Consider the following 112,199-nt stretch of genomic DNA (forward strand, 5'->3'; position numbering starts at 1 on the left):
GGCCGGGTCCTGGGCGGACAGCACGATGGTCAGGCCGAAGGTGGTCGCGTATTCCAGTGCGCGGCGCAGGACCAGCAGGCTGGCCAGCGGTTTGCTGGCGTTGCTGACCCCGCGGGCGCCGGCCTGCATCAGGGCCGCCATCTCGGCGAGCTGCTGGCCCTCCAGTTGATGGGTCAGCGCGCCCAGCACGTACACCCGCACGCCGCAGGCCTGGCGGGCGCGGCGGTTGATCAGCTCCACCTCGGCGGGCGAGTCGATCGGGGGTTCGGTGTCCGGCGGCACCACCAGGCTGGTAATACCGCCGCGGGCCGCCGCCAGGGTCTCGCTGGCGACGGTGGCCTTGTGTTCCTGCCCCGGCTCGCGCAGGCGCGCCGCGAGGTCGATCAGGCCGGGGATGAGCCACAGCCCGCTGGCGTCGATCCGCCGGCGCGGCTCGAAACCGTCCGGGGCCTGGCCGCGGGCGAGGATCTCGCTGCCCTGCACGCACAGCGAGCCGACGGCGTCGAAGCCGTCCACCGGGTCGAGGATACGGGCGTTCTCGATCAGCACGCTCATGCCTGGTGGGCCCCCATCACCATGGACATCACCGCCATGCGCACGGAGATGCCGTAGGTGACCTGTTCCAGGATCACCGAGTGCGGGCCGTCGGCCACTGCGGACTCGATCTCCACCCCGCGGTTGGCGGGCCCGGGGTGCATGACCAGGCAGGTCGGATGGGCCAGCTGCAGGCGCCGAGAGGTCAGGCCGAACAGCTGGTAGTACTCGTGTTCGGAGGGCAGGTGGGCGTGTTCCATGCGCTCGCGCTGCAGGCGCAGCATGATGATCACGTCGACATCCTGCAGCCCGGCGTCGAGGTCGTTGTAGACGTGCACGCCGAGCTGGTCGACATCCGCCGGCAGCAGCGAGCAGGGTGCGACCACGCGCACCTCGCCGGTCTGCAGGATGTTCAGCGCGTGGATCTGCGAGCGCGCCACGCGCGAGTGCAGGATGTCGCCGACGATCGCGACCTTCAGCTTGGTGAAGTCGCCCTTGTGGCGGCGGATGGTGAACATGTCCAGCAGCGCCTGGGTCGGATGCGCGTGGCGGCCGTCGCCGGCATTCAGCACGCTGATGCCCGGGGCCACGTGGCGGGCGATGAAGTGCGCGGTGCCGCTCTCCTCGTGGCGCACGACGAACATGTCGACGTTCATCGCCTCGATGTTGCGCAGGGTGTCCAGCAGGCTCTCGCCCTTCACCGCGGAGGACGTGTTGATGTTCACGTTCAGCACATCCGCGGACAGGCGCTTGGCGGCCAGCTCGAAGGTGGTGCGGGTGCGCGTGCTGGCCTCGAAGAACAGGTTGACGATGGTCTTGCCGCGCAGCAGCGGGACCTTCTTCACCGCCTTCTCGTTCATGTTGGCGAACGACTCGGCGGTATCCAGGATCTCGGTGAGGAGTTCCCGGTTCAGGCCTTCGATGGTCAGCATGTGGCGCAGCTGACCGTCGTCGGTCAGCTGCAGGCGGTTGGGCAGCGGGCCCGGTTCGGGCAGGCGCGCGCCGGGGTGGGCGATCAGGGTCTCGGTCATCCGTCGTGCTTCCGCTGGCTCAGGCCTTCAGGTCCTCGGGGTCGATGGCGACCCGCTCCAGGCGCAGCGGCTCGGGCCCGCGCAGTTTGATCTGTTCGGTCTTGCCGAGCTCCATGTGGGCCCCGACGATCGCGGCCTCCATGGGCAGTTCGCGTCCGTCGCGCTCGACCAGCACCGCCAGGGTTACCGAGGCGGGGCGGCCGTAGTCGAACAGCTCGTTCAGCGCCGCGCGGATGGTGCGCCCGGTGAACAGGACGTCGTCGACCAGCAGCACGTGCTCTCCGTCCAGATCCTCCGGCAACTCGGAGGGACGTACCTGCGGGTGCATGCCGATGCGCGAGAAGTCGTCGCGGTAGAAGCTGATGTCGAGCTTGCCCAGGGGGCGCTCCACCCCCAGGCGTTCGCGCAGGTGCTCCGCGATCCAGACGCCACCGGAATGGATGCCGACGACGATCGGCTGGTCGATCCCGTGGGTCTTGAGATGGTGGCGGGCCTGTTCGGCCATGTCGTCGAGCAAGGTCGGGACGTCCGGCGTCATGATGCGTTCTCCAGAAACCAGCCTTCGAGGATGACCGCGGCGGCATGGGCGTCCAGCCCCGGGTCGTGGCGTCCCGGCCGGCGGCGCTCGCGGGCCAGGTGGGATGTCAGGTGCTCGTCGCTCCAGTATACCGGTTGCCCGTAGCGTTCTTCGAGGGTGCGGGCGAAGCCCCGGATGCGCCGCGCCAGTGGCGTGGGCTTGCCGTCCGCCTGGGTCGGCCAGCCGACCACGAAACCCTCCGGGGCCCATTCCGCCACCAGCGTGTCGATGCCGGACCACAGGTCGGGCGCGTCGCTGGCGAACGTGCGCAGGCCGCGGGCCGAGCCGGTCAGCTCTTCGCCGACCGCGATCCCGATTCGGCGTCGCCCGTAGTCGAACGCCAGCAGCCCCACGATCAGGCGTGGCCGGAGGCCGAGCTGATCAGATTGACGTCGATGCCGATCAGTTCGGCGGCGGCGCGCCAGCGCTCGGCGCTGGGGCGGTCAAAGAGGATGTCGGCGTCGGCGCGGGCGGTGAGCCAGGCATTCTCGGCCAGCTCGCTCTCCAGCTGGCCAGGGCCCCAACCGGCGTGGCCCAGCGCGATCAGGACCCGGCGCGGGCCCTGCCCGGCGTTAATTGCCTCGAGGATATCGCGCGAGGTGGTCAACACGATGGAGTCGGTGATGGGCTGGCTGCCGCGCCAGGTCTGCTCGGCGGAATGCAGCACGAAGCCGTGTTCCGGCTGCACCGGGCCGCCGCGGTAGACCGGCATCTCCGGCAGGTCCTCGCCGGGCTCCAGTTCCACGTGCTCCAGCAGTTCGCGCAGCGAGAACTCGGTAGGCTGATTGATGACCAGCCCCAGCGCGCCCTCTTCGTCGTGGTCACAGATATAGGTGACCGCATGGCTGAAGTAGCCATCGTTCAGGCTCGGCATCGCGATCAGGAAGTGATCGCGCAGGCTGTCGGGCTCGTGGCGGGCGGTCGTCGGATTCATGGCTCCAGTATCGATGCTGACCCGGCCGGTCGCAAGGCAGCCGGCGGGGCTGAGCCGATCCGTCAGCGGATCTGCTGCATCTGGTCGCGGCGGAAGGCCCAGGTGCGGGTGATCACCAGTTCGTCGTATTCCTCGCGCATGGCGTCGGTGAACGGGGCATAGGGGGCCGCCAGCTCCACGATGCGGATCGCCGCCTGGTCCAGGACCGGTTCCCCGGAGCTGCGGGCGACCTGGATATCGAGCAGTTCGCCCGCCGGGTTGATGCGCACCGACAGGACCAGGGTCCCGGACAGGCCGCGCCGCCGCGCCTCGTCCGGATAGTTCAGGTTCCCCAGGCGTTCGACCTTGTTGATCCAGGCCTGCAGGTAGGCAGCCTCGGGGGCGCTGCGCGCGGCGAGGCTGTCGAGGTAGCGGGTGCGGCTGGCCCGGGTCGAGAATGCCTGGCGCTCCTCCGCGGGCGCCGCGCGGGCGCTCTCCAGGCCACGGTTCATCAGGGTTGCTGCAGAGGGCCGGTCTTCGGCATCGGGGGACTCCAGCGGCTCGGGGTCGGCGACCTCGGGTGCCGCGGCGTGTGCGTCCGGCGTGTCGGCGGCGACCGCGTCGGGTTCCGGTTCGGGTTCCGGCTGTGCCGGGTCCATGACCAGCGGGCCGGCCTCCGGCAATGGTGCATCGAGGCCCTCCGGCTCGGGCTCGCCGATCCCGGCATCCTCTGCCTCCGGCGCCTGTGCCTCCTGGATCTCCTCGCCCTCGCCGCTGGCGGCCTGGTCCCGGGTGGCGATGTGCTCGACCGCTTCGTCCGGCTCCGGCGGCGGGGCGTCGGGGTCGGTGACCCAGGTGATGTCCAGCGGTTCGCGGGTCGGGCTTTCGATCGGATCGACCGCGAAGCCGATCCCCAGGATGATCAGCGCGTGGGCGACCACCGCGAGGAAGATCATGGTCCCCAGGTGGTCCTGCACGCGCGGCGTCTCCGGCGGGGGCGTGCCCGGACTGGCGTGGGGCGTCATGCCGCCTCCGGCCCGGCGGGGCGGCCACGCGCGGCCCCGACGCCCACTAGCGCGCGGGTTCGACGGGGGCTACTGGCTGGGCTGGGGAGTGTGGACATGACGCTGGATTCGCGGATCGGCGAGGACCTGGGCGGTCAGTATACCGGTCAGGCTGCCGGTGATCAGGGCGGCGAGCAACAGCGGGGGCAGCACCAGGGGCAGATTGGGATGCGGGATGATCACCGCCCAGGCGAGCAGGAACTGGCCCGCGACGTGCGCCATCGCCGCCGCGATGCCCAGACCGACCGGTCCGACATGGCGGGGGGCGAAGGGGCGCAGGACCGCCAGCAGGGCGAGGCTCGCGACGGCCCCGGCCAGCGACAGCCAGAAGGCGGGACTCAGTAGTGTCCCCAGCAGCAGGCTGCTTCCGACCACGCGGAGCAGCGTGACCGCCACGGCCGCGCGCCAGCCCAGGGCCAGCAGCGTGATCAGGGTGACGATATTCGCCAGCCCCGGCTTGATGCCCGGGATCGGGCTGGGGATCGCGGCCTCGAGGATCTGGATGCCGATCGCGATGGCGGCGAGCGCGGCGATGGCCCGGTCATGGGCGTCGCTGCCGGCCTGCGGATGCCCGGGCGCCACGGGATTCAATAATGCATGCTGTCGAAGCCGGGGTCGGTGCCGAGCACCTGCAGCGTCAGCCGGTTGGGCAGGCTGACGGCAACGTCGCCGTGGGCCTGCAGCCAGCCGCTGGACTCGCAGATGTCCTGGCGCCCGGGGGAGTCGGCACAGCGTGCCCGGCCCGGTTCGATCTCGATACGGGTGATGCCGGCCGGGCCCCGGACCTCGAGGACCCGGGCGCGATCCAGGGGTTCGTGCTGCGGCGCGACCCCGGCCTGGCTGATGACCAGCACCCGGGCATCGCCCGCAGGGGTGTAGGCCAGCACGAAGGCCGCCACCACGATCCCGGCGGCCAGGCTGCCGATCAGCGCGTCACCCCAGCGCAGCCGGCCGGCGTTCACGGCAGTTCGCGCACCACGAATGGCTCGCGGTCGCGGCCGGGTTGTACCCGGTCGGCCAGTGCCGGCGTGGCCTCGATGCGGTCTTCCAGTACCACCAGTGCGTGGTCGATGCCCATCTTGCGGGCGTATTCCGGCCAGGCCTCCGGGCCGGCGATCATCAGCGTGGTGGCGGCAGCGTCGGCCAGGGCGGGATCGTGGTGGAGCACGGTGGCGCTGTCGATACCTTGGCTCGGACGGCCGGTGCGCGGGTCGATCACGTGGTGGATGCGCGTGCCGTCCCAGTCATAGCCGCGTTCGTAGTCGCCGGAGGTGAACAGGGCTTCGCCGCCGTCCAGTTCGATGCTGCCGAGCACGCCGCCATGCGGGTGGCGGATGCCCACGCGCCACGGGCGTGTCTCGGGGCGGCCCAGGGTCATCAGGTCGCCGCCGGCGTTGAAGATCGCGGCTTCCACCCCGAGTTCCGCGAGCAGGTCCAACACCCGCTCTACCGCCAGCCCCTTGGCCAGCCCGCCGAAATCGAGCTGCAGGTCCGGGTGGGTGCCCCGCAGGCGCACGCCATTGCGTTCGATATCCTGCATGCTCGGGGGGGCGTCCAGCAGTTCCGCCAGGGTTGCCTCGTCCGGCGGCGGGCCCTGGGGCTCGTCCTGATGGAAGCCCCAGGCCGCCACCAGTTTGCCCAGGGCGGGGTTGAACAGCCCCTCGCTGAGGGTCTCCATCTCGCGGCCGCGCTCGATCAGCGGCAGGACCGAGGGCGGGGCGCTGAATTCGCCCTGCAGGGCCAGCAGTTCGTTGGTCCGGCCAAGGGATCCGGGTTCCCAGGCATGCCAGGAGGTATGCAGGATCTCCAGTTCCTCCTGAACCGCGGTCCCGATGGCCTCCACGTCGTACTGGCCCGCGGGGTACAGGCTGAGGTCCACCAGAGTCCCGAAGGCGTAGAAGCCGAGCTGTTCGGTATCCGGTTCCTCGCGGCCGCAGGCGGCCAGCAGGAGGGTGGCGAGCAGCAGGAGCAGGGTGAGGGTCGTCGCGCGGCGCATGCCGGTCATCCTTCGATCGGGCGGGTGAGATAGTCGATGTACTGGCCGGCGAGGTCGTGACCGGTGGCGTCCAGCTCGCGCACGCCGGTGGGGCTGGTGACGTTGATCTCGGTCAGGTAGTCGCCGATGACGTCGATGCCGACAAAATCCAGGCCGCGGGCCTTGAGTTCCGGGGCGATCTCGCGGCAGATCCAGCGGTCGCGCTCGGTCAGCGGGCGGGCCTCGCCGCGGCCGCCCGCGGCGAGATTGGCGCGGCTCTCGCCCGCGGCGGGGATGCGCGCCAGGGCATCGGGGCAGGGCTCGCCGCCGATCAGGATGATGCGCTTGTCACCCTCGGTGAACTCCGGCAGGAAGCGCTGGGCGACCACGCTGCGCTGGTCGAATTCGGTGATGGTCTCGAGGATGACCGAGGTGTTCGGGTCGCCCTGGCGGATGCGGAACACCGACGCCCCGCCCATCCCGTCCAGCGGCTTGACCACGATATCGCCCTGCACCTCGAGGAAGGCGCGGATGCGGCTTCGGTCGCGGGTGATCAGCGTGGGCGGGCAGCACTGCGGGAAGTGCGCGGTAAAGGCCTTCTCGTTGACGTCGCGCAGGGCCTGCGGCCGGTTCGACACCCGCACGCCCTCGCGTTCGGCGAGGTCGAGGGCGTAGGTCGCATAGATGTATTCGAGATCGAACGGTGGATCCTTGCGCATTAGCAGCACATCGAAACGGGCCGCCGGGCCCGTCTCCGGATCGCCCAGGCGGAAGAAGTCGTCGCGCTGGTCACGCACCTCGATGGGGCGGCTGCGCGCGCTCGCGCGGCCCTCCTCGATCCACAGATCGGCCGGCTCGAGATAGTGCAGGCGGTGCCCGCGGGCCTGCGCGGCCAGCATCATCGCGAAGCTGGTGTCCTTCCAGGGTTTGATGTCCGCCACCGGGTCCATCAGGATGGCAATGTTCGTGGTCACGTTGCCTCGATCGTGCGGGGTGTCCGGGCAGTATGCCACGCTGATCGAAGCTCGCGCGGCACCCGGAGGGTGGTGGCGGTGTTCGATGCATTGCGCTGCGCGCGATGCAATATCATGGTGTGCTGTTTGTCACACGGCCCCGCTTCCGCTAGATTCGGGGCGAAATGGCCAGGGGGGGAGAAGGTGTCTAACGCGCTTGCCGAAGCGGACTCGGCCACCGAGTTTCAGGGACTCAAGGTCATGGTGATCGACGACAGCAAGACCATTCGGCGCACCGCCGAATCCTTGCTGCAAAAGCACGGGGCCGAGGTCATTACCGCCGTGGACGGCTTCGAGGCGCTGTCCAAGGTCGCCGAGTCGCGTCCGGACATTATCTTCATCGACGTCATGATGCCGCGCCTGGATGGCTACCAGACCTGCGCGCTGATCAAGAACAACAAGCAGTTCCGCGCCACGCCGATCATCATGCTGTCCAGCAAGGACAGTGTGTTCGACAAGGCGAAAGGCCGCGTCGTGGGGTCGGAGGATTACCTCACCAAGCCATTCACCAGGGACGACCTCCTGGGTGCCATGCGTCAGTACGCCAGCCCCTCGGCATGACGCGTTCCGCCACACCAACCAAGGAAAGACGAACCCCATGGCCCGTATTCTGATCGTTGACGATTCCCCGACCGAGATCCACGTGCTGCGTACCATGCTCGAGAAGCACGGGCATTCGGTGACCACCGCCGAGAGCGGCGAGGACGGGGTCGCGGCCGCGAAGTCGCAGGTCCCGGATCTGGTGCTGATGGATGTCGTGATGCCCGGGCTGAACGGCTTCCAGGCGACCCGCCAGCTGTCCCAGGCCGACGAGACGGCGCATGTGCCGGTCGTCGTGGTCAGCACCAAGGATCAGGCGACCGACCGGGTCTGGGCGATGCGCCAGGGGGCCCGGGACTATATCACCAAGCCGGTGGTCGAGAAGAACCTGCTGGAAACCATCGGGAAGTACCTCTCCGCATGAAGACCGACCTGTCCTCGCCGTTTGCGCTGATCGCGAGCCTTGATCGCGAAGGGCGCCGCGTCAATCGCGAGTTGCGGCGGGACATTGGTACGGGCTGGCGCGGGGTCTTGCTGCGTGTTGGCGATTTCCGCTTTCTGGTCGACATGGACGCGATCGCCGAAGTGGCCGATCCGATGACGCTCACCCGCGTACCGCTGGCGGATGCCGCCGTGCTGGGGGTGGGCAACCTGCGCGGGCTGGTGCTGCCGGTGTTCGATATGGGCAAGCTGTTGCTGGACCGGCCATTGCCGGACGACGCGACCGGGCAGCGGATCGTGGTGGCGCCGCAGGGCCAGGGCATGGCCGGGCTGCTGGTCAGTCAGGTCGAGGGGATGCGCCGCTGCATCCCGTCCCAGCGCCGTCTGGAAGTCTCGGTCCCCGAGGCTGTCCGACCCTTTATTACCGGCGGATTCGATCTCGGGCACCGGCTGCATCCGGTGCTGGATCTGGATCTGCTGCTGAATGACAACAATCGCTTTACCGGCACGGGCTTGGCCGGTACATCCAGTAGCGAACAGTCCGCAGCCGCAGTCGGATGACGCGGGGCGCGGGGCTGCGACAGGGGGTATGAACTGATGGGATCGAGTCGTCGCGCACGTAATTTTGTCCTCGGGGGGCTGCTGGTGCTGGCCCTGATCGCGACCGGCGGGGCCTTTACCTACCACGAGTACGAGCAGAGCCAGTACCGCGACCGCATCGCGCTGGCCAACGACCTGCGCCTGCTGTCGCAGCGGCTGGCCACCAGCTCGCTGGAGGCCGCCGCGGGTTCCGAGCAGGCATTCTCCGACCTGCAGTCGCTGCGGGATGACTTCGAGGCACGTCTGGAACGGATCCGCACCGGGGGCGAAGGGCTGCAGCCGCTGCCGGAACCCCTGCAGGAGGACATCGCCACCGTGGACCGCGAGTGGTCCGCCTATCGGGACCACATCAACACGGTCATCCTCGGGCGTTCGGATATCCAGTTGATCACCGAGTTCTCCGACGCGGTGGCGGCCTTCTCTCCGGAACTGTCGCGGCTGTCCGATGATGTCGTGCGGCGCATGACCCAGATCGGCGAGCCGCCCGAGCAGGTCTATGTGGCGGCACGCCAGACCATGCTGATCCAGCGGATCGCCAACAACCTCGGCCGGGTGCTGCAGGGTGGCGCCGAGGCGGCCGCCGCCATCGAACGCTTCGAGCGTGACGCGACGCTGTACGGGCGGGTGCTGGACGGGCTGATCGAGGGCTTCGCCCCGCTGGGTGTGGAGCCGGTTGACGACCCGCAGGCACGGGCCCTGCTGCAGGAGATCGCCACGTTGTTCGTGGCCTTCAGCGAGGCGGTGGAAGGGGTTCTGGATACCTCTACCCAGGTGTTCGAGGTCAATGCCGCAGCCTCCAGTGTCGAGGCCAGCAGTGGCGCGATGCTCGAGACCACCGGCGCGTTCGAGACCGCCATCACGCGGGAGGCCGAACGGGCGGGCGTGATCGCCCTGATCGGCTTCGGCTTTGGTGGCCTGGCGCTGCTGCTGCTGATCGCGATGGGGCTGTTCCTCTACCGCGACACCAAGCGCGAACTGGCCGAGACCGAGGCCCAGAACGAGCGCAACCAGCAGGCGATCCTGCGCCTGCTTGACGAGATGATGAACCTCGCCGATGGCGATCTCACCGTGAACGCGACGGTGACCGAGGACTTCACCGGCGCCATCGCGGACTCGATGAACTACGCGATCGAGAACCTGCGTACCCTGGTTGCGACCATCAACACGGTGGCGGCCGACATCAGCGAGTCCTCGGCGTCCACCCGTTCGCAGGTGCTGGGGCTGGCCGAGAAGTCGGAAGAACAGGCCCGCGAGATCCAGCGCGCGGATGACGCGATCGACGAGGTCTCGCGTTCGGTGGACAAGGTGGCCCAGGATGCCGAGCAGTCGGCCTCCGTGGCACGTAACTCGGTGGAGATCGCGTCCCGCGGGGCCGGCACCGTGCGCCGCTCCATTGAGGGCATGGACAGTATCCGCGAGCAGATCCAGGAGACCGCGAAGCGGATCAAGCGACTGGGCGAATCCTCGCAGGAGATCGGCGACATCATCGGGCTGATCAACGACATCGCCGAACAGACCAACGTGCTGGCACTGAACGCGGCGATCCAGGCCTCCGCGGCGGGCGAGGCCGGCCGCGGCTTCGCGGTGGTGGCCGACGAAGTCCAGCGCCTCGCGGAACGTTCGTCCTCCGCGACCCGTCAGGTCGAAGGCCTGGTCAAGGCCATCCAGGCGGATACCAGCGAGGCCGTGAGCTCCATGGAGCAAAGTACCGCCAACGTGGTCCAGGGGGCCGAACTGGCCCAGGCCGCGGGCGAGGCGTTGTCCGAGATCGAACAGGTCTCCGCCGATCTCGCGGACCTGATCGACGGTATCTCCTCCTCGGCCCGCAAGCAGTCCGAGATGGCGCAGGACGTGACCTCCATCATGGCGCAGATCCGCGAGATCACCTCCGAGACCACGCAGGGGACGCAGTCCACCGCGGCGGCGATCGGGGATCTGGCCCAGCTCTCGGCCCAGCTGCAGTCCTCGGTATCGGACTTCAAGCTGCCGGAGCCGGGCAGCGCTACTGAGGCGGTTGGCGAGGACCCCGATGCGATGGATCCCGATCCCGACGCCGATACGACGTCCTCCGACGAACAACGGGCCTGACGGCGGACCCGGCCGATGGCATCCAGCGCACTGAACTGGGTCCGCGACGAACTCGACAAGCTGTTTGTCGAGGTCCAGGACGCATTGCGGCGGTATTCCGACGACCCGACCTGCGGTGACTGCCTGGCCGAGGCGCGCAGTCGAGTCGAGCAGATCCGCAATACCCTGGTCATGGTCCAGGTCGAGAGCGTCGTCCTGATCCTCGACGAGATGCTCCAGGTCCTGGACGGACTGCAGCAGGCTGACGAGCCCAACGTGGCGGCCACCGAGCCCTTGCTGCGGGCGTCCCTGCAGCTTCCGGACTATCTCGAGAACGAGGGCGATGGCGAACTGCCCTCGCCGATGATCCTGGTCCCCCTGCTGAACGAGCTGCGCAGCAGCCGGGGGGCATCGCTGTTGCTGGACGTCGCGGCGCTGATGCCGGACCCGCAGGCCGTCGACGATGACCGCGTGGGTTCCGGTGGCGAGGTGCTGGACCCGGCGGCCCGGCTCCCGGTCCTGCAGCAGGCGCGCCGCCGTTTTCAGCGCGATCTCCTGGAACTGGTGCGCGGCGAGGATGCGACGGCACCGGCCGCACGCCTGCAGGCGACTGTCCGCACAGTCGAGGAGGTCGTCCCGGCGGGCGAGGCCCGCCGCCTGTTCTGGGTCGCCGGTGCGGTGCTGGAGGCGGTCGCCGCCGGGGGGGTCGAGGCCGATACCGACGTGCGGCGCCTGGTCGGGCGGGTCGATCGTGAACTCGGGCGCTACCTGAACGCGCTAACGGCCCACCTGGAAGCCGGCGATGCGGGTTCGGAGCCCGAATACGCGGCGCCTTCGGACCTGATCAAGACCCTGCTGTTTCACGTGGCCTGTGCCACTTCGGAAGGGGAGCAGACCCTAGCGGTGCGCGAGGTGTTCGGCCTCGACGGCCTCGGCCTCGAGGACGACGCCAGCAGGGTCGGTCGTTCGGTCTACGACAACCTGCGCCAGGCGCTGGAAGACGACCTCGCCGAGGTACGCGAGCGGCTGGACGTACTCATGCGCTCCCCGGTGCGCGGGGCCGAGGATCTGGCTCACCTGCGCGAACAGGTCGAGCGGATCGGTTCCACGCTCAGCCTGCTGGGTCTGGAGTCCGGGCAGGACCATACCGATGCCCTGGCGGCGTCGCTGACCCCCGAGCGTGCGGGCGAGGCCGACGAACAGGTCGACATGGTGCTGGCGGAACACCTGCTGGCTCTCGAATCCCTGCTCGAGTCCGGTCTGCGGCGGAAGAGCCACAGCCCCACGCCGCAGGCGGAGTTCGATCGCGCGCTGGCGGCCGCGGTCTACAAGGAGGCCCTGGTCGATGTTCGCCGGGTGCGTGACATCTTCCTTGGTTTCCTCGACGCCGGGGCGGAGGCCGGCGAGGGTGGCCTCGACGAGGCCCGCGAGGGCCTGCGGCGCATCGAGGGGGCCATGTCGATGTCGGGCTTCGAGGCACTGCATGCCCTCCTCGGTCCGCTGATCCGGCATCTGGATGCCCGCGCCGGCAGGGCGGCCACGGAGCTGGAGGAGGGCGAGGTCGAGGCCCTGGCCGAGGTCCTCAGCAGCATCGAGGTGGCCCTCGAGTCGTCCGGTCAGCCCTGGCGCGAACTGGACAGCGTGCACGAGCGCGGCATCGCGGCCTTGCAGCGCATCGGCGCGATCTCCGGTGGTGATGGCGCGGATGCGCCGCTGGCCGCGGTTCCCGAGGCCGGGGACGCCCCGGAGGCGGCGCCGGAGCACGACTCGGCCGAACCGGTGACTGACAACGAGGTGGCGTTCGACTCCGGCACGCTCGAGGATCGGCCGGCGGAGAACGCCCCGGAGCCGGGGGCCGAGGCCGGGATCCCCGCGACCGACGTCGCGGCCGCTGCACCCCCGACGAGCTCGGTGCCCGCTGGGGGACGTGATTCCCTGCCCTTTGACGATGCGGTGCTGGCGGACCAGGTGCGTGGCCCCGACGTCGATCCGGAGATCCTCGAGATCTTCCTCGAGGAGGCGGACGAGGAGGTGGCCAGCCTGACCCAGCATTTCCCGCTGTGGCAGTCCAACCCGGCGGACCTCGACACCCTCTCGGTGATCCGCCGCTCCTTCCATACCCTGAAGGGTTCGGGGCGGCTGGCCGGGGCCCTGCGTCTGGGCGAGTTCGCCTGGGCGGTGGAGTCCTTCCTCAATCGCCTGCTGGATTCCGGGCATGAGGCGGACCACGCCACCCTGCAGGTTATCGAGGACGCCATCGGGGTCCTGCCGGGCCTGGTGAGCGAGGTCCGGGATGACACCGGACCGGATACCCCCGTCCTCGATATCGCCCTGCGCCTGCGGGCCCTGGCCGGTGGCGAGCCGGAAACCGAGGCCGAGGCGGACGAAGAGCCCATGGCCCCCGCCGCTCCGTCGGGTGCGGAAGCCGAATTCGAGGCACTGGCGCGCACCCTGGATGATCTGGACGCCCCGGCCGCTGTGGCATCCAGCGAGACCCTGGAGCCTGTGGAGCCAGACCAGGATGAGGCTGCCGACGAACTCCTCCAGGAATCCGGTGCGTTCGTGCCGGACCTCCCGCCGGATGCGCTGGAGCCATCCGTCCCCGAGTCGGACGCGTCTGTTCCCGACGCAGAGCCGGAAGGGGAGTCAGCCCCGGTGGCGGGCAGCGACGACTTGCGGGCTTCCGCGCCGGATGTCGAACCGCTGGATCTGGACGATCTCGAGCTCCCGGCCGATGCCTTCGAGGTGACGGAAGAGATCCTGGAGGGGGGCGACTCGCTGCCCGTGGAGGGCGCGCTCGAGCCGGAGGCCGATACCCCGGAACTGGAGGGGGTTGCGCCCGGAGAGCCGGGGATCGACGAACCGGCACCGGACGAGGGGGACCTCGCGGAGGCCTCGGCGGGAGACTCGGCCGCGCGCATGGAGACCGACCCACAGCTATGGCAGGTCTTTGCCGCCGAGGCCCAGGTGCACCTGCTCACCCTGCGGGGCTGGCTGGATGAATCGCAATGGCGCCCGGACCGGATCCCGAATCATGATCTGGAGCGCGCGCTGCACACCCTGAACGGCAGCGCGCGCACGGCGGACATCCGCGGTATCTACTCGGTCTGCGGCCCGTTCGAGCGCCTGATTCGCATCCACCGGGATATGGAATGGGCCCTGTCGGGCGAGGCCGTCGAGCTGCTACGCCGGCTGGAGACCTACGTCGCCGAGGCGGTGGCCGACGAGGAACCCGATCCGGCCAAGGTGCTGGATCCGCCGTCCTGGGCCCCCGAGGTCTACGCCCTGCTGGATCATGCGACCGCCGAGCAACTGCTGCGTGCCGAGGAGCAGTCCAACGAGGAGGAATCGCCGGAATTCGACGAACCCGAAGCCGCCGAAGCGGTGCCCGAGGTGTCCTCGGTGCCGGAAGCGGGCGCCGAGCCCGAGCCCGAGCTGGAGATCGACTGGGAGTTTGCCGAGGTCTTCATCGAGGAGGCCCGGGATATCCTGGAGGCCGCGTTCGCCGCCCTCCATGGCTGGCGCGAGGCCGGGGGGCGGCCCGGTCCGGACCAGAACGCCTTCCAGCGCGAGGTGCATACCCTGAAGGGCAGTGCCCGCATGGCCGGTTTCACTGTGGTCGGCGCCATCGCGCACGCGCTCGAGAGCGCGCTGAGCGTGGAGACCGAGACCGGTCTCGAGCCGCGCGATGGCTTCTTCCAGCTCACCGAGCGCGCCCTGACGGATGTCCAGCATCTGGTGGAGCGCGGGGTCGGGGCCTGGCAGATGGACGAGTCGGCCAGCGAATCGCTGCCGGCGCTGCGGAGCTGGGCCGCCGGCGAGGCCGGCGAATCGCCCGAGCCTGAGGCGGGCGCACCAGCGGAGACCGAGGCCGATGCGGGCGACGCGGAGACCGACGCACCGGCTGCCGAGGCGGCAATGCCGGCCGCAGCGGGGGACCAGCGCAGCCACGAGCCGCCGGAATCCGAGGGGCGCCGTATTCAGGACCAGGTCCGCATGGACGCCGAGGTCCTCGACAGCCTGGTGAACAACGCCGGCGAGTTGGCAACCTTCCATCGTCGATTCGAGCAGACGGTCGGGCGGGTCGAGGGCCAGGTCGACGAACTCGAGCGCACCATCGCGCGTCTGCGCGACCAGCTGCGCAAGCTCGAGATCGAGACCGAGGCGCAGATCCTGTTCCGGGTGGAGGAGGAGAGTGGCGAGGAGGCCCTGGACTTCGATCCGCTGGAGATGGACCGCTACTCCGGGATCCAGCAGCTGTCGCGGGCCCTGGCCGAAAGTGTCAGTGACCTCGAGGCCCTCAAGCAGGAAGTCGGCGACGAACTCCAGAATGCCGGCGGCATCCTGCTGCAGCAGCGCCGCGTCGGCACGGACCTGCAGGATCAGCTGATGCGCCAGCGTATGGTGCGTTTCGCCCGCATGGCGCCCCGTCTGCGCCGCGTGGTGCGCCAGGCGGGCGAGGATCTCGGCAAGCCGGTGCGGGTGGAGTTCACCGGCCAGGGGGCCGAACTCGACCGCGCCCTGCTGGAACGACTGGTGTCGCCCCTGGAACACCTGCTGCGCAATGCCATCGCCCATGGTATCGAGGCACCGGCCGAGCGCGAGCAGGCGCGCAAGCCGGCCCAGGGTCAGATCGATGTCAGCCTGGAGCAGTCGGGCAGCGAGATCCGTCTGCAGGTGACCGACGATGGTCGTGGCATCGACGCCGAGGCCATCCGCGCCCGCGCGCTCGAGCGCGGGTTGATCGCCCCCGATGCCGAAGTCTCGGACGCCCAGGCCCTGCAGCTGATCCTGCAGTCCGGCTTCTCCACCGCTGCGGAGGTCTCTCAGGTGGCCGGTCGCGGGGTAGGCCTGGACGTGGTGAACAGCGATGTGAAGCAGCTCGGCGGCACGCTGGAGATCCAGTCGACGCCCGGCAAGGGCTCGCGCTTCACCATGCGCCTGCCGTTCACGCTGGCCATCTCCCAGGCCCTGCTGGTCCAGGTGGGCGAGGAGACCTTCGCGGTCCCGATGGCCTCGGTCGAGGGCGTGGTCCGCGCCCGCGCCGAAGAGATCGACTCGCAGGACGCCAAGGCGACCTACAACTACATCGGGCAGGACTACGAGGTGCGTGGCTTGGGCGACCTGATGGGCGTGGAGAGCCAGGCCGGGGTCGAGCACTTCCCGGATCATCCCTTCCCGCTGTTGCTGGTGCGGGCGGATGACCGGCGCGTGGCCCTGCGCATCGACGGCCTGCTGGGCAGTCAGGAGGTCGTGGTGAAGTCGGTGGGCCCGGTGCTGAGTCGCATCCCGGGGGTGGCGGGTGCCACCCTGCAGGGCGACGGCTCGGTGATGCTGATTCTGGACCTCAGTATGCTGGTGCGCTTTGCCGAGGCCACCGCGTCGCTGCCGGAAGCCCCGCAGGCAGTATCCGAGGCCTCGAGCTCGAAGCGGATTATGGTGGTCGACGACTCGATCACGATCCGCAAGGTCACGGCCCGTCTGCTGACCCGCCACGGCTACGACGTGGTGACCGCGCGCGATGGTCTGGACGCCGTGGGTCTGCTCGACGAGCGCCGGCCGCAACTGATCCTGCTGGATGTCGAGATGCCGCGCATGGATGGCTTCGAGTTTGCCGCCCATGTGCGGGACCACCCGGACTTCGGGCAGGTGCCGATCATCATGATCACCTCGCGCAGCGGCACCAAGCACCGGGAGCGGGCCGACCGCCTCGGGGTGAATGGTTATCTGGGCAAGCCGTATCTGGAGAATGATCTGCTGAATGCCATCCGCGAGCAGCTGCAGGAGGTGCCGGCATGAGCGACGACGCACAGACCCAGGCGGTCGAGGCCGTGATCGTGCAGCTGGACACAGGCTCCATCCTGCTGCCGCGCAGCGCCTTTCTCGAGGTCACCACCCGCGCGGGTGCCGTGGAGCAGGACGCCGAACACCCGGAGATCCCCTGGCTGGAGCCCAGCCTGGTCTGGCAGGACGTGCAGGTGCCGGTGATCAACGTGAATCAGCTGCTGGACCCTGGCCGCGACAGCGGCGAGGACCGTCGCCGCTTTACCCGCCTGCTGGTGATGCAGGCGGTCATGCAGCCGGAGCACCTGCCGTTCTATGCGCTCGAGGTGCGCGGGACGCCGCACCCTGTGCAGATCACCCCGCAGAACATCTACGCGCTGGAAGATTCCGACGCCACCCCCTGGTCCTGGCGGGTGAAGGCCTCCGGTGTGACCACGCACCTGCTGCGCCTCGACACCCTCGAACAGCGCCTGCTGGAGATTGCCGAGGCCCAGCCGGCCTGAGGCCGCATTGGTCTCCGGGCGGGACGGGCGTTATCCCTGCAGGTCGCCCAGGCGGGCCTGGACCAGGGTCAGCAGGGCCATCGCGGCGGTTTCGGTGCGCAGGGTGCGCGGGCCCATCCCGACCCCCAGGAATCCCCGGTCCTGTGCCAGCGCGATCTCCGCGGGCGTGAGGCCGCCTTCCGGCCCGACGAACAGCGCGACCGCCGCTGGTCGGCTGCGGCCGTCCAGGCGCGCATCCAGTCCCGGCGCCCTTTCCTCGGCAAGCAAGGCCAGGGTGTCATGCCAGCCCGACAGAACCGTGTCCGGTGGAGCGGGTTCCTGCAACTGGGGGAGCTCGTTGCGCCCGCACTGTTCCGCTGCGGCGCGCAGGATCCCCTGCCAGTGACGCTGGCGCTTGTCCAGGCCCTTGTGGGCGGCGGCCGAACGCGAGCGTTCGCAGAGTACCGGACGGATGGACTGCACGCCCAGCTCCACGGCCTTCTGGATCGCCAGGTCCATGTGATCGCCGCGGGCAATGCCCTGGAGCAGGTGGATCGGAAAGGCAGGGTGGGTCGGCGGCGCGGCACGCTCGCCCAGGTGGAAGGTGCCGTCGCGGCGACCGTTCAGTTCGAGCGTGGCCTCGAATTCGTTGCCAAGGCCGTCAAAGACGCGGCAGGGGGCGCCGCTCTTCAGGCGCAGGACCGTGGTGGCGTAGTGCAGGCGGTCCTGCGGGGCGGGAAGCGACCGCCCCGCGGCCAGTGCCTCGGATTCGAGCAGCAGCCGGGGGCAGCGCACGGGGGCTACTTCCGGTTGTCGAGGTCCAGGGCCTTCCAGATCTGTTCGGTCGGCCCGGCCTGGTTCATCGAATAGAAGTGGATCCCGGGGGCACCCTTGTTCAGCACGTCATCGGTCAGGCGCGTGGCGACCTCGATACCAAACTTGCGGATCGACTCCTTGTCGTCACCAAAGGCCTCCATCCGCTTGCGGATATAGCGCGGGATCTCGGCACCGCACATCTCGGAGAAGCGCACGATCTGGGTGTAGTTGGTGATCGGCATGATCCCGACAATGATCGGGATGGTGATGCCCATCTTCTCCACCCGTTCCATGAAGGCCTCGTAGGCGTCCACGTTGTAGAAGTACTGGGTGATCGCGGCGTCCGCGCCGGCGTCCACCTTGGTCTTGAAGTTCTCCAGGTCCTTCTCGGCGTTCGGCGCCTGCGGATGGAACTCCGGATAGGCCGCGACCTCGATCTTGAACTGGTCACCGAACTCGGCGCGCACAAACTCCACCAGCTCGGAGGCGTAGCGGAAATCGCCGCCGGAGTTCTTGGTGCCGGACGGCAGGTCGCCGCGCAGCGCGACGATGCGGTTCACCCCGATGTCGCGGTAGGTCGCCAGCAGCTCGTGCAGCTCGCCCCTGGTCGAGGAGATACAGGAGACGTGCGGGGCGGCGGGGATGCCGTCGTTAGTGATGATGTCCTTGACCGTCTCCAGAGTGCGGTCGCGGGTGGACCCCCCGGCGCCGAAGGTGACGGAATAGAACTCGGGATTCAGGGCGCCCAGGCGCTTGCGGGCCTTGGCCAGTCGCTCGGCTCCGGCCTCGTCCTTGGGCGGGAAAAACTCAACGCTGTAGACGCGTTCTTGTGCAGACATGTTTGTCCTCCAGACAAAAAGAAGGCGGACCGCACGAACATGCGGCCCGCCCCGGCGTTCACATTAACAACGAATTGAAATGTGAGGCTGGCCGATCAGTAGCGGTAGTGTTCCGGCTTGAACGGGCCATCCACCGGCAGACCCAGGTACTTGGCCTGTTCGTCGGTCAGGCGGGTCAGGTTGGCACCCAGCTTCTTCAGGTGCAGCTGCGCGACCTTCTCGTCCAGGTGCTTCGGCAGCACGTAGACGTTCTTGTCGTACTGGTCACCCTTGGTCCACAGCTCGATCTGAGCCAGGGTCTGGTTGGTGAAGGAGTTGGACATCACGAAGCTCGGATGACCGGTGCCGCAGCCCAGGTTCACCAGGCGGCCTTCGGCCAGCATGATGATCCGGTTGCCGTTCGGCAGGATGATGTGGTCAACCTGCGGCTTGATGTTCTCCCACTCGTACTTGCGCATCGCAGCCACGGCGATCTCGGAGTCGAAGTGACCGATGTTGCAGACGATGGCCTGATCCTTCATGCGGGTCATGTGATCTTCGGTGATCACGTCCTTGTTGCCGGTGGCGGTAACGAAGATCTCGGCCTTGTCGGCCGCTTCTTCCATCGTGACCACGCGGAAGCCTTCCATCGAGGCCTGCAGGGCGCAGATCGGGTCGATCTCGGTGATCCACACGGTGGCACCGAGGCCGGCCAGCGACTGGGCGGCACCCTTGCCGACGTCACCGTAACCGGCAACCACGGCGATCTTGCCCGCGATCATCACGTCGGTGGCGCGCTTGATGGAGTCCACGGTGGACTCGCGGCAGCCGTACAGGTTGTCGAACTTGGACTTGGTGACCGAGTCGTTGACGTTGATCGCCGGGAAGGCCAGCTCGCCGTCCTTCGCCATCTGGTACAGGCGATGGACACCGGTGGTGGTTTCTTCGGTCACGCCCTGGATCTTGGCGAGCATGTCGGAGTACCAGGTCGGCTGTTCGGCCAGGCGTTCCTTGATCTTGGCGAACAGGGCTTCTTCTTCCTCGTTCTCCGGCTTGGCGATGACCGACTGGTCCTTCTCGGCCTTGGCGCCCAGGTGCAGCAGCAGCGTGGCGTCACCACCGTCGTCCAGGATCATGTTGGCGCCACCGTCGAATTCGAAGATGCGGTGGCAGTAGTCCCAGTACTCTTCCAGGGTTTCGCCCTTCACGGCGAAGACCGGGGTGCCGTTGTCGGCGATCGCGGCCGCGGCGTGGTCCTGGGTGGAGTAGATGTTGCAGGAGGCCCAGCGCACGTCGGCACCCAGGGCTTCCAGGGTCTGGATCAGCACCGCGGTCTGGATGGTCATGTGCAGGGAGCCGGCGATCTTCGCGCCCTTCAGCGGCTTGGAGGCCGCGAACTCTTCGCGCGTCTGGATCAGACCGGGCATCTCGGTTTCGGCGATCGCGATTTCCTTGCGGCCGAATTCGGCAAGGTTGATGTCCTTGACGACGTAATCGGTCGTTTTCTTGTCGTTCATCACAGCATTCATGGATTAACTTCTCCGTCTATCTGGATGAGCGCCGTGTTCACGTTTCAGGGGAGCATCCGGCTGAGCCTGACGGTTAAACCGCTGCAGCGCTCCTCAGCCGGATGGGTATTTCGCTTACAAAATGTCGGGTGCTCTTAGAGGCCCGCCATCTTCTTAAGTTCCTCGGCCTTGTCGGTGCGCTCCCAGGGGAGGTCGACGTCTTCGCGGCCGAAGTGACCGTAGGCGGCAGTCGGCTTGTAGATCGGGCGCAGCAGATCCATCATCTGGACCAGACCCCACGGACGCAGGTCAAACGCTTCGCGGACGAAGCCTTCGATCTTGCGGTCATCCAGCTTGCCGGTGCCGAAGGTGTCGACGGTGATCGAGGTCGGTTCGGCCACGCCGATGGCGTAGGAGACCTGGATCTCGCACTTGTCGGCCAGGCCGGCGGCGACGATGTTCTTGGCCACGTAGCGGCCGGCGTAGGCAGCGGAACGGTCCACCTTGGACGGGTCCTTGCCGGAGAACGCGCCACCACCGTGACGGGCCATGCCGCCGTAGGTGTCGACGATGATCTTGCGGCCGGTCAGACCGGCATCGCCCACGGGACCACCGATCTCGAACTTGCCGGTCGGATTGATGTGGATCTGGTCGTCGGAGACCTGGCTCAGCCACTCGGCCGGCAGGACCTTCTTGAAGATCTCTTCGTAGACCGCTTCCTTCAGGTCCTTCTGCGAGATGTCCGGGCTGTGCTGGGTGGACAGGACCACCGCGTCCAGGCCGGCCGGCTTGCCGTCTTCATAGCGCAGAGAGACCTGGCTCTTGGCGTCCGGGCGCAGCCACGGCAGCTTGCCGCTCTTCATCAGTTCGGACTGGATACGCACCATCTTGTGGGCGTAGAAGATCGGGGCGGGCATCAGGGTGTCGGTCTCGCGCGCGGCGTAGCCGAACATCAGGCCCTGGTCGCCGGCGCCCTGGGTGGCGCGGTCGGAGACGTCGCGGTCCACACCCATGGCGATGTCCTGGGACTGTTCGCCCAGCACGTTCAGCACGGCGCAGGTCTTGCCGTCGAAGCCCTTGTCGGAGTCGTCGTAGCCGATCTCGCAGACCGTCTCGCGCACCAGCTTCTCGTAGTCGATCTGCGCGCCGGTGGTGATCTCGCCCAGCAGCATGACCATGCCGGTCTTGGTGGCGGTTTCGCAGGCGATACGGGCGTGCGGATCCTGCTCGATGATGGCGTCGACGATGGTGTCGGAGACCAGGTCGGCCATCTTGTCGGGGTGACCCGCAGAGACCGACTCGGAAGTGAAGATGTAATCGTTGGACATTAGGCGTTCCTTTATGGTCGTTTCCATTTAGTTTTGCGCAAAACGACCGCTAGTGTAACGCGACTCGCGGGATTTTTCTAAGCCCCTCCCCGGCGAGGGTAGGGGCATGTGCCCCCCTGGTCGGTGGCGAGGGCGCAGCGTGGCGCGCCCTGGGGGCGACTTGCCCCGGTGCGCGAAAGTGGCCAAAATGCACCGCGTTTGATGGGGAGAGCTGCCCGCCGCGCTGGCTGCGCCGTCGGGTGGTACCTGCTCCCGCAGGCTGCTCGGGCCGCCGCGCGCCGGAGCGCCGGCCGATAACCGTGAGCCCCTCGTTCGGCCGACTCGTCCGGGTCGGTCGCCGCTGTCGCCTCGCGCCGCCGCCCGCCATCAGCCAAACCCAACACTACTTTAGAGCAGGAGATCAGCATGCCGACCCGTAGAGAGCTTGCCAACGCCATCCGCGCCCTGTCGATGGACGCGGTTCAGAAGGCCAATTCCGGTCACCCGGGTGCGCCGATGGGGATGGCAGACATCGCCGAGGTGCTGTGGAACGACTACATGCAGCATAACCCGGCGAACCCGAGCTGGCCGGATCGCGACCGCTTCGTGATGTCCAACGGCCACGGCTCCATGCTGGTCTACTCCCTGCTGCACCTGACCGGCTACGACCTGCCGATGGACGAGATCAAGCAGTTCCGTCAGCTGCACTCCAAGACCCCGGGTCACCCCGAATACGGTTACACCGCCGGCGTCGAGACCACCACCGGGCCGCTGGGCCAGGGGATCTCCAACGCGGTGGGCATGGCGCTGGCCGAGAAGATGATGGCCGCCCACTTCAATCAGCCCGGGCACAACATCGTCGACCACAACACCTACGCCTTCCTCGGCGACGGCTGCATGATGGAAGGGATCTCCCACGAGACCTGCGCGCTGGCCGGCACCCTGGGCCTGGGCAAGCTGATCGCCTTCTGGGATGACAACGGCATCTCCATCGACGGCGAAGTCGAGGGCTGGTTCACCGACGACACCCCGGGCCGCTTCGAGGCCTACGGCTGGCACGTGGTGCGCGGCGTGGACGGCCACGACGCCGATGCGGTCAAGGCCGCGATCGAAGAGGCCCGCAAGCACAGCGACAAGCCGAGCCTGATCTGCTGCCGCACCGTGATCGGCTTCGGTTCGCCGAACAAGTCCGGCAAGGAAGAGTGCCACGGCGCCGCCCTCGGCGACGACGAAGTGGCCCTGACCCGCAAGGAGCTGGGCTGGAACCACGGCCCGTTCGAGATTCCGGACGATATCTACGCTGGCTGGAGCGCGAAGGACAAGGGTGCCAAGGCCGAGTCCGAGTGGAAGGAGCGCTTTGCCGCGTACAAGCAGGCGCACCCGGAACTGGCCGCCGAGTTCGAACGCCGCATCGCCGGTGATCTGCCCGCCGACTGGAGCGAGAAGGCCAGTGCCTTCATCAAGGAGACCGTCGAGAAGGCCGAGAAGGTTGCCTCGCGCAAGGCCTCGCAGAACACCATCGGCGGTTACGCCCCGGCGCTGCCGGAACTGCTGGGCGGCTCCGCCGACCTGGCCGGGTCCAACCTGACCATGTACAGCGGTTCCAAGGGCGTCAGCAAGGACGACGCCGCCGGCAACTACGTGTTCTACGGCGTGCGCGAGTTCGGCATGGCCGCGATCATGAACGGCATCGCCCTGCACGGCGGCTTCATCCCGTACGGCGGCACCTTCCTGATCTTCTCGGACTACGCCCGCAACGGCATCCGCATGTCCGCGCTGATGAAGCAGCGCGTGATGTACGTGCTGACCCATGACTCCATCGGTCTCGGTGAAGACGGCCCGACCCACCAGCCGGTCGAGCAGACCCCGAGCCTGCGCCTGATCCCGAACCTCAATGTGTGGCGTCCCTGCGACGCGGTCGAGACCGCGGTGGCCTGGAAGGCCGGCATTGAGCGCACCGACGGCCCGTCCGCGTTCATCCTGTCGCGTCAGGGCCTGCCGCACATGGAACGTGATGGCGAGCAGCTCGCCAACATCGCCCGCGGCGGCTACGTGCTGAAGGACTGCGACGGCACCCCCGACCTGATCCTCATCGCCACCGGTTCCGAGGTCGAGCTGGCCGTCCAGGCCGCCGACGAACTGGCCGGCGAGGGCAAGAAGGTGCGCGTGGTCTCCATGCCCTGCGTCGAGTTGTTCGAACAGCAGGACCCGGCCTACCGCGAGGCCGTGCTGCCGAACGCGGTGCGTGCGCGGGTCGCCATCGAGGCCGGCGCAACGACCACCTGGTACAAGTTCACCGGCCTCGACGGCGCGGTGTTCGGGCTGGACCGCTTCGGCGAGTCCGCTCCGGGGGGCGCCCTGTTCGACTACTTCGGCTTCAAGCCGGCGAACGTCGCCCAGGTCGCGCGTGACGTGCTGAACGGCTGAGTCCGCAACGATTTCGCATAAGCAATAGAGAGGAGACTCCCATGTCTATCAAGGTTGGTATCAACGGCTTCGGTCGTATCGGTCGCATGGCCTTCCGCGCCATCGCCAAGGACTTCCCGAACCTGCAGGTGGTCGGCATCAACGACCTGCTGGACCCGGAATACCTGGCCTACATGCTGCGCTACGACTCCGTGCACGGCCGCTTCGACGGCGACATCAGCGTCGACGGCGACCACCTGGTGGTGAACGGCAACCGCATTCGCCTGACCGCCGAGAAGGATCCGGCCGCGCTGAAGTGGGGCGACATCAACGCCGACATCGTGATCGAGTCCACCGGCCTGTTCCTGACCGCCGAGACCGCCCAGAAGCACCTGGACGCCGGCGCCAAGAAGGTGGTGATGTCCGCGCCGTCCAAGGACGACACTCCGATGTTCGTCTACGGCGTGAACCACGGTCACTACGCGGGCCAGAACATGGTCTCTGCCGCCTCCTGCACCACCAACGCCCTGGCCCCGGTGGCCAAGGTGCTGAACGACACCTGGGGCATCAAGCGTGGCCTGATGACCACCGTGCACGCCGCCACCGCGACCCAGAAGACCGTCGACGGCCCGTCCATGAAGGACTGGCGCGGCGGCCGCGGCATCCTGGAGAACATCATTCCGTCCTCCACCGGTGCGGCCAAGGCTGTGGGCAAGGTGCTGCCGGAACTGAACGGCAAGCTGACCGGCATGGCCTTCCGTGTGCCGACCTCCGACGTCTCCGTGGTCGACCTGACCGTGGAACTGAACGGCGACGCCAAGTACGACGACGTCTGCGCGGCCATGAAGAAGGCGGCCGAAGGCGAGCTGAAGGGCGTGCTGGGATACACCGACGAGCTGGTGGTCTCCACGGACTTCCGTGGCTACACCGCCCCGTCCGTATTCGATGCCGGCGCCGGCATCCAGCTGGACCCGACCTTCGTGAAGGTCGTCGCCTGGTACGACAACGAGTACGGCTACACCTGCAACATGCTGCGCATGGTGGAGCACGTCGCCAAGTAATGGCGGATGGCCGGGCCCTCTCCGGGGTCCGGCCGTTTCTCTTCCCGGGTCCAGAGGCCTGGGGCCAGTCCCTTCGGGGACTAGCCCGAAGCCTTTTTCCTTTTCTTTCTTTTCAACCGTATTTCGAGAGGTACTCCCATGTCTGTCATCAAGATGACCGATCTCGACCTGCAGGGTCGCCGCGTACTGGTGCGTCAGGATCTGAACGTCCCGGTGAAGGACGGCAAGGTCACCTCCGACGCCCGCATCCGTGCGAGCCTCGAGACCGTGCAGAAGGCGCTGGACGGCGGCGCCGCCGTGATGCTGATGTCGCACCTGGGCCGCCCCACCGAGGGTGAGTTCTCCGAGGAGGATTCCCTGGCCCCGGTCGCCGAGCACATGGCCGGTCTGCTGGGCCGAGAGGTGCGTCTGGTGCGCGATTACCTCGACGGTGTGGACGCCCAGCCGGGCGAGGTGATCCTGCTTGAGAACGTGCGTTTCAACGCCGGCGAGAAAAAGGACGACGAGGCCCTGGCGAAGAAGTACGCGGCCCTGTGCGACGTGTTCGTGATGGACGCCTTCGGCACCGCCCACCGCGCCCAGGCCTCGACCCACGGCGTGGCGAAGTTCGCCCCGCAGGCCTGTGCCGGCCCGCTGCTGGCCAAGGAGCTGGAGGCCCTCGGCCATGCCCTGGAGACCCCGAAGCGCCCGCTGGTGGCCATCGTCGGCGGCTCCAAGGTCTCGACCAAGCTGACCGTGCTGGAGTCGCTGTCCAACGTGGTGGATCAGCTGATCGTCGGCGGCGGGATCGCCAACACCTTCATCGCCGCCCAGGGCCACAGCGTGGGCAAGTCGCTGTTTGAAGCCGACCTGGTGGACGAGTCCAAGCGCCTGATGGAGGCGGCCCGGGCGAAGGGTGGCGAGATCCCGGTCCCCACCGACGTGACCGTGGGCAAGGAATTCTCCGAATCGACCCCGGCCGAGACCAAGTCGGTCGACGCGGTGGCCGATGACGACATGATCTTCGACGTCGGCCCCGAGACCGCGGCGACCTACGCCGAGGCCCTGCGCAACGCCGGCACCATCGTCTGGAACGGCCCGGTGGGTGTGTTCGAGTTCGACCAGTTCGCCGGTGGCACCAAGGCCCTGGGCGAGGCCATCGCCGAGAGCAACGCGTTCTCCATCGCCGGTGGGGGCGACACCCTGGCCGCGATCGACAAGTACAACCTGGCCGATCGCATCAGCTATATCTCCACCGGCGGTGGCGCCTTCCTCGAGTTCCTAGAAGGCAAGACCTTGCCAGCCGTCGCCATCCTGGAAGAACGCGCCAAGGGCTGACGCCCGGGCGCGTCCACCGCTGACGGAGATCGACGCGGATGAGACGTACCAAGATCGTGGCCACCCTCGGGCCGGCCACGGACAGCGACGATGCCATGGAGGCCATCATCCGGGCGGGTGTGGATGTGGTCCGGCTGAACTTTTCGCATGGCGACCCGGACGACCATCGTCAGCGCCTGGCTCGGTTGCGCGCGGCCTCCGAGCGCGCCGGACGCTGTGTCGGGGTCCTCGGTGACCTGCAGGGGCCGAAGATCCGGATCGACCGGTTCCAGCAGGGCAAGGTGCATCTGGAAGAGGGCGCGCCCTTCGCGCTGGATGCCGAGCTGGATCGGGATGCCGGGGATGCCACCCAGGTGGGGCTGACCTACAAGGACCTGCCGGCCGATGTGGTGCCGGAGGATATCCTGCTGCTGGACGACGGCCGCATCGTGCTGAAGGTCAAGGCGGTGAAGGGCAGCCGGATCGAGACCACGGTGCAGGTCGGCGGGGAGCTGTCCAACAACAAGGGTATCAATCGCCAGGGCGGCGGACTCTCCGCTCCGGCGATCACGGACAAGGACCGCGAGGACATCCGCCTGGCCGCCGAGCTGCAGGTGGACTACCTCGCCGTGTCCTTCCCGCGTTCCGCGCAGGACCTGCACCTGGCGCGCAGCCTGCTGAAGGATGCCGGCTGGGAGGCCGGGATCTGCGCCAAGATCGAGCGCTCCGAGGCCCTGGAGGTGATCGACGAGATCATCGCCGCCTCCGAGGTGATCATGATCGCGCGCGGCGATCTGGGTGTGGAGATTGGTGACGCCGAGCTGCCGGGCGTGCAGAAGACCCTGATCACCCGGGCACGGACCCTCAATCGTCTGGTCATCACCGCGACCCAGATGATGGAGACCATGATCCAGAACCCGATCCCGACCCGCGCCGAGGTGTTCGACGTGGCGAATGCGGTGCTCGACGGCACCGACGCGGTGATGCTCTCCGGCGAGACCGCCACCGGGCGCTACCCGGCGCGCGTGGTCACCAGCATGGACCGGATCTGCGAGGCCGCGGAGCGTCAGCGCGCCGCGCGTCAGTCCGACCATCGCATGGATTCGACCTTCGGCCGGGTCGACGAGGCCATCGCGATGGCCACCATGTACACGGCGAACCATCTGGATGTCGCCGCGATCGCCGCGCTGACCGAGTCCGGCTCCACCGCACTGTGGATGTCGCGCATCAGTTCGGGCATCCCGATCTACGCGCTCACCCAGCACGAGTCCACCAGCCGCCGCATGACGCTATATCGCGGCGTCTACCCGGTGACCCTGAACCCGATCCCCGAGAGCCACGAAAGTGTGAACCGTGAAGCGGTGAACTTGCTCAAGGCCGAGGGCGTCGTGCAGGATGGCGGGCTGGTTATCATTACGAAGGGCGACCTGCAGGGCGAGCATGGCGGTACCAACGCCATGAAGATCGTGCGCGTCGGCGAACTGGCCTGACCCGCGCACCGCCCGTGGTCGAGCAGTCAAGAATCGGTTTATCTACTACCTCAGTCCGAATCCCGTAAGGAGGAATCCATGGCACTGATCTCACTTCGCCAGCTTCTGGACCATGCCGCCGAGCATGGCTATGGCATGCCGGCGTATAACGCCAACAACATGGAACAGGTCCACTCGATCATGGAAGCGGCCGCTGCGGTCGACTCCCCGGTGATCATTCAGGCCTCCGCCGGAGCCCGCAAGTACGCCGGCGAGCCCTTCCTGCGTCACAACATCATCGCCGCGATCGAGCAGTACCCGGACATCCCGGTCGTGCTGCACCAGGACCACGGCTCCGAGCCGGCGGTCTGCCTGCGTTCCATCCAGTCCGGTTTCAGCTCGGTGATGATGGACGGCTCCCTGATGCCCGACATGAAGACCCCGGCCACCTACGAGTACAACCGTGACGTAACCGCCAAAGTCTCCGAGATGGCCCACTCCTGCGGTGTCTCCGTGGAAGGCGAGCTGGGTTGCCTGGGCTCTCTGGAAACCGGTCAGGCCGGCGAGGAAGACGGCTCCGGGGCCGAGGGCACCCTGTCCCACGACCAGCTGCTGACCGACCCGGACGAGGCGGCCGACTTCGTGAAGAACACCAAGTGCGACGCCCTGGCGATCGCCATCGGTACCTCCCACGGCGCCTACAAGTTCACCCGTCCGCCGACCGGTGACATCCTCGCCATCGAGCGCATCAAGGAGATCCACAAGCGCATCCCGGATACCCATCTGGTCATGCACGGGTCCTCCTCCGTTCCGCAGGAGTGGCTGGACATCATCAACAAGTACGGCGGCGACATGGGCGAGACCTATGGCGTGCCGGTTGAAGAGATCCAGGAAGGCATCAAGCACGGCGTGCGCAAGGTCAACATCGACACCGACCTGCGTATGGCCTCCACCGGTGCGGTGCGCAAGTTCCTGGCCGAGAATCCGAAGGAATTCGACCCGCGCAAATTCCTGAAGGCCTCCACCGCGGCCATGAAGGACATCTGCCAGGCCCGTTACGAGGCCTTCGGTTGCGCCGGCATGGCGTCCAAGATCAAGCCGATCTCCCTGGACGACATGGTCAAGCGCTACCTGTCCGGCGAGCTGGATCCCAAGGTCAACTGATCCTGCGGATTGCAGCACGAAAAAGGGGGCTTCGGCCCCCTTTTTTTGTGCCATGATGCCGCCATCGGAACACCGTTATGGAGGATTCCTCGATGCACCGAAGGATGCCCCAGATTCTTGCTCTTCTGCTGTTCGTGGCGTTCGCCGGAGCGGCTCAGGCCAACCCGTTCAGCCGCGAGATCGATCCGCAGGACATTATCGACCGCGCCCAGGCGACGGTGGAGAACATGGCCACCCATCCCGAGTACGAGTCCCTGAAGGAGGACCTGCGCGACGCGCGCGGCGTGGTTATTTTCCCGCGCGTGGCACGCGGTGCCTTCCTGATCGGGGGGTCTGGCGGAATCGGGGTGTTCCTCGCGTGGGACGACGAGCGCGGCGACTATTCCCCGGTGGCCTTCTACTCGCTCGGCTCCGTCAGCTTCGGCATGCAGTTCGGCGGCGATGCCGCCGAGGTGGTGATGGTCGCGCGCACCCAGGATGCGGTCGACTCCATGTTCGGCTCCGCGATCCGGCTCGGGGCCGATGCGTCGGTCGCCGCGGGCCCGGTAGGGGCCGGCCGCAGCGCCACCCCCACGGCCGACTTCCTTTCCTATTCCCGCGCACGCGGCGCCTACCTGGGGATGAGTCTCTCCGGTTCGCGTATGACCGTGCGTGACGACTTCAACGAGGCCTACTACGGCGAATCGCAGCGCCCGGTGCATATCATCGAGACCCGCCGGGTCGACCGCGAAGGGACCCGCGCCCTGCGCGAGACGCTGGCCGGTTTCCGTGCCGATGCCGCCGACGAGGAGCCGGCCCCGGCCGACTCCGAAGCCCGTGGTCAGGAGCGCGAGTCCTCCGGCGGGGTGCGCCCGGACAACTTCGAGGTCGAGAGCTTCTGAACCAGCGCCGCGCGGGTGATGCCTTCCGGTGACGTGATGACCGGGGCGCGGGTCCGGGCGCGCAGGGCCGTGGCGTTGTCGAGCCGCGGGTCGCAGTCCGCTCGGCGGCGGTTGAGCACAATCCCGGCCAGACTCAGGCCGCGCCGTTCGAGCGCCTCCAGGGTCAGCAGGCAGGTATTCAGCGTGCCCAGCCGGTCCTCCGCGACCAGCAGCACCGGTAGCCCGAGGTGCTCGGCGAGGTCCGCGTTCAGGCCGTCGGCACAAAGCGGCGAGTAGAAGCCCCCCGCGCCCTCCACCAGCCGTGGCCCCGTGCCTTCGCCCGCGCAGGCCGCGGCCAGTTCCGCGAGCGTCAGGTGCACGCCCTGATTCGCGGCGGCCTGGTCGGGGGCGATGGCATCGGGGAAGCGCCAGGGGGTGACCAGTGCGATCGCGGTGTCCGGCAGGCCGGCCGCGCGGGTCAGGTTCAGCCCGTCCTCGGGCAGCAGGCCGTCGGGGCCCGGCGGGCAGCCCGACTCCACCGGTTTGCGCGGTTGCGGCGCCAGGCCCTGCTGCCGCCAGCACTCCAGCAGCGCGCAGCCGACGAAGGTCTTGCCGACGCCGGTATCGGTGCCGGTGACGAACAGGCCCTGCAGGGTCTCGCTCATGCGGCGCGGGTCAGGCGCTCCAGGGCCTCGCGGTAGCGCGCGGCGGTCTGTTCCACCACCGCCGCGGGCAGTTCGGGGCCCGGCGGCTGCTTGTCCCAGTCCAGGGTCTCGAGGTAGTCGCGCACGTACTGCTTGTCGAAGGACTCGGGGCTGCGCCCCGGCGCGTACTGGTCGGCCGGCCAGAAGCGCGAGGAGTCCGGGGTCAGCACTTCGTCGATCAGGTGCAGCGTGCCGTTGGCGTCGACGCCGAACTCGAACTTGGTGTCGGCGATGATGATCCCGCGCCCGGCCGCGTAGTCGCGTGCCATCGCGTAGATCGCCAGCGCCGCATCGCGGACCTGGCGGGCCCGCTCCGCGCCGATGGTGGCGACCACCGCATCGAAGTCGATATTGGCGTCGTGGTCACCGACGTCCGCCTTGGTGCTGGGCGTGAAGATCGCCTCCGGGAGCTGCGAGGCGAGTTCCAGCCCGTCCGGCAGCGGAATGCCGCAGACCGCGCCGCTCGCCTGGTAGTCCTTCCAGCCGGAGCCGATCAGGTACCCGCGCACCACGGCCTCCACCGGCAGGGCCTCCAGCCGGCGGATCACCAGGCTGCGTCCTTCCAGTGGGGCACGAATCGCCGGGTCCGGGATGACCTGCTCCAGCGGGATATCGGTCAGCTGGTTGGGGATGCCCAGCTCGCGCTGGATCTTGTCCATCCAGAACCGGGTGATCTCGGTCAGCACCCGACCCTTGCCGGGCACGCCGGTCGGCAGGATCACGTCGAACGCGGACAGGCGATCGGTGGTGACCATCAGCCAGTGGTCGGCATCCACCGCGTAAAGGTCGCGCACCTTGCCGCGATGGACGAGTTCCAGGTCGGGGATATGGCTTTCGAGCAGGGTATCGGTCATGCGGCGATTCTACCGGGCGCGGCCCCTGTACACCACGGCGCCGGGAAGAGCCCGGTCAAGGGCGATCGACAGGAAGACTGGAAGAACGGAAGGTTTTATTTCGGATCGAAAACAGGGTTCGAAGTAGCGTCCTCGACCCATCATTTCTTCCAGTCTTCCCATCTTCCTGTTGAATGCTTTTCGAACGTGAGTCGGGGCTTCGGAGGGGGTGTGGCTTGTCGGGTGGGGCCGGGGTCGCTATCGTTCGGGCCATGACTGAGACGGCTGGCAATAGGGCGCCGCGCGTGGGCGTGGTAATGGGGAGCACCTCCGACTGGGCCACGATGGAGCGGGCGGTGGATGTGCTGGATGAACTCGGTATTCCGTTCGAGGCCCGGGTGGTCTCCGCCCATCGCACGCCGGATCTGCTGTTCGAGTACGCCGAACAGGCGCGCGGGCGAGGGCTGCAGGCGATCATCGCCGGGGCGGGCGGGGCCGCGCACCTGCCGGGGATGCTCGCCTCCAAGACCCCGGTACCGGTGCTGGGCGTACCGGTGGCCTCGCGTCACCTGAAGGGCCAGGACTCGCTGCTCTCCATCGTCCAGATGCCGCGCGGGATCCCGGTGGCGACCTTCGCGATCGGCGAGGCGGGGGCCGCCAACGCGGCGCTCTTTGCCGCCGCGATGCTGGCCAATACCGATCCCGAACTGCGCGAGCGTCTGGATGACTTCCGCCAGTCCCAGAGCCAGGCCGTGCTCGGGCAGACCCTGCCGCCGGACCCGTCATGATCCAGCCTCCCGCGACTCTCGGGCTGCTCGGTGGCGGGCAGCTCGGCCGCTATTTCGTGGAGGCCGCGCAGGGCATGGGTTATGCCGTCTGGGTGCTCGACCCGGACCCGGCCAGCCCGGCCGGGCGGGTGGCGGCGCGCCATGTGTGCCAGGCCTTTGACGACCCCGATGCCTTGCAGGCGCTGGCCGGGGCCTGCGAGGTGATTACCACCGAGTTCGAGAACATCCCGCGCGCCGCGGTGGAGTGGCTGGATGCCCACGCCTGTCTGCGCCCCGGGCCACGCGCCCTGACGGTTGCCCAGGACCGCCTCGAGGAGAAGGCCTTTCTCGGCGAGATCGGCGTGGCGGTGGCCCCGTGGCAGGCGGTGCCGGCGGGCCTGACGCCCGAGGTGCAAACCGATGCCGGAGCCCCGGATTTCCCGGCGATCCTGAAGACCGCGCGCCTGGGTTATGACGGCAAGGGGCAGGTGCGGCTGGCCGCGGCCGGCGAACTGCCGGCAGCGCATGCTGATCTGGGCCAGGTGGACTGCGTGCTGGAGTCCCGGGTGGAGCTGGAGCGCGAGCTGTCGGTGCTGGTTGCGCGTACCGCCGATGGCGCCACCGAGGCCTTTCCGGTCGCGGAGAACACCCATCGCGACGGCATCCTGCACCTGACGCGCGTCCCGGCACGGGCCGGGGACGAGGTGCGCGAGCGCGCCACGGCCATCGCCCGGCACGTCGCCGAGCGGCTCGACTATCAGGGGGTGCTGGCGGTCGAGTTCTTCCTCACGGCGGACGGCGAACTGCTGGTCAACGAGATCGCGCCGCGTCCCCACAATTCCGGGCATTACAGCCTGGATGCCTGCACTGTCAGCCAGTTCGAGCAGCAGGTGCGCGCGGTCTGCGCCCTGGGGCTGGCGCCGGCCCTGCTGACCGCGCCGGTGGCGATGGTGAATCTGCTGGGCGACCTGTGGCCCGCGGGCGGCTCGCCCGACTGGCGGGGCGTGCTGGCGGCCGGCCGGGCGCGACTGCACCTGTACGGCAAGGCCGAAGCGCGTCCGGGGCGCAAGATGGGGCATGTGAACGTACTCGGCCTGCCCGGCGAGGATGATGCCACCGCCGTGGCCTCCACCGCCGAGACCCTGTGGCAGGGCCTGGCCAGTGCCGGCGGGGAGGGCGAGGCATGACCGCGGCATTCCCCAACACCCAGGCGCGGCGCGCCCGACAGACGGAGCTCAAGCGCGACCTTGAGTTCGAGGACACCCTTGCGGGCGAGCATCTGCGGTTTCGCACCACCTGGGGGCTGTTCTCCCCGCGGCGAATCGACGACGGCACCCGCATGCTGCTGGAGCGCATCGAGGTGCATCCGGCGGACGCCTGCCTGGACCTCGGCTGCGGCTACGGCCCGATCGGCCTGACGCTCGCGCGCAAGGCCCCGCAGGGGCTGACGACCCTGGTCGATACCAACTATCTGGCGGTGGAGTACAGCCAGCGCAACGCCGAGCTCAACGGCATCGCCAATGTGGAGTGTCTGACCAGCAACGGCTTCTCGCGCATCCGCGATCGGCGGTTCGATCTGGTGACCTCCAATCTGCCGGCCAAGGTCGGGCGCGAGATGCTGCAGACCTATCTGCTGGACGCCCACGAGCAGATGAACCCCGGCGGACGCATCTATGTCGTAACCATTACCGGACTGCGGCGGTTCATCGAGAAGGGGTTCAAGGACGTGTTCGGCAACTACGACAAGGTCAAGCAGGGCCGCGAGTACACTGTCGCGGCCGCCGTGCGCGAGCCCGACTGACCATGGTCGAGGGGGCGGGCGAACTCCCGGTCGCGCTCCGCGTGCTGTCCGCCGTGCTGCTGGGCCTCGGCATGCTGGTGATGCTCCGGCGCATGCCCTGGGAGGCCTTCTTCGTGCCCGGTCGCGCGCAGCTGTTCGTGATCGCCACGCTGTGCCTGCTGCTGATCTGGAGCCTGCGGGCGCAGACGCTCGATGGCCTCGCCCTGCACTTCCTTGGCATGACCACCGTGACCCTGATGTTCGGCTGGCAGCTGGCGATCCTGATGGTGTTTCTGGTGGTGGCGACCCTGGGCCTGTTCGGCGCCCTGCCGCTGGCGGCCTTCCCGCTGACGGTCCTGCTGGCCGGCATCCTGCCGGTCGCGGTCACCTGGGGGTTGCTGCGGCTGTCCCAGAACTACCTGCCCGCGCACATGTTCATCTATCTCTATGCGGTGGGCTTCCTCGGCGGCGCGCTTTCGGTGGTAGCGACCGTGCTGGCCTCGGCGGCGATCTACGGCCTGTTCACCGAGCTGGCCTGGGTCGACATCTATCGCGACTACCTTCGCTACCTGGCATTGCTGGTGCTGCCCGAGGCGGTGGTCAACGGGATCGTGATTACCGGGCTGGTGATGGTGCGCCCCGAGTGGCTGGCGACCTGGTCGGACGAGCGCTACATCCACGGCCGCTGAGGCCGAGAATGGCCTGGTGCCGCGCTGCAGGGATGCCCCTGTTTGATTCTGTGTTAATGCAGCATTCAGGAACACCCTGCTACCGTTCGCTTCAAGACAGGGCGATGACCCTGTCCAGGATCGTGAACGAGGAGACCACAACAATGAAAACCAAGCTGTTCGTGCTGGCCGGTATCGCCGGCAGTGTCCTGATGCTGTCCACCATGGCGCAGGCCGCCGACATCCAGGCCGGTCAGTCCAAGTACCAGAACACCTGCGCCAGCTGCCACGGCGCGCAGGGTCAGGGCCAGGCGATCTTCCCGGCGCTGGCCGGCAAGGACGCCGACTACCTGACCGACAAGCTGGAGCGCTATCGCGCCGGCGAGGAGGTGGGTGACCACACGGCCCTGATGCGTCCTCAGGCCCAGGGGTTGAGCGATGACGACATCGCCAATCTGTCCAGCTACATGGCGGCCGAGTTCAACTGATCCGGGCGCACTGCCGCTGGCAGGCGAGACCGCGACGGGCCGGGGGGTTTCCCCCGGCCCGTTTGCGTTGGAGGGCGCGTCACATGCGTCGCCTTTTGCCTGGCATGGCGGCATCCGGTAAAGTTTCGCGGTTCCGAGAGCGTGGCCGATGGTCGGCCCCGCTATCCCAGAGATCCCTGCGAGGCTTTCCATGGCACAACCCGATTTCATCGCCCCGTCCATCCTGTCCGCCGATTTCGCCCGTCTGGGCGAGGAAGTCGACAACGTCCTGGCCGCCGGTGCCGATACCGTCCACTTCGACGTGATGGACAACCACTACGTGCCGAACCTGACCATTGGCCCGCTGGTCTGCGATGCCCTGCGCAAGCACGGCGTGACCGCGCCGATTGACGTGCACCTGATGGTCAAGCCGGTGGATCGCATCATCCCGGACTTCGCCCAGGCCGGTGCCAGCTACATCACCTTCCACCCGGAGGCGTCCGACCACATCGACCGCACCCTGCAGCTGATCCACTCCGAGGGCTGCAAGGCCGGACTGGTGTTCAACCCGGCCACGCCGCTGTCCTATCTCGAATACGTGATGGACAAGGTCGACATGATCCTGCTGATGTCGGTGAACCCGGGCTTTGGTGGCCAGAAGTTCATCCCGAACACCCTCGACAAGCTGCGCGCCGCGCGCAAGATGATCGACGACTCCGGGCGTGACATCCGCCTCGAGATCGACGGCGGCGTGAAGGCCGACAACATCCGCGAGATCAAGGCCGCCGGGGCCGACACCTTCGTCGCCGGGTCCGCGATCTTCGGAGCCGGCAGCGACTCCGATCCGAACCGCTACGACAGCATCATCCAGCAGATGCGCGACGAGCTGGCCAAGGCCTGAATCGACGGCCACTGGAGACCGGGATGTCCCTGAAACGCCCCCGCATGATCCTGATCGACCTGGACGGCACGCTGATCGACAGCGTGCCGGACCTGGCCTACAGCGTGGACGCGATGATGCGCGAGCTGGGGCTGCCCGAACGCGGCGAGCCGGCCGTGCGCAACTGGGTCGGCAACGGGGTGGAACGGTTGGTCAAGCGGGCGTTGGTGAACGACCTCGAGGGCGAGCCGGACCCGGAGGCCTTCGAGCGGGCATTGCCCGTCTTCATGCGCATCTACCAGGAGAACACCGCCGGGCGCTCGCCACTGTACCCGGGCGTGCGCGAGGGGCTGGACCAGCTGAAGGCCGCGGGCTTCCGCCTGGGCTGCGTGACCAACAAGGCCGAGCGCTTCACGGTGCCGCTGCTGCGCGAGAAGGGCATCCTCGACGACTTCGAGATCGTGGTCGCCGGCGACGCCCTGCCGCAGAAGAAACCGGACCCGGCGCCGCTGCTGCATGCGGCGAAGGAGTTGGGTGTAGACCCCTCCGAGGCGCTGATGGTCGGGGACTCGAAGAGCGACGTGAAGGCGGCACGCGCGGCCGGCTTCCAGATCGTCTGCATGACCTACGGCTACAATCACGGCGACGACATCCGCGACGAGAACCCGGACGCGGTTCTCGACCGGCTGGACGAGCTGCCCGGACTGCTGCCCGCTCGGGCGGCCTAGGGAAACACGGACCCATGATTGCAACGGACCGGACAACGGAGCGATGGCGAGACGGCGAATGATCCGCCGCGCCGTCCGTCCCCCTTGTCAGGAACCGTTGTGATGACCCCCGAACAGTTCGATCAGCTGGCCCGCGAGGGCTATAACCGCATCCCGCTGGTGCGCGAGGTCCTGGCGGATCTCGAAACCCCGCTGTCCATCTTCCTGAAGCTGGCCAACCGGCCGTACTCCTACCTGTTCGAGTCGGTGCAGGGCGGGGAGCGCTGGGGTCGGTATTCCTTTATCGGGCTGCCGGCACGCACCCGCGTGCGGGTGCACGGCCATGACATCACGGTGGAGACCGATGGCGAGGTGGTCGAACAGACCACGGAGACCGACCCGCTGGCCTGGGTCGAGGCCTACCAGGCGCGCTTCAAGGTGGCCGAACTGCCGGGCCTGCCGCGCTTCACCGGTGGTCTGGTCGGCTATTTCGGGTTCGAGACCGTGCGCCTGATCGAGCCGCGCCTGGAAGGCCCGGAAAAGCCCGATGCCCTGGGGCTGCCGGACATCCTGCTGATGGTCTCGGAGGAGGTCGTGGTCTACGACAACCTCTCCGGCCGGCTGTACCTGGTGGTGCACGCCGATGCGACCCAGGCCGATGGCCAGGCCGTGGCGGCCACGCGTTTGGATGAGCTGGAGACCCGTCTGGGCGAGCCCCTGGTGCCCCCGGAGGATCCGCCGCATCCGCATGCGGTGCCGGAGTACGTGCCGGGCTGGTCGGCCGAGGGCTTCCAGACCGCGGTCGCGCGGGCGCAGGAATACATCATGGACGGCGACGTGATGCAGGTGGTGCTGGCGCAGCGCATGAGCGTGCCATTCTCCGCGCCGCCGCTGGACCTGTACCGCGCCCTGCGCGCGCTGAACCCCTCGCCGTACATGTACTACCTGGACCTCGACGACCACCACGTGGTCGGGGCCTCGCCGGAGATCCTGGTGCGCCTGGAGGACGACCGCGTGACCGTGCGCCCGATCGCCGGGACCCGCCCGCGCGGGCGCACCGAGGAGGAAGACCGCGCGCTGGAGGCCGAACTGCTGGCGGACCCGAAGGAGCGCGCCGAGCACCTGATGCTGATCGACCTCGGGCGCAACGACGTCGGCCGGGTCTGCGAGATCGGCTCGGTGGAGGTGACCGACACCATGAGCATCGAGCGCTATTCGCACGTGATGCACATCGTCTCCAACGTGGAGGGCCGACTGGCCCCGGGGCACTCGCCGATGGATGTGCTGCGCGCGACCTTCCCCGCCGGGACGGTCTCCGGTGCGCCGAAGATCCGGGCACTGGAGATCATCGACGAGCTGGAACCGGTCAAGCGCGGCCCGTACTCCGGCGCGGTCGGCTACCTCTCCTGGTCCGGCAACATGGACACCGCGATCGCCATCCGCACGGCCGTGCTGCACGACGGCGAGCTGCATATCCAGGCCGGGGCCGGCGTGGTGCACGACTCGGTACCCGAGAGCGAGTGGCAGGAGACCCTGAACAAGGGACGTGCGGTGGTGCGCGCGGCCGAGACCGCCCTGGGTGGCCTGGGGCCCCGGCGCCACCGCGACTGAGAAGACCAACTATGCGCGGCCGCCTTTGCATTTTGTTGCTGGCGCTGCTGGTAGGGCTGCTACCGGGGCTGGCGGCGGCGCAGATCGTGGTGCTGGTGCCCGGTGGCTGGGATCGCGGCGACGGCTTTCGCCATGCCGGCGTCACTGCGGCCCTGAACGCCGCCGGATATGCCGATGGCGGCCGGGCCCGGGCTCGGCCGGAGTCCCCCTGGTTCGATCGTGCTCCCGACCCGGCCCCGCGCCAGTTCTATACCGTGGACCTGCCGGCGGGCGGAGTGCCGCCCGAGCGCGCGCGGGCGCTGGGTCAGGTCGTCGAGGCCCTGGCGCGGCGCCATCCGGGGCAGGAACTGGTGCTGGTCGGGCATTCCAGTGGCGGTGTTGTGGCGCGCGAGCTGCTGGTGCGCCAGCCGCACCCGGCAATCTCCACACTGGTGACGTTTTCCGCTCCGCATGCGGGGGGCGGCTGGTCCGCCCTGGCGCGTTCGGTGACGGATGCGCTGGCCGATTCTGCTCTGGGGTTGTATGCCCCGTTTATCGGGCTCGGGGGTATGCACCGGCGCGAGGGTCTCTGGGGGCCGGAGGGCACCTCGCCGGATGCGGCCCACCTCGAGTGGCTGAATACGCGGGAGCACCCGCCCATCCGCTACGTGTCGGTGGTGCGCCTGGCCGACCCGTGGGTGGATGCGGCCAGTCAGGACATGAATCGTCTCCCGGCCCTGCGCGGCCGGGCGCATACCCTGCCGAGCCCCGGCGGGCACCGGCTGGAGGCCGCCGACGGCACCCTGCTGGCGGCGCTGCTGTTGCCGCGATGAGGGTGCCGGGTTTCGCCAGCGCCCATGCGGTTGCGGGCCGGCGGACCCGGGGCCGGGTTATGCTGGGCCCTGTCCGCTCCACGCGCGTGAACATCGATTCGCGTAGCGGTCCTGTTTCCTCCGTTCTGCAGGGACGTTCGACATGATCCTGATGCTCGACAACTACGATTCGTTCACCTTCAACCTGGTCCAGTATCTGGGCGAGCTGGGGGCCGAGGTGGTGGTCCACCGCAACGACTGCATCACCCCGGACGGGATCGCGGAACTCGCCCCCGAGGGGATCGTGATCTCGCCGGGACCCTGCACGCCGAACGAGGCCGGGGTATCGCTGGAGGTGATCCGGCGCTTCGCCGGCGCGATCCCGATCCTCGGAGTCTGTCTCGGGCACCAGGCGATCGGGCAGGTCTTCGGCGGGCGCGTGGTGCGCGCCCGCGAGATCATGCACGGCAAGACCTCGCCGGTGTATCACACCGGGGTGGGGGTGTTCGCCGGGCTCGAGAATCCACTGGAGGCCACGCGCTACCACTCGCTGGTGGTCGAGTCGTCCTCGCTGCCGGAGTGCCTGGAGGTCACCGCCTGGACCCAGCGCGAGGACGGCGCGCGCGACGAGATCATGGGCCTGCGCCACCGCGAACTGGACGTCGAGGGCGTGCAGTTCCACCCGGAATCCATCCTGACCCGCCAGGGCCACGAACTGCTCGACAACTTCCTCCGTCGCCTGCCCCAGCCGGCGTGACCCAGACTCGACGCACCCGGTGGCGCTTCGCGTTGCTGGTGGCGCCGCTGTCGATGCTGGCGCCGTTCTCGCTGGATACCTATCTGCCTTCGTTCCCGGCGATGGCGGAGGCCCTGCGGGTCGACTCCGGCGCGATGCAGGCGACCCTGTCGGCCTACCTGGTCGCCTTTGCGCTCGCCACCCTGGTGGCCGGCCCGCTGTCGGATACCTTTGGCCGGCGCCCAGTGGTTTTGTGGGCGCTGGTCGGCTACGTGATCAGTTCCCTGCTGTTGGTGCTGGCGGTCGAATACTGGCAGGTGATCGGGTTGCGGGTGGCCCAGGGGCTGTCCGCGGCGGCCGGGATTGTGGTCGGGCGTGCAGTGGTGCGCGATCGCTTCGAGGCCACCGATGCGCGCCGTGTCCTGGCGCTGATCACCATGATGTTCGCGATTGGCCCGGCGGCCGCCCCGATTGTCGGCGGCTATCTGCAGGCGGGGTTCGGCTGGCGCTCGGTATTCCTGTTCCTGACCCTGTACGGCGTGATCCTGTTGCTGGCGATCCGGGCCTGGCTGCCGGAGACCCTGCCACCGGTCGGCCGTGCCTCGGGCAAGCCGGCTCTGATCCTGCGGGGGTATCTCGGGACCCTGCGCAACCCGCCGTTCCTGCGCCCGGCCCTGGTACATGCCGGGCTGTTCGGGGCGATGTTCCTGTTCGTCGCCGCCTCGCCAACGGTGATCTATGTCCACCTGGGCGGACAGGAACAGGACTTCTGGTGGCTCTTCCTGCCGCTGGTGGGCGGCCTGGTGGTGGGCGGTTTTGTGGCCGGGCGCACCGCCAGTCTGTTGAGTCCGCCGCTGGCGATCAGTATCGGCGTGGGGCTGGCCGGGATCTCGCTGGCGCTGGTGGCGCTGGGGATCCTCACCGAGGGTTCGGTGGTCGCGGTGACGCTCCCGTTCGCGCTGTACAGCTTTTCCCTGGCCACGGCCGTTCCGTCGCTGAACCTGCTGGCGCTGGACTGCTATCCGGGCGCCCGTGGCATGGCCTCGGCCATGCAGGCCTTCCTGCAACTGGGGTTCAGTGCCCTGCTGGCGCTGTTCCTGGTGGACCGACTGGACGACCACCTGCCGTGGCTGATCGGCGGGTCGCTGGTAATCTGGGCCGCCGCGGCGCTGCTGTGGTGGAGCGGCCCGGAGGCGCGTGGTCGTCGCGCCCCGGCGCGGACGTTAAACTAACGGCTTCGATTTTCCGCAGGAGCAACCCGTGACGGTGCAACAAGCGATAGCGGCTCTCATCGAGCGCCAGGACCTGGACGCGGCAACCATGACCGCGGTGATGCAGGCGGTGATGACCGGCGAGGCCACCGATGCCCAGATCGGGGGGTTCCTGGTGGCCCTGCGCATGAAGGGCGAGACGATCGAGGAGATCCGCGCGGCGGCCGGCGTGATGCGCTCGCTGGCCACTCGGGTGGACGTGCCGCGAACCGGGCTGGTGGATACCTGCGGCACCGGCGGCGACGCCTCCGGTACCTTCAATATCTCCACCGCCTCGGCGCTGGTCGCGGCGGCCGGTGGCGTGCGGGTGGCCAAGCACGGCAACCGTTCGGTGTCGTCGAAATCCGGCTCCGCCGATGTTCTGGAGCACCTGGGGATCCATCTCGGGCTGTCGCCGGAGGCGGTCGGGTCCTGCATCGAGGAGGTCGGCGTCGGCTTCCTGTTTGCCCCGGCCCATCATGGCGCGATGAAACACGCGATCGGGCCGCGCAAGGAGCTCGGCGTGCGCACGCTGTTCAATGTGCTGGGGCCTCTGACCAACCCGGCCGGGGCGCCGAACCAGGTGCTCGGCGTGTTCTCGGATGCCTGGGTGCGGCCGCTGGCCGAGGCCCTGAAGGGCCTGGGCAGCGAGCATGTGCTGGTGGTGCATGCCGAGGACGGCCTGGACGAGATCAGCATCGCGTCGCCCACCCGGGTGGCCGAGCTCAGGGACGGCGAGATCCGGGAATACACCATCCGTCCGGAGGACTTCGGGCTGGCGACCACCGCACTGGATGCCGTGCGCGTCGACAGCGTGGAGGCCTCGGCCGACATGCTGCGCGGCGTGCTGGACGGTCAGGTGGGCGCGGCGCGTGACATCGTGCTGCTGAACGCCGGGGCGGCGATCTACGCCGGCGGTGGCGCGGACACGCTGGCCGCGGGCGTCGAGGCCGCCGCCCGGGCCATCGACTCCGGCGCGGCCCGCGAACGGCTGGAGCGCCTGCAGGCGACCAGCGCACGACTGGCAAACAAGGAAGCACAATGACCGAAGCCAACGCAGTACCCGATATCCTGCAGCGCATCCTGGAGCGCAAGCGCGAGGAACTGAAGGAGCGCGAGGCGTTCTGGCCGCTGCGCGAACTGCGCGGCTGGATGGGCTCGGCACCCGCGCCGCGCGGTTTTCGCGCAGCACTCCAGCGCGACATCGATGCCGGGCGCGCCGCGGTGATCGCGGAGATCAAGAAGGCCAGTCCGAGCCAGGGGCAGATCAGCCCGAACTTCAATCCGGAGGCCTTCGCCCGCAGCTACGAGGAACACGGTGCCACCTGCCTGTCGGTCCTGACCGACGTGGATTTCTTCAAGGGGCGCGACGGCGACCTGCGCGATGCCCGCGTGGCCTGCAACCTGCCGATCCTGCGCAAGGACTTCGTGATTGACCTTTACCAGGTCTACGAGGCGCGGGTGCTGGGCGCGGACTGCGTGCTGCTGATCGCCGCCGCCCTGGATGACACGGCCCTGTACGAGCTGTATTTCCTGGCCCGCGAGCTGGGCATGGATGCCCTGGTGGAGGTGCACGACGCCGAGGAACTGGAGCGGGCGAAGAAGATCGGGGCCGATCTGATCGGAATCAACAACCGCGACCTGCACAGCTTCGAGACCCGGCTGGAGACCACGCTGGAGCTGAAGGGCCAGGCACCGGAGGACGCCCTGCTGGTCACCGAGAGCGGCATCCATACCCGCGAGGATGTCGAACGCATGCAGGCCGCCGGCGTAAATGCGTTCCTGGTAGGCGAGGCCTTCATGCGCACCGAGGACCCGGGCAAGGCCCTGGGGCAGCTGTTCCGCGGCGAGTCGTAACCAACTCCGGGAGGAGACGGTGGGAGCGGATGTCCGGGCCGGAGGTGTTGCCCCGCGCCCGGCGGGCCGGCCGCGACGCTGCGTCAGCGCGTGCCGAACACCACGATGGTCTTGCCGTGGGCGGTAATCAGGCCGCGTTCCTCGAGATCCTTCAGCACGCGCCCGGCCATTTCGCGCGAGCAGCCGACGATGCGGGCGATCTCCTGACGGGTGATGCGCAGCTGCATGCCGTCGGGGTGGGTCATGGCGTCGGGCTGCTGGGCGAGGTCCAGCAGGGTATGGGCGATCCGGCCGGTGACATCCACGAACGCGAGGTCCATCACCTTGCGCGAGGTCTGGCGCAGGCGGGTCGCGATCTGGCTGGTCAGCAGCATCAGGATCTCGGGGTCGCGCTGGGCGATCTCGCGGAACTGGGTGTAGGGAATCTCCGCGGTCTCGGTGTCCTCGCGGGTGGTGACGGTCGCGCTGCGCGGGTCGTCCTCGAACATGCCGAGCTCGCCGAAGAACTCGCCCTTGTTCAGGTAGGCGAGCACCAGTTCGTGTCCGTTGTTTTCACCCAGTACCGAGACGGATCCGCTGACCACGTAGTACAGCGTGTCGGGCACCGTGCCCGAGTGGATGATCGTGGTGCGTTTGCGGTACTGGCGGCGGTGGCAGTAGCCAAGAAAACGCTCCAGCGCGGGCGACGGCTGGGCCGGGCGATAGACGAACGGGTTGTTCAAGGCTTCCATCATGGTCACGTCCGATATCAGCTTCCTGTGGATGTGCGCCAGTGTAATGCAGCGTCCGATGCCCGCAGGCCGCGGTGGCTGGAACGGATCACAAAATCCGGCGACAGGCCTCCGATTTTGTGCGGCAGGTCCGCCCTGAGTAGAGTTCCCCTCAAGTATAGGCACGGATTCCTCCATCCAACAGCAGCAAGGAGACGCTGATACATTGATCGGCCTCTCTTTAAGGACGGGCGTGATGCAGGTGAAAGTGAAATGGCTGGACCAGGTGGCCTTCGTCGGCGAGACCGACAGCGGCCATGCGGTGGTGATGGACGGTGCGCCGGACGCTGGTGGGCGCAACCTGGGGGTGCGGCCCATGGAGATGCTGCTGCTGGGGATGGGCGGTTGTACCAGCTTCGACGTGATTGCGATGCTGAAAAAGGCGCGCCAGCAGGTGCTGGACTGCGAGGTGACCGTGGAGGGTGCCCGGGCGGAGACCGTGCCCAAGGTCTTCACCGATATCCACGTGCACTTTCGCGTGTACGGCCATGAACTCTCGGAGAAGCATGTCGGGCGCGCGGTCGGGCTGTCGGCCGAGAAGTACTGCTCGGCCTCGTTGATGCTGGGCGCCTCGGCGAAGGTGACCCACGACTTCGAGATCATCGAGGGGCCGGCGCCGCGCTGAACCCGCGCCGACCGATGTCCCGTCCTTGGACTCGCGGGCCGGGGCGTCTACAATTCGCCGCTCGCTGCGGCCCGGGCAAGAGGATACGCCATGCCTCGTCACAAGAAGCAGATCAAGCTCCACGGTTTCAACAACCTGACCAAGAGCCTGAGCTTCAACATCTACGATATCTGCTATGCCTCGGGTGACCGGCATCGCGACGAATACATCGCGTACATCGACGAGGCGTACAACGCCCAGCGTCTGACGCAGATCCTGTCGGACGTGGCCCACCTGATCGGGGCCAATATCCTCGATATCTCGCGCCAGGACTACGATCCGCAGGGCGCGTCCGTGACCATGCTGATCTCGGAAGAGCCGGTGGCCACCGAGAAGATCGGCTATACCGAGGGCCCGGGGCCGCTGCCGGAGACGGTGGTCGGGCATCTGGACAAGAGCCATATCACGGTGCATACCTATCCGGAGGCGCACCCGGAGGGCGGGATCGCGACCTTCCGCGCCGATATCGACGTGTCCACCTGTGGGCGCATCTCGCCGCTGCGCGCGCTGAACTACCTGATCCACAGCTTCGAGTCCGACATCGTGATCATGGATTACCGCGTGCGCGGCTTTACCCGTGACGTGCGCGGCAAGAAGCACTTCATCGATCACAAGATCAACTCCATCCAGGACTTCCTTTCGCGCGACACCAAGGAGAAGTACCAGATGGTGGACGTGAACGTGTACCAGGAGTACCTGTTCCACACCAAGATGGTGCTGAAGGATTTTGACCTGGATAGCTACCTGTTCGGGCTGGGCAAGGACGACTACTCGGCCAAGGAGGCCAAGCGTATCTCCAAGCTGCTCAAGCACGAGATGATGGAGATCTTCTACGGCAAGAACATGAGCCGCCCGAGCTGAGACGGCATGCGCCGCGCATTGCGCGCGGCACCTGACGCCCGTCCTCTCGCCTGGCGAGTCAGATCCAGTAGGCAGTGCGCGTCATCACGCTGGAGGTCAGGGGCATCAGCAGGTTCCGGACCGGCCACGGTGGCGCCTTGCCGCCCAGCGCCATGGCATGCGCGCCGTGTTCCACCTCGTCCTGCTTCATCTGCGCCAGGATGCGCGCCGAGACCTCGTCCTGTGCCGGCAGCCGCTCCAGGTGGCGGTCCAGGTGGCGTTCCACCTGGCGCTCGGTCTCGTCGATAAAGCCCAAGCTGTAGGCGTCGCCGGTCAGGCCGGCCAGGGCACCCATCCCGAACGAGCCGACATACCAGAACGGCCCCAGCAGGCTGGTGCGCCCGCCCAGGTCGTGCACCCGGCGCGCGCACCAGTGCAGGTGGTCGCCCTCCTCGCGCGAAGCCTGGTCCAGGTGGTCGCGGATCGCGGGGGTGCGGGCGGTCAGCATCTGGCCCTGGTAAAGCCCCTGCGCCGCGACTTCCCCGGCGTGGTTCACGCGCATCAGACGGGTGGACAGGTCGCGCTCATGATCCTCCAGATGCGGGCCGATATCGTCCCCGCCCGGCGACGGGCGGCCGGTGGAACGGGCCTGGCCGGAGATGACCTTGACGAAGGCATCGGCCTGGTTGATCAGGTGATCCAGCGGGGAGAGTCGGCGCATGGTTCCGGTCCGGTTGGGGCATCAAGGCGTACCCCTCAAGAGTACCGCAAGCGGGGCCCGGGATCAGCGCCCAGCGGGGTCGTGAGCAGGGTTTTTCAGGCGCCGCACCAGGAATCGCGCGGGCGACAGGATGGCCGGCATATCCGCCTGGTCGCCGGCCAGGGCGCGCAGGTGCACGCTGCACCCGACATTCGGACTGATGATCACGTCCGGCGTGCCATCGCAGAGCGCCTGCAGCGTCTCGGTGCCCAGGCCGTCCGCCATGGCCGGCTGGGTCAGCATCGCAGTGCCACCCGCGCCGCAGCAATTCGGTGCGCCCGAGACCGGTGTCAGCGCGACCCCGGGCAGGCGCTCCAGCAAAGCGGGCAGTTCGCGCGCCTCGCGGGTGACGTTGCGCTGGGTGCAGGGCAGATGCAGCGCGATCCGGACGGGGGTGTCATCCCAGAGGTCCGCGGTGGTGCCCGCTTCCAGGTGCTGCGCCAGGAAGCGCGTGAGGCTCAGGCTGCGCCGGCCCAGGGTGCCTTCGGGGTATTCGCGCAGCGTGGCCTCGCAGCCACTGTCGAGGGCGATGACTGGCTGATCCCCGTCGCCAAAGGCCTCGAGGTTTCGTGTCTGCAGGGCCTGCGCGGCCGCGCGATGGCCGGTGTGCTGATCCAGCGCGCCGCAGCAGACCTGCCGCTGCGGGATCGCCACGCGCAGACCGAGGGCCTCGAGGACGTGCAGCGCCGCGTCCAGGTCGGGCCCGGTAAAGAAGCGGTCCATACAGCCGGTGAACAGCAGGACGTCGGCGTCGTCCGGCGTCGCGGTTGGGCGCAGCCGGGGGGCGGGGGCCAGGGAGTCCCGAGTATGGGCGAGGCTGCGTTCCCAGCCGCCGCGCGGGAGCAGGCGCTCCGCCCCCAGGCGTGCACCGGTCCGCGCGACCAGTCCCCCAAGGCTGCGCAGGGTTGGATGCAGCAGCGCCCGATGCTGGACGCTGTGCCGCCAGCGGTCCGCCCGCGACGGGGTGGCCGGGTGCTCGTCGAGGATCTCGCGGGCGTGATCGATCAGCGCCCCGAAGGGCACCCGTGCCGGGCACACTGCCTCGCAGGAACGACAGCCCAGGCACCCCTCGAGGTGCCCGCGCAGGCGCTCGGATTCGGGCGCAAGCCGGCCTTGCGCCAGACCCTGCATCAGGGTCAGTCGTCCACGCGGAGAGTCGCCCTCGACGCCGTGCCAGCCATAGGTCGGGCAGTGCGGCAGGCACAGCCCGCAGTGTACGCACTGGTCGGCGGCGGAAAGCCCCGAGAATCTCAGGGGCTGGTCCGATGCCCCCAGCGGCTTTGCTACGGTTTCGCCTTCATTTGATTCCGGGAGGTTTCCCATGCTCGTGCGTTCGTTTCGGCCCGTCGGGTCCGCGTTTGCCTCGCTCATCCTGCTGAGCATACCAGTCTCGCAGGGCCTGGCCTGGGAGGCCGAAGGCTGGCAGTCGACCATCGAGCTGGGGGCTTCCAAGACCACGGGGAACACCGAATCCACCACGGCCACGGGCCGCTTCCGCGCCGAGCACACCACCATCGACTGGCGGAATCGCATCCGGCTGGATGCCTACTTCCACGAGGAGGATGACGAGACCACCGGCGAGCGTTACGTCGCCGGCTACCAGGCGGACCGCAAGCTGGGCGAACACGACTATCTGTTCGGGGCGCTGCGCTACGAGCGGGATCGCTTCAGCAACTACGACTACCAGGGCTCGGCCACGGCCGGTTACGGTCGTCGCCTGATCGACGGCGAACGCGTGCGGCTGGACGGCGAGATCGGTGCCGGTATGCGCCAGGTGCGCATCCGCACCACCGGCGAGACCGAGAGCGAGCCGGTCGGCCGCCTGGCCGGCAACTTCCGCTGGGAGATCAGCGAGAACGCCCGTCTCACCGACGAGTTGCTGGTCCTGACCGGCAGCGACAACACCGAGATCGAGAACATCCTCGCCCTGACCGCGGATGTCACCAGTCGGATGTCCCTGCGCACCAGCTTTACCGTCAAGCACAACACCGACGTCGAGCCCGGCGTGGAAAATACCGACACCATCACGGACGTCAGTCTGGTTTATCGCTTTCGCTGAAGCGTCGGCGCGCTGAAGGCACCGACGCGAACGTTGCCATCCGTCGTGTTGCGGGCGGCAGGGTTATCATAAGCCGCAGGGATCACTGGAGACTTCCATGGGCTACTACCAGCGCCATATCTTCTTCTGCACCAATTGCCGCGAGGACGGCAACTGCTGCGAGGACCACGGGGCGACCGAGATGCGCGCCTACGCCAAGACCCAGGCCAAGGCCATGGGCATCCACGGCAAGGGCCAGGTGCGCGTGAACACCGCCGGTTGTCTGGATCGCTGCAACGAGGGTCCGGTCGCGGTGGTCTACCCGGAGGGCGTCTGGTACACCTACCAGGACGAGCGCGACATCGACGAGATCCTGGAAGAACACCTCAAGAACGGTCGCGTGGTCGAACGCCTGCAGATCTGAACCCCGCCCGGCGCCGCGCTGGCTTGACTTTATGCGCCGGCCTCCGGAGAATTCGCAGCCCGCGTGGCTACGTAGCTCAGCTGGTTAGAGCACATCACTCATAATGATGGGGTCCCCTGTTCGAATCAGGGCGTAGCCACCATCGAATCCCGGACAGGGGCTGTCAGCGATATGGCAGCCCCTGTTTTGTTTGGGGCCCCGGGTGGGGCGGTGTTGTATTGCCGGTATGCAGGGGCTCGGATAGACTGCGCGCCGGGTCGCGTGCCTGCGCGCGGGCGGCCCCTCAAGGGAGCAACCTCGGACGAATCCATGAAACGCTACGGAATCCGCATCCGCCTGCCGGAAGGCAGCACCATGGCCATGCCGCACCTGCTGGGGCCGGACTGGGAATCCTATCGCTGGTACGACAGCGAACAGGCGCGCGAGAAGGCGCTGGCCGACATGCAGCGCGACCTCCCCAACTACCGCAAGGGTGATCACGTCGCCCAGGTCCTCGAGCGCGTCGAACGCGACGCCTGACCGCCTCCGTCTGTCCGCCGGTCGCCCGACCGGTGCTCGCATGATCACGTCATCCTGACCGACTGGATGCCGCGAACGGCGTCCTTCGCATCTTTGTGCCTCCTCGTGGTTGAAACATGCCCCCCTGCGTGCTTTAGTGCGGGGCACAAACGGAATTGCATCACATTTTTGGGGCCTATTCCGGCCGCTCGGACTGCAGGAGTCGTTGACCATGCCGACAGAAGACACCAGCGAGAACATGGACCACGCAGTGCAGACCGAGCCGGAGGCGACCCGGACTGCCGATACCGAGACCTCGATCCGCAATCCATCGCGGGCGGCCCGGGCGACCCAGCCGCGCAACGCGGCGCGGTCGAATGTTCTGGAGGGTCAGGTCGAGCGCGGCGGCGAGCCCCACTACTTCACCGAACGCGATCTGGACCGGATCCTCGAGAATCTGGACCACCTGCGCAATTCGGTCTTCCCGCGCCTGACCAAGGGCAGCCCGACCGAGGAACAAAAGCAGCAGTTCTTCCCGTCGGTGTGTCTTATTGGCGTTGGCCGCTGCGGTTCGAACATCGCGCTGGACGTGGCGGCGCTGGTGCACAGTGCGCGCTCCAACTATCTGCGCGAACTGGATAACGAGGAGGCCGGTGGGCGCGAGAAGGAAGGCCGTCCGCTGCGCTGGATTCGCAAGAGCCTGAATCTGCCGCCAGCCAACGCGGTGAAGCCCGTCTTCCTGATCGAGCCGATGGTGATGCTGGGCGACCTCGACAAGGACATCGAGGGCCGCATCCGCTTCTCCAACCGGGCGGGGCAGAACAACTTCATCGACAACTACAACAAGATGAAGATCATGGACCTGTCCGAGGTGCACGCGGGTGGCGCGGGCAATGCCCCCATCCTGGGCCAGTACCTTGCGCGCATCATTCTGAACAAGGACACCGACCAGTTCGCCAACGAGGACTGGAAGTTCATCCATTCCTATCTGATCGATTCCTGCGGTATCAAGGCGAATCAGTCACGACTGTACTTCTATATCTTCAGTGCCGGCGGCGGCACCGGCTCCGGGATGGCCTCCGAATTCGGCCTCGCGCAGCAGTACTCCTATATGCGCAAGACCTTCGATCCCAAGCTGGAGAAGCGCGAGGCCGCGAATCGCGACCATTCCTTCGTGTTCGAGCCGATCTTCGCGGCGGGGATCTGCATCCTGCCGAACATCCAGGACAACCGCGTCGAGATGTCCGAGGCGCTGCACATCAACGCGGGGCGTCTGCTGTGCAAGTACCTGGCGGAGGAATGGGACTTCTCCTACAACTTCGAGGCCGAAGAGACGCGTGACGAGGACATGATGCATCGCATCCGGCCGTGGAACGCGATGATGCTGATATCCAACGACATCATGCGCTACGCGGAGGAGACCGACGACGGCAACATCCGCCACGTCGACGTGAACGCGATGGAGCGTTACGCCAACCAGTACATCTCCCAGCAGATCTTCAACATCCTGACCGCGCAGGCGGTGACCACCGACTACGACGAGGACTACTTCCGGCGTGCCGGGGTGGATATCGGCGAAACCATTCGCCTGGATGCCAACGACCTGTTCATGAGTCTGGCCGGTCCGGTTGCGGTCGCCTACGCGGAATCGGAGGTGACTACTGGCGAGGAGGCTTCCTCCAAGAGCTCTGCGCTGGATATCGACGACTTGTTCTTCCGCTCGATCGACCTGCCCCACTTCAACAAGCAGACCGAGGCCATCGAAGGGATCAGCCTGCTGCCGATCGACGCCCCGCGCTACCGCGAGGCACTGAAGGGGTACAAGGAATCGGACATGGACGCGACGCACCTGCGCGATCTGCATTTCTTCAAGAACTGCTCGTCCATTGTCACGATTCTGTCCCTGCCGAAGGACTACAAGCTGTCCTACATGGACCTGAATCGCCTGAAGTCCCACCTGAACGGCCTGTTCCCGAATACCACACTCAAGCGCTACGCCCTGGTTATTGGCGCCTCGGCCAATCTGTCGCTGACCACCCTGGTGGTGAAGAGCCCGTGCCTGTCGGACGACTTCCTGACCCTGTTCGTCGCCTACATCAAGCGCTGCTTTGCCAACGACAAGACGCGCTTCGACGACACCCTGGACCATGCGGTGCTGGATCTCATCCGGGCCGAGGAGTTCGACGAGGCGCGCATCGACGAGATGCTGAACGAACACGAGAACCCCACGCGCATCCTCGATACCAACTGGTACGCGATCAAGCCGATGTACGAGAAGAAATACCGCGAGATGTGCAGCAACGAGAAGAGCTTTGTCTCGATCAACGACATCCGTCTGAGCCGCGAGAACGTCAAGCAGGCGATCCGTTACCTGCGCGAGATCTACCGTCACCGCACGAGCAAGACGCAGATCATCAGCCTGAACGACGGCGGCAAGGCGGCTACGGCGGCGTCGAAGCGCCGCGCCAGCAGCAAGAAGTAGGGTGGCGGCCGCCGCAACGGCAGCCGCTGGGGCGCGTCAGGGAAGGGACAGCGGCTCCATCAGGTAGCACAGGCAGTCCTGGGCGATGACCCGGGTGTCCAGTGTGAGCATGGACGGCATGGCCGGGCGCTTGAGCCGGATCTCCTGGCCGGCGCGCTCCAGATATTCCCCGGTGACCTCCGAGCCGTCCTCGGCGATCGCGACCAGCGGCTCGTCGGCATCTTCGTGCACCTGTACTAGACGGGAACCGGCGGGCAGCAGCTGGAAGTTCAGGCCGTCGAGATCGGGTTCCAGGCGCACGTCGTGCTGTGCCTCCAGCCCGGCCTGCAAGCCGGGACGCACCCGGACTTGAGCCACCGTGTGGAAGAGCTCGATGGCGCCCTCCCGTGGCGGCTCGGGCGCGAAGTGGTCCAGATGCAGCACTGCGTCGATCATCTCGCGGGCGTGGTCCACACCGGCGGCGTCACCGGGGTGGCCGCACTCCAGGGTGACGGCCGGCGCGATGCGGGCCAGGGCCATGGAGGCGACCCCGCGCGGCCGGGTGAAGTAGACCACGGTGCGCCCGAACAGCGCGGCCAGGTTCAGAAACGGGGGGTCCAGGCGATTGATGCAGGCGTAATGGGGATTGCGCCCGGTGTTGTTGTGCAGGTCGATCGCGGCGAACAGGCCGCGTCCCTCCAGGCGGCGGCAGAGCGCGGCAAAGACATCGGCCTCGCGCGAACCGGCCTGTTCGGTGCCCGGCCAGATGCGATTGAAGTCCGGCTGGTCGTCCAGGTGGCGCTGATTGACGGCCGCCGCCTGCGGGTTGCCCACGATCAGCGTCAGGGCGCGTGGCAGCGGCCGCCCGGTGTAATGACGCAGGAGCTGCTGTACCGCGTGCAGGCCCACCGGTTCGTTGCCGTGCAGCAACAGGACCACGGCCACCGCGGGTTCGCGCTGGCCTTCCAGGTGGATCAGGGCCGGGCCGGGCACGCACTGGTGCAACGTCTCGGGCGTGGCTTCGAGGAAGCCGTCGGGTAGTTCGAAGTGTTCGATGATGGATTGCGTCACGGGTTTCCTCAGAGTCCCCAGGTGTGGACCGGCGCGCCGGTGTTCTGCCAGCCACGATAGGCGCGAACCAGCCCGGGCCAGTCGCGCCCGTGGCGCGCGACCCAGTCCCGCTGCCAGCGTGCGCCGGTCTGGCGGCTGGCCACGCGCGCGGCGATGATCCCGAGCAGGGCGTCGCGTTCGCTGCGCTCGATGCCCAGGCGCTCCAGGCCTTCGGCTGCCCGGGGCAGCAGGTCGCGGGTGATCAGGCGGGGCGCCGGGGCCGGTTCGCGGTGGCCCCAGCGCAGGCGCGCGTCCAGTCCGTGCCGGGCTGCATTGTAGAAGTTGTCGCGGGCCTCGGAAAACGGGGTCTCCAGCGTGCCGTCCGGCGATTCGGCGACCAGGTGCTCGATCAGGCCCAGGGCGAAGGCCGTGTTGGCCAGCATGTCGATCAGTGAGGGGCCTGCGGGCAGGCAGCGGAACTCCAGGCGCAGACTGCGGTGGCCATCGGCGTCGCAGCCGACGATGGGGCGGTTCCAGCGCCAGATGGTCCCGTTGTGGAAGGCGAGGTGAGCCAGCTGGTCGGCCGGTTCGTCCAGTGCCACCGGCAACAGGACCGGAAAGTGCTCCAGGTTCTCGGTGAACAGCTCGCCGATCGAGTCATGCAGATAGCCGGTGCCGAAGGTCACGCGCCGGATCGGGCCGCGTGCCGAGTTGGCGAATCCGCCTACCTCCACGGACTGCTCGAACAGCGGGATGCGGCTCTCGGCCCACAGGTCGTGGCCGAAGATGTAGGGCGTGTTCCCGGCGGCGGCGAGGACCGGAGCGGCCGCCACCAGCGAGGCGTTGTAGGCCCGATGGGCGCGATCGGGCCGGGTCTCGATATGCACCTGGAAGGAGGTCGCCGCGGCCTCCAGCATCACATCCGCGTGGCGGTGCTGCAGGTGTTCGTGGCCGACGATATCCACCTCCAGCGGGCGCTGGGCGCGCTGTTCCAGGATGGCGCTGTTCAGCGCCCGATAGCGGGCCTGCCGGGACATGTGGTGGAGCCCGAGATCGGCTGGCTCCAGGGTCGGCAGGCTCCCGGCCATCAGCAGGTCGGCTCCGGCATGACGGGCGGCTCGCCGCGCCTGGCGCAGGGTCTCGCGCAGCTCCTCGAGGATCGCGCCGAAGCAGCCGGGGCCGGCGCGGAAGACGCTACTGTTCAGTTCGACATTGAACTGGGCCAGCTCCCGGGTGGCCAGCGGGCTGTCCATCGCCGCGAGAAAGGCCTCGTTGACCGGCAGCGGGCGCCCTTGTGCGTCGCACAGCCAGGCCTCGATCTCGAAGCCGAGTCGCGGCGGCGGCGCGGGGTCGGCGGCCGCCTGTGTGCGCAGCCAGTCCAGCAGCCGGGCCGTCTCGTCGGCCAGAGCCTGGTGAAAACGGTCGAAATCCGCCGCGCCGAAGTGCTCCTCGCGGATTTCCCGGCCCACTAGTCCTCGTCCCGGCCGTCGGTGTCCGGGGCCTCGTCGTAGAGGCTCTCCAGGAGGTCGCCCCAGATCTGTTCGTGGTGCTCGATGAAGGCCAGCAGGTGCTTGCGGAAGGCGAGGTAGTCGGCCTCGAAGGTCTCGAAATCGGCACCACCGTTCAGCAGCTTGGCGGCGCGGTCGGTCTGCTGCAGGCTGTCGCGCAGGTTGAGGCTGGCGGCCATCGCGCCCTTCACGCGTTCGCGTTCGTGCGGGATCCAGGCGCGGTCCGACAGCATGGAGCGCAGGTTCTCGCCCAGCTCCAGCAGGCGCTTGCGCAGGCGCGGGACGGCCCCGATGGTGCCGGTCTTGAGTTCGCCCCAGACCGCGTCGGTGATCAGCCGTGACCAGCGCTCGCGCAGGTCCTGCACGGTGTCGGGGTCGAACGCGAACGCGCGCTCCAGTTGTTGCGGATCGAATGGCATTGGGTATCCTGATCGACGGAATCGGGGGTGCGCGATTTGTGCGGTCGCAAGGCCGGAGTATCGGAATAGCCCCGCGCCCGGTAGCGTCCTACAGGGTACAAGAACAAGCAAGGCCGCATGTACGGCCTGCGGATGGAGGAAACACAACATGGCAACCTGGTTCGCGCAGCGTAGGCTGCGCCAGAAGGTATGCGACCTGCGGCCCCAGATGTACCGCATGGCCTTTGCGTGGTGTCACGATGCCGCGCTGGCGGATGATCTGGTGCAGGAGGCGATGATGAAGGCCCTGACCCGGCTGAAGTCGCTGCAGGACGAGAGCGCCCTGAAGGCGTGGGTGTTCCGGATCATGACCAACTGCTACCGCGACTGGGGACGGCGGCAGAAGGACACGGTGGACGTGGACAGCATGGAGCTGCCCTGCGAGGACTGCCCGGAGCAGCAGACCGAACGCAACCGCATGGTGGCGGACGTTCACCGGGCGATGGCCGAACTGAGCACCGATCACCGGCAGGTGGTCGCGCTGGTGGACCTCGAAGGCTTTGCCTACTCCGAGGTCTCGGAGGTGCTGGATGTACCCATCGGCACCGTGATGAGTCGCCTGAGCCGGGCTCGGGCACAGTTGAAGAAGGTGCTGCTGGAGCAGCAGGCCGACACGGGGAAAGCGGCCGATACACCCTATCTCAAGGTAGTGAGGAATCGGCATGTCGAATGAACGACTGAGTGCAAGGAACCGCCCCAGCGAGGAGATCCTCAACGCCTTCGTGGATGGCGAGTTTTCTCCCGAGGATCGTCTCTACACCCTGAAGACGATTGCCTCCAGCGAGCACCTGAGCCGCGAAGTCTGCGACATGCACCAGCTCAAGGAGCTGGTGAACATGGCGTACGAGGATGTGCCGGCTGGTCGCACCGGGGCCCCCGGCGGGCGCTGCCGGTTGTCGCGCGGCGGTCGTTCGGCCTGGTTCCCTTCGGTCGCCGCCGGGGTGCTCGCGCTGGTCGTGGGTTCGCTGGGCGGCTACGAGATCACCCGGGATGCCGGTTTCTTCGGCGGCGAGCCGTCGGCCGCGATCGATCAGGACGCCGGGGCCATGGCGCAGATGGCCGCCAGCGATGACGTCGCGGGCGGCGCGGCGGCGCCACAGCAGGTGTTTTCCGCCACCGAGACCGACCAGATCCTGCTGCATATCAATGAAGCCGATCGCCGCGCGATGGCGGAGCTCCTGGATGACATCGAGAGCATGTACCGCGAGGCGGCCGCCGTCGGGCGCGATCTGAACGTGCAGGTCGTGGTGCACAACAATGCGATGGACCTGCTGCGTACCGACAGCGCCCCGTATCCGGAGCGGGTTGCCAGCATGGCGCAGGATTACCCCACGCTGCGCTTCACCGCCTGTGCCCAGACCCTGAACCGCCTGGCGCAGGATTACCCCACGCTGCGCTTCACCGCCTGTGCCCAGACCCTGAACCGCCTGGCGCGCGAGGAGGGCAAGACGGTCGACATCCTGCCGCAGGCCGAGCTGATCGATTCTGGCGTCGCCGAGGCGGCCCGCCGTCAGGCCGAGGGCTGGATCTACATCAAGGTCTGATCCGGCCTTGCCGGCACCCCGCATGTCGCCCGCGAACCGCACAAGACGCCCCGGCTGGTTTCTGGCCGGGGCGTTTCTGTTGATGCTGATCGCGGGCGGCGCGACGGCATTGTTGTTTGGCACGGTCGCCGACGCCCCGGCCGCCGACGAGCCGCTCCGGGTGGTTTATCACATCAATTCCGATGACCCGGAGCTCCACCTGAATGCCCTGCGTAATCTGCAGAATCACATTGATGGCAGCCCTGATGGCTCACCGCTGGAGATCAAGGTGCTGATGCATGGCAGTGGCATCACCCTGCTGCAGCACGCGCGCAGCGATCCGGATCTGCGCAGTACGGTGAATACCCTGAAACTGCAGGATGTCCGTTTTCTGGTGTGCGGCAACACGATGGCCTCGCGCGGGCTGGAGCGCGAGGATCTGCACGAGGTGGCGGAGCAGGATGTGGTGCCCAGCGGCATCGTGGAACTGACCCGGTTGCAGCGCGCCGGGTATACCTACATCAAGCCCTGATCGGGGCGATGGCGCGGGTGCCGTTCACTTCGTGACGGCGGGCGCTCAGCGTTTCCCCAGCTCGGCGTCCAGTGCCGCCAGGCGCTCCGGGGTACCGATGTCGCGCCAGTCTCCGGTGTGGTGCTCCCCGGTGATGCGGCCGGCGGCGATGGCCGGGCGCAGCAGGGGGCCGAGCGCATGGCGGCCGGGCGGCAGATCGCGGAAAAGGGCCGGGTCGTACCAGCCGATGCCGCTGAAGGTCAGGGCCTCGCCGTCGTCGAGCCCGATCTGTGCGTCCTTCAGGGTGAAGTCGCCCCGCGGGTGATGCTCCGGGTTGTCCACCAGCACAAGGTGCGCGAGGGGCCGGTTGGTGGACCGGCGCAGGGTCTCCGGCGGGGTCAGCGGATGGTCGCACCAGACATCGCCGTTGACGACCAGGAACGGCGCGTCGCCCAGCAGCGGCAGCGCCTTGCGGATGCCGCCCGCGGTCTCCAGGGCCCCCTCGGGCTCTGGTGAGTAGTGGATCGCCAGACCGGCGTGCTGCGCGCCCAGCGTCGTGCGGATCTGCTCGCCCAGGTGCGCCAGGTTGATCACCACCTCGCGGTAGCCCGCGGCCGCCAGGCGGTCCAGGGTGTAGGTGATCAGTGGGCGCCCGCCGACTGGCAGCAGGGGTTTCGGGCAGTGGTCGGTCAGCGGGCGCATGCGTTCGCCGCGGCCGGCGGCCAGGATCATCGCGCGCATGGATCCGTGTGTCCCCATGGTCTAGTTGTCCTGCAAGCGTTCGGGCATGTCGGTACGGAACCAGGCAGCGACCGGCTCCACCTCCGGATGCATCAGCCCCTGCGCCAGCAAGCGGTGCAGGCGGGGCAGGTGCTCCAGGTAGCGGGGCTTGGCATCGCGCCGCGCGAGGCGCACGAAGATCCCGAGGATCTTGGTGGTGCGCTGGACGCCGAGGACCCGGTAGTGGTGCATGAATGCCGCGCGGTCCCAGGATGCAGCCGCGAGGTAGCGCTCCAGGCCCTGCGCCACGGTGTCCGGGGACACCTCGCGGCGGGCATCCTCCAGCAGCGAGACGACATCGTAGGCCGGGCTGCCGATGACTGCGTCCTGAAAATCCAGCACGGCGCAGGCCCGGTCCTCGCCGGGGGGCAGCATCAGGTTGTCGACGTGGAAGTCGCGCAGCACCAGCGTGTCGTCGAGGGCGGGGAGACCTTCGAGGGTCTCGCGCCAGGCTTCCAGGAACATGTCGCGCTGCGTCGGTTCCATCGCGGTACCGTGTTGTTCCGGCCAGTACCAGTCGGCAAACAGGGCAGCCTCGTCGAGCAGACGCGGCATGTCGTAGGCGGGCAGGGCCGGGGCCGTCGCGGCCCTGGACGGCCAGGCGCTGTGGAGCTGGAGCAGGGTGTCGATGGCGCGGTCGTACAGCGGGCCTTCTGTGGACCCCTCGGCCAGTGCCCGGGTAAAGGTCCGGTCACCCAGATCCTCGAGCAGGACGAATCCGGCTGCCGGGTCGTGCGTCAGCACGCGCGGCGGGCGCAGACCCAGCGACTCCAGCAGCCCCGCGATCTGCACGAACGGTTCGGTGGCCTCGCGCTCCGGCGGGGCGTCCATCAGCACCACCGGCTCGCCATCGCGGTGCAGGCGGAAATAACGGCGGAAACTGGCATCCGCACGCAACAGGGCAAGGTCCGTGAAATCGCCTGGCTGGCGCGCGAGCCAAGCCTGGAGCTGATGGCTGCGGGTATCGTCCGGGATCATGTGCAGGCCTCCCCGGATACGCGCTGGATGCGGGTGTCGAGCCGTCCGTCCGGGTGCAGGTCCAGCACGCGATAGCCGGCGGCCTCGGTATCCAGCGCGAAGCGTTCGGATCCGGGGGCGAACTGGATGCAGGTGGAGGGGCAGCCGAGCAGCTCGATGCCCTGGCGTTTGCCGCGGAAGTCCTGGTGGATGTGGCCGAACAGGCAGGCCCGCACACGCGGGTGGCGATCCAGCACCGCGAACAGGTCGTCCGGATTGGTCAGGCCGATCCGGTCCATCCATGCGCTGCCAATCGGGACGACCGGGTGATGGATGGCGATCAAGCCCCAGTGCTCCGGATGGCTGGTCAGTAACTGATCCAGTCGTTCCAGCTCGGCGGGTTCGATACGGCCGGTCGCCTGGCCCGCGACCGCCGAATTGACGCCGATCAGGAGCCAGTCGCCCTGTATGCGGTGGCCGTCCAGGGGGTACCCGGCCGTGTCGAACGCGCGGTGCAGGGTGTGCCAGTCGTCGTGATTGCCGGCCAGTCCGGCGACGGGCCAGCCCTTTACGTGCTGGTCGAGTAGGCCCAGCAGACGCGCGTAGGCGGCCGGCGTGGGATCCTCGGCCAGGTCGCCGGTCAGCCAGAGCAGGTCCGGCCGGTCCTCGTTCCGGGCCAGTGCCTCGAGGACCCGTGCGAGCTGGCGGTCGCTGTCGGGGTAGCCGGCCCGGATCGGGCCTGGCTCCCGGCCCAGGTGGGTGTCGCTGATCTGGAGGATGCGCTGCATGCGGGCTGTGTCGGTGTCCGTGGTTCCAGGGATGTGCATCGGGGCGGGTTTTTCTGTTTGCCGCCCGACGGGGGGATTGCCCTATACTCGATCGGGTGTACCGCGTATCGCGCCGGGGCCTTTCCGCATGGGGCGGAAAGGGGCCTGGCGAGGGGCCCGAGATGAGCCAAGATGCCAAGACCCGCCCGGATTCCGGGTACCGCCCGTCCGAGGACGAACCCTACATGAATCCGCGTCAGCTGGACTACTTTCGCGCCAAGCTCGAGGCCTGGCGTGCCGAGCTGATCGAGGAATCGGAACAGACCCTGGAGCACCTGCGCAGCGAGAGCTGGCAGGAGCCCGACCCCAACGACCGGGCGAGTCACGAAACGGATGCCGGCTTGGAGCTGCGCACGCGGGATCGCTACCGCAAGCTGCTGAACAAGATCGACGCGGCGCTGGCGCGCATCGACCGCGGCGAATACGGCTACTGCGAGGAGACCGGCGAGCCGATCGGGATTGCCCGACTGGAGGCGCGGCCCATCGCCACCCTGAGCGTTGCCGCCCAGGAGGCCCACGAGCGCGACGAGGCCCGCTACGCGCAGTAGTCCCTGGCTATGCTTCGGTCAGGTTGCGGGTGAAGACCCGCGAGTTGCGCGCCTGGTTGTACCGGGTCTGGCGGCTCGCGGGGAGATCATCCACCTGGCCCGGGGTGTAGCCACGCTCCTGGAACCACTGCGCGGTGCGCGTAGTCAGCACGAACACCCGCCGGATCCCCTGCTCCCGCGCCAGCTGTTCCATCGCCTGCAGCAGGCGGTCGCCGCGGCCGCTGCCGCGGTAGTCGCCGTGAAGGGCCAGGCAGGCGATCTCCGCCGCATCCGCCTCGAACGGATACAGCGCGGCCGTGCCAATGATCAGGCCGTCCGCCTCCAGCACCTGAAAGCGGTCGATCTCCAGCTCCAGGTGTTCACGCGCGCGGTGCACCAGGATGCCTTCGGCCTCCAACGGTTCCAGCAGCGCGTGGATGCCGCCCACGTCGTCGAGCGTGGCCGGGCGCAGGCGTTCCAGCGGCTCGCGCGAGACCAGGGTCCCGATCCCCTGACGGGTGAAGAGTTCGGTCAGCAGCCCGCCGTCGTCGTGCCGATCCACCAGGTGCACCCGCATCGCGCGCTGGTGGCAGGCATCGATCGCGCTCCTCAAATGGTTCGCCAGTTCCTCCGGCAGGTCGGGGCTGGTCTCCAGCAACTCCTGCGCGGCCGGCACGGTGAGCTGGTCGAGCACGCCGTGTTCCGGGTCACGCAGCACGCCGGCCTCGGTCAGGAAGATCAGCTTGTCGGCATTCAGTGCGATCGCCACCTGGGTGGCGACGTCTTCCCCGGAGAGATTGAAGACCTCGCCGGTGGGGGAGTAGCCCAGCGGTGACACCAGGGCGACCTGCTCGCGCTCCAGCAAGGCCGCGAGCGCGTTGGTATCCACCCCGCGGACCTCGCCGGTGTAATGGAAGTCCACCCCGTCGCGCACACCCAGCGGTCGGGCGGTCACGAAATTGCCGCTGGCCACGCGCAGCCGCGCGTTCCCGGTGCCGGGTTGGCCCAGGCTGCGGGACAACAGCCCCTCGATCTGCAGGCGCAGCCGGCCGACCGCGTCCAGCACGGCCTCCAGCGCCGGGGCATCGGTTACGCGCAGGCCATTGGCATAGGCCGGGGTCAGCCCGCGCTCGCCCATGCGGGCCTCGATCTGCGGCCGGGCGCCGTAGACCAGCACCACCCGGATGCCGAGGGCATTGAGCTTGGCGATGTCGCGCATCAGCGCCGGGAATTCCGGCGCCTGGGCGGCCTCGCCCGCCAGCGCGATCACCATGGTGCGTCCGCGGTGGGCCGCGATATACGGCACGGCATCGCGGAACCACGCGAGTTCCCCGGGCTGCGGGGCTCGGCGCAAGGGTGCGCCGGGGCGGGCGGATGGGTGGGGCGTGGTGGTCACGTGCGCGTCCGTTTCCTGAGGATGTCCTGAGCCGACAGTCTAGGGAAACACGGATCAATGTACACACTCGCGTTGGCACCCCAGGTTTTCCGAGGCAAGGCGCGGTGCGCAGCCGGTAGTGGTTCTACCGGCAAGGGCCGCAACGCAGGATCGGGGAACCTGGGGTGCCAACCCCGAAGGGGCTCGGCCGCTTTTGCATGCCCACGGCGTTGCGGCTCCCTTGTGCAGAACGACTGCACGGCAGTCACCGCGCCTTGTTCGCGCGCAAAAGCGACTCGAGCGCGAGCGTGTACATTGATCCGTGTTTCCCTAGTGAAAACACGGATCAATTTGCGCGTCGGCAGCCCGGGCCGCGTTGTGCTGGAAAGGTGTCAGTCGTTCCCGCCGACGATTCGCTCCAGGTCGGGTACGCGATCGCCGGCCGCGACGCCGTGCCGCTCGAACCAGCCGGCATTGACCTCCAGCGCGTAGCGCACGGGGCGTTTCGCCTCATGGATGCGGGTGGAGTGGGGTGTCATGGATGCGATGTTGGTGATGGTGAAATCGGCATCGATAAAGGCCACATCCAGCGGGATGCGGGTGTTATGCATCCACATGCCGTACTGCGCCGGACGCGGCCATATGAACAGCATGCCGTGGTCGTCCGGCAGGTGGTCGCGGTGCATCAGGCCGATCCGGCGGGCGCGGTCCGTCGCGGCGATCTCGACGGTAAGGGTCTGTTCACCGATGTCCAGGTCGGCCGTCGGGAGCCCGTTTTCGGCCTGCGCGCACCCCGCGCCAAAGCCGACGAACAGGATCAGCCAGGCCAGCCCGGCCCAGGCCCGGCCCGGCGATCGGAGTGGCACGGCCTAATCGCCGCTCATGCGCCCCACAGCGCAGCTGGCGAAGGACTTGGCCTTGGCACTGGTGGAACGCCAGCCGGAGACCGATCCCACCTCGGGGTAGCCCATGCTGGCGAGCTTGGCGGCGACCGCTTCGCGGGCGCTGTCCGGGGCCTGGACCTCGACGGCGCCGCCTTCCACGTCGACCTCGGCCTCAGTGACGCCTTCGACCTGCAGCAGGCCCTTGCGGATGGAGCTGGCGCAGCCGCCGCACTTGATGTTCTCGACCTCGATTTTCATTGCCGGGACCTCGGGATACTGGGGTTTGTACGACTCATTATGTACGATTCCGCTTCTGCGTAAACGTTCACGAGACCCGACCATGCCCGCCTATCGCTCCCGCACCACCACCCACGGCCGCAACATGGCCGGTGCCCGCGCCCTGTGGCGCGCCACCGGCATGAAGGATGGCGACTTCGGCAAGCCGATCATCGCCATTGCCAACTCCTTCACCCAGTTCGTGCCCGGGCACGTGCACCTGAAGGATCTGGGCCAGCTGGTCGCCGGCGAGGTGGAGAAGGCCGGTGGTGTGGCCAAGGAGTTCAACACCATTGCGGTGGATGACGGCATCGCGATGGGTCACGGCGGGATGCTCTATTCGCTGCCCTCGCGCGAGATCATCGCCGACTCGGTCGAGTACATGGTCAATGCCCACTGCGCCGACGCGCTGGTGTGCATCTCCAACTGCGACAAGATCACCCCCGGGATGCTGATGGCCGCGATGCGCCTGAACATCCCGGTGGTGTTCGTCTCCGGCGGCCCGATGGAGGCCGGCAAGGTGCAGGCCCCGGGTAGCGACAAGGTCATCCATCTGGACCTGGTGGACGCGATGGTCAAGGCCGCCGACTCCAGCGCCAGCGACGAGGAGGTGGAGTCCATCGAGCGCTCCGCCTGCCCGACCTGCGGCTCCTGCTCCGGCATGTTCACCGCCAACTCGATGAACTGCCTGACCGAGGCCCTGGGCCTGTCGCTGCCGGGCAACGGCTCGCTGCTGGCCACCCATGCCGGCCGCAAGTCGCTGTTCGAACAGGCCGGCCGGCGCGTGGTCGAGCTTGCGAAGCGCTATTACGAGCAGGACGACGCATCCGTGCTGCCGCGTTCGATCGCTACCTTCGAGGCCTTCGAGAATGCGATGAGCCTGGACATCGCCATGGGCGGCTCCACCAACACCGTGCTCCATCTGCTGGCGGCCGCGCGCGAGGGCGAGGTCGACTTCACCATGGCGGACATCGACCGCCTGTCGCGCAAGGTCCCGAACCTGTGCAAGGTGGCCCCGGCCACCCAGCTCTACCACATGGAGGACGTGCATCGCGCCGGTGGCGTGGTCGGCATCCTCGCCGAGCTGGATCGTGGCGGGCTGATCCACCGCGACATCCCGACGGTCCACGCCGACACCATGGGCCAGGCCCTGGAACAGTGGGACGTGATGCGCCACGCCGCCGAATCCGAGACTCTGTACAAGGCCGCGCCGGGCGGCGTGCCCACCCAAGTCGCGTTCAGCCAGGACAAGACCTGGGACAGCCTGGATATCGACCGCGAGAACGGCTGTATCCGCGATATCGAACATGCCTACTCGACCGACGGCGGCCTGGCCGTGCTCTACGGCAACATGGCCCCGGACGGCTGCATCGTGAAGACCGCGGGGGTCGACGAGAGCATCCTGAAGTTCTCCGGCCCCGCGCGGGTGTTCGAGAGCCAGGACGCGGCCGTCGAGGCAATCCTCGGCGACCGCATCCAGGCGGGTGACGTCGTGATCATCCGCTACGAGGGCCCGAAGGGCGGCCCCGGCATGCAGGAGATGCTCTACCCGACCTCGTATCTGAAGTCCAAGGGGCTGGGCAAGGAATGCGCGCTGATCACCGACGGGCGCTTCTCCGGCGGCACCTCCGGGCTGTCCATCGGGCACGTCTCGCCGGAGGCCGCGCAGGGCGGCGCGATCGGCCTGATCGAGGAGGGCGACACCATCGTGATCGACATCCCCGGGCGCGAGATCCGCATCGACGTCGACGACGCCATCCTGGCGGCCCGGCGCGAGGCGATGGAGGCCCGCGGCGCGAAGGCCTGGAAGCCCGAGTCGCGGACCCGTCCGGTCACCCAGGCCCTGCGCGCCTACGCCCTGATGACGACCTCCGCCGCCTTCGGCGCGGTGCGCGACATCTCCCGCTTCGAGGACTGACCGAGGGCAACAGGCGGGCTTGCAGGATGTCTTGAGCGGCGCCCTGGACCGAAAAACCAAACGACCGAACCACAGGGAGGTGGGGATGGCGATTACCGACTGGCCCGCGGCCGAACGCCCGCGGGAGAAGCTGATCGAGCGCGGCGCGGCCGCGCTTTCCGATGCGGAGCTGCTGGCGATCTTTCTGCGCACCGGCGTGGCCGGCAAGAGCGCGGTCGATGTCGCCCGCGATTTGCTTAACCGTTTCGGCGGGCTGCGGCCGCTGCTGCAGGCCGATCAGGCGGGGTTCTGCGCGGCGCCGGGGCTGGGCGATGCCAAGTACGCCCAGCTCCAGGCGGTACTCGAGATGGGGCGGCGGCACCTGGCCGCCGACCTGGAGCGTGGCGATGCACTGACCTCGCCAACCGCGACCCGCCAGTTCCTCGCGGCGCGCCTGCGCGACTATCCCTTCGAGGTCTTTGCGGTCCTGTTCCTGGACAACCGCCATCGGGTGATCGCCTTCGAGGAGCTCTTTCGCGGCACCATCGACGGCGCCTCCGTACACCCGCGCGAGGTGGTGCGGCGTGCCCTGCGGCACAACGCGGCGGCGGTGATCCTGGCGCACAACCACCCCTCGGGCGTGGCCGAGCCGTCGCGCTCGGATGTCGCCATCACCCGCCGCCTGGCCGATGCCCTTGGGCTCGTGGACGTCCGGGTCCTCGATCATGTGATCGTCGCCGACGAGAGCGTGTCCCTGGCCGAGCGCGGCGAGTTGTAGCGCCTTGTCCCTGGCGGGCCCCGCCGGTCAGCCGCGGATCTCCCAGTGCCCGGGCTCCGACGGACAGGCGGTGCCGGTGTGACGCTGGCCGTCGATGGTCATCTCGAAGTCGCGGCAGCCACTGTCGCGGTTGCGGCGCGGGGTCAGCTGTACCGGCTGGTCATGGGCATTGCGCCAGTGCACGGTCTGGCCGGTCTCGGCCAGTTCCAGGGCGTGTCCCATGCAGGCCTGGTCGTTGCGATCCATCTGGCGGCCGATCATGCCGCCCAGCACCGCGCCCCCGGCCGCGCCGATCAGGATCGCGACCGGGTCGCCATCGCCGACCCGATGGCCGATCACGGCCCCCGCGCCGCCACCGATGGCGGCCCCGATCGCGTCGCGGTTGCAGCGCCCGTCCATCACGCCGTAATCCCGCTCCCAGCGTTCATAACTGTGACCGTGGTAGCCGTGATAGCCCGAGTCGTTCTGCGCGCGCCAGCCGTGGGCCGGTGCCCAGGGCGGTGGCGAGGCCAGGGTATCGGCGGCAAATCCGAACAGCAGTGCGGCGGCCAGTACCTTCAGGTGCGCGGGCAGGCCGCGACGGGATTGGGTGCGTTTCCGTGCCATGGTCCGTCTCCTTTTGATCGGATACGGGCCCAGCTTGGCGTTGTTTCGCTGAACGGTTGTTTAACGTGGCGGGGTGTTTTGCGGAAGCGTGAACGGCTGCGTGTCGGGACTGTGCGCGGTTTCACGTGGTGGTGGCGGCGAGCGCGTGCTCCAGCGCCCGTAGCAGCGTATCCACTTGAGACTCGGTGTGGCTGGCGGACAGCGTGATGCGCAGCCGCGCCTGGCCCTCGGGGACCGTCGGCGGGCGGATGGCCGGGACCAGGAAGCCGGCGGCCAGCAGCCTCTCGGCTACGGCACTGGCGCGGCGGGCGTCACCGATGTGGACCGGCTGGATCGGGGTCAGGGGCGGCGGGTGCTGCAGGCCGAGCCGGTCCAGGCCTGCCCCCAGGCGTTGCAGCAGGCCCTGCAGGTGCGCACGCCGATCCGTGGCGGTCTCGGCGATCCGTACGGAGGCCAGCGTGGCGGCGGCCAGGGCGGCCGGCATCGCGGTGGTGTAGATGTAGGAGCGCGCGGTCTGGATCAGGGCCTCGATCAGGGCCTCGGAGCCGGCGACGAAGGCCCCGGCGGTGCCGAAGCCCTTGCCCAGCGTGCCCATCAGGATCGGGACGTCGTCCGCGCCAAGGCCGTGGTGCTGGCAGCTGCCGCCGCCGGTCGTACCCAGCACCGACAGGCCGTGGGCATCATCCACCATCAGCCAGGCGTCGAACTCGCGTGCCAGCGCGGCCAGTTCCGGCAGCGGGGCGATGTCGCCGTCCATGGAGAACACCCCGTCGGTCACGATCAGCCGGTGACCACGATCGGGGGCCTGCTCCAGACGTTCGCGCAGGTGCCCGGGATCGGCATGGTGATAGCGCTGGCTGCGCGCGCCGGCCAGGCGTACCGCGTCGATCAGCGAGGCATGGTTCCAGCGGTCCTCGAACACCGTGTCGTGGCGGCCGGCCAGCGTCTGTACCAGCGCCAGGTTGGCCATGTAGCCGGTGGAGAACAGCAGCGCGCGCTCACGGCTGGTAAAGCGCGCCAGCGCCTGCTCCAGTTCCACATGGGCGCGGGTGTGGCCGTTGATCAGATGGGCCGCGCCGGCCCCGACCCCGTAGCGGTCGAGGGCCTCGCGGGCGGCGGCGGTGACGGCCGGATCGGCCGCCAGGCCCAGGTAGTCGTTGGAGCAGAAGGCGACGACTGGCTGGCCGTCGATGACCTGTTCCGGCTGCTGCGGACCGTCCAGCGTGCGCAGACGGCGCCAGCGTGCGTCCGCCCGTACCCCGTCGAGGCGGGCCTGCAGGAAGGCCTGCAGTGACTTGCTCATGGTGAGTCGCTCACGGCCGCAGCCCGGCACGCAGGAAGATCGGCCAGTGCACGCGGACGGTGATGTCCGCGTTCGGCCACAGCGCGCGCAGGGCCGGCTCCAGTGCGGCCAGCGGATCCTGCCCGGCGGCCTGCGCGCGGCGGATGGCCGACCAGGTGCCGAGGTAGCCGAGCAGGGTGTTGCGGTCCCAGTCGCGGTCGATCCGAAACTCGGGTGTCTCGATCTCCGCCCAGGGGAAGGGCAGGTCGCGGTAGTGGCTGCGGATGTGGCTGCGCTCTTCCGGCCACCAGGGCGCCAGGGTGGTGTCGTGGAAGTCGGTCAGCAGGCGGTCCAGCGCCGGATCCTCGGCGCGCAGGATGCCGTAGCCCCAGATCGCCAGCAGGCCGCCCGGGCGCAGGACGCGTGCAACCTCGTCATGGAACTCGGAGTGGCGAAACCAGTGTGCGGCCTGGGCGACACAGGCGAGATCTACCGAGGCGTCGGCCAGCGCGCAGGCCTCGGCGGCGCAGGCGATGCGGTCGATCCCGGTGGTCGCCGGCAGGGCGGCCAGCAGGGCCGGGGCGGCGTCTGTCGCCACGACCTGCGGGAAGTGCGGCTGCAGGCCCTGCGCGGCCTGGCCGTTGCCGCTGGCGCAGTCCCAGGCCCGTTCGTGGCGCGGGGTGTGCGCGGCCAGCCAGTCAAACAGCTCGGCGGGGTAGTCCGGGCGGTGGCGGGCATACGCCGCCGCCACCGCCGAGAAATGATCGGGAAAGTCGCCCGCCACCGGCCGCTTGGCTCAGGCCGATGCGGAGGCGGGCCGGTCCGATTCCGCAGGGGCTTCCGGCCCGGTCTCCGGGCGCAGGCCCAGGCGTTCGAACAGCGCGAGGTCGTGATTCTCGCCGGGGTTCGGCGTGGTCAGCAGGGTGTCGCCGTAGAACAGCGAGTTGGCGCCGGCCAGGAAGCACAGGGCCTGCATCTCGTCGGACATCTCGGTGCGCCCGGCGGAGAGGCGCACGTAGGAGGCCGGCATCAGGATGCGGGTCGCGGCGATGGTGCGCACGAACTCCAGCGGGTCGAGGTCCTCGATCCCGTGCAGCGGCGTGCCCTCGACCTGGATCAGCTGGTTGATCGGGACCGATTCCGGGTGCTTCGGCAGGTTGGCCATCTGCTGCAGCAGGCGCGCGCGGTCGCGCCGCGACTCGCCCATGCCGAGGATGCCGCCGCAACAGACGTTCATGCCGGCCTCGCGCACATGCTCCAGGGTCTCCAGGCGGTCCTCGTAGGTGCGCGTGGAGATGATGTGCCCATAGAACTCCGGCGAGGTGTCGAGGTTGTGGTTGTAGTAGTCCAGCCCCGCCTCGGACAGGCGCTTCGCCTGTTCGGCCTTCAGCATGCCGAGGGTCATGCAGGTCTCCAGCCCCTCGTCCTTGACGGCGCGTACCATCTCGATCACGCGCTCCAGGTTCTTGTCGGTGGGGTTGCGCCAGGCCGCGCCCATGCAGAAGCGGGTCGCGCCCTGGGCGCGGGCGTTGCGCGCGGCCTCGAGCACTTCCTCCAGCGGCAGCAGGCGCTCGCGCTCCAGTTCCACGTCATGGTGCGCGCTCTGCGGGCAGTAGGCGCAGTCCTCCGGGCAGGCCCCGGTCTTGATCGACAGCAGCGTGCTCACCTGCACCGCGTTCGGGTCGAAGTGCTCGCGGTGCACCGTCTGTGCACGGAAGATCAGGTCGTTCAGCGGCAGGTCGAGCAGGGCCTCGACCTCGTTGGTATTCCAGTCGTGGCGGGGCGTGCTCATAGGTGGTGGTCCTCGTCGGATTCGGCGGGGATCTCGACATCCGCCCAGGGCTCGCGGTAGATGGTGAACAGCGCGTAGATCGTCCAGGGCAGCAGGATGGCCGCGGCGATCGCCCAGTAGGCGCGGTAGTAGTCGAGATCCGGCGGGAAGAAGGTGGCGACCACGATCAGCGCGCCCATCAGCGCGTAGTAGCGGTACGCGGCCCACTGGGTGTGATGGCCGACGCGCGGATCGGGGTGGTGCTTGTTCAGGGCATAGACCAGCATGGAGCCGCCGAACCACAGGACCAGCGGGACGATCCCCATGATCGCGGCGATGATGAAACCGACCCCGACCCCCTCGCTGCTGACCACGAACAGCGGGATGCCGGCGATCGACACGCTGATCAGGTTGCCGATGTCGAACATCGACGCGGCGCGCCGAGAGCTGCGCCCGGAGACGGTCCTGGTGGCCATGGTCTACCCTGCATGCAAAACGCAGAGCATACCATCATGCCCCTGACCCCTTCATCGCAACCGGGCCCTGTGCATGCCGTGGCCGCGCGTTGGACGGCCTGGTCAGCTGCCTGCGCCGAGTGGCTGGCGGAGGCCCTGTACCCGTCCCATTGCGGCCTGTGCCTGGCGCCCGGACCGGCGGTCTGCACGGGCTGCCGGGGCGATCTGCCACCACTGGAGCGCCCGTGTCCCACCTGTGCGCTCCCCTTGCCGACGGCCGGGGTGTGCCCGGCCTGCGTGCGCCAGCCCCCGGCGCTGGACGCGCTGCACGCCGGATGGGCCTATGCCTGGCCGCTGGACCAGTTGATCCTCGCCTACAAGCATGGCGGCAATGTTCGGGCCGAGCGGGCCCTGGCGGCGCTGGCGGGCCATGTCGCCCGGGTGGCCTTTGACGGTGGCGGCCAGGGACGTCGGTCCTCGCCCGATACGGTGCTGCCGGTGCCGCTGCACGGGCGGCGGCTGCGCGAGCGCGGTTTCAATCAGTCGGATGTCCTGGCCCGGCGCGTGGCGGCGGAATTGGGGGCGGCGCTGGAGACCCGGGCGTTGCGGCGCATTCGGGCCACCGCGTCGCAACAGGCGCTGGGCCGCAAGGCCCGCCGGAGCAATGTGAAGGGGGCCTTTGCCTGGCGCGGCGAGGATCTCGCGGGGCGGCATGTGCTGCTGGTGGATGATGTGGCCACCACCGGGGCGACGCTGTCGGCGCTGGCCGGCGTGCTGCGGCGGGCGGGTGCCGAGCGGGTGGAGGGGCTGGTACTGGCGCGTGCCTGAGCCGCCCAGGGGGCGCGTCAGGCGCCGAGGTGATGGTCGGCGATCATCGCTAGCAGGACCACGGCGCCCAGGTAGTGGTTGTTCTTGAAGGCCCGCAGGCAGTCGGCAGGCTCGCGCTCGAAGATCAGGAACTGCTGGTAGAACATCAGCATCGCCACGATCACCAGCCCGGCCGTGTAGTAGCCCCCGAACCCGGCGTGCTGGCCGACCAGGTAGAGCCCGTACCAGACCAGGACCTGCAGCCCGGCGGTGATCAGGCGGTCCAGCTCGCCGAAGGCGATCGCGGTGGACTTCACGCCGATCTTCAGATCGTCCTCGCGATCCACCATGCCGTAGAAGGTGTCGTACACCACGGTCCAGGCCAGAACCGTCACGAACAGCAGCCAGGCGACGGGCGGTGGATGCTCGCCGGTGACCGCGGTGAAAGCCATTGGCACGGCCCAGGCAAAGGCCGCGCCCAGATGGACCTGCGGGAAGTGGTGGAAGCGCTTGGAGAACGGATAGGTGCCGGCCAGCGCAACGGCCACCAGGGAATACAGGATGGTCAGCACATTGGTGAACAGCACCAGCACGAAGGCGACCACGCTGAGCGCCACGAAGGTGCCCAGGGCCTCGCGCGGGGTGATCGTGCCGATCGCCAGCGGACGGTCGCGGGTACGGGCCACGTGGGCGTCGAAGTCACGGTCGGCGTAGTCGTTGATCGCGCAGCCGGCCGAGCGCATCAGGACCACGCCGGCGGTGAAGATGAAGATCAGATAGGCGGGCGGCCAGCCGTCGGCCGCTACCCACAGGGCCCAGAAGGTGGGCCACAGTAGCAGGTAGATGCCCACCGGGCGATCCAGTCGGATCAGGCGGGCGAGTTCCCACAGGCGTTCGCGCTCGGTCATGGCGGCTTAGGGAGACACTGATTGGATTGCACGCTCGCGCTCGAGTCGCTTTTGCGTGCGAACAAGGCACGGTGACTGCCGTGCAGTCATTCTGCACAAGGGAACCGTAACGCCGTTCCCACGCAAAAGCGGCCGAGCCCCTTCGTGAAATAAATTGTGGGGGTGGCACCCCCTGTTCCCCGATCCTGCGTTGCGGCCCTTGCCGGTAGAACCACTACCGGCTGCGCACCGCGCCTTGTCTCGAGAAACAGGGGGTACCAACGCGAGCGTGCAATCCAATCAGTGTCTCCCTAACTTACCAGCCTTGTGGCGCAAGGGCGCCGGGCGCGCCACTCCGGCACTTGGGGATGCTACAGGTGCGCCTCCAGCCACCCGTCCAGGTCTTCCGGTTCCACCTCGCCGCGATGGGTGTCGAGGATGGTGCCATCGCGGGCGATCAGCACGGTGTAGGGCAGGGCGCCAATGCGGTTGCCGTATTCGCGGCCCACGGCGACCGCCTCGTCCTGACCGATCAGGACCGGGAATTCGATCCCGAAGTCGTCCACGAAGTGCTGGGTGGCTGTCTGTTCGTCCACCGCCACCGCGACGATGGTGAAGCCGTCGTCCCGGTGGGCCTCGTAGGTGTCCTGGAACAGTGGCATTTCCTTCTTGCAGGGCGGACACCAGGTGGCCCAGAAGTTCAGCACGATCAGGTCGCCGTCCCATTCGCTGAGCTGGCGTTCGTCCCCCGCGAGATCGGGCAGGGTGAAGTCGATGCGCTGGTTGCCCGAGGCCGCCTCGGCCGCGACCTCGGGGGCTGCGTCGGCGGCGGCGCCCGCGGTATCCATCTCCGGCTCCGGATCGCCGCAGGCGGCCAGAAGGAAGGCGCCGGCCGTGGCGACTGCCAGCCCGGTGAGCGCGTGCGAGTGAGGCCTCATGGCGTCACCCCGATGGCGCTTTCCACATGCGCCAGGAAACGGTCGGCATTCAGGTACCCGACGTTGCGGTAGTTGCGCAGTTCATTGCCGTCGGCGTCCCAGAAGATCATGGCCGGGGGCCCGAACAGGTTGAACTCGCGCATCAGGTTGCGGTGCTCCGAGGTGTTGTCGGTGACATCGGCCTTGAGCAGGTGCACGTCCGCCATCGCGTTGATGACGCGCTGGTCCTGGAAGGTGGTGCGGTCCAGGCGCACGCAGTCCACGCACCAGTCGGCGTAGAAGTCCAGAAACACCGGCTGGTTATTGCCCTGTGCCTGCTCCAGCTCGCGTTCGAGATCTTCGAGGCTGTCGATGTAGGTGAACTGCATCTCCGTCGGCCCGGCCTGTTCGCCGCTGGCGGTCACCGCGGGCTGATTGAGCGTGGCCAGCGGGCGGAAGATGTCCTTGCCGCCGGTGGCCGCGCCCAGCATCAGCAGCACGCCGTAGATCAGGAGCACCACGCCCAGGCCTTTCCACAGGGTGTGCCAGCCGGAGGTGCCCTCCGGCAGGGTCTTGAGTGCACCCATATAGACCGCGGTCACGATCAGCAGGATGGCCCACAGGAACATCGCGATCTCGCCCGGGATGACCCGTTCGAGCAGCCAGATGCCGATGGCCAGCAGGCCGACCCCGAAGGCCGCCTTGATGGTGTCCATCCACGGGCCGGCCTTTGGCAGCAGGCGTCCGGCGGAGGTGCCGATGGCCAGCAGCGGGGCGCCCATGCCCATGCTCAGCGAGAACAGGGCGATACCGCCCAGCACCGCGTCACCGGTGTGGCTGATATAGAGCAGGGCCCCGATCAGCGGCGCGGTCACGCAGGGGCCGACGATCAGGGCGGAGAGAAAGCCCATGATCCCGGCGCCGACGTAGGTGCCGCCTTCCTGCTTGTTGCTGATCTGCGACAGCTTGCTCTGTACCCCGGCCGGCATCTGCAGGTCGTAGAAGCCGAACATCGACATCGCCAGCGCGATGAAGATGGCGACGAAGGTGCCGATGATCCAGGGGTTCTGGAACGCGGCCTGCAGGTTGGCACCCGCCAGGCCCGCGAACACCCCGGCCACGGTGTAGGTCACCGCCATCGCCAGCACGAACACCAGCGAGATCAGGAACGCCTTGCGCGTGGTCAGGTTCTTCTGCCCGATGATGATGTTCGACAGGATCGGGATCATCGGGAACACGCAGGGCGTGAACGTCAGCAGCAGCCCGAAGCCGAAGAACGCCAGCGCCACCAGCCAGATCTGGCCGTCGGCCAGCTGGGCCGCGATGCGGTCCTGCTGGGTGACGGGCGCGGCGGCCTCGTCGTCCTCGCGCGGCTCGTCGCCGGTCTCCGGCAGGGCATCGGTGTCGGCCTCGGCGGCCAGGTCGGAGGCGAAGGTGACCGACACCTCCTGGGTCAGCGGCGGGTAGCACACGCCGGCGTCGGCGCAGCCCTGGTAATCGATCGCCAGGGTGATGTCGGCGACGTCGTCCGCGTCACGCAGCACCGGGACGAGGATCTCGACCTGGTCGCGAAACACCTGGCTCTCGCCGAAGAATTCGTCTTCCTGCAGCTCGCCGTCCGGCGGGTTGACCGGGCCCAGTTCGATGCCGTCGCCCTCGGCGATGCGCACATCCAGCTGTTCGCGGTAGAGGTAGTAGCCCTCGGCGATATCGAAGCGCAGGATCACCGCGTTCTGGCTGATGGCCTCCAGCGATGCGGCGAAGGCCTTTTCCGGTTCCAGCAGGTCATCGGCGGCGCCCAGATCACCGGACAGTTCGCCAAGGTCGCCCAGCGCGCTGCGTTCCTCCGCGGGCTCGTCGCGGGGTTCTTCGTCCGCGTCGGCCTCGCCGTTCCCGCCCGGCAGGCCGGGCAGCTCGATGGAGACGGTCTGGAAATGCGGCGGATAGCACACGCCGAGATCCGCGCAGCCCTGCGAGCGCGCGGTCAGTTCGATGGTTGTGCTCTCGGCCGCCACGATCGGCAGCTCGACCTGCACCTGGCCACGATAGGTCTCGACCCGGCCGAAGAACTCGTCTTCCTTGACCTCGCCGTCCGGGATCCGGGCTTCGCCCAGTTCGAGTCCGTCGCTCTCCGGCGTGAACTCGAATTGCTCGCGGTACATGTAGTACTCGTCCGCGATGTCCCAGGTGAGGCGCACAGTGTCGGCGTCGATCGCCTCGGCACTGAGGGCAAAGGCGTCGTCCGGGTCCAGCAGGTCGTCCTCGAAGACGGCCTGGGCCAGGGCGGGCAGCAGCGTCAGGGCGAGGAGCAGGCTCGCCAGCCAGGTGCGCGGGTTCAGGAGGTGCATTGTGTAATCCAGTCCAGGTAATCGGGCAGCCCGTGTTCGATCGGCAGGGCGATGATCTCGGGTGTCTCGTAGGGGTGTTGGTCCGCCAGGCGCGTCTGGAGTTCGTCCAGACGTGCGGGCGAGGTCTTGATCAGTAGAGTGACTTCCGCGTCGCTCTCGATATTCCCTTTCCACAGGTAGACCGAGCGTCCGGGCGGCAGGATGTGCACGCAGGCCGCCAGGCCCTGTTCCACCAGGGTGCCGGCCAGGGTCTCGGCCGCGGCCGTGTCATCCAGGGTGGTGATCACCAGCCAGGCGCGGGCTTCGGTGGCTTGCCGGGTGGTACTCATGGTTCAGGAATCCCGTTCGATGCGCGCCGTCTGGCCCGGCCGCAGCGGCACACCGTCCGCCGGGGAGAACTCGACCTCGACGCGGTAGCCGCGTTCGGGCTCCTCGCCGGTCGGCTCCCAGCCCACACGCGCGATGGTGCCGGGCAGGCGCTGGTCGCCGACTACGACCGTAACCTCGGTCCCGGGTTCCAGGGTCGTGGCCGTGTCGGCCGGGACGGTCGCCGTGGCACGCATCGGGTCGGTGGTGCCGAGGATCGCGAGCACCGGCGGCAGCAGGGCCGGGTTCACGTACTGGCCGGGGTTGGCCTCGACGCGCACCAGGCGCCCGCTGGCCGGGGCGCGGATGGTGGCGTCGTCAAGATCGGCGCGGATGCGGTCACGCTGGGCGCGGGCCTCGGCCAGGCGCGCGGCGACCGTCGCGTAGTCGATGCGGGCCAGTTCCAGCTCGCGCGCGGCGATCAGGGTCTGGTCGTAGAGGTCCTCGGCCTTGTCGCGTTCGCGTTCGGCCTCGTCCAGTTCCATCTGCAGGCGCTCCAGCGTGGCCCGGGCGGCCCGCAGGTCGGCATCGGTGCGTCGAGTGTCCAGGCGGAACAGCACGGCATCGGCTTCGACCTGATCGCCGGCGCGGGCCTCGATCGACTCGATGCGGCCGGCAACCGGGGCGGTGATGCGGTAGCGCTCGCCCCAGTCGAGCTGGGCCGCGAAGCCGTCCTCGGCCAGCAAGGGCGCAGGGGTGACGGCGAGCAGGGCCAGCAGGCTGGCCGTGGTCAGCAGGGATGGGCTCGTGAATACGCGGGACATGGGCAGTTCTCCCGTCCGGTCGCCAGTGGGCCGGCGGCTCAAGGGGTTTCCTGGGTGGCGCGGAACGGGCTCAACTCGTCACGGCCGCTTAGCAGGGCCAGGCGCTCGTAGGCCAGGGCCAGTTGGTATTCGGTGCTGGCATTGAAATGCGCCGCGGCGCTTTGCTGCACCATCGAGTCGCCCAGATCGGCCTGGTCCTCGATGTCGTAGAGGTAGCGCGCGCGGTCGATGTAGAGCTCGCGGTAGTCCATGCGCCAGGCGGCCTCGTCGCGCTGGGTGCGCAGGGCGCGGATCTCGTCGTGCAGTTCGCGCAGGCGGTTGCGGGCCTCGATGCGTGCCTGGCCCAGTTCGGCCTCGGCGCGGTGACGGGCGGCGACGGCCTGGCCGACGCGGCTGTCGTGGCGACGGCCTTCGTACAGCGGGATCTCCAGCACCAGGCCGGCGGCGAACGGGTTGCGGTCTCCGCCGCCGAGGTCGCGGTTCCACCAGCCGGATTCGGCCTCCGCATACAGGCGCGGACGGCGCTGGGCGCGCGAGGCGGCCACCTCGCGGCTGGCGGCCTCGACCTGGCGGCGTTCGGCCAGCAGGCGCGGGCTGGTGTTGTCGAGCTCGGCCAGCAGGGTGTCCAGATCCGGCAGTTCCGGCAGGTCCAGCGGCAGCATGGGAGCGAGCACGGTGCGCACACGCCGGTCCGGGCGGTTCAGGGCCTCGGCCAGGGCGGCGCGGGTGCGGGCCTGGTTCTGCAGGGCGCGGGTGCGCTGAACGCGCAGGGTCTGATATTCGGATTCAAGGCGAAAGACCTCGATATCCGACACCTGACCGCGCTGGTTGCGCTCCTCGGCGCGTTCCTTGGAGACGTAGGCCGCGGCCATTGCCTCGGTGTCGCGGGCAAAGGCCAGATCGGCCAGCAGCACATCGAAGTAGCGCTCGAGGACGTGGATGCGGTGGCGGGCGTGGGCCAGTTCCTCGTGCTGGCGGGCGGCAACCAGACGCTGCTCGCTGGCCGATTCGCGCGCGTGGGACTGGCCGAAGTCGCTCAGCAGCTTGCGCGCCACGATGGCGGCGCGTGAGTCGTTGCGGCTGCGGTCCTCGATCTGGTCGTTGGGTTCGATCCAGCGGGCCTCGAGCCGGGCGTTTACGCTGACGTCGCGTTCGGCACGGGTCGCTTCCAGCTCCGCGCGGGCCTGCTCGCGGTCAGCGCGTGCTGCGCGCACCCGTGGGTGCAGGGCGTCGACGCGTTCCAGTGCGTCACCGACCCGCATGGGGTTGGGCAAGGGCCCGGCATCGGCCGCGCCGACGCTGTCCTGTGCCATTGCCGCTCCGGCCAGCGGCCACAGGAGCAGGCCGGCCAGCAGCAGGCGGGCCAGTCGGCGCCGGTGGTGGGGGCCGGACGAGCGGGGGTGCATCGGCGACATCAGGCGTCGATCCTCGCGGGTTGAGCGGATGGGGCTCAGCGGCCGTCTTGTTCGCGCTTGAAGCGCGTGAAGTTCTGGTCCTTGTAATGCCCCTCGGCTACGAACTCGCCCAGCTGGAGGAACTCGCGGACGTCGCGCGTGGCCCCGGTGAACCGGGCGATGGGTTCGCCCTCGAGGTTGAAGAACTGGAACACGGGCGTGGCGCGCACCCGGTAGTCACGGGTGGCCCAGTCCATTTGGGTCTTGGTCTCGCCCTCGAAGGTGACGATCTCGATGGCGCCCTCGACGTCGACGCTGAATACGAGAAAGTGCTCGCTGAAGTATTCCTGAACCTCGGGCTGGTTCAGCACCTGGTTCTTCATGCGGTGGCAGAACGGGCAGTCGGCCATCTCGAAGAAGATCAGGATGCCCTTCTTGCCGGCCGCGCGCGCCTCCTCCAGCTCCTCGGGGAACTCGCCGAAGGTCGGGTCGAAGAAGTGGTGTTCCGGATCGCGCGGGTCTTCCACGGCGGCGGTCGTCAGGGCCGGGACGAGGAAGGCCAGCAGGGCCAGCATCAGGATCGGTGTGCGCAGCATGGTTCGTTTGCTCTCCGGAATATCTCGTCAGGCGTATGCACCAAAGACGTGCGGAAGACTGGCTTAATTCCCTTCCCCTTGCAAGGACAAAACGGGTCGCGGCCAGCGCGTTCCGGTGTCAATGGTTTTTGGAGTATCCGCGTCGCACCGGGGTTCCAATCGACAGCACCCGGGGGGCATGTTCCAATAATCGGGCCTGATCTGCGGAACCCCCTCGATGCGCAACCCCCTCTTTCCCCTGTTTGTCTTTCTTGGTCTGGTACTGCTCGAGATCTTCGGCTTTGCCTGGGTGGGTGACGCCGTGGGCGCCCTGATGACGGTGGCGCTGGTGATTATCACGGCCGCGGCCGGGCTGCTGCTGTTCCGGTTGCAGGGTTTCTACCACTGGCGCCGTCTGCAGCAGAGCCTGGCGCGCGGGGAGGTGCCGGCGCGGGGTCTGGTCGAAGGCTGGCTGCTGATGAGCGCCGCCGTGTTGCTGTTGCTGCCGGGTTTTTTCACCGATGCCGCCGGCTTCGTGCTGTTGATCCCGCCGCTGCGGCGCTGGGCGGCGGACGGCATCCTGCGTCGCGGCATGGTCCGCGCACGTGGGGCTGGCCCTGGCGGCGCACAGGGCAGCGACACCATCGAGGGCGAGTTCCGCCGTCACGAGGACGGTGGCGAGCCGCCTGACGACCGGCTCGATCACGACGACCGTCGCTGATCTCCCCGCGGTCTCCGGATTTGTAACGCGCGCCCTTGACTCGCCTTTGTGTGCCCCTATTATTAGCACTCGTCAGGGGCGGGTGCTAACAGGGTGCCCGTCCGACACCCCAACTTTCCTGTTGCAGACACTTTATAAGGAGTTCGCACCATGAACCTGCGGCCTTTGCACGATCGAGTCATCGTGAAGCGTATGGAAGAAGAGCGCACCACCCCCGGCGGCATCGTGATCCCGGATTCCGCGGCCGAAAAGCCGATCCGCGGCGAGGTCCTGGCGGTGGGCAACGGCAAGATCCTGGATAACGGCGAGTCCCGTCCGCTGGACGTGAAGGCCGGTGACAAGGTCCTGTTCGGCAAGTACTCCGGCACCGAGGTCAAGGTCGAGGGCGAAGACGTCCTGGTGATGCGCGAAGACGACATCATGGCCGTCATCGAGGGCTGAGGCCCCGTCCCGCGTCCGTCTAACACGAATTTTCAGGAGTAGAACGAATCATGAGCGCTAAAGAAGTACGCTTTGGTACCGACGCCCGTACCCGCATGGCCAAGGGCGTGAACACCCTGGCCAACGCCGTGAAGGTCACCCTCGGTCCCAAGGGCCGCAACGTGGTACTGGACAAGGCCTTCGGCGCCCCGACCGTGACCAAGGACGGTGTGTCCGTGGCCAAGGAGATCGAACTGGAAGACAAGTTCGAGAACATGGGCGCGCAGCTGGTCAAGGAAGTCTCCTCGCAGACCTCCGACGCCGCCGGTGACGGCACCACCACCGCGACCGTGCTGGCCCAGTCCATCGTCCGCGAAGGCATGAAGGCGGTCACCGCCGGCATGAACCCGATGGACCTCAAGCGCGGTATCGACAAGGCCGTCAAGTCCGCGACCGAAGAGCTGAAGAAGCTGTCCAAGCCGTGCACCGAGCACAAGGCGATCGCGCAGGTCGGTTCGATCTCCGCGAACTCCGATACCGCCATCGGCGAGATTATTGCCGATGCGATGGACAAGGTCGGCAAGGAAGGCGTGATCACCGTCGAGGAAGGTTCCTCGCTGGAAAACGAGCTGGATGTCGTGGAAGGCATGCAGTTCGATCGCGGCTACCTGTCGCCCTACTTCATCAACAACCAGCAGAACATGAGCGCCGAGCTGGAGGATGCCTACATCCTGCTGTTCGACAAGAAGATCTCGAACATCCGTGATCTGCTGCCGATCCTGGAAGGCGTCGCCAAGGCCAACAAGCCGCTGCTGATCATCGCCGAGGACATCGAGGGCGAGGCCCTGGCCACGCTGGTGGTGAACTCCATGCGCGGCATCGTGAAGGTCGCCGCCGTGAAGGCCCCGGGCTTCGGCGATCGCCGCAAGGCCATGCTGCAGGACATCGCCGTGCTGACCGGTGGCCAGGTGATCTCGGAAGAGGTCGGCCTGTCGCTGGAGAAGACCACGGTGGAAGACCTGGGCCGCGCCAAGAAGGTGCAGGTGACCAAGGAAAACACCACGATCATCGACGGCATGGGCACCAACAAGGACATCAAGGGCCGTGTTGACCAGATCCGTGCGCAGATCGAGGAAGCGACCTCCGACTACGACAAGGAGAAGCTGCAGGAACGCGTGGCCAAGCTGGCCGGCGGTGTTGCGGTGATCAAGGTCGGTGCCGCCACCGAGGTCGAGATGAAAGAGAAGAAGGCCCGCGTCGAGGACGCCCTGCACGCCACGCGTGCGGCGGTGGAAGAAGGCGTGGTCCCCGGCGGTGGCGTGGCCCTGCTGCGTGCCTGCGCCGCGATCACCAAGCTCAAGGGCGACAACGAAGAGCAGACCGCGGGTATCAATATCTGCCGCCGTGCGATGGAAGAGCCGCTGCGCCAGATCGTCTACAACTCCGGTGACGAGCCGTCCGTGGTCCTGAACCAGGTCCTGGAAGGCAAGGGCAACTACGGCTACAACGCCGCCACTGGCGAGTTCGGCGACATGATCGACATGGGCATCCTGGATCCGACCAAGGTGACCCGTTCCGCACTGCAGAACGCCGCGTCCGTGGCAGCCCTGCTGATCACCACCGAGGCCATGATCGCCGACATCCCGAAGAAGGATGACGGTGGCGGCGCCGGTGGCGACGACATGGGCGGTATGGGTGGCATGGGCGGTATGGGAGGCATGGGCGGCATGATGTAAGCCGCGCCTTCTCCGTACATCGCCGATGTACCCGGGACCCCGCTTCGGCGGGGTCTTTTTGTCTGGCGAGACGATCGGCCCCAGTGTGGTCTCGTGGGTCGGCGCCGCGTCAGGGAACCCTTAATGCGACTGTGTGTCCCTTGAGATACGCGGGATCCCCGCAGGGGCTGTTGCAATGACGTGACAGTCCCGCCGAAAGTGGCTGGATCCCGGCCAGTTTGCGGAATGTGACGGCGTTGTGATGCCGATACAAAAATTGCGTCTCGTTGCGTGCAAAACCCGAACTTGTGTGCCAGTATCAGGGTACTGTAGAGGGCTTGGCGCAAGGAGCTCGCTGCTTTGGATTACGTATGCGCGTGCGACACTGGTTTCCGCACGACCGCAAACGGGGTCCGACGTCGATTGTTTTTACATGGAGGCTATGCAATGAATCATAAGCTCGTTAAGAATCTTCTGGCCGCGTCCGTGGCTTCGCTGGTGCTGGGCGCCGCCGGGCAGGTCGTTGCGCAGGAACCGCCGGCCGCGAACGTCACCGACCGCAGCGGCAAGGTCGTGGTCGATCGCTCTGGTGAGTGCGTGCGCACGCGTTCCTGGGCCCCGGAAAACGTGAAGTTCGAACAGTGCGCGGGCTACATCCAGGAAACCGCCGAAGCCCCCGAGCCCGAGCCCGCCGCTGCCCCGCAGCCGGAGCCGGAGCCGGAATTCACCACTACCACGCTGAGCGCCCAGGCGCTGTTCGACTTCGACAGCGCCGAGCTGCGCTCCGAAGGCCGTTCCGCCCTGCGTGACCTGGCCCGCAGCCTGACCGCCGACGACGCCGAGTACAGCTCGGTGCTGGTCGAAGGTCACACCTGCACCATCGGCCCGGCCGACTACAACCAGGGTCTGTCCGAGCGTCGTGCCCAGGCCGTCGCCGACTTCCTGGCCAGCGAAGGCGTGCGTGAAAGCGACATCCGCACCGTCGGCTACGGCGAAGACCGCCCGACCGCCGACAACTCCACCCAGGCTGGTCGTGAGGCCAACCGCCGCGTGGAAGTGACCTCCGACGTGCGCCAGCGCGCCAACTAAGGTCGCTCGCAACACCCCGGTCGCCGGTTCGCCGGCGAGCCGGTGCAAGGCCCCGCTCCAGCGGGGCTTTTTTGTGCGAGTTTCCCCGCCAGGTCGCCGATGAACCCCTCTCCGCTCCCGGGCTGGCCGGGTTGGCGCGAAACCCCCTTCAGTCTGCGTTAATCTTGTGCCCCTAGACTGGGACCAGATATCTGGAGAGGCCGATCATCATGACGATCCATCGAATCCCGAGACGCAATCCGTTCGCGGCCCTGCTGGGGGGCGTTACCCTGATGGCGGGCTTGCTGCTGACGACCCCCGCGGCCGCCGGCGGCGTGGAGCGCGCGACCGATCTGCGGGCCCTGGCCGGTAACGGTGATGGTCGGCCGACCGTGATCATGTTCGCGTCCAGTAGCTGCCCCTACTGTGACCGGGCGGAACAACAGCACCTGGGCCCGATGGCCGAGGATCCGGCCTTTTCCGGAGTGCATATCCGTAAGGTGATGCTGGACCGGGACGAGGTCCGCGACTTTGATGGCGAGACGCTACCCGGGAATCGCCTCGGCCGGAACTACGGGGTGCGCGTCGTGCCGACCATCATGGCCTTCGATGCCGAGGGTCGTCCGGCCGGGACGCCGCTGGTGGGTATCCCCAACGAGCAGCTCTACCGTAGCCAGATCCGCACCCGCATCGAGGCGGCGCGCAACGGGGCCCGCGACGCCTCGAGCTAACAGGGAACTCTGGACGCCCACCGTGTCGGTTCGGCGTGGTGACGTGGGCGCGTTGGAGTGGATGCCTCACCGATCGCCACGTCGCTTCGCTCCTCGCGATGACCGGTCGGTCAGCGCCGGCCTCGAGAAGATTCTCGGGGAGTAGTCGTGATTCGAGTGTCGGTCAGCCGTTGCGAGAAAGCGCGGTGTTTCGGTGAGCTTGGTGTGCTAATGCCTGCATCCGAACCGCTTTTTCTTCGTGCCTTCGTGCGCTTCGTGGTGAAAAAAACGGGTTTACAGGGCGCAGCGTCTCCTAGCGTTCGATGCGGTAGATCAGGTCGACGGACTGTTCCGTGGTGCCGGAGGCGGTTTCCACGCTCAGGTTGCGGGTCAGTTCATAGCGCAGCAGGACCTTCGAGGTGTTGTCGAACAACCCGATGGAGTAGCGCAGCAGGAGTCTTGGCGAGAGGTACAGACCCAGCGTCAGCGCGCTCTCGTCCAGCCCGCCCTCGGTATCCAGTTCCACCTCGTCCAGGCCCAGTTCGCGGCCGATGCGCTCGGTGATGACCGCACCCTGTTCCAGGCCGTAGGCCGCCGCGGCGGCGGCGATCATGTTGCCGTCCGATTGTGACGCGCCCGACAGGGGGCGACCGGTCAACAGGAACGACATCGCCTCGGTCTCGTCCATCGGCGGGTCCGAGATCACCCGCGAGCGCAGGTTGTCCGGCGTGCCGCGGATCTCCAGCCCGACTGTCACGTTGTATTCGCGCACGGTGCGCACCGCGCGTAGGTCCAGTTCCGGGGTTTCCGCCGGCCCCTGGAAGACGAGGCTGCCGCGTTCCACCCGCAGATCCTGGCCGTAGTCGCTGTACTGCCCCTCGGGGATGGTGATCTCGCCAAAGAGCTGGGTAGGCTGCCCGGTGATCTCCTCGACATCCACCTCGCCGGCGAAGCGCGCGGTCAGGCCGAACCCGTCGAAGCGCACGTCGTCGCCCAGCCGGATCCGGATCCGGATGTCGGTCTTCAGCCCCTGGGCCTCCTGGATCTCCTCGCCGAGGATGACCTCGTCGCCGGAGACCCGGATCGCGCCTGGCGGCAGGTCCGGCGGGCGGATGCGCGCCCAGGGCAGGAACACCTCGCCGCGCACGCGAATGCCGTCGGCGGGGGTGAAGACCAGCTGCAGGTCCGGTGTGATGCGGGCCTCCGCGTCCACCCGATTGACCACCAGGAAGTCCGTGCCGGCCAGATTCAGTTCGGCGCGCGGGCCGTCGCCCCCGAGATCGACCCGGCCGTCGAGGTCGATGCCGCCATCGCCGGACTCCAGCCGCCCGGCGAGCGTCAGCTCCTCGGCCGACACAACGCGGGCCGTGATCTCGGGGATCACGACGTCGATACCCGCCTCCGGGATCAGCACACCCCCGTCGCGGAAGGCCACCTCACCCTCCACCAGCGGTGCGTCGAGGCGGCCACCAAAGTCCAGGCGGGCGTCCAGCGACCCTCTCAGGCGCTGGATCTCGGGGCTCAGGGCGGCCAGCCACGCCAGGTCCTCGAGGCGCGCGACAAAGTCACCGTCCAGGCGCAGGTCCTCGCCGTCCGGGCGCAGGCGGATGTCGCTGCGGGCGGTTCCGCCCTCCAGGAAGTCGAGGCGCAGGGCGGCGTCCACGTCGCGGTCGCGTACCCGGGCGCTCAGGCGTACGTCGCGGTAGGGGACTTCCTCGAGATCCCCGTCCTCGTCCCGCACGATCAGGTGGCCGTCGGTCGGCGTCACGGCCAGGTCGGCCGCCAGGGTGCCGTCGGGGTCGAGGCGGCCGCTGGCGTCGGCGTTCAGCTCGCCGGCGATGGCCAGTTCCGGCGGCAGGAAGGGTTCCAGCCACGCCAGGTCCAGGGCCCGGATGTCGGCATCGAATTCCGCCCCTGCGGTGGCGCTCCAGCGGGCCTCGGTACACAGGCGTGCGTCGTCCCGCGCCAGGCACAGGCGCTCCAGCCGCGCCTGCTCGGGCCCGCCCTCCAGCGCGACCGGCTCGGCCAGGCTCCAGGCCCCGGCGGCGGGCTGGTCCAGGTCCAGTCGTGCGAGCTGTCCGCGCCAGTGCAGGGTCTCGGGGTCCAGGCCGCCGCGCAGCGCCAGTTCCAGTGAACCCAGGTCTGTCGCATCTGCGGCGAGGGTGGCGCGGTGTTCATCCACGCGGCCAGAGGCGTCCAGCCGCAAAGACTCCACCCGCGTACCGTCGCCCGGTTCGAGCCCGGTCAGGCGCAGCTCGATCTCGGCGGGTGCGGCCACCTCGAGGCCCGCATCAGCCTGCAATTCCAGCCGTTCCAGGGTGATGTCCGCCAGTCGCAGGCCGGCGCCGCTGCCGCGCGCCGCGACGCGCGGACGCTCGGGGTCCCCCGCGATACGCGCATCCAGTTCCAGTCGGCCGCCAAGGTCGGGCCAGGCCCGGTCCAGCTCCGGTGCATCCAGTTGCAGTTCGAAGTCGAGGGCGTTGGTCCACTCGCCGCGGGCGCTCAGCGTGTTCCGACCCAGCGCCAGGTCCAGGCGGTCCACGCGCAGGTGTTCGCCCTCCAGCGCGAGGTCCGCCTGACCGGAAACGGGCTGTTCGCGCAGGCGGCCCTCCAGGCGTTGCAGTCGGGCCTGGAGGCGCGGGCGGCCGTCGGCGTCCAGGTGTCCCTTGCTGGTCAGGGCCAGCGCGAGCTGGCCGGGGAGCTCGGCGGCCACCAGTGACGGGTCCAGCCCCTCGCCGTCCAGCGCGAGATCCCACGCCAGGCCTTCGGACCAGTCGAGGTCGCCGCTCAGGGCCAGCCGCGCACCTGTGTCGGCAGCGAGCTGCAGCCGTTCGATCTGGCCACCGGTCTCGCTCAGCGTGACCCGGGCGTCACCCGTGATGTCGATCCCGCGCAGGCCGGCCTGCAGCGGAGCCAGCTCGAGCTGCGCGGCGAGGCCACCGCTGGCGGGTGCGTAGTCGCCGTCCAGTGCCACGCTCAGTTGTTCGATACGGCCGTCCAGCTCCGGGTGCAGGCGTGCCAGTTCCGGGGCCGCGAGGTCCAGCCCGAGGTCGAAGGCGATGCGGTGATCGGGATCGGTCAGGTCGCCGGCCAGGCCCGTGGCCGCACCCGCCAGATCCAGCCGCGCGAGGTCGCGGATGGCCAGGCGGGTGTCCTCGATGCCGGCCTCGCCATCGGCCACCCACGCGTTCAGGCGCCCGCTGAGCGGCTGATCCTCGAAATGTCCTTCCAGTTCGGTGACGCTCGCGCGTGCCTCCAGGGCGGCCAGGGGCGGGGCGTCGGTCCCCAGCGGCAGGTGACCCTGCAGCTGCGCCTTGAGATGCTCGATCCCGGCATCCACGTCCAGACCCAGCGGCGTCGGCGTCAGCTGATGGGCCTCCAGGGCCAGGTCCCAGTCCAGGGCGTCGTCGAAGCGGACCGGGCCGGACAGGGCGATCCGACCGGCTTCGGAAGCGATCTCGAGGCCTTCAAGCCGCAGCGATTCGAGGTCTCCCCGTGCACGGGTGCTCACGGCGATGCGCGGCCAGGGTGCGAGGGTGGCGGCCGTGTCGATCTCCAGGGCCCAGGCCTCCGGTGTGCCGTGCACCTCAAGGCGCCCGGCCTCTATGTCGACGTGCTGTTCCGGATCGAGGTGGTAGGCGAAGGGCTGCCACTGCGCGGTCAGTTCCAGCTCTGGCGTGGCGAACAGTTCGCGGGCGCTGGCATGCAGGCTCAGCTCGATGCCGGCGCGCAGGTCATGGTCCACCTGTACGCGTTCCCGCAGGGCCCCGGTGACCCGCAGCTCGCCGTCTGCCTCGTCGGTTCCCAGGCCCTCGGCAGCCGTCTCGGGCAGGGGGGCCTGCCACTGGCCGCGCAGCTCGAGCGGATAGTCCCCGTCGGTCTCGATCTCCCCGGTCAGTCGGGCGCGGATCTCCGGCATATCCAGTTCCAGCGCCTGCAGCTCGACCCGCGAACCGCGCGCCCGGGCGCCGGCCGTCAGGCGGGTGATGGTAGCCAGTGGCTCGCCGGTCTGAAGGATCTCCAGATCCTCGACGAGTAGCTGGCCCAGGCGCACTGCCAGCGGTAGCTGGATGGATTCGGGCAGTGCGAAGGGTTCATCGTCGGAGGCCGCCTCCGGGTCGGGCGACGGTAGATCGACGCGCATGCCCGTGGCGGCCAGCAGCCGGATGTTCAGTTCCCCGCGCAGCAGGCTGCGGGCACTGACGCCGATGCGGCCCGCGGGCAGATCGATCTCCGGCCCGTCGGGGAGCGCCAGGTACAGGCCGTGCAGCCGCAGTTCGGTAAACAGCGTTCCCTCGACCCGGTCGATGCGCAACTCGACCGGGGCCAGGCGCTCGCCCTGGGCGGCCAGCCAGCGGGTACCGGACTCGGTGGCGAGCAGGGCGCCGAGGGTCCCCAGCAGGACGATCACCAGGGTCAGGAGCGTGGACAGCCCCCACAGGCTGGCGCGCAAAACGGACTTCACAGGTCCGGCCCCATGGAGAAGTGGATGCGGAAGTCGTCTTCCGAATCCGGGCCGTGGGCCAGGTCCACGCGGATGGGACCGACCGGGGAGCGCCAGCGCACGCCGATCCCGACCCCGTAGACCGGGTCGAATTCGTCCCACTCGTTGACCACGTTGCCGGCGTCCACGAAGGCCGCGGCGCTCCAGTTGCCGACGACCGGGTAGTCGTACTCCAGGCTTCCAACCACCTTGTGGCGCCCGCCGATCACATCGCCGTCCTCGTTGCGCGGGCCGACCCGCTGATAGCCGTAGCCGCGGATACTGGCGTCACCGCCGGCGTAGAAGCGCAGGGAGCTGGGGAGCTCCTGCACCGCGTCGACCTCGGTGAAACCGGCGTCCGCGCGCGCCAGTACCCGTCCGGGGCCGAGGCCGCGCACGATCTTGCCGCTGGCCAGTACCTGCGCAAACGAGGTACTGGACAGGATCTCCTCGCGCGCGCCCTGCACGGTGGCCTCGAAGCGGTAGCCGCGCCGCGGGGTCATCGGATCGTCCGCATCCATGCGGCTGATGCGGTAGGACGGGATCAGCAGCTGGCTGCGGCCGCTGTCGTCCTCGCCGGCGGTGTAGTCCTCGTATTCGTAGCGCAGCCCCTCGGTGGTCTGCCAGCCACTGCGGCGCTGCAGGATACGGTTGGCCCCGATCTGGAAGCGGTCGGATTCCTGGGTGTCCGTCTTTTCCGTGCGGTAGGTGGTGAACAGGTTCAGGCGTTCACGCAGCGGGTCGCGCAGCGGGATCTCGTAGTTGTAGCCGATGCCGGATCGCACCGGGGACGCCTCGATCTCGGCCTGGTAGCGGTGGCCCCGGGTGTTGGCGTAGCGATGTTCGTAGCGCAGGCGGATGCGCGGTCCGATATCGGTGGAGTAGCCGATGCCGGCCTCGTAGCTGTGGCGTTTGCGTGGTTCCAGCTCCGCGAGGATCGGGACTTCCAGCCCGTCCGCCGCATCGCGCTGCGGGCGCACGCGGACGCCGCCGAAGTAGCCGCTGTCGTTCAGGTTGCGTTGCAGTGCGATGATCTGCGCCGAGCTGTACGGGTCGCCGGCCTCGAAGGGCACCATGCGCTGGACGAAGTCGTCGGCGAGGATGTCCTGGTCGATACGGACCTGGCCCATGCGGTAGCGATCCCCGGTCTCCATGTGCAGGCGGATGGTGGCGGCGCGCGCGTCGCGGTCTACCTCGAGGCGCCGGGTGTGGAGATCGGCGTCGAAGTAGCCGCGATCGGCGGCGATCCGCGTCATGCGGTTACGCAGGGCCTCGTAGCGGTCGTGGCGCAGGGTGTCACCCACGCGGATCTCGGTCTGGCTGCGCACGGCCTCGAAGCCCAGGTCGTCGGCCCTCTCGCCAGTGATCTGGATATCGATCCGCTCGACCGTGGTGGGTGGCCCGGGGTCCAGGGTGATACGGACGCCCCAGCAGTCCTCGCCGCGCTCGAAGTCCAGCTCCAGCTCGGCGTCGTAGAAGCCGATGGCGCGCAGGGCGTTGCGGGCGCGTTCCTCGGTGTCGCGCAGGACCCGGCGTTCGCGAAACCCCGGCAGGTCGCAGGGGTGCCGCGCCAGGTTGATGCTGTTGCGGATGTTCTCGCGCTGGGCGTCGGTTCCGCCCTCGATCTGCAGACCCGGGGTGGCGCCATTCTCGGCGGCGGCCGGGCTTGCCAGGCCCGCGAGCGCCAGCATTACCAGTGCGACCCCGCCGACGCGCGACAGGGCTAACCGGCGAATGAACAGGGCGCGGAGACGGGTCATGGAACGATGATAGCGGTTGCGAAGCGGGGCGCGTGTGAGGATCGGAACGCGCCAACTCACGCGAGTTCCCGCCCGACCGGCCGTTGCGTTACGCCGGCGGCGGATCAGGTCGCCGGGCAGTCCACCCCGCTGCCCCGCGAGAACACCACCAGGTGGGTGAAATCGAGACGCAGGCGTACGTGTTCGCCGATCACGAAGTTGTCGTGGGACGGGGCCATGCACAGCACGCTGAGCCCGTCCGGCAGACGCAGGGTGTAGAGGAAGTCCGCTCCGCGGAAGGCCTTGTCGAGGATCTCGGTGCGGATGGTGCCGGCCTCGTTGTCGATCGCGATGTCGTCCGGGCGGACCAGGACATCCACGGCCGTGCCGGGCGGCAGCTGCTCCGACAGAGTGCCCTCGATCTCGCCGAAGGCGGTATCCACCACATGCTCGGCGCAGACCATGCCGGGGATCAGCGTGCCCTCGCCGACGAAGTCGGCGACGAAGCGATCCGCCGGGCGGTGGTAGAGGTTGTAGGCGGTATCCCACTGGGCCACGCGGCCCTGGTGGATGACCGCGATGCGGTCGGCGAAGGCGAAGGCCTCGTGCTGGTCATGGGTGACCAGGATGGCGGTGGTGTTCTCCGCGCGCAGGATACGCCGCACTTCGCGTGCGAGCTCGCCGCGCAGCTCCACGTCCATGCTGGAGAAGGGCTCGTCCAGCAACAGCAGTTTGGGCCGCGGGGCCAGGGCCCGGGCCAGCGCGATGCGCTGTTGCTGGCCACCGGACAGGGCATGCGGGAAGGACTCGCCATAGCCCGACAGGCCCACCAGCTTGAGCAGCGAGCGGATGCGCTCGTTGCGATCCTCGCGGCCCCAGTGGCGAATGCCGAAGGCGATGTTGTCGGCCACGCTCAAGTGCGGGAACAGGGCGAAGTCCTGGAACACCATGCCGACCCCGCGCTTCTCCGGCGGCACCGTGCCCCGGGCGTCGCTGACGCTGCGTCCGTCCAGCTGGATGCTGCCGGCCATCAGCGGCTCGAACCCGGCGATCGCGCGCAGGAGCGTGGTCTTGCCGCAGCCGGAGGGGCCCAGCAGGCACCCGATCTGGCCCTTGGGCAGGGCCAGCGATACCTGGTGGACCACGGCGGTGCCGTCGTAGCCGATGTCCACCTGATCGAGGGCGATCAGCGGCGTGTGAGGCACCTGCAGGCTGGTGTCGATGGGCTGGGTCATGGCGGGCTGGGTCATGGGGAGTTCGTCGTGCCTGCGGGCATGGCGAGGGGTTTCTGCGGCGGTTCTTCGTCCGCCGCGCGGGTCGGGCCCTGCTGGCCGGGGCGCGAGCGGCCGATGGTCACGGACAGCAGGATAACGGGAACCAGGCCCACCAGCACGATCGCCAGTGCGGCGGAGGAGGATTCGGCCAGGCGTTCGTCGCCGGCCAGCTCGAAGGCGCGCACCGCGAGGGTGTTGAAGTCGAACGGGCGCAGGATCAGCGTGGCGGGCAGCTCCTTGAGCACGTCGACGAACACCAGCAGCAGCGCGGTCAGCAGGGTGCCGCGCATGATCGGCAGGTGCACCCGCGTCAGGGTCTGCAGGGGGCGCATCCCGAGCGAGCGGGCGGCGTCATCCATGCTCGGCTGGATCTTGCCCAGCCCCGCCTCGACCGTCTGCAGCGAGACCGCCAGAAAGCGCACGGTATAGGCGAACAGCAGGGCGAAGACGGTACCCGACAGCAGCAACCCGGTGGACAGCCCGAAGGTGTCGCGCATGAAGCCGTCCAGGGCATTGTCGAACGCGGCGAACGGGATCATCACCCCGATCGCGATCACGATGCCGGGCACCGCATAGCCCATCCCGGCGACGCGCACGGCGGCGTTCGTGAAACGCCCGCCTTCCATGCGCCGGGCATAGGCAAGGAGCAGGGCCAGGGCGACGGCGATCACGGCAGCCGCGATCGCCAGCCAGAAGCTGTTGAAGACCAGGCGCCCGAAGGCCGGGTTCATCCAGTGGTCGGTGGTCTGCATGGTCCACAGGCCGAGCTGGAGGGCCGGCAGCAGGAAGCCCAGCAGCACCGGCAGCAGGCAGCCGACGAAGGCCGCGGCGCCCTTCCAGCCGCGCAGTTGATAGCGCGGAAGGGTGGAGTAGCGGCGGCTGGTGTGATGGAAGCGCGCCCGGGCCCGGGACCAGCGTTCCAGCACGATCAGCACGAAGACGAAGGTCAGCAGTACGGCCGACAGCTGGGCGGCGGCGGCCGGGTCGCCCAGGCCGTACCAGGTGCGGAAGATCCCGGTGGTGAAGGTGCTGACGCCGAAGTAGGCGACCGTGCCGTAGTCGGCCAGGACCTCCATCAGGGCGAGGGTCAGTCCGGCGATGATGGCCGGGCGCGCGAGCGGCAGGGCGACCCGGCGAAAACCGCCGAACGGGCCGGCGCCCAGGGTGCGGGAGACCTCCAGAACGCACACCGACTGTTCCAGGAAGGCGGCCCGGCTGAGCAGGTAGACATAGGGGTACAGCACCAGTGTGAGCATGGCCATGGCGCCGCCGAGCGAGCGGATCTCGGGGAACCAGTATTCGCCGTAGCCCAGGCCGGTCAGGTCGCGGATCAGCACCTGTACCGGGCCGCTGAAATCCAGCATGCCGGTGTAGGTATAGGCAATGATGTAGGCCGGCATGGCCAGCGGCAGCATCAGCGCCCACTGGAAGATGCCGCGCCCGGGGAAGTCGCAGACGCTGACCAGCCAGGCCACCGGCACCCCGATCAGCAGGACCCCGATACCAACCCCGATCAGCAGCGCCAGGGAATTGAACACGTAATCCGCGAGGACAGTCTCGCGCAGATGGGTCCAGACCTCCCCGGCGGGGATGAATACGTGCCCGAAGATGACCAGGATCGGCAGGGCGAGGGTCAGCGCCACGACGAGGGCGATCGCCGTCCACGGACTCGACGGCAGGCGCCGGCGGGTCGCGTGGGGTGCCGCTGGGGCGGCCGTGCTGGTCGTCTGTGCGCTCATGGAGTGCGAATAGTAAAGGTTCTTGTTTCGAATACCACTATGGCCGCTTCAGGACTGACGGATTGACGCCGGCGCGATGGCGGGTTCTTTGCATCCGGGGGTTCTGTGTGCGCGCTCCGTGGTGCAAACAAAACGCCCCCGGAGGGCCGGGGGCGAGTGGGGGTGCATAGTGTGATGGTTCAGGCTCAGCGCCAGCGGGCCCGATCCATCACGCGCATGGCCTCGGCGTTGTGGTTGCCCAGCCGGTAGAGCTCGATGTTGTCGGCCTTGAAGTCGCCGAATCCCTGAAGGATCTCGCTCGCCGGGACGTCGTCGCGGATCGGGTACTCCTGGTTGACCTCGGCGTACCACTCCTGGGCCTCGGTGGCGGAGAGGAACTCCAGCAGGCGGATCCCGTTGTCCCGGTTCGGGGCGTGCGCGGTGACACCGGCGCCGCTGATGTTGACGTGCGTACCGCGGTCGTCCTGGTTGGGCCAGAAGACGCCGATCTGTTCGGCGACTTCGCGGTCACGCCCTTCGCCGTCCAGCATCAGGCCCAGGTAGTAGGTGTTGGCGATCGCGATGTCGCAGACCCCGTCGGCCACCGCGCGGATCTGGTCGCGATCTCCGCCCTGCGGCTGGCGCGCCATGTTGGCGACGATTCCGTTGGCCCACTCCTGGGCGGCGTCGGTGCCCTCGGTCGCGATCATCGCGGCCACCAGCGACTGGTTGTAGACGTTGCTGGAGGAACGGATGCAGATGCGGCCTTCCCATTGGCTATCGGTCAGGGCCTCGTAGGTCGACAGCTCGGACGGGTCGACGCGATCCTTGTGATAAAGGATCGGGCGGGCCCGCGAGGACAGGCCGAACCACAGCCCGTCGGGGTCGCGATAACGTTCAGGGATGTTCTCGTGCAGCACCTCGGACTCGATTCCCTGCAGCACCCCGGCCTCGCGGGCCTGATGCAGGCGCGCCGCATCCACGGTGATGAAGAGATCGGCCGGGGAGTTGCGGCCCTCGTGGCGCAGGCGCTGCAGCAGGCTGTCCGCACCGCCGGTCACCAGGTTGACCTGAATGCCGGTCTGATCGGTGAAGTCGTCGAGCAGCGGCTTGATCAGGTTTTCCTGGCGCGCCGAATAGAGGTTGACCTCGTCCTGATCGGCGGGGCTGCAGCCGACCAGCGGCATGCTGACGGCGATGGCCGCGGCGGTGCCGATCAGCCAGGCAAGTGGACGAAGCGTCATGGTGCGGTTCCTCATTGAAAAATGGTCAGGTGTTGGTATCTAGTAGACGAGAACGATTGTTATTTGTGTTCTCATCCCGTGTCAATACCCATTGGGTCGGCGGCGCGCTGGGCCGGGCACCCAATCGGGTGCAACGCTGATAGGCTTGGCACATGGACAAGCCTCTGCCCGAATCCCCCGCGTCCCTGCCCGTGTCGTTGCAGCAGGAGGTTCGCGACCTGCTGGCCGAGCTGGACGAGAAATGCGCCTGGCCGGATACCTTCCTCGCGGCGACGCCCGTGGCGCTGGCCTTCAGCCATTACCTGGCGCAGACGGTGCGCCAGCACCCGGAATACCTGCTCGAGGCCCTGGACCCGGAGGGCCGGGTGGCGGCCTGCGACGATGCCGCTTTCGAACGCACCCTCCAGGCGCGACTGGAAGGTGCCACCGACGAGGCCGCGCTGCGGCATGTGCTGCGCGAGACCCGGCATCGCGAGATGATCCGCGTGGCCTGGCGCGATCTGTCGGGCCAGGCAGACCTCGACGAGGTGATGCACGACCTGAGCCGGTTGGCCCGATCCCTGATCGAGGGCGGGCTGCAGTGGCTGGACCGGCACTTGCAGGAGCGTTACGGCCAGCCCCGCGGGCCGGAGGGCGAGGCCCAGTCCATGGTAGTCCTGGGGCTGGGCAAGCTGGGGGGCGGCGAGCTCAATTTCTCCTCCGACATCGATCTGATCTTCGCCTTCGAGGAGGCGGGCGAGACCGATGGCGAACGGGTGATCGAGAACCAGGCGTTTTTCCAGCGCCTGGGGCGGCAGTTGATCGCGGTGCTGTCGGATGTGACCGCGGATGGCTTCTGCTATCGCGTGGACATGCGCCTGCGTCCCTTCGGCGATTCCGGCCCGCTGGTGATGCACTTCGACGCCATGGAGGACTACTACCAGGCACACGGGCGCGAGTGGGAGCGCTATGCCCTGATCAAGGCCAGCCCGCTGGCGGGCGACCCCGAGGCCGGCGCGCGGCTGATGCGGCGGCTGCGCCCCTTCATCTATCGGCGCTACCTGGACTACGGCACCCTCGCCAACCTGCGCGAGCTGAAGCAGATGATCAACGACGAGTCGGCGCGGCGCGGCCGGTTCGAGGACGTGAAGCACGGCGAGGGCGGGATCCGTGAGATCGAGTTCATCGCGCAGTCGTTCCAGCTGATCCGGGGCGGACGCGACCAGGCGCTGCAGCGTCGCGACCTGCTGGGCGTGATGGGGGTGCTGCGCGAGCGCGAGCTCCTGCCGGCCTACGCGGTCGAGCAGCTGGAGCGTTCCTATCGCTTCCTGCGCCGCGTGGAGAATCGCCTGCAGATGCTGAATGATCAGCAGACGCACCGCCTGCCCTCCAACGGGGATGATCGCCACCGCCTGGCGCTGTCGCTGGGTTTCGACGACGAGGCCGCGTTCGAGATGGCGCTGCTGCGCGAGCAGCGGCGGGTGCATGCCCACTTCGAGCAGGTCTTCAGCGCCCCGCAGCGCGCGGACGGGGCGGCCATGGAGGCCTCGCCGGAGGCGGATCGCGAGCAGCAGCTGAATCGTCTCTGGCAGGGGGCGCTCCCGGAGGATGATGCCCGCGCGGTACTGGAGGCGATGGACTTCCAGCATGCGGACGAGGCCCTGCGCGGCATCGCCGATCTACGCGAGAGCCCGGGCGTGCGTGCGATGAGCGTGACCGGGCGCCAGCGGCTGGACCGCCTGATGCCGCTGCTGATCGGGGCCATCGCGGAGATGGAGGCCCCGGATGCGGTGCTGCCCCGGGCCCTGCAGATGGTGCGCACCATCGCCCGGCGTTCGGTCTACCTGTCGCTGCTGGTGGAAAACCCGCTGGCGCTGTCCCAGCTGGTGAAGCTGGTGGCCGCCAGCCCGTGGATCAACGAACAGCTGACCCGGCATCCAGTGCTGCTGGACGAGCTGCTGGATCCGCGTGCGCTCTACGCACCGCCGGATCGCGACGGGCTGCGCGAGGAGCTGGAGGCCGAACTGGCGCAGTTTCCCGAGCAGGACCACGAACAGATGCTGGACCGCCTGCGGCAGTTCAAGCAGGTGCAGACGCTGCGCGTGGCGGCCGCCGACATCATGGGCTTCCTGCCGCTGATGAAGGTCTCCGATCACCTGACCTGGCTTGCCGAGGTCCTGCTGGAGCGGGTGCTGCAACTGGCGTGGGAGAAGATGGTCGAGCGCCACGGCGAGCCGCAGTGCGGGGCGTCGGACGCGCGGCGGGTGGCGCGCTTCGCGGTGATTGGCTACGGCAAGCTGGGCGGCTTCGAGCTGGGCTATGGTTCGGATCTGGACGTGGTGTTCCTGCACGACAGTGAAGGCGATGAAGCCCAGACGGCGGGCCCGAAGGTGATCGACAACACCGAGTTCTTCGCGCGGGTGGCCCAGCGGGTGGTGCACCTGCTGGGGGCCTTTACCCCGGCGGGCCGCCTGTACGAGGTGGATACCCGGCTGCGGCCCAGTGGCACGGCGGGGTTGCTGGTCAGTGGCCTGCAGGCGTTCCGGCGCTACCAGGACGAGTCCGCCTGGACCTGGGAACACCAGGCGCTGGTGCGGGCCCGCTTCGTGACCGGCGATGCCGAGCTGGGCGAGCGCTTTCACGCCCTGCGCCGCGAGGTCCTGACCCGCGAGCGCGACGCCGGGGCGCTGCGGGCCGAGGTCGTTGAGATGCGCGATCGCATGCTGGCGGAACACGCCTCGAAGAAGGGCCAGGGCTTCCATCTCAAGCGCGACCGTGGCGGTATCACTGATATTGAATTCATGGTTCAATACTGGGTTTTGGTATCCGCGCACGAGCACCCCGCCGTCTGCGACTGGCCGGACAAGATCCGCACGCTGGAGGCGCTCGGGCGCGAGGGTGTGATCGACGCGAGCCTGAGCGAGGCGCTGGCGGATGCCTACCGGGATCTGCGCAATCGCATCCACCGCCTCACGCTGGCGGGGTCGGATGCCCGAGTCGAGACGCCCGACGACGCGCTGTGCGCGGTGCGCGATCGCGTGATCGAAGCCTGGAATGACCTGTTCGGCGAGCCGCAAGCGGCCGCGAACCAGAACGCATAGAGGAACAAGATAATGTCGATGGCCGACCGCGACGGGGTGATCTGGCTGGACGGGCAGATGGTGCCCTGGCGCGAGGCGCAGACCCACGTACTGACCCACACCCTGCACTACGGCATGGGGGTGTTCGAGGGCGTGCGCGCCTACAAGACTGCGCGGGGCCCGGCGATCTTCCGCCTGCAGGATCACACCCGACGGCTGTTTAACTCGGCCAAGATCGTCGGGATGACCATCCCCTACACCGCCGAGGCGCTGAACGAGGCGCAGATCGCGTCCGTGCGGGACAACGGGCTGGAAAGCGCCTACCTGCGGCCGATGTGTTTTCTCGGCTCCGAGGGCATGGGGCTGCGCGCCGACAACCTGCTGGTGCACGCGATGGTCGCGGCCTGGCACTGGGGCAGCTACCTGGGCGACGAGGGGATCGAGAAGGGAATCCGCATCCGCACCTCTTCCTACAGCCGCCACCACGTGAACGTGACCATGTGCAAGGCCAAGGCCAACGGCAATTACATGAACTCCATGATGGCCCTGCAGGAGGCCACCCGCTGCGGCTACGACGAGGCCATGCTGCTGGATACCGAGGGCTTCGTGGCCGAGGGCAGTGGCGAGAACATCTTCATCGTGCACGACGGCGTGCTGTTTACCCCGGACCTGACCTCCGCGCTGGACGGCATCACCCGCCGCACGGTGATCGAGCTGGCGCGTGAGGAGGGGTTGGAGGTCATTGAGAAGCGCATCACCCGCGACGAGGTGTACATTGCCGACGAGGCCTTCTTCACTGGCACCGCCGCCGAAGTGACCCCGATCCGCGAGGTCGACGATCGCCCGATCGGCACCGGCACCCGCGGCCCGATCACCCAGCGCCTGCAGTCACGCTACTTCGACGTGGTGCAGGGGCGCGACAGCCGCCACGAGGGCTGGCTGACCTTCGTCTGAGGCGCCCGAATTTTCCGTCAACCGGAAGCGAGAAGAATCATGGTGAATCCCGATACCGCCCACCATCAGGACCAGTACCAGACACCGAACGCGCAGACCGAGATCACGGTCACGCGCAAGGACCTGCCGCTGCACTGCCCCACGCCCAAGATGGCCCTGTGGGCCTCGCACCCGCGCGTCTTCCTCCCGATCGACGAGACCCCGGATGGCCGCTACCAGTGCCCCTACTGCGGCACCCAGTTCATCCTCAAGGACGACGGCTGAGCCTGGCTTCGGCGACGCCGAAGGTGGCCGCCTGGCGAGAAGCCTCCGCCTTCCACGAGGGAGCGGGATGGGCAAGATTCTGGTAATCAAGCACGGCGCTTTCGGCGATGTCGTGCAAACGGATGGTGCGTTACGCGATATCCGCCGGCACCACCCGGATGATGAACTGGTGGTTCTTACAACGCCCCCATACCGGTCGATCTTCGAGCGTTGCCCGCACGTGGATCGCGTCCTGACGGAGACACGTCCGAAGGCTTGGAAGCTCGTACTCTGGTGGCGTCTGGCGCGGATGCTTCGATCCGAACGGTTCGATTGTGTCTACGATCTGCAGAATTCGAGCCGAACATCGTTCTATCGGCGCCATATCTTGAGGCAACCGACCTGGATCTGTGGCGAGCGCAGGCGAGGCGAGGAGTCCCCCCTTTCGGCATTCCAGAGGCAGTTGGCGGCTGCCGGACTGGAAACCACGCACACCCTGGATCCTGATGTGGGATGGATGGCGGAGGATGTCGCGCCCATCCTTCAGGCCCGCGGTGTGACCGGCAAGTACATCGTCTTGATTCCTGGGTCCTCGGCCCGTCACCCCGAGAAGCGCTGGCCCCATTACGCGGCCCTTGCGTCGGCAATCGCTAACCAGACGGAGTATCAAGTGGTCACCGTCCCGGGGCCCGACGAGATCGAGCTCTGCCGAGCAATCCCCGCGACGCCCCTGTTTGACGCCGATGACGAGGTGCTCGATTGGTTCGGGTTGGCGGGGGCGATCCGGGGCGCCTCATACGTGGTCGGAAACGACACGGGGCCGACGCATGTTGCGGCCTGCCTCGGCAAGCCGGGACTGGCCCTGTTCGGGCCGCATGCGTCGCCCGTTCGAACCGGGCTGTCCCGCGCCCACTTCCGGGCGATCGAGGCGGACGACCTGAAGGGTCTCCCGGTGGAGACTGTGTTGCGCGAGGTGATTGCGGATCTTCGGCCTGGCTAGCTCTCGTAGTCCGAATACGACTTTTCCTCGACGATCGCCGAGTTGCAAAGCGTGTTGACGGCCTTTTTGATGCGGGCGCGCTCGTCGTTGGTGATATAGACCGAACGCGCCAATTCCACGAAACGCTCGCCGAAGTCCTTCTTCGCTTCGCACTCGCGGATCTCGTCCTCGATCTCCCAGAGCTTCGAGTTCACTTCGCGCAGGTCCCGCTCTAGACCTTCAACCTCGGGGCTGTCCAGACCGGCCTGAATCCACGTTTCCTGAAGTACATTCAGCTCATGGCGAATGTTCCGGAGCTTCTCGGTGTCGCTGATGCGCTCGTTCTTGATCTTCAGGATCGTGATCTTGTCCAGCAGCTCGCCGGCACCGACCTCGACAGTGATGGTGCCGGGGATCTTGGTTTCCATGAATCGGACTCCTCGCCCTTGGCTTGTTTGCCGCAGGGTGTGGTTGTTGGGGTGGGTTCTGGATGCTGTGGTGCGACTATTACAAGTCCATAAGTCGCATCGGGCTATGCACTCGAACATGCTTGTGAGCATGAACGAGGTACCCGGCTGGTGGTTCTCACCAGTTCAACGTTCGATTAGAGCCCACTTCCGGGGCGGCGCCAAGGTTTAACGAGGGAGTAACCCTCCAGATAGTCTTTCGTACACATCAATTGTGCGCTGGCACATTGTCTCCAGAGTCCACGCATGAGGCCAATACGGGGCTGGAGCATTCCCTGCCGCCCATTGTGCGAGTCTTTCAGCAGCATGTTGGATTCCTCCTGCCGGTATTCTTCCTTCTGGGAATAGCTCGCCTAGCTGCTCGCCTACGCCGCCATGATTGTATCCGAGCACGGGGCGCCCGAGACTCAGGGCCTCAAGGGTGGTGCGGCCAAAGGACTCCGGTTGTGTGGAGATGGATAAAACGGCATCTGAGACGGCCAGGATTTCGCGGAGGTCGCTTCGTGGCCCCGTGAAGGTCACATGGGGGGTTAGCCTCTTCGCTGAAATTCTGGTTTGCAGTTCTCTGCGGTAGCCTTCTTTGCGCGGGTCGGTACCACCGACGAACAGTAGGTGCGCAGGGATGTACCGATCTTGCAGGCCCTGCAGAATGTCCAGCGCGTCGAAGTGTCCTTTTAGTCGAGTGATGCGTCCCGGCAGTACGATCGTGTAGCGTCCCTGAAGCTGGGGGAACGTTTTCTCCCACAGGGCCATCCAGTCCGATGAGGGCCGAAACCCGGGGTAGTATTCGCCGGTATCAATTCCGCGATGGATTACCTCGATGCGCCGGGGGTCAAGATTCGCGTATTGGTTCAGTAGAAACGAGCGGAGGCTTTCGGATACCGTGACTACCCGCTCACCACGCGTGAGGATCGCACTGTAACGGTTGACCGAGTTGAAACCGTGTACCGACGTGACCAGTCGCGGTCGTTCGCTGGGGAGCAGGCCTGACCAAGCCTTCCAGGCTATCCAGGCCGGCATACGCGATCGAACGTCGATTACGTCTACCCGCTGTTCGCGGAGGAACTGGCGTAGTGGTCGAACCAGGCGAAATGTCCAGGGCGACTTCTTCCCGATGGGCCAGGCAAAGTGTTCGCTCCCTTGCGCCTCGAGCTCTGGCACCATCCGTCCGCCCGCAGACATCACCAGGGAGCGATGGCCGGCGGCGACCAAGGATTGCCCGATCTCCAGGGTTCCGCGTTCAACTCCGCCCGATTCCAGCGCGGGGACCATTTGCAGTACGCGTATCATCTATGTCTTGGGCCTGAGTTGACCGTTGGTACGTGTCGACTCTTTCTCGCGTAGCGGGTCGTGCAGCAAGCGCACCATACTGCCCACCAGTATGATCATGAAGATCAGTCGGCCAGCCTCCATCGTCGATTCGAACAGGGAGCCGATTGCGAATGCGCTAAGCAATAGGGTCGCTGGCTCTCGGGCAGACGGAGAAGTCTTGTAGACCAATGCGGCTAGCAAGGCCAGCCATGCGATAAGGCCAGGTAAGCCGAATGTCACGAAATTTTCGATGTACTGGTTGTGGAAGTGAGTAAACTCGGTGATGACCCGGGATTCGTAGCCACGCGCGTCGAGCGTTTCCTTGGCGGCGTGATGGATTTCAGTTCGGTCTGTTCCAAGGCCTGTTAGCGGGTTGCGCATCCCCAGCTCGGCCCCGATATGCCACTGCTGTATGCGCGTTCCAAGGCTGGATTGGAGTTCTCCGGATTGGATTAGTCGGATTTCTTCCAGCGAGCGGTCGATGCGGTCCTGTCCTGCAGACCAGGTCAGCCCAGCGGCACCGAGAAGCGCGGTCGCAAGTAGGAGCCACCTCTGCGAAGTGAGCATGGCCGAACGGCGCAGCCGAAACAGGGCTATCAGCGTTGTGCCCACAATCCAGATCAGCCAAGCCCCGCGAGTACCGGAGGCTATTGTTCCGGCAAAGGCGAGGCCGGAGAACATGAAAAAGGCCATGACGCCCGGCAGTCGAGGGTGCGTGGAGGCACGATACAGTGCAAGGGTGCCAAGTGTGCTGAGAAGGATGCCGAACGGTACTGGATTGAATCCGAGTGTGGCTCGTCTTGCGCCTTCAATGGCTACCTCGTGAATGGCTAGGGCGCCCGCGACTGCTGCCCCTAGCCCGACCCCCCACCAGAATGCGGCGGCACTAAACCCGGTGCGGGCCAGGTGGAGGAATACGAGAACCCCGAGAATAAAGCGCAGAGGCTTGCCGAGTTCGTCAATTGGTGTGCCGTGCAATAGCCCGAGGGCGATGCTGGAGCCCCCATATGCCATCAGGCCGAGTATCCAGGGCCAGTGTAGCTTGAAGGCTTCGGGGAACTCTTTGGCGAGGGGGTGTAGGGTTGCTAGTGCCAAGAGCAGAAGCGAGGCCGTATAAGGTCCATGCTCGTGGGCGATGATCCCTGTCAGTACGGCGAATACGAGCAAAGAGTTCGCGAAGTAAAGAGGCTGATTTCTCAGCGAACCCGCTATGGGGCGGAGCGTTTCAGCAAATCGGGTAAGGGGCACAAAGCGGCCTCGGCATTTGAAGCTCGTGTATTCTAGACGATTCGCTAGGCCGAAATAGAGTCGGAGTCCGCAGGGTCAGGATGACGTGAGGGTTTTCGTAATCAGCATGGATCGGGCCGTTGAGCGTCGTGCGGCGGTCAAGCGAAGGCTGGGGAGCTGCGGTGTCGTACCGGAGTTTGTTCCTGCGGTTGACGGGCGACTCTTGTCCGACTTCGAGGCTCGCCAGCGGGGTTACCGGACGAGTCGATTCCATCAGCCGCTTCAGGCATCCGAAATCGGCTGCGCCCTCAGCCATTTTCAGGCTCTGAAGTTGTTTCTGGAAACGGGCGAAGCCTCGTGCGTGATTCTGGAAGATGATGCTGAGGTATCGCCGAATCTTATCGAACAGGTTCAAAGGCTGGAAAGCAGCATCAGTGGTTGGGATCTGATCAAGCTGGAGAACCGCCCTGGTACCGTGAAGGGGCCGGTGGTCGCGCGCGTTGAGGGTATGGACGTCTTCGTGTCCCTGCGCCCGGGCTTTGGTGCGACGGGCTTTGTGTACTCGCGGCTTGGCGCCAGAAAGATTCTGGACTCCTGGGGGGGCACCTTTTCAAGGCCGTACGACACCTTGTTGTCGCAGGCTTGGAGAAAGCGTGTCTGCATCCTTCAGGTTTACCCTGCTCTGGTGTGGGAGGACGGTGGTGAGTCGATGATGGCCGGTCGTGTACCGCGCTCTTCGGGGCCGCCGGGGTTTGCCGGGTTGGTGCGTGGAATGGATCGCTTGACTGATTCCCTGGGCAAGCGAGTCCACGCCTGGCTAGTAAGTCGATGGAAAGTTCACGTGCTTCCGGCCTACCTCCCTTGAGGCATTGTTTGCGATGGACGGTTTGGTAGGTGCCCGATTGGTTTTCAGTACGATGGGGCTGTTATGGTGGCTCATTATAAAGATTGTCGATAAACAAGGCGTTCGATGATGGATACAGCCGCTGAAGTGGCAGAGCAGGTGGAGGCGTCGCTGCGGCGGGCGTCATCGGAGGCATATCCATATCGGCGGTGGTATCCGCACGCGGTGCTGCCCGAGGCGGCAGCGCGTGCAGTTGAGGCACTGCCGTTCAAGGCGCCGGCGATCGGCGATACCGAGGGCAAGCGCGAGACGCACAACAGCTCCCGCCGCTTCTTCGACGCCGAGAATCGGAAGGCCTTCGAGGTCTGCGAGAGCGTTGCGGCGGCCTTCGAGAGTCCGCAGGTGCTGGATGCGATCTTTGAGGTGTGCGGCGTGGACGTGAGCGGCAATTACTTGCGTATCGAGCACTGCCTGGATACCGAGGGTTTCTGGCTGGCACCGCATACGGACCTGGGTGTGAAGAAATTCACCATGCTGCTGTACCTGTCCACCGATCCGGGCTACGAGAACTGGGGCACGGATGTGTACGTGGACGCCGAGACGCACTACGAGACCGCCCCCGGTACGTATAACAGCGCCTTGGTATTTGTGCCGGCCGACAACACTTGGCACGGCTATCATCGGCGCCCGCTTGAAGGTGTACGCCGGTCCCTGATCATCAACTACGTCACCGAAGAGTGGCGCAATCGCCACGAACTGGCCTCGCCGGATACCCCTGTGCAGAGGGGTGTGCCCGCTTGAGCGAAAGCCGGACGCGGGCCGCTTGGCTGTGAACGAGATCTCGTGCTGGACCCTGACCACCGGCGAGGCCGGGATGACCAGTCAGGTCCGTGGCCTGGCCGAGGCCGTCGGGCTGCCCTACGAGCACAAGACGGTGGGGCTGCGACGCCCCTGGCGCTGGATGCCCGGCTCCTTTGTCCCCGGTGTGCTGCGGGGCCTGACCGCTGGCAGTGATGCTCTGGAGCCCCCCTGGCCACGCCTGCTGATCTCTTGCGGGCGGCGGAGCGCTGCGGTCGCGGTCGCTCTCAAGCGCGCCAGTGGTGGCGCCATCATGACCGTGCATGTGCAGGACCCGCAGATCTCTCCGCGCCACTTCGATTGGGTGGTGCCGCCGCGTCACGACGGGTTGGCCGGCCCCAACGTGATTGCGACGCGTGGCGCCCTGCACCGGGTGACAGCCGAGCGGCTGGAGGCTGCGCGCAGGGGGCTGGGTGACGCCTGGGCGGCGTTTCCCCGGCCCTGGGTCGCGGTGCTGATCGGGGGTGCTACCCAGCGCGGTGATCTGGGGCAGGAGCGACTGGATGCCCTGATCCGTGACCTGCGTTCGGCCTCAGAAGCCTCCGGGGGGAGTGTGCTGGTCACGCCCTCGCGGCGGACGGGCGCGGCCAGTACGCGACGACTGGTCGAGGGGCTGGCGGATGTTCCCGGGTTTGTCTGGGACGGGCAGGGCGAGAACCCCTTTATGGCAATGCTGGCAACAGCCGACCATATCGTGGTCAGTGCCGATTCCGTGTCCATGGTCTCGGAGGCGGCGGCGACCGGTGTCCCCGTATACACGGTGGCCCTGGGGCCGCTCGGCCGTCGCCTGCAGGCCTTTCACTCTGCCCTGGAGGCGGAAGGCGTGACCCGACCGTTCACCGGGGCGCTCGATCAGTGGTCCTACGCGCCGGTCAACGATACGCCGAAGGTGGCTGCGCATATCCGCCGCGAATTGGGTCTGGACGGGGAATTCAGCCCCTAATCCAGCAGGCGGTCAGGCTTGCCTGTGTTGCCAAGTGGCATGGGGCTGAAGATTACGGTTGGTTCTGCCTCGCCCACGTGAATGGGCTGAACCCGGACGGGATCCCAAGACTAAGAGTCTTCAGGGTAGAACAGATAATCCTCCTCGCCCTCGACCAGCCCTCCCACTGGGCATTTTCCTCCTGATTGATCCAGCACGGCTGCCGAATAGCCGAATCGAGAAAAGAAATCGAAGACATTGTCGGGCTCGTATCCCATGCGTGCACAGGTTTCCGGGCCAATCTCGCAGTAGACGAGAGGACGAAATTCCCTCAAAGTCTTCTCTCCGCCCCGAAGAATCTGCAACTCGGCACCTTCCACGTCCATCTTGATGAAGTCGAGCCGAGACAGTTCTCGTTCGGCGACGTACGTGTCCAAGGTGACTGTTTCTACGGTTTCCACGATGTACCGGTCCCGTTTTGTCTCGTCACCAAAATGCGCTAGCCCGATACCCAGCCGACCAGATTCCTTGATAGGGATGCTGATCCTCTCGCTTCCCGCCTGGTTCGACAAAGCGCGTGAATCAATGCGAACGTTGTCGAAACCACCCACCACTCGTTCGAGGATAGATCGTGTGTACGGGACTGGTTCAAAACAATGGACCTCGCAGCTGCCGTCATGAATCAGTGCGAACTCCTTGGCCAGGTAGCCAAAATGTGCGCCAACGTCGAAGACGGTTCCGCCTTTAGGGATGAAATGTGCGAGACGTTGTACACGGGGGCGTTCCTTGGGATTGTGGCGGGCCTTCAGGTAATGGAGCCACCAGGCAAAGCGTTGGCGCCAGTGTGAGTAGACAGGCTCTTTTGGTAATTCCATAGGTTTCTTATCCAGCTGGGTTCGGACGGGGGAAGTGGACAAGCCGTCTCGCGGTTGCAAGCCTAGTTGAGTACCTTCAGTACGGCGGCTGTAATACGCCACCAGTATAGCTGCTGTATTGAGATCACCCGTTAGCGCTGGGTTTGCTTTCCGCCCGACGATGGCCCTTTGAGAGTTCCGCTTAGTGCGCGTAAGGATCGGGCATGCCCGCGCGCTTCTTGAAGCGCTTGTGGGTCCAGAAGTACTGGCCCGGGGCGTCCATCACGGCTTCTTCGATGATGTGGTTGATGCGCAGGGTGTCGGCGTAGGCGTCCTCGGTGGGGAAGTCTTCCACCGGGGGGTGGATGGTCACGACATAGTGGCCGTCTTCCCGGCGGTAGCCGAAAAAGGGCAGGACCGGGGCGCCGCTGACCCGGGCGATGCGATGGGTGGCCGTTTGCGTGTTGGCGGGTTCGCCGAAGAACGGGACCAGTTCGGTCTGGCGCCCGCTGGTGGCCTGGTCGGGCGCGTACCACACGGGCATGTTGTTGCGCAGGGTGCGTAGCAGTCCCTTGACGTCGTCGCGTGCGATTACGCCTGCCGTGTGGCGGTCGCGATTCACCTTGAAAAGGTGGTTGATCAGCGGGCGTTCGCTGGGCCGGTACATCGCGGCAAAGCGGCGGTGCAGGCCCAGCAGGCGCCCGCAAAGCTCGAGTGTGGTGAAATGGGCGCTCACCAGCAGGGCACCCTTGCCCTGTTCCAGCGCCTTGTCCAGATGCTCCAGTCCGTGGATTGTGTAATGCCCCTTGAGTTGCGTGTCGCGTCCCCACCAGGCCATGGCCATCTCCAGGATCCCCATGCCGGCCGCCTCGAAGTGCTCGCGCAGCCACTGTTCGCGCTGTTCGCCGGACTGGTCGGGAAAGCACAGTTCGAGGTTGGTGCGGGCGATCGCACGGCGCTCGCGGCCGAAACGGTAGAACAGTCGCCCGATGCCGCGGCCGAGCGCCTGCTGCCAGCGGATGGGCAGCTGGATGACCAGCCGTGCCAGGCCGATGACCGCCCACATGGGCCAGGTGGCGGGACCGCGGGGTGGGCGCTCGGTCGCGCTCGATGGTTCGGGCCGTGCCGTCACGGATCGGAGTCTCCCTGCGAATGACCCGCGTAGTCTACACGGCGCTGCTTGCGTTGCTGACCCCCTTGTTGCTGATCCGCCATGGCTTGCGCAGCCGTCGGGCTTCGGTGCGTGTCCGGCTGGGCGAGGTCATGGGCTGGGCGCGCGCGCCGGAGCCGGCCGAGATCTGGATTCATGCGGTATCGGTGGGCGAGGTGCTGGCGGCGGAACCCCTGATTCGCCGGCTGCTGGACGCCGGTTCGCGGCGCATCCTGGTTACGACCACGACGCCGACCGGTGCCGCCATGCTGGCGGAGCGGCTCGGCGGTCAGGTCATACATCGGTTCCTGCCACTGGACCTGCCCTGGCTGCAGCGCCGATTCCTGCGTGCCGTGCGACCGCGCGCCATCGTGGTCATGGAGACCGAGATCTGGCCGAACATGCTGGCGGAGGCGCGGCGTGCCGGGGTGCCGGTCGTGCTGGCGAACGCCCGGATGTCCGGACGTTCGGCCCGACGCTATGCCCGGATCCCGCGGCTGATCGCGCCGGCCATGAGCGGATTTGACTGGATTGCCTGTCGCAATGCGCTGGACCGGGAGCGCTTCGTCGCCCTTGGGGCCGTGCCCGATCGCGTGACGGTCAATGGCGATATCAAGTTCGACATCCACATCGAGGAGGACGATCGCCAGGAGGTCCGGTCCCTGCGTCCAGTGGTTGAGGGGCGCCCGGTGGTGATTCTCGCCAGTACCCATGCCGACGAAGAGGCCCAATTGCTGCCGGGGCTGCACGCACTGCGCGCCGAGTATCCACGCCTTCTGGTGATCGTGGCACCACGCCATCCGCAGCGGTTTCCCGAAGTGGCAGACCTGCTGGAACGTTCCGGGCAAAGCTTCATTCGCCGCAGCGAAGGTGTGCCGGATGCCGCCACGCATTTCTGGCTGCTGGACACGCTGGGGGAGTTGAAACGTTTCTTTGGCCTGGCCGATGTCGCCTTTATTGGGGGGTCACTGGTCGGTGTTGGTGGCCACAACCCGCTGGAGGCCGCATTGTGGAATTGTCCGGTCGTCATGGGGCCGCATGTCGACAACTTTGAACTTCTGGTGGAACGCATGGAGGCCGCGGATCTGCTATGGCGTTCAAGGAATGCCGAGGAGGCGGTCGCGCGGATGGCTGCGTGGCTGGGGGAGGATGAGTCCCGACGCGAGATTACTCGGCAGCGCGCAACCGCTTTTATTGCAGAGAATCAGGGTGCAACGGCGCGTTTACTGGAGTATCTGAACCGACATTCCTTCCCGGGACGATGACGGCGGGGTGCCGGGTTTTCATATGATCCCGGCGCGCCCGGATGCGTGTGCTTGATCGTGGGTGCGCGCGGTATCAGCTGCAACTCCTGCCGGAGCGTCGCAGCCACTGGCCGCATTGGCGGCATTGGTACCGATAGCCGCGCTTGTTAATGAGAAAGTGTCGGCGGGCGCTCAGGGGCTGGGGACCGCATCCGCATACATAGTCGTACTGGCGCATCGTGCGAGTGGTCAGCGCCGTCGCATGCGTGACACTCGGATTGGGGAAACCCAGCGCCCGCATCAGCCCTTTCCATTCGGGGCCATGGGGCCGAACCCTTCGTATGCCGTGGGCGCGGTAGACCAGCGAGTGGGCCACCTCGTGCGCCACCGTCTCGGGAAAATGCTGATCCCATTCCAGGCTGAAGGCTTCCGGATTGAAGCGCAGGGTTTCCGCATTCTTGCTCAGGCGCCATTGCCCGGCTGCCCGGCCTTTCAGATCAAATCGAATGGCCGGGAGGTCTTTGCCCGGTGTGCCTTCGATCAAATGATACAGCCGTGCCACCTCGTCACATATCTGCTTTCTCTTTTCAGGAGAAAGAGTGCGAGCGGACGCTTGTATTTCCTGCGTATTCTTATAATCTTTCTGGCATCGTTCCATGGGTTCGTATTATTCTGCCGTGGCCAAGGGAAACACTGGTTAATGTACACGCTCACGCTCGAGTCGCTTTTGTGTGCGAACAAGGCGCGGTGACTGCCGTGCAGTCATTCTGCACAAGGGAGCCGCAACGCCGTTCACGCACAAAAGCGGCCGAGCCCCTTCGGGGTTGGCACCCCAGGTTCCCCAATCCTGCGTTGCCGCCCTTGCCGGTAGAACCACTACCGGCTGCACACCGCGCCTTGGCTCGGAAAACCTGGGGAGCCAACGTGAGTGTGTACATTAACCAGTGTTTCCCTAGTTTTAGAGAATGGGGCGGGGTTATGAACCCCCTGTGGCCCAGACCTGTCATTGAATCGATTTTCAGAATCCGGGAGTGTTGCATGAGCATGGATAACAAGAAGGCCTCCGATCTTTCAGCCGAAGAACTCTACGCCCTCGCGCGCCAGCGGGAAAAGGAAGAGGCCGAGCGCAAGGAGGCCGAGCGCCGCCAGAAGCGCGAGAAGCTGATGGAAAAGCGCAAGGAGATGCTGGCGCGCCACCGCAAGGAGCTCAATGAGCTGGAGCGCCAGATCCGCGAACTGGGCGGCCGTGTGGGCCGAGCCGCCAGCACCGGCGGTGGTCGTCGCGGGCGGCGCGCCGGAGGCGAGTCGATCAGCCAGAAGCTGTGCGAGATTGTCGCGAAAAAGCCGGAGATGGGTATCAAGGAGATCAAGGCCGAGGCCGAGAAGATCGGCCTGGATACCAAGAACATCAGCCAGACCCTGGCCTACCTGAAGCGCCAGGGCCGGCTGAGCTCGCCGCGTCGCGGGATCTACAAGGCGGCCTGACCGCCCCGCAGATCCGCCCGTTCGATGCTCACGGGCGGATCTGCAAGCCCTCCTCCGTACGTGCCAGTTCGCCATCGCCCGCAAACCAGCGGGCGATGGTCTTTCCGGCGATCTCGTGGCGCCAGCCGCTGCCCAGGCGGCCGGTTGTGCCGTCCCCCTTCAGCAACTCGATGACATCCTTGCGCTGGGCGATCGCGGCGGCGGTGATCTGGTTGCGTCGCGCGCATTCGCGCAGCAGGGCCATGCCGATGTCGGCCAGGACCTCCTCGGCCTCGGTGAGCTTCGCCTTCTCCGGGAGCTGTGGCCATTCCTCACGCGGCAGGGCCTGGCCCTCGCGGATCGCCTCCAGCAGTTCTTCCTGACGCGGCGGCTTCATGCCGTCGGGAAAGCCCCGCAGCTGGTGCAGGGCCGCGGTGTCCTGAGGGGTGCGCCGGGCGATGTCGATCAGGATATCGTCGGCCAGGATCCAGCGTCGCGGGCGATCACTCGCCTGTGCGGCGCGTTCGCGCCAGGCCGCCACGGCCTTCAGCACGCCGCGCTCGCGCGGCTTGAGCCGCTTGACGCCAGAGACGCGCTGCCAGGCACCGTCGGGATCCGGTTCGTACAGGGCGGGGTTGCTCAGCGCCTCCATCTCCGGGCGCAGCCAGTGCATGCGGTCGTGGCTCTCCAGTTCATGCAGCAGGCGCATGAACACCGTGGCCAGAAAGCGCACGTCGTCCGCGGCGTAGTGGATCTGCTGTTCGCTCAGCGGGCGGCGTGACCAGTCGGTGCGGGTCTGGCTCTTGTCGAGGTCGCGGTCGAGGATCGCCTTGACCAGGTTGGCATAGCCGATCTGCTCGCCGTAGCCGAGCATGCTGGCGGCGATCTGGGTATCGAATACCGGGGCGGGGACGCGCCCGAGCTCGCGATACAGGACCTCGAGATCCTGTGATGCCGAATGGAAGACCTTGGTCACGCCGGCATCGAACAGCAGGGGCTCAAGCAGGCCCATATCCAGCCGCAGCGGGTCGACACAGGCGATCTGGTCGAGGGTGGCCAGCTGGATCAGGCACAGGCGCGGGTAGTAGGTCTTCTCGCGCATGAACTCGGTGTCCAGCGCGATCCAGTCGGTCCCGGCAATGGTGTCGAGAAAGCCCTGCAGGGCCTCCGGGGTCTCGATCAGGCCATGATCATGCATCGTGCGATTTCTGGCTGGCCTCGAATGCCGCCTTCTGCTCGGGGGTCGCTTCTTGCTGGTAGCGCGCCTTCCATTCGCTGTAGGGCATGCCGTAGACGATCTCGCGCGCCCCTTCGTAGTCGATCGACTCGCCGCGTTCCTCGGCGGCGGCCACGTACCATTTGGACAGGCAGTTGCGGCAGAAGCCGGCCAGGTTCATCAAGTCGATGTTCTGCACGTCCTTGCGCTCGTCCAGATGCTGCAGCAGGCGGCGGAATACGGCGGCCTCGATCTCGGTTTGCTTGTTCGTGTCCATGGCAGGGCTCCTTGTTTCGGGTTGGCGGGGCACAGTATGCGTGACCGTTCACGCTGCTTCGAGCCGGGCGCGGGTATGTGCACGAATCGCCGCCTCCCTCAGGTCAGGTGCAGGAGCCAGCGCCGGCGCACGTCGCGCAGCAGGAAAAAGATCAGCGGCCAGAGCAAGGCGCTGGTGATCACCGGGGCCCAGTACGTAATCCGGTCCGGTGGAAAACCGGTAATCCCCTGGGGCCACAGGGCCAGCAGCTTGTACAGGGCGATCAGGATCGCGACCACCATCATCTGCTGCCAGACCGGGTACACCCGCAGGCGCGGATGGATCTGCAGCACGATGTAGATGATCACCGCCAGGGCGATGGCATTCTGCCCCAGCAGTTGCCCCATCAGGGTATCCAGCAGCAAGCCGGCGACAAAGGCGGTCAGGATGCCCACGCGGGTCGGAAACGCCATGGCCCAGTAGATCAGGACCAGTGCCAGCCACTCCGGCCGCGCGGGGCGCAGGGTCTCGGGGATTGGCACGATGGCCAGGGCCAGGGCCGCCAGCAGGGTCAGCGCCACCGGCCAGGGGATGCCGATGGCGCGGGTCATGGCGTTGCCGGCGCGTTGTCGTCCGGCTCGGGTTCCGGCGTGAATGCGCCCGGCCTTGCCTCCGCATCCTCATCCAGTTCAAGGGGGGCGATGCCCGGCATGATGCCCTCGGTCCACAGCAGCAGGACCTCGCGGGAACGGTCCAGCGCCGCCAGCGGCTCGGCCTGGATGCTCAGAAAGGGCTGGCCCTGCGGGCGCTCGACGGAGGTGACCCGGGCGACTGGATAGTCGGCCGGGAAACGGCCGCCCAGCCCGGAGGTCAGCAGCAGGTCGCCGGGTTCGACGTCTTCCTGCAGCGGGACGTGGCGCATCTCGAGGCGCTGCGGGTTGCCGGTCCCGACCACCAGCCCCCGCAGGCCCGTGCGCGCGCTGAGCACCGGCAGGGCATGGCTGGGATCGGAGATCAGCAGGGCCACGGAACTGGTCAGGCGGGTGGACAGGACCTGCCCGATCACGCCGTCGGCATTGATGACCGGCTGGCCCGCGTAGACGTCGTCCGCGCGCCCCTTGTTGAGCACGATCTGCTGGCGGAAGGGGTCCAGGTCCACGGCCAGCAGCTTGGCGATCTCGACGCGTTCCTCGGCCTGCTGCGCGGTATTGAGCAGGGCCCGCAGGCGGTCGTTCTCCTGCTGTAGGGCCTCGAAACGCAGCTGGCGGGCGCGCAGTTCCGCGTTCTCGCTGCGCAGGATGCGGTTCTCGGTGATCAGGTCCTCGCGGCGGGTGAACGACTCGAACACCCGGCTGACCGCACGGACCGGTGTGTCCACTGCGACTTGCAGCGGGTAGGTCACGGTGGCCAGGGTGCTGCGGACAAACTGCAGTTCATTGACGCGGTGGTCCAGCGCCATCAGCGCCAGGCCCAGCAGGATGACCGCGAGCAGGCGCAGAGTGGGCGAGACACCCAGTCTGAACAGCGGCTTGCTGATGGCGTGACCTCCGGTTGCGGATCGCGTCGACGAGGCAGGGTTGCGGAGTGTTGTACCCGCGATCCTGCCGACCAGTTGCGGTCCGGAGTGTAACCCGAGTCACCGGCCGCGGGAGAGCCGGGGCCCCGTGGCCGGAGTGGGGGTTATTCCATTGCCAGGAAGTCGACCCGCTTTTCGTCGAGCATCTCGAGCACGCGGCCGCCGCCGCGGGCGACGCAGGTCAGCGGGTCGTCGGCGATGACCACCGGAATGCCGGTTTCCTCCATCAGCAGGCGGTCCAGCTGCTGCAGCAGGGCGGAGCCGCCGGTCAGCACGATGCCGCGCTCGGCAACGTCCGCGCCCAGTTCCGGCGGGGTCTGCTCCAGCGCGGTACGCACGGCGGAGACGATGCCGTACAGCGGGTCCTGCAGGGCCTCGAGGATCTCGTTGGAGTTCAGGGTAAACGAGCGCGGCACGCCCTCGGCCAGGTTGCGGCCCTTGACCTCGATCTCCAGCAGTTCCTTGCCCGGGTAGGCGGAGCCCACCGCGTGCTTGATGCGCTCGGCGGTGGCCTCGCCGATCAGCACGCCGTAGTTGCGGCGCACATAGGCCATGATGGCCTCGTCGAAGGTGTCACCGCCGATGCGCACGGATTCCGAGTAGACGATGCCGTTCATCGACAGCACGGCGACCTCGGAGGTGCCACCGCCGATATCCAGCACCATCGAGCCCACCGCCTCGTCCAGCGGGATGCCGGCGCCAATGGCCGCGGCCACCGGTTCCTGCAGCAGGTAGACCTTGCGCGCCCCGGCGCCGAAGGCCGATTCGCGGATCGCGCGGCGTTCCACCTGGGTCGCGCCGCAGGGCACGCAGACCAGCACGCGCGGGCTGGGCCGGAAGATCCGGCGTTCGTGCACCTTCTTGATGAAGTACTGCAGCATCTTCTCAGTGGTGGTGAAGTCGGCGATCACGCCGTCCTTCATCGGGCGCACCGTTACCACGTGCTCCGGCGTGCGGCCGAGCATCTTCTTCGCCTCGATCCCCACAGCCTCGATGGAGCGCGGGCCGCCCGGGCCGCGGTCCTGACGAATGGCGACCACGGAGGGTTCGTTCAGGACGATGCCCTGGCCGCGCATATAGATAAGGGTGTTGGCGGTGCCGAGGTCGATGGAGATGTCGTTGGAGAACAACCCCAGGAGGCGTTTGAACATGAAGAAGAAACCTGCTTGAGTGGGCGGGCGGGAAAGCCGTCGACTCTAGCAAGCGCCCGGGGTTTGGGCAACAACGGCTTTGTGGTAAGTTTGCGCTCCGTTTTGCCCTCAGGGGAACACTGATTAATGAACACGCTCGCGTTGGCACCCCAGGTTTTCCGAGACCAGGCGCGGCGCGCAGCGGGTAGTGGTTCTACCCGCAAGCGGCGCAACGCCGGATCGGGGAACCTGGGGTGCCAACCCCGAGGGGCTCGGCCGCTTTTGCGCGGGAACGGCGTTGCGGTTCCCTTGTGCAGAATGACTGCACGGCAGTCGCCGCGCCTTGTTCGCACACAAAAGCGACTCGAGCGCGAGCGTGTTCATTGATCAGTGTTCCCCTAAAATCTGAACGCAACAGGACCCTTCCCGCCATGTCCGTCGATACCTCCGAAGTCCGGCGCATCGCCCATCTCTCCCGTCTGGCCATGAACGACGATCAGGCCCGGGATTTCGCGGGAGGGCTGAGCGATATCTTTGCCTTTGTCGAACAACTGGATGGGGCGGCCATCGAGGGTGTCGAGCCGATGGCCCACCCGCT

109 protein-coding genes, 1 tRNA gene and 1 riboswitch (2 of these 111 cut by a window edge) are annotated in these 112,199 nt (G+C 67.5%); of the genes, 54 read left to right on the forward strand and 56 right to left on the reverse strand.

Translation table 11 applies throughout. The features are described 5' to 3' along the window. The 10 genes from F793_RS0106675 to gshB all read right to left on the reverse strand — a co-directional run. On the reverse strand, positions 1-555 hold the beginning of the coding sequence (locus tag F793_RS0106675; RefSeq protein ID WP_018877219.1) for a dihydroorotase. Its footprint begins 738 nt before the window's first position; 555 of the gene's 1,293 nt are visible here — the first part of the coding sequence; the start codon lies at positions 553-555; its stop codon lies beyond the left edge, outside the window. After that, positions 552-1,565: an aspartate carbamoyltransferase catalytic subunit gene (locus tag F793_RS0106680; protein WP_018865962.1), complete on the reverse strand. Its 1,014-nt coding sequence runs from the start codon at positions 1,563-1,565 to the stop codon at positions 552-554. The genes F793_RS0106675 and F793_RS0106680 overlap by 4 nt, the downstream gene beginning before the upstream one ends. 19 nt (positions 1,566-1,584) lie before the next feature. Continuing rightward, positions 1,585-2,103 carry a bifunctional pyr operon transcriptional regulator/uracil phosphoribosyltransferase PyrR gene (pyrR, locus tag F793_RS0106685; RefSeq protein WP_018865961.1) on the reverse strand — a complete coding sequence of 173 codons (519 nt, stop codon included), beginning with the start codon at positions 2,101-2,103 and terminating at the stop codon, positions 1,585-1,587. Further along, a complete protein-coding gene (ruvX, locus tag F793_RS0106690; protein ID WP_018881719.1) occupies positions 2,100-2,495 on the reverse strand; it encodes a Holliday junction resolvase RuvX in 396 nt (131 codons plus the stop codon). Before ruvX ends, pyrR begins: the two co-directional genes overlap by 4 nt. 2 nt (positions 2,496-2,497) lie before the next feature. After that, positions 2,498-3,076, reverse strand: coding sequence for a YqgE/AlgH family protein (locus F793_RS0106695; RefSeq protein ID WP_018865959.1), 579 nt, complete (start codon positions 3,074-3,076; stop codon positions 2,498-2,500). Positions 3,077-3,138: 62 nt separating this feature from the next. Continuing rightward, the gene (locus F793_RS0106700; protein WP_018877221.1) at positions 3,139-4,080 is read right to left on the reverse strand and encodes an energy transducer TonB; all 942 of its coding nucleotides are present in this window, start codon (positions 4,078-4,080) and stop codon (positions 3,139-3,141) included. A 69-nt stretch (positions 4,081-4,149) separates the two neighbouring features. Beyond that, positions 4,150-4,701, reverse strand: a complete 552-nt coding sequence (locus tag F793_RS0106705) for a Gx transporter family protein (protein WP_018865957.1) — start codon at positions 4,699-4,701, stop codon at positions 4,150-4,152. A 5-nt stretch (positions 4,702-4,706) separates the two neighbouring features. Then, on the reverse strand, positions 4,707-5,081 hold the full coding sequence (locus F793_RS0106710; protein WP_018881718.1) for a NusG domain II-containing protein: 375 nt from the start codon (positions 5,079-5,081) through the stop codon (positions 4,707-4,709). Next, positions 5,078-6,115, reverse strand: coding sequence for an FAD:protein FMN transferase (locus F793_RS0106715; protein ID WP_018881717.1), 1,038 nt, complete (start codon positions 6,113-6,115; stop codon positions 5,078-5,080). The genes F793_RS0106710 and F793_RS0106715 overlap by 4 nt, the downstream gene beginning before the upstream one ends. A gap of 5 nt (positions 6,116-6,120) precedes the next feature. Beyond that, on the reverse strand, positions 6,121-7,068 hold the full coding sequence (gshB, locus tag F793_RS0106720) for a glutathione synthase (protein WP_018865954.1): 948 nt from the start codon (positions 7,066-7,068) through the stop codon (positions 6,121-6,123). 183 nt (positions 7,069-7,251) lie between these two features. Here gshB and F793_RS0106725 point away from each other — a divergent pair, with 183 nt between their 5' ends. Genes F793_RS0106725 through F793_RS0106750 form a run of 6 tightly spaced genes read left to right on the forward strand, consistent with a single transcriptional unit; the run spans position 7,252 to position 17,042 of the window. After that, on the forward strand, positions 7,252-7,668 hold the full coding sequence (locus F793_RS0106725) for a PleD family two-component system response regulator (protein WP_026279175.1): 417 nt from the start codon (positions 7,252-7,254) through the stop codon (positions 7,666-7,668). A gap of 37 nt (positions 7,669-7,705) precedes the next feature. Beyond that, positions 7,706-8,071 (forward strand): PleD family two-component system response regulator, encoded by a 366-nt coding sequence (locus F793_RS0106730; protein ID WP_018881716.1) that lies wholly within the window; start codon positions 7,706-7,708, stop codon positions 8,069-8,071. After that, entirely contained in the window at positions 8,068-8,649 is a 582-nt protein-coding gene (locus F793_RS0106735; RefSeq protein ID WP_018865951.1) for a chemotaxis protein CheW, read from the forward strand. Before F793_RS0106730 ends, F793_RS0106735 begins: the two co-directional genes overlap by 4 nt. Before the next feature lie 36 nt (positions 8,650-8,685). Next, the gene (locus tag F793_RS0106740; RefSeq protein ID WP_018865950.1) at positions 8,686-10,776 is read left to right on the forward strand and encodes a methyl-accepting chemotaxis protein; all 2,091 of its coding nucleotides are present in this window, start codon (positions 8,686-8,688) and stop codon (positions 10,774-10,776) included. A gap of 15 nt (positions 10,777-10,791) precedes the next feature. After that, positions 10,792-16,554, forward strand: coding sequence for an Hpt domain-containing protein (locus tag F793_RS0106745; RefSeq protein WP_018881715.1), 5,763 nt, complete (start codon positions 10,792-10,794; stop codon positions 16,552-16,554). Then, on the forward strand, positions 16,551-17,042 hold the full coding sequence (locus F793_RS0106750) for a hypothetical protein (RefSeq protein WP_018865948.1): 492 nt from the start codon (positions 16,551-16,553) through the stop codon (positions 17,040-17,042). Before F793_RS0106745 ends, F793_RS0106750 begins: the two co-directional genes overlap by 4 nt. A gap of 30 nt (positions 17,043-17,072) precedes the next feature. Here the strand turns inward: F793_RS0106750 and F793_RS0106755 are convergent, their stop codons facing one another. The 4 genes from F793_RS0106755 to metK all read right to left on the reverse strand — a co-directional run bounded on the left by F793_RS0106755 (position 17,073) and on the right by metK (position 21,491). Continuing rightward, positions 17,073-17,816 (reverse strand): 16S rRNA (uracil(1498)-N(3))-methyltransferase, encoded by a 744-nt coding sequence (locus tag F793_RS0106755; RefSeq protein ID WP_018881714.1) that lies wholly within the window; start codon positions 17,814-17,816, stop codon positions 17,073-17,075. A gap of 5 nt (positions 17,817-17,821) precedes the next feature. Further along, on the reverse strand, positions 17,822-18,676 hold the full coding sequence (metF, locus tag F793_RS0106760; RefSeq protein ID WP_018881713.1) for a methylenetetrahydrofolate reductase [NAD(P)H]: 855 nt from the start codon (positions 18,674-18,676) through the stop codon (positions 17,822-17,824). 95 nt (positions 18,677-18,771) lie between these two features. Next, the gene (gene ahcY, locus F793_RS0106765) at positions 18,772-20,184 is read right to left on the reverse strand and encodes an adenosylhomocysteinase (RefSeq protein WP_018875962.1); all 1,413 of its coding nucleotides are present in this window, start codon (positions 20,182-20,184) and stop codon (positions 18,772-18,774) included. 19 nt (positions 20,185-20,203) lie between these two features. Beyond that, a riboswitch (S-adenosyl-L-homocysteine riboswitch) is annotated at positions 20,204-20,285 on the reverse strand. Positions 20,286-20,318: 33 nt separating this feature from the next. Then, a complete protein-coding gene (metK, locus tag F793_RS0106770; protein WP_018865944.1) occupies positions 20,319-21,491 on the reverse strand; it encodes a methionine adenosyltransferase in 1,173 nt (390 codons plus the stop codon). Between the two features lie 405 nt (positions 21,492-21,896). Between metK and tkt the strand changes: the two genes are divergently transcribed. The 6 genes from tkt to F793_RS0106800 all read left to right on the forward strand — a co-directional run bounded on the left by tkt (position 21,897) and on the right by F793_RS0106800 (position 29,747). Beyond that, on the forward strand, positions 21,897-23,897 hold the full coding sequence (gene tkt / locus F793_RS0106775) for a transketolase (protein WP_018881712.1): 2,001 nt from the start codon (positions 21,897-21,899) through the stop codon (positions 23,895-23,897). Between the two features lie 41 nt (positions 23,898-23,938). After that, a complete protein-coding gene (gene gap / locus F793_RS0106780) occupies positions 23,939-24,937 on the forward strand; it encodes a type I glyceraldehyde-3-phosphate dehydrogenase (protein WP_018881711.1) in 999 nt (332 codons plus the stop codon). Positions 24,938-25,075: 138 nt separating this feature from the next. Then, a complete protein-coding gene (locus F793_RS0106785; RefSeq protein ID WP_018865941.1) occupies positions 25,076-26,254 on the forward strand; it encodes a phosphoglycerate kinase in 1,179 nt (392 codons plus the stop codon). 38 nt (positions 26,255-26,292) lie between these two features. After that, positions 26,293-27,723, forward strand: coding sequence for a pyruvate kinase (gene pyk / locus F793_RS0106790; RefSeq protein WP_018875965.1), 1,431 nt, complete (start codon positions 26,293-26,295; stop codon positions 27,721-27,723). Between the two features lie 78 nt (positions 27,724-27,801). Beyond that, the gene (gene fba, locus F793_RS0106795) at positions 27,802-28,866 is read left to right on the forward strand and encodes a class II fructose-bisphosphate aldolase (protein WP_018865939.1); all 1,065 of its coding nucleotides are present in this window, start codon (positions 27,802-27,804) and stop codon (positions 28,864-28,866) included. A 104-nt stretch (positions 28,867-28,970) separates the two neighbouring features. Continuing rightward, positions 28,971-29,747 (forward strand): lipid-binding SYLF domain-containing protein, encoded by a 777-nt coding sequence (locus tag F793_RS0106800; RefSeq protein WP_018865938.1) that lies wholly within the window; start codon positions 28,971-28,973, stop codon positions 29,745-29,747. Here the strand turns inward: F793_RS0106800 and bioD are convergent. Continuing rightward, positions 29,687-30,391 carry a dethiobiotin synthase gene (bioD, locus tag F793_RS0106805; protein WP_018881710.1) on the reverse strand — a complete coding sequence of 235 codons (705 nt, stop codon included), beginning with the start codon at positions 30,389-30,391 and terminating at the stop codon, positions 29,687-29,689. The two genes, F793_RS0106800 and bioD, sit on opposite strands and share 61 nt — an antisense overlap. Then, complete coding sequence (locus F793_RS0106810) at positions 30,388-31,284, reverse strand: phosphoribosylaminoimidazolesuccinocarboxamide synthase (protein ID WP_018877228.1); 897 nt, start codon at positions 31,282-31,284, stop codon at positions 30,388-30,390. Before F793_RS0106810 ends, bioD begins: the two co-directional genes overlap by 4 nt. A 251-nt stretch (positions 31,285-31,535) precedes the next feature. On the opposite strand from F793_RS0106810, the gene purE reads away from it, so the two are divergent. From purE to trpC, 13 genes are all read left to right on the forward strand, one after another. Then, positions 31,536-32,051: a 5-(carboxyamino)imidazole ribonucleotide mutase gene (gene purE, locus F793_RS0106815; protein WP_026280565.1), complete on the forward strand. Its 516-nt coding sequence runs from the start codon at positions 31,536-31,538 to the stop codon at positions 32,049-32,051. Then, entirely contained in the window at positions 32,048-33,217 is a 1,170-nt protein-coding gene (locus F793_RS0106820) for a 5-(carboxyamino)imidazole ribonucleotide synthase (protein WP_018881709.1), read from the forward strand. Before purE ends, F793_RS0106820 begins: the two co-directional genes overlap by 4 nt. Beyond that, complete coding sequence (locus F793_RS0106825) at positions 33,214-33,831, forward strand: class I SAM-dependent methyltransferase (protein ID WP_018881708.1); 618 nt, start codon at positions 33,214-33,216, stop codon at positions 33,829-33,831. The genes F793_RS0106820 and F793_RS0106825 overlap by 4 nt, the downstream gene beginning before the upstream one ends. 2 nt (positions 33,832-33,833) lie before the next feature. Beyond that, positions 33,834-34,499: an energy-coupling factor ABC transporter permease gene (locus tag F793_RS0106830; RefSeq protein ID WP_018875970.1), complete on the forward strand. Its 666-nt coding sequence runs from the start codon at positions 33,834-33,836 to the stop codon at positions 34,497-34,499. Between the two features lie 143 nt (positions 34,500-34,642). Then, complete coding sequence (locus F793_RS0106835; protein WP_026279172.1) at positions 34,643-34,966, forward strand: c-type cytochrome; 324 nt, start codon at positions 34,643-34,645, stop codon at positions 34,964-34,966. Positions 34,967-35,156: 190 nt separating this feature from the next. After that, positions 35,157-35,846 (forward strand): ribulose-phosphate 3-epimerase, encoded by a 690-nt coding sequence (rpe, locus tag F793_RS0106840; protein WP_018865930.1) that lies wholly within the window; start codon positions 35,157-35,159, stop codon positions 35,844-35,846. Positions 35,847-35,869: 23 nt separating this feature from the next. Continuing rightward, positions 35,870-36,553, forward strand: a complete 684-nt coding sequence (locus F793_RS0106845; protein WP_018865929.1) for a phosphoglycolate phosphatase — start codon at positions 35,870-35,872, stop codon at positions 36,551-36,553. A 102-nt stretch (positions 36,554-36,655) separates the two neighbouring features. After that, entirely contained in the window at positions 36,656-38,143 is a 1,488-nt protein-coding gene (gene trpE / locus F793_RS0106850) for an anthranilate synthase component I (protein WP_018865928.1), read from the forward strand. A gap of 11 nt (positions 38,144-38,154) precedes the next feature. Next, complete coding sequence (locus F793_RS0106855) at positions 38,155-38,955, forward strand: triacylglycerol lipase (RefSeq protein ID WP_018877232.1); 801 nt, start codon at positions 38,155-38,157, stop codon at positions 38,953-38,955. A gap of 142 nt (positions 38,956-39,097) precedes the next feature. Continuing rightward, positions 39,098-39,691 carry an aminodeoxychorismate/anthranilate synthase component II gene (locus F793_RS0106860; protein WP_018865926.1) on the forward strand — a complete coding sequence of 198 codons (594 nt, stop codon included), beginning with the start codon at positions 39,098-39,100 and terminating at the stop codon, positions 39,689-39,691. A 32-nt stretch (positions 39,692-39,723) separates the two neighbouring features. Then, a complete protein-coding gene (locus F793_RS0106865) occupies positions 39,724-40,902 on the forward strand; it encodes a multidrug effflux MFS transporter (RefSeq protein ID WP_018865925.1) in 1,179 nt (392 codons plus the stop codon). 28 nt (positions 40,903-40,930) lie between these two features. Continuing rightward, positions 40,931-41,965 carry an anthranilate phosphoribosyltransferase gene (gene trpD, locus F793_RS0106870; RefSeq protein ID WP_018865924.1) on the forward strand — a complete coding sequence of 345 codons (1,035 nt, stop codon included), beginning with the start codon at positions 40,931-40,933 and terminating at the stop codon, positions 41,963-41,965. After that, a complete protein-coding gene (trpC, locus tag F793_RS0106875; RefSeq protein WP_017942846.1) occupies positions 41,962-42,777 on the forward strand; it encodes an indole-3-glycerol phosphate synthase TrpC in 816 nt (271 codons plus the stop codon). The genes trpD and trpC overlap by 4 nt, the downstream gene beginning before the upstream one ends. An 83-nt stretch (positions 42,778-42,860) precedes the next feature. Here trpC and crp read toward each other — a convergent pair whose 3' ends face one another. Then, positions 42,861-43,508 (reverse strand): cAMP-activated global transcriptional regulator CRP, encoded by a 648-nt coding sequence (gene crp, locus F793_RS0106880; RefSeq protein WP_026143139.1) that lies wholly within the window; start codon positions 43,506-43,508, stop codon positions 42,861-42,863. A 235-nt stretch (positions 43,509-43,743) separates the two neighbouring features. Between crp and F793_RS0106885 the strand changes: the two genes are divergently transcribed. Then, a complete protein-coding gene (locus tag F793_RS0106885; protein ID WP_017942844.1) occupies positions 43,744-44,172 on the forward strand; it encodes an OsmC family protein in 429 nt (142 codons plus the stop codon). A 90-nt stretch (positions 44,173-44,262) separates the two neighbouring features. Beyond that, on the forward strand, positions 44,263-45,072 hold the full coding sequence (speD, locus tag F793_RS0106890) for an adenosylmethionine decarboxylase (protein WP_017942843.1): 810 nt from the start codon (positions 44,263-44,265) through the stop codon (positions 45,070-45,072). Positions 45,073-45,130: 58 nt separating this feature from the next. Here the strand turns inward: speD and coq7 are convergent, their stop codons facing one another. Both coq7 and F793_RS0106900 read right to left on the reverse strand, forming a co-directional pair. After that, entirely contained in the window at positions 45,131-45,772 is a 642-nt protein-coding gene (gene coq7, locus F793_RS0106895) for a 2-polyprenyl-3-methyl-6-methoxy-1,4-benzoquinone monooxygenase (RefSeq protein WP_018865920.1), read from the reverse strand. A 63-nt stretch (positions 45,773-45,835) separates the two neighbouring features. Beyond that, on the reverse strand, positions 45,836-47,134 hold the full coding sequence (locus tag F793_RS0106900) for a (Fe-S)-binding protein (protein ID WP_081618652.1): 1,299 nt from the start codon (positions 47,132-47,134) through the stop codon (positions 45,836-45,838). Between F793_RS0106900 and F793_RS0106905 the strand changes: the two genes are divergently transcribed. The 5 genes from F793_RS0106905 to F793_RS0106925 all read left to right on the forward strand — a co-directional run bounded on the left by F793_RS0106905 (position 47,133) and on the right by F793_RS0106925 (position 51,253). After that, on the forward strand, positions 47,133-47,870 hold the full coding sequence (locus F793_RS0106905) for a YdiY family protein (RefSeq protein WP_018881704.1): 738 nt from the start codon (positions 47,133-47,135) through the stop codon (positions 47,868-47,870). The two genes, F793_RS0106900 and F793_RS0106905, sit on opposite strands and share 2 nt — an antisense overlap. Positions 47,871-47,967: 97 nt before the next feature. After that, positions 47,968-48,273 carry a ferredoxin gene (locus F793_RS0106910; RefSeq protein ID WP_018865917.1) on the forward strand — a complete coding sequence of 102 codons (306 nt, stop codon included), beginning with the start codon at positions 47,968-47,970 and terminating at the stop codon, positions 48,271-48,273. Positions 48,274-48,338: 65 nt separating this feature from the next. Next, a tRNA-Met gene (locus F793_RS0106915) sits at positions 48,339-48,415 on the forward strand. Positions 48,416-48,582: 167 nt separating this feature from the next. Then, positions 48,583-48,792, forward strand: a complete 210-nt coding sequence (locus F793_RS0106920; RefSeq protein WP_018865916.1) for a hypothetical protein — start codon at positions 48,583-48,585, stop codon at positions 48,790-48,792. A gap of 211 nt (positions 48,793-49,003) precedes the next feature. Next, positions 49,004-51,253 (forward strand): hypothetical protein, encoded by a 2,250-nt coding sequence (locus tag F793_RS0106925; protein ID WP_018875990.1) that lies wholly within the window; start codon positions 49,004-49,006, stop codon positions 51,251-51,253. A 36-nt stretch (positions 51,254-51,289) separates the two neighbouring features. Here F793_RS0106925 and F793_RS0106930 read toward each other — a convergent pair whose 3' ends face one another. Genes F793_RS0106930 through F793_RS0106940 form a run of 3 tightly spaced genes read right to left on the reverse strand, consistent with a single transcriptional unit; the run spans position 51,290 to position 54,209 of the window. Next, on the reverse strand, positions 51,290-52,303 hold the full coding sequence (locus tag F793_RS0106930) for a M14 family metallopeptidase (protein ID WP_018881703.1): 1,014 nt from the start codon (positions 52,301-52,303) through the stop codon (positions 51,290-51,292). Between the two features lie 8 nt (positions 52,304-52,311). After that, positions 52,312-53,751, reverse strand: coding sequence for a glutamate-cysteine ligase family protein (locus F793_RS0106935; RefSeq protein ID WP_018881702.1), 1,440 nt, complete (start codon positions 53,749-53,751; stop codon positions 52,312-52,314). Next, positions 53,751-54,209, reverse strand: coding sequence for a hypothetical protein (locus tag F793_RS0106940; protein ID WP_018865912.1), 459 nt, complete (start codon positions 54,207-54,209; stop codon positions 53,751-53,753). The genes F793_RS0106935 and F793_RS0106940 overlap by 1 nt, the downstream gene beginning before the upstream one ends. A 148-nt stretch (positions 54,210-54,357) precedes the next feature. Here F793_RS0106940 and F793_RS0106945 point away from each other — a divergent pair, with 148 nt between their 5' ends. From F793_RS0106945 to F793_RS0106955, 3 genes are read left to right on the forward strand one after another with little or no spacing between them, the layout of a single operon-like run. Then, positions 54,358-54,921: an RNA polymerase sigma factor gene (locus F793_RS0106945; RefSeq protein ID WP_017942834.1), complete on the forward strand. Its 564-nt coding sequence runs from the start codon at positions 54,358-54,360 to the stop codon at positions 54,919-54,921. Beyond that, positions 54,911-55,792, forward strand: coding sequence for a hypothetical protein (locus tag F793_RS0106950; protein WP_019592788.1), 882 nt, complete (start codon positions 54,911-54,913; stop codon positions 55,790-55,792). Before F793_RS0106945 ends, F793_RS0106950 begins: the two co-directional genes overlap by 11 nt. 22 nt (positions 55,793-55,814) lie before the next feature. Next, positions 55,815-56,303 (forward strand): DsrE family protein, encoded by a 489-nt coding sequence (locus F793_RS0106955; protein WP_018865910.1) that lies wholly within the window; start codon positions 55,815-55,817, stop codon positions 56,301-56,303. A 45-nt stretch (positions 56,304-56,348) separates the two neighbouring features. On the opposite strand, the gene murU is transcribed toward F793_RS0106955, so the two are convergent. The 3 genes from murU to F793_RS0106970 are packed head-to-tail and all read right to left on the reverse strand — an operon-like array spanning position 56,349 to position 58,807. Continuing rightward, positions 56,349-57,023, reverse strand: coding sequence for an N-acetylmuramate alpha-1-phosphate uridylyltransferase MurU (gene murU, locus F793_RS0106960; RefSeq protein WP_019592789.1), 675 nt, complete (start codon positions 57,021-57,023; stop codon positions 56,349-56,351). 21 nt (positions 57,024-57,044) lie between these two features. Beyond that, a complete protein-coding gene (locus tag F793_RS0106965; RefSeq protein ID WP_018881698.1) occupies positions 57,045-58,040 on the reverse strand; it encodes an aminoglycoside phosphotransferase family protein in 996 nt (331 codons plus the stop codon). After that, positions 58,037-58,807, reverse strand: coding sequence for a phosphodiesterase (locus F793_RS0106970; RefSeq protein WP_018881697.1), 771 nt, complete (start codon positions 58,805-58,807; stop codon positions 58,037-58,039). The genes F793_RS0106965 and F793_RS0106970 overlap by 4 nt, the downstream gene beginning before the upstream one ends. Before the next feature lie 161 nt (positions 58,808-58,968). Between F793_RS0106970 and dksA the strand changes: the two genes are divergently transcribed. Continuing rightward, a complete protein-coding gene (gene dksA, locus F793_RS0106975) occupies positions 58,969-59,394 on the forward strand; it encodes an RNA polymerase-binding protein DksA (RefSeq protein ID WP_018865906.1) in 426 nt (141 codons plus the stop codon). A gap of 7 nt (positions 59,395-59,401) precedes the next feature. Here dksA and argA read toward each other — a convergent pair whose 3' ends face one another. The 3 genes from argA to F793_RS0106990 form a co-directional block, all read right to left on the reverse strand. Next, positions 59,402-60,769 carry an amino-acid N-acetyltransferase gene (argA, locus tag F793_RS0106980; protein WP_038036951.1) on the reverse strand — a complete coding sequence of 456 codons (1,368 nt, stop codon included), beginning with the start codon at positions 60,767-60,769 and terminating at the stop codon, positions 59,402-59,404. Between the two features lie 371 nt (positions 60,770-61,140). Continuing rightward, complete coding sequence (locus tag F793_RS0106985) at positions 61,141-61,614, reverse strand: DUF192 domain-containing protein (protein WP_018865904.1); 474 nt, start codon at positions 61,612-61,614, stop codon at positions 61,141-61,143. A 3-nt stretch (positions 61,615-61,617) separates the two neighbouring features. Beyond that, the gene (locus F793_RS0106990; protein ID WP_018865903.1) at positions 61,618-61,890 is read right to left on the reverse strand and encodes a heavy-metal-associated domain-containing protein; all 273 of its coding nucleotides are present in this window, start codon (positions 61,888-61,890) and stop codon (positions 61,618-61,620) included. Positions 61,891-61,972: 82 nt separating this feature from the next. Between F793_RS0106990 and ilvD the strand changes: the two genes are divergently transcribed. Both ilvD and radC read left to right on the forward strand, forming a co-directional pair. Beyond that, positions 61,973-63,826, forward strand: a complete 1,854-nt coding sequence (gene ilvD, locus F793_RS0106995) for a dihydroxy-acid dehydratase (RefSeq protein WP_018865902.1) — start codon at positions 61,973-61,975, stop codon at positions 63,824-63,826. A gap of 85 nt (positions 63,827-63,911) precedes the next feature. After that, a complete protein-coding gene (radC, locus tag F793_RS0107000) occupies positions 63,912-64,583 on the forward strand; it encodes a DNA repair protein RadC (protein ID WP_018877243.1) in 672 nt (223 codons plus the stop codon). Positions 64,584-64,610: 27 nt separating this feature from the next. Here the strand turns inward: radC and F793_RS0107005 are convergent, their stop codons facing one another. The 5 genes from F793_RS0107005 to F793_RS0107025 form a co-directional block, all read right to left on the reverse strand. Beyond that, positions 64,611-65,189 (reverse strand): glycine zipper domain-containing protein, encoded by a 579-nt coding sequence (locus tag F793_RS0107005; RefSeq protein ID WP_018879379.1) that lies wholly within the window; start codon positions 65,187-65,189, stop codon positions 64,611-64,613. Positions 65,190-65,310: 121 nt separating this feature from the next. Next, a complete protein-coding gene (gene bioF, locus F793_RS0107010; protein ID WP_018881695.1) occupies positions 65,311-66,492 on the reverse strand; it encodes an 8-amino-7-oxononanoate synthase in 1,182 nt (393 codons plus the stop codon). A 10-nt stretch (positions 66,493-66,502) separates the two neighbouring features. Further along, positions 66,503-67,255: a methyltransferase domain-containing protein gene (locus F793_RS0107015; protein WP_018881694.1), complete on the reverse strand. Its 753-nt coding sequence runs from the start codon at positions 67,253-67,255 to the stop codon at positions 66,503-66,505. A gap of 12 nt (positions 67,256-67,267) precedes the next feature. After that, positions 67,268-68,263: a biotin synthase BioB gene (gene bioB / locus F793_RS0107020; RefSeq protein ID WP_018879382.1), complete on the reverse strand. Its 996-nt coding sequence runs from the start codon at positions 68,261-68,263 to the stop codon at positions 67,268-67,270. Further along, positions 68,260-68,718: a hypothetical protein gene (locus tag F793_RS0107025; protein WP_026279170.1), complete on the reverse strand. Its 459-nt coding sequence runs from the start codon at positions 68,716-68,718 to the stop codon at positions 68,260-68,262. Before F793_RS0107025 ends, bioB begins: the two co-directional genes overlap by 4 nt. A 246-nt stretch (positions 68,719-68,964) precedes the next feature. Here F793_RS0107025 and F793_RS0107030 point away from each other — a divergent pair, with 246 nt between their 5' ends. Next, entirely contained in the window at positions 68,965-69,525 is a 561-nt protein-coding gene (locus tag F793_RS0107030) for a ComF family protein (RefSeq protein WP_018876003.1), read from the forward strand. Positions 69,526-69,542: 17 nt separating this feature from the next. Here F793_RS0107030 and ubiA read toward each other — a convergent pair whose 3' ends face one another. The 7 genes from ubiA to F793_RS0107065 all read right to left on the reverse strand — a co-directional run bounded on the left by ubiA (position 69,543) and on the right by F793_RS0107065 (position 76,776). Next, complete coding sequence (gene ubiA, locus F793_RS0107035; protein WP_018865894.1) at positions 69,543-70,412, reverse strand: 4-hydroxybenzoate octaprenyltransferase; 870 nt, start codon at positions 70,410-70,412, stop codon at positions 69,543-69,545. Between the two features lie 350 nt (positions 70,413-70,762). After that, the gene (locus F793_RS0107040; RefSeq protein WP_026280816.1) at positions 70,763-71,329 is read right to left on the reverse strand and encodes a peroxiredoxin; all 567 of its coding nucleotides are present in this window, start codon (positions 71,327-71,329) and stop codon (positions 70,763-70,765) included. Then, positions 71,326-73,656, reverse strand: a complete 2,331-nt coding sequence (gene dsbD / locus F793_RS0107045) for a protein-disulfide reductase DsbD (protein ID WP_018877246.1) — start codon at positions 73,654-73,656, stop codon at positions 71,326-71,328. The genes F793_RS0107040 and dsbD overlap by 4 nt, the downstream gene beginning before the upstream one ends. Continuing rightward, positions 73,644-73,985 carry a divalent-cation tolerance protein CutA gene (gene cutA, locus F793_RS0107050; protein ID WP_018865891.1) on the reverse strand — a complete coding sequence of 114 codons (342 nt, stop codon included), beginning with the start codon at positions 73,983-73,985 and terminating at the stop codon, positions 73,644-73,646. Before cutA ends, dsbD begins: the two co-directional genes overlap by 13 nt. Positions 73,986-73,988: 3 nt before the next feature. Beyond that, on the reverse strand, positions 73,989-74,786 hold the full coding sequence (locus tag F793_RS0107055) for an efflux RND transporter periplasmic adaptor subunit (protein ID WP_018865890.1): 798 nt from the start codon (positions 74,784-74,786) through the stop codon (positions 73,989-73,991). 38 nt (positions 74,787-74,824) lie between these two features. Then, the gene (locus tag F793_RS0107060; RefSeq protein ID WP_018877247.1) at positions 74,825-76,201 is read right to left on the reverse strand and encodes a TolC family protein; all 1,377 of its coding nucleotides are present in this window, start codon (positions 76,199-76,201) and stop codon (positions 74,825-74,827) included. A gap of 35 nt (positions 76,202-76,236) precedes the next feature. Beyond that, entirely contained in the window at positions 76,237-76,776 is a 540-nt protein-coding gene (locus F793_RS0107065) for a thioredoxin family protein (RefSeq protein ID WP_018865888.1), read from the reverse strand. 217 nt (positions 76,777-76,993) lie between these two features. Here F793_RS0107065 and F793_RS0107070 point away from each other — a divergent pair, with 217 nt between their 5' ends. The 5 genes from F793_RS0107070 to F793_RS0107090 all read left to right on the forward strand — a co-directional run bounded on the left by F793_RS0107070 (position 76,994) and on the right by F793_RS0107090 (position 81,410). Continuing rightward, positions 76,994-77,476, forward strand: a complete 483-nt coding sequence (locus tag F793_RS0107070) for an FxsA family protein (RefSeq protein ID WP_018865887.1) — start codon at positions 76,994-76,996, stop codon at positions 77,474-77,476. A gap of 150 nt (positions 77,477-77,626) precedes the next feature. Then, entirely contained in the window at positions 77,627-77,917 is a 291-nt protein-coding gene (gene groES / locus F793_RS0107075) for a co-chaperone GroES (protein WP_017942807.1), read from the forward strand. A gap of 50 nt (positions 77,918-77,967) precedes the next feature. Next, complete coding sequence (gene groL, locus F793_RS0107080; RefSeq protein ID WP_018865886.1) at positions 77,968-79,632, forward strand: chaperonin GroEL; 1,665 nt, start codon at positions 77,968-77,970, stop codon at positions 79,630-79,632. A gap of 426 nt (positions 79,633-80,058) precedes the next feature. Then, a complete protein-coding gene (locus tag F793_RS0107085; protein WP_018865885.1) occupies positions 80,059-80,700 on the forward strand; it encodes an OmpA family protein in 642 nt (213 codons plus the stop codon). 209 nt (positions 80,701-80,909) lie between these two features. After that, a complete protein-coding gene (locus F793_RS0107090) occupies positions 80,910-81,410 on the forward strand; it encodes a thioredoxin fold domain-containing protein (protein ID WP_018881692.1) in 501 nt (166 codons plus the stop codon). A 292-nt stretch (positions 81,411-81,702) separates the two neighbouring features. Here F793_RS0107090 and F793_RS0107095 read toward each other — a convergent pair whose 3' ends face one another. The 5 genes from F793_RS0107095 to F793_RS0107120 form a co-directional block, all read right to left on the reverse strand. Continuing rightward, positions 81,703-85,842 (reverse strand): translocation/assembly module TamB domain-containing protein, encoded by a 4,140-nt coding sequence (locus F793_RS0107095; RefSeq protein WP_018881691.1) that lies wholly within the window; start codon positions 85,840-85,842, stop codon positions 81,703-81,705. 8 nt (positions 85,843-85,850) lie between these two features. Next, entirely contained in the window at positions 85,851-87,674 is a 1,824-nt protein-coding gene (locus F793_RS0107100) for an autotransporter assembly complex family protein (RefSeq protein WP_038036975.1), read from the reverse strand. Positions 87,675-87,736: 62 nt separating this feature from the next. Further along, positions 87,737-88,846, reverse strand: coding sequence for an ABC transporter ATP-binding protein (locus F793_RS0107105; RefSeq protein WP_038036973.1), 1,110 nt, complete (start codon positions 88,844-88,846; stop codon positions 87,737-87,739). An 11-nt stretch (positions 88,847-88,857) separates the two neighbouring features. After that, positions 88,858-90,624, reverse strand: a complete 1,767-nt coding sequence (locus F793_RS0107110; RefSeq protein ID WP_038036949.1) for an iron ABC transporter permease — start codon at positions 90,622-90,624, stop codon at positions 88,858-88,860. A gap of 185 nt (positions 90,625-90,809) precedes the next feature. Continuing rightward, positions 90,810-91,847 carry a Fe(3+) ABC transporter substrate-binding protein gene (locus F793_RS0107120; protein ID WP_018881688.1) on the reverse strand — a complete coding sequence of 346 codons (1,038 nt, stop codon included), beginning with the start codon at positions 91,845-91,847 and terminating at the stop codon, positions 90,810-90,812. 152 nt (positions 91,848-91,999) lie between these two features. Here F793_RS0107120 and glnE point away from each other — a divergent pair, with 152 nt between their 5' ends. The 4 genes from glnE (at position 92,000) to F793_RS0107140 (ending at position 97,103) form a co-directional block, all read left to right on the forward strand. Then, positions 92,000-94,927, forward strand: coding sequence for a bifunctional [glutamate--ammonia ligase]-adenylyl-L-tyrosine phosphorylase/[glutamate--ammonia-ligase] adenylyltransferase (gene glnE / locus F793_RS0107125; RefSeq protein ID WP_018881687.1), 2,928 nt, complete (start codon positions 92,000-92,002; stop codon positions 94,925-94,927). A gap of 12 nt (positions 94,928-94,939) precedes the next feature. Beyond that, positions 94,940-95,860, forward strand: coding sequence for a branched-chain amino acid transaminase (locus F793_RS0107130; RefSeq protein WP_018881686.1), 921 nt, complete (start codon positions 94,940-94,942; stop codon positions 95,858-95,860). A gap of 39 nt (positions 95,861-95,899) precedes the next feature. Further along, on the forward strand, positions 95,900-96,124 hold the full coding sequence (locus F793_RS0107135; RefSeq protein ID WP_018877255.1) for a zinc-finger domain-containing protein: 225 nt from the start codon (positions 95,900-95,902) through the stop codon (positions 96,122-96,124). Between the two features lie 67 nt (positions 96,125-96,191). Beyond that, complete coding sequence (locus F793_RS0107140; RefSeq protein WP_018881685.1) at positions 96,192-97,103, forward strand: glycosyltransferase family 9 protein; 912 nt, start codon at positions 96,192-96,194, stop codon at positions 97,101-97,103. Here F793_RS0107140 and F793_RS0107145 read toward each other — a convergent pair. The 3 genes from F793_RS0107145 to F793_RS0107150 all read right to left on the reverse strand — a co-directional run bounded on the left by F793_RS0107145 (position 97,100) and on the right by F793_RS0107150 (position 100,108). Continuing rightward, on the reverse strand, positions 97,100-97,510 hold the full coding sequence (locus F793_RS0107145; RefSeq protein ID WP_018881684.1) for a DUF6165 family protein: 411 nt from the start codon (positions 97,508-97,510) through the stop codon (positions 97,100-97,102). The two genes, F793_RS0107140 and F793_RS0107145, sit on opposite strands and share 4 nt — an antisense overlap. A gap of 207 nt (positions 97,511-97,717) precedes the next feature. Further along, on the reverse strand, positions 97,718-98,839 hold the full coding sequence (locus F793_RS13655) for a glycosyltransferase (RefSeq protein ID WP_081618651.1): 1,122 nt from the start codon (positions 98,837-98,839) through the stop codon (positions 97,718-97,720). After that, positions 98,840-100,108: an O-antigen ligase gene (locus F793_RS0107150; RefSeq protein ID WP_231366512.1), complete on the reverse strand. Its 1,269-nt coding sequence runs from the start codon at positions 100,106-100,108 to the stop codon at positions 98,840-98,842. A gap of 106 nt (positions 100,109-100,214) precedes the next feature. Here F793_RS0107150 and F793_RS0107155 point away from each other — a divergent pair, with 106 nt between their 5' ends. From F793_RS0107155 to F793_RS0107165, 3 genes are all read left to right on the forward strand, one after another. Further along, on the forward strand, positions 100,215-100,952 hold the full coding sequence (locus tag F793_RS0107155; RefSeq protein WP_018881682.1) for a glycosyltransferase family 25 protein: 738 nt from the start codon (positions 100,215-100,217) through the stop codon (positions 100,950-100,952). A 108-nt stretch (positions 100,953-101,060) separates the two neighbouring features. Then, positions 101,061-101,732 carry a 2OG-Fe(II) oxygenase gene (locus F793_RS0107160; RefSeq protein ID WP_026279167.1) on the forward strand — a complete coding sequence of 224 codons (672 nt, stop codon included), beginning with the start codon at positions 101,061-101,063 and terminating at the stop codon, positions 101,730-101,732. A gap of 28 nt (positions 101,733-101,760) precedes the next feature. Then, positions 101,761-102,732 carry a mitochondrial fission ELM1 family protein gene (locus F793_RS0107165; RefSeq protein WP_018881681.1) on the forward strand — a complete coding sequence of 324 codons (972 nt, stop codon included), beginning with the start codon at positions 101,761-101,763 and terminating at the stop codon, positions 102,730-102,732. A 110-nt stretch (positions 102,733-102,842) separates the two neighbouring features. On the opposite strand, the gene F793_RS0107170 is transcribed toward F793_RS0107165, so the two are convergent. Together F793_RS0107170 and lpxL are read right to left on the reverse strand one after the other, a co-directional pair. Continuing rightward, positions 102,843-103,586: an FkbM family methyltransferase gene (locus tag F793_RS0107170; protein WP_231366511.1), complete on the reverse strand. Its 744-nt coding sequence runs from the start codon at positions 103,584-103,586 to the stop codon at positions 102,843-102,845. 181 nt (positions 103,587-103,767) lie between these two features. Next, a complete protein-coding gene (gene lpxL / locus F793_RS0107180) occupies positions 103,768-104,697 on the reverse strand; it encodes an LpxL/LpxP family Kdo(2)-lipid IV(A) lauroyl/palmitoleoyl acyltransferase (RefSeq protein WP_255349397.1) in 930 nt (309 codons plus the stop codon). A 20-nt stretch (positions 104,698-104,717) separates the two neighbouring features. Here lpxL and F793_RS0107185 point away from each other — a divergent pair, with 20 nt between their 5' ends. Continuing rightward, the gene (locus F793_RS0107185; protein ID WP_018881677.1) at positions 104,718-105,980 is read left to right on the forward strand and encodes a 3-deoxy-D-manno-octulosonic acid transferase; all 1,263 of its coding nucleotides are present in this window, start codon (positions 104,718-104,720) and stop codon (positions 105,978-105,980) included. A 73-nt stretch (positions 105,981-106,053) separates the two neighbouring features. Here the strand turns inward: F793_RS0107185 and F793_RS13660 are convergent, their stop codons facing one another. Beyond that, the gene (locus F793_RS13660) at positions 106,054-106,617 is read right to left on the reverse strand and encodes a SprT-like domain-containing protein (protein WP_231366510.1); all 564 of its coding nucleotides are present in this window, start codon (positions 106,615-106,617) and stop codon (positions 106,054-106,056) included. 380 nt (positions 106,618-106,997) lie between these two features. Here F793_RS13660 and F793_RS0107195 point away from each other — a divergent pair, with 380 nt between their 5' ends. Next, a complete protein-coding gene (locus F793_RS0107195; RefSeq protein ID WP_018876027.1) occupies positions 106,998-107,444 on the forward strand; it encodes a hypothetical protein in 447 nt (148 codons plus the stop codon). A gap of 28 nt (positions 107,445-107,472) precedes the next feature. On the opposite strand, the gene rnd is transcribed toward F793_RS0107195, so the two are convergent. From rnd to F793_RS0107220, 5 genes are all read right to left on the reverse strand, one after another. After that, complete coding sequence (rnd, locus tag F793_RS0107200) at positions 107,473-108,621, reverse strand: ribonuclease D (RefSeq protein WP_018865865.1); 1,149 nt, start codon at positions 108,619-108,621, stop codon at positions 107,473-107,475. Next, positions 108,614-108,916, reverse strand: a complete 303-nt coding sequence (locus tag F793_RS0107205; RefSeq protein WP_018865864.1) for a DUF1244 domain-containing protein — start codon at positions 108,914-108,916, stop codon at positions 108,614-108,616. Before F793_RS0107205 ends, rnd begins: the two co-directional genes overlap by 8 nt. A gap of 98 nt (positions 108,917-109,014) precedes the next feature. Continuing rightward, positions 109,015-109,506, reverse strand: a complete 492-nt coding sequence (gene mreD / locus F793_RS0107210; RefSeq protein WP_018865863.1) for a rod shape-determining protein MreD — start codon at positions 109,504-109,506, stop codon at positions 109,015-109,017. After that, complete coding sequence (gene mreC, locus F793_RS0107215; RefSeq protein ID WP_018865862.1) at positions 109,503-110,354, reverse strand: rod shape-determining protein MreC; 852 nt, start codon at positions 110,352-110,354, stop codon at positions 109,503-109,505. The genes mreD and mreC overlap by 4 nt, the downstream gene beginning before the upstream one ends. A gap of 221 nt (positions 110,355-110,575) precedes the next feature. Next, positions 110,576-111,622, reverse strand: a complete 1,047-nt coding sequence (locus F793_RS0107220) for a rod shape-determining protein (RefSeq protein WP_018865861.1) — start codon at positions 111,620-111,622, stop codon at positions 110,576-110,578. A 410-nt stretch (positions 111,623-112,032) separates the two neighbouring features. Here F793_RS0107220 and gatC point away from each other — a divergent pair, with 410 nt between their 5' ends. Continuing rightward, a protein-coding gene (gatC, locus tag F793_RS0107225; RefSeq protein WP_018865860.1) for an Asp-tRNA(Asn)/Glu-tRNA(Gln) amidotransferase subunit GatC crosses the window boundary here: on the forward strand, positions 112,033-112,199 show its 5' portion. The gene runs 121 nt beyond the window's last position; only the first 167 of its 288 coding nucleotides appear in the window; it begins with the start codon at positions 112,033-112,035; its stop codon lies off the right edge, out of view.

It is taken from the genome of Thioalkalivibrio sp. ALE22, from assembly GCF_000381445.1.
Classification (GTDB): domain Bacteria; phylum Pseudomonadota; class Gammaproteobacteria; order Ectothiorhodospirales; family Ectothiorhodospiraceae; genus Thioalkalivibrio.

Bases quoted from the DNA above. Each gene is read 5' to 3' on its own strand.
- F793_RS0106680 (WP_018865962.1), bottom strand. From the start codon at position 1,565: ATGACCGAGACCCTGATCGCCCACCCCGGCGCGCGCCTGCCCGAACCG.
- pyrR (WP_018865961.1), bottom strand. From the start codon at position 2,103: ATGACGCCGGACGTCCCGACCTTGCTCGACGACATGGCCGAACAGGCC.
- F793_RS0106695 (WP_018865959.1), bottom strand. From the start codon at position 3,076: ATGAATCCGACGACCGCCCGCCACGAGCCCGACAGCCTGCGCGATCAC.
- F793_RS0106700 (WP_018877221.1), bottom strand. From the start codon at position 4,080: ATGACGCCCCACGCCAGTCCGGGCACGCCCCCGCCGGAGACGCCGCGC.
- F793_RS0106715 (WP_018881717.1), bottom strand. From the start codon at position 6,115: ATGCGCCGCGCGACGACCCTCACCCTGCTCCTGCTGCTCGCCACCCTC.
- F793_RS0106730 (WP_018881716.1), top strand. From the start codon at position 7,706: ATGGCCCGTATTCTGATCGTTGACGATTCCCCGACCGAGATCCACGTG.
- F793_RS0106735 (WP_018865951.1), top strand. From the start codon at position 8,068: ATGAAGACCGACCTGTCCTCGCCGTTTGCGCTGATCGCGAGCCTTGAT.
- F793_RS0106740 (WP_018865950.1), top strand. From the start codon at position 8,686: ATGGGATCGAGTCGTCGCGCACGTAATTTTGTCCTCGGGGGGCTGCTG.
- F793_RS0106745 (WP_018881715.1), top strand. From the start codon at position 10,792: ATGGCATCCAGCGCACTGAACTGGGTCCGCGACGAACTCGACAAGCTG.
- F793_RS0106750 (WP_018865948.1), top strand. From the start codon at position 16,551: ATGAGCGACGACGCACAGACCCAGGCGGTCGAGGCCGTGATCGTGCAG.
- metF (WP_018881713.1), bottom strand. From the start codon at position 18,676: ATGTCTGCACAAGAACGCGTCTACAGCGTTGAGTTTTTCCCGCCCAAG.
- ahcY (WP_018875962.1), bottom strand. From the start codon at position 20,184: ATGAATGCTGTGATGAACGACAAGAAAACGACCGATTACGTCGTCAAG.
- metK (WP_018865944.1), bottom strand. From the start codon at position 21,491: ATGTCCAACGATTACATCTTCACTTCCGAGTCGGTCTCTGCGGGTCAC.
- tkt (WP_018881712.1), top strand. From the start codon at position 21,897: ATGCCGACCCGTAGAGAGCTTGCCAACGCCATCCGCGCCCTGTCGATG.
- gap (WP_018881711.1), top strand. From the start codon at position 23,939: ATGTCTATCAAGGTTGGTATCAACGGCTTCGGTCGTATCGGTCGCATG.
- F793_RS0106785 (WP_018865941.1), top strand. From the start codon at position 25,076: ATGTCTGTCATCAAGATGACCGATCTCGACCTGCAGGGTCGCCGCGTA.
- pyk (WP_018875965.1), top strand. From the start codon at position 26,293: ATGAGACGTACCAAGATCGTGGCCACCCTCGGGCCGGCCACGGACAGC.
- fba (WP_018865939.1), top strand. From the start codon at position 27,802: ATGGCACTGATCTCACTTCGCCAGCTTCTGGACCATGCCGCCGAGCAT.
- F793_RS0106800 (WP_018865938.1), top strand. From the start codon at position 28,971: ATGCCCCAGATTCTTGCTCTTCTGCTGTTCGTGGCGTTCGCCGGAGCG.
- bioD (WP_018881710.1), bottom strand. From the start codon at position 30,391: ATGAGCGAGACCCTGCAGGGCCTGTTCGTCACCGGCACCGATACCGGC.
- F793_RS0106810 (WP_018877228.1), bottom strand. From the start codon at position 31,284: ATGACCGATACCCTGCTCGAAAGCCATATCCCCGACCTGGAACTCGTC.
- purE (WP_026280565.1), top strand. From the start codon at position 31,536: ATGACTGAGACGGCTGGCAATAGGGCGCCGCGCGTGGGCGTGGTAATG.
- F793_RS0106820 (WP_018881709.1), top strand. From the start codon at position 32,048: ATGATCCAGCCTCCCGCGACTCTCGGGCTGCTCGGTGGCGGGCAGCTC.
- F793_RS0106825 (WP_018881708.1), top strand. From the start codon at position 33,214: ATGACCGCGGCATTCCCCAACACCCAGGCGCGGCGCGCCCGACAGACG.
- F793_RS0106830 (WP_018875970.1), top strand. From the start codon at position 33,834: ATGGTCGAGGGGGCGGGCGAACTCCCGGTCGCGCTCCGCGTGCTGTCC.
- F793_RS0106835 (WP_026279172.1), top strand. From the start codon at position 34,643: ATGAAAACCAAGCTGTTCGTGCTGGCCGGTATCGCCGGCAGTGTCCTG.
- rpe (WP_018865930.1), top strand. From the start codon at position 35,157: ATGGCACAACCCGATTTCATCGCCCCGTCCATCCTGTCCGCCGATTTC.
- F793_RS0106845 (WP_018865929.1), top strand. From the start codon at position 35,870: ATGTCCCTGAAACGCCCCCGCATGATCCTGATCGACCTGGACGGCACG.
- trpE (WP_018865928.1), top strand. From the start codon at position 36,656: ATGACCCCCGAACAGTTCGATCAGCTGGCCCGCGAGGGCTATAACCGC.
- F793_RS0106855 (WP_018877232.1), top strand. From the start codon at position 38,155: ATGCGCGGCCGCCTTTGCATTTTGTTGCTGGCGCTGCTGGTAGGGCTG.
- F793_RS0106860 (WP_018865926.1), top strand. From the start codon at position 39,098: ATGATCCTGATGCTCGACAACTACGATTCGTTCACCTTCAACCTGGTC.
- trpC (WP_017942846.1), top strand. From the start codon at position 41,962: ATGACCGAAGCCAACGCAGTACCCGATATCCTGCAGCGCATCCTGGAG.
- crp (WP_026143139.1), bottom strand. From the start codon at position 43,508: ATGGAAGCCTTGAACAACCCGTTCGTCTATCGCCCGGCCCAGCCGTCG.
- F793_RS0106885 (WP_017942844.1), top strand. From the start codon at position 43,744: ATGCAGGTGAAAGTGAAATGGCTGGACCAGGTGGCCTTCGTCGGCGAG.
- speD (WP_017942843.1), top strand. From the start codon at position 44,263: ATGCCTCGTCACAAGAAGCAGATCAAGCTCCACGGTTTCAACAACCTG.
- coq7 (WP_018865920.1), bottom strand. From the start codon at position 45,772: ATGCGCCGACTCTCCCCGCTGGATCACCTGATCAACCAGGCCGATGCC.
- F793_RS0106905 (WP_018881704.1), top strand. From the start codon at position 47,133: ATGCTCGTGCGTTCGTTTCGGCCCGTCGGGTCCGCGTTTGCCTCGCTC.
- F793_RS0106900 (WP_081618652.1), bottom strand. From the start codon at position 47,134: ATGGGAAACCTCCCGGAATCAAATGAAGGCGAAACCGTAGCAAAGCCG.
- F793_RS0106910 (WP_018865917.1), top strand. From the start codon at position 47,968: ATGGGCTACTACCAGCGCCATATCTTCTTCTGCACCAATTGCCGCGAG.
- F793_RS0106920 (WP_018865916.1), top strand. From the start codon at position 48,583: ATGAAACGCTACGGAATCCGCATCCGCCTGCCGGAAGGCAGCACCATG.
- F793_RS0106925 (WP_018875990.1), top strand. From the start codon at position 49,004: ATGCCGACAGAAGACACCAGCGAGAACATGGACCACGCAGTGCAGACC.
- F793_RS0106940 (WP_018865912.1), bottom strand. From the start codon at position 54,209: ATGCCATTCGATCCGCAACAACTGGAGCGCGCGTTCGCGTTCGACCCC.
- F793_RS0106945 (WP_017942834.1), top strand. From the start codon at position 54,358: ATGGCAACCTGGTTCGCGCAGCGTAGGCTGCGCCAGAAGGTATGCGAC.
- F793_RS0106950 (WP_019592788.1), top strand. From the start codon at position 54,911: ATGTCGAATGAACGACTGAGTGCAAGGAACCGCCCCAGCGAGGAGATC.
- F793_RS0106955 (WP_018865910.1), top strand. From the start codon at position 55,815: ATGTCGCCCGCGAACCGCACAAGACGCCCCGGCTGGTTTCTGGCCGGG.
- murU (WP_019592789.1), bottom strand. From the start codon at position 57,023: ATGCGCGCGATGATCCTGGCCGCCGGCCGCGGCGAACGCATGCGCCCG.
- F793_RS0106965 (WP_018881698.1), bottom strand. From the start codon at position 58,040: ATGATCCCGGACGATACCCGCAGCCATCAGCTCCAGGCTTGGCTCGCG.
- F793_RS0106970 (WP_018881697.1), bottom strand. From the start codon at position 58,807: ATGCAGCGCATCCTCCAGATCAGCGACACCCACCTGGGCCGGGAGCCA.
- dksA (WP_018865906.1), top strand. From the start codon at position 58,969: ATGAGCCAAGATGCCAAGACCCGCCCGGATTCCGGGTACCGCCCGTCC.
- F793_RS0106990 (WP_018865903.1), bottom strand. From the start codon at position 61,890: ATGAAAATCGAGGTCGAGAACATCAAGTGCGGCGGCTGCGCCAGCTCC.
- ilvD (WP_018865902.1), top strand. From the start codon at position 61,973: ATGCCCGCCTATCGCTCCCGCACCACCACCCACGGCCGCAACATGGCC.
- radC (WP_018877243.1), top strand. From the start codon at position 63,912: ATGGCGATTACCGACTGGCCCGCGGCCGAACGCCCGCGGGAGAAGCTG.
- F793_RS0107005 (WP_018879379.1), bottom strand. From the start codon at position 65,189: ATGGCACGGAAACGCACCCAATCCCGTCGCGGCCTGCCCGCGCACCTG.
- bioF (WP_018881695.1), bottom strand. From the start codon at position 66,492: ATGAGCAAGTCACTGCAGGCCTTCCTGCAGGCCCGCCTCGACGGGGTA.
- bioB (WP_018879382.1), bottom strand. From the start codon at position 68,263: ATGAGCACGCCCCGCCACGACTGGAATACCAACGAGGTCGAGGCCCTG.
- F793_RS0107025 (WP_026279170.1), bottom strand. From the start codon at position 68,718: ATGGCCACCAGGACCGTCTCCGGGCGCAGCTCTCGGCGCGCCGCGTCG.
- ubiA (WP_018865894.1), bottom strand. From the start codon at position 70,412: ATGACCGAGCGCGAACGCCTGTGGGAACTCGCCCGCCTGATCCGACTG.
- F793_RS0107040 (WP_026280816.1), bottom strand. From the start codon at position 71,329: ATGAGGCCTCACTCGCACGCGCTCACCGGGCTGGCAGTCGCCACGGCC.
- dsbD (WP_018877246.1), bottom strand. From the start codon at position 73,656: ATGCACCTCCTGAACCCGCGCACCTGGCTGGCGAGCCTGCTCCTCGCC.
- cutA (WP_018865891.1), bottom strand. From the start codon at position 73,985: ATGAGTACCACCCGGCAAGCCACCGAAGCCCGCGCCTGGCTGGTGATC.
- F793_RS0107055 (WP_018865890.1), bottom strand. From the start codon at position 74,786: ATGTCCCGCGTATTCACGAGCCCATCCCTGCTGACCACGGCCAGCCTG.
- F793_RS0107060 (WP_018877247.1), bottom strand. From the start codon at position 76,201: ATGTCGCCGATGCACCCCCGCTCGTCCGGCCCCCACCACCGGCGCCGA.
- F793_RS0107065 (WP_018865888.1), bottom strand. From the start codon at position 76,776: ATGCTGCGCACACCGATCCTGATGCTGGCCCTGCTGGCCTTCCTCGTC.
- F793_RS0107070 (WP_018865887.1), top strand. From the start codon at position 76,994: ATGCGCAACCCCCTCTTTCCCCTGTTTGTCTTTCTTGGTCTGGTACTG.
- groES (WP_017942807.1), top strand. From the start codon at position 77,627: ATGAACCTGCGGCCTTTGCACGATCGAGTCATCGTGAAGCGTATGGAA.
- groL (WP_018865886.1), top strand. From the start codon at position 77,968: ATGAGCGCTAAAGAAGTACGCTTTGGTACCGACGCCCGTACCCGCATG.
- F793_RS0107085 (WP_018865885.1), top strand. From the start codon at position 80,059: ATGAATCATAAGCTCGTTAAGAATCTTCTGGCCGCGTCCGTGGCTTCG.
- F793_RS0107090 (WP_018881692.1), top strand. From the start codon at position 80,910: ATGACGATCCATCGAATCCCGAGACGCAATCCGTTCGCGGCCCTGCTG.
- F793_RS0107105 (WP_038036973.1), bottom strand. From the start codon at position 88,846: ATGACCCAGCCCATCGACACCAGCCTGCAGGTGCCTCACACGCCGCTG.
- F793_RS0107110 (WP_038036949.1), bottom strand. From the start codon at position 90,624: ATGAGCGCACAGACGACCAGCACGGCCGCCCCAGCGGCACCCCACGCG.
- F793_RS0107120 (WP_018881688.1), bottom strand. From the start codon at position 91,847: ATGACGCTTCGTCCACTTGCCTGGCTGATCGGCACCGCCGCGGCCATC.
- glnE (WP_018881687.1), top strand. From the start codon at position 92,000: ATGGACAAGCCTCTGCCCGAATCCCCCGCGTCCCTGCCCGTGTCGTTG.
- F793_RS0107130 (WP_018881686.1), top strand. From the start codon at position 94,940: ATGTCGATGGCCGACCGCGACGGGGTGATCTGGCTGGACGGGCAGATG.
- F793_RS0107135 (WP_018877255.1), top strand. From the start codon at position 95,900: ATGGTGAATCCCGATACCGCCCACCATCAGGACCAGTACCAGACACCG.
- F793_RS0107140 (WP_018881685.1), top strand. From the start codon at position 96,192: ATGGGCAAGATTCTGGTAATCAAGCACGGCGCTTTCGGCGATGTCGTG.
- F793_RS0107145 (WP_018881684.1), bottom strand. From the start codon at position 97,510: ATGGAAACCAAGATCCCCGGCACCATCACTGTCGAGGTCGGTGCCGGC.
- F793_RS13655 (WP_081618651.1), bottom strand. From the start codon at position 98,839: ATGATACGCGTACTGCAAATGGTCCCCGCGCTGGAATCGGGCGGAGTT.
- F793_RS0107155 (WP_018881682.1), top strand. From the start codon at position 100,215: ATGGATCGGGCCGTTGAGCGTCGTGCGGCGGTCAAGCGAAGGCTGGGG.
- F793_RS0107160 (WP_026279167.1), top strand. From the start codon at position 101,061: ATGGATACAGCCGCTGAAGTGGCAGAGCAGGTGGAGGCGTCGCTGCGG.
- F793_RS0107170 (WP_231366511.1), bottom strand. From the start codon at position 103,586: ATGGAATTACCAAAAGAGCCTGTCTACTCACACTGGCGCCAACGCTTT.
- F793_RS0107185 (WP_018881677.1), top strand. From the start codon at position 104,718: ATGACCCGCGTAGTCTACACGGCGCTGCTTGCGTTGCTGACCCCCTTG.
- F793_RS13660 (WP_231366510.1), bottom strand. From the start codon at position 106,617: ATGGAACGATGCCAGAAAGATTATAAGAATACGCAGGAAATACAAGCG.
- F793_RS0107195 (WP_018876027.1), top strand. From the start codon at position 106,998: ATGAGCATGGATAACAAGAAGGCCTCCGATCTTTCAGCCGAAGAACTC.
- rnd (WP_018865865.1), bottom strand. From the start codon at position 108,621: ATGCATGATCATGGCCTGATCGAGACCCCGGAGGCCCTGCAGGGCTTT.
- F793_RS0107205 (WP_018865864.1), bottom strand. From the start codon at position 108,916: ATGGACACGAACAAGCAAACCGAGATCGAGGCCGCCGTATTCCGCCGC.
- mreD (WP_018865863.1), bottom strand. From the start codon at position 109,506: ATGACCCGCGCCATCGGCATCCCCTGGCCGGTGGCGCTGACCCTGCTG.
- mreC (WP_018865862.1), bottom strand. From the start codon at position 110,354: ATGGCGCTGGACCACCGCGTCAATGAACTGCAGTTTGTCCGCAGCACC.
- F793_RS0107220 (WP_018865861.1), bottom strand. From the start codon at position 111,622: ATGTTCAAACGCCTCCTGGGGTTGTTCTCCAACGACATCTCCATCGAC.